At 63.9% G+C, this 114442-nt stretch carries 100 protein-coding genes, 5 tRNA genes and 1 riboswitch (2 of these 106 running past the window's edge); of the genes, 55 read left to right on the top strand and 50 right to left on the bottom strand.

Annotated features, from left to right (window positions below):
- Positions 1–273, top strand: partial view of a pirin family protein gene (locus tag AC1DEK_RS02345; RefSeq protein WP_478123576.1) — the 3' end only. It extends 642 nt beyond the left edge of the window; 273 of the gene's 915 nt are visible here — the last part of the coding sequence; its start codon lies beyond the left edge, outside the window; the stop codon is at positions 271–273.
- A gap of 6 nt (positions 274–279) precedes the next feature.
- Here the strand turns inward: AC1DEK_RS02345 and AC1DEK_RS02340 are convergent, their stop codons facing one another.
- Positions 280–1065 carry a sulfurtransferase gene (locus AC1DEK_RS02340; protein ID WP_478123575.1) on the bottom strand — a complete coding sequence of 262 codons (786 nt, stop codon included), beginning with the start codon at positions 1063–1065 and terminating at the stop codon, positions 280–282.
- Between the two features lie 42 nt (positions 1066–1107).
- On the opposite strand from AC1DEK_RS02340, the gene dnaE reads away from it, so the two are divergent.
- Entirely contained in the window at positions 1108–4608 is a 3501-nt protein-coding gene (gene dnaE / locus AC1DEK_RS02335) for a DNA polymerase III subunit alpha (RefSeq protein ID WP_478123574.1), read from the top strand.
- A 15-nt stretch (positions 4609–4623) separates the two neighbouring features.
- Here the strand turns inward: dnaE and AC1DEK_RS02330 are convergent, their stop codons facing one another.
- The 14 genes from AC1DEK_RS02330 to ribD all read right to left on the bottom strand — a co-directional run bounded on the left by AC1DEK_RS02330 (position 4624) and on the right by ribD (position 16796).
- Positions 4624–6045, bottom strand: a complete 1422-nt coding sequence (locus AC1DEK_RS02330) for a multicopper oxidase family protein (protein WP_478123573.1) — start codon at positions 6043–6045, stop codon at positions 4624–4626.
- Between the two features lie 11 nt (positions 6046–6056).
- On the bottom strand, positions 6057–7424 hold the full coding sequence (locus tag AC1DEK_RS02325) for a TolC family protein (RefSeq protein WP_478123572.1): 1368 nt from the start codon (positions 7422–7424) through the stop codon (positions 6057–6059).
- 105 nt (positions 7425–7529) lie between these two features.
- Positions 7530–7835, bottom strand: coding sequence for a hypothetical protein (locus tag AC1DEK_RS02320; RefSeq protein ID WP_478123979.1), 306 nt, complete (start codon positions 7833–7835; stop codon positions 7530–7532).
- A 147-nt stretch (positions 7836–7982) separates the two neighbouring features.
- Positions 7983–8963, bottom strand: coding sequence for a CDF family Co(II)/Ni(II) efflux transporter DmeF (dmeF, locus tag AC1DEK_RS02315; RefSeq protein ID WP_478123571.1), 981 nt, complete (start codon positions 8961–8963; stop codon positions 7983–7985).
- A 16-nt stretch (positions 8964–8979) separates the two neighbouring features.
- A complete protein-coding gene (gene tolA / locus AC1DEK_RS02310) occupies positions 8980–9948 on the bottom strand; it encodes a cell envelope integrity protein TolA (protein ID WP_478123570.1) in 969 nt (322 codons plus the stop codon).
- Between the two features lie 3 nt (positions 9949–9951).
- Positions 9952–10389: an ExbD/TolR family protein gene (locus AC1DEK_RS02305; protein ID WP_478123569.1), complete on the bottom strand. Its 438-nt coding sequence runs from the start codon at positions 10387–10389 to the stop codon at positions 9952–9954.
- Between the two features lie 16 nt (positions 10390–10405).
- Positions 10406–11119, bottom strand: coding sequence for a protein TolQ (gene tolQ / locus AC1DEK_RS02300; protein ID WP_478123568.1), 714 nt, complete (start codon positions 11117–11119; stop codon positions 10406–10408).
- A complete protein-coding gene (ybgC, locus tag AC1DEK_RS02295) occupies positions 11116–11580 on the bottom strand; it encodes a tol-pal system-associated acyl-CoA thioesterase (RefSeq protein ID WP_478123567.1) in 465 nt (154 codons plus the stop codon). The genes tolQ and ybgC overlap by 4 nt, the downstream gene beginning before the upstream one ends.
- Positions 11577–12776: a pyridoxal phosphate-dependent aminotransferase gene (locus tag AC1DEK_RS02290; RefSeq protein ID WP_478123566.1), complete on the bottom strand. Its 1200-nt coding sequence runs from the start codon at positions 12774–12776 to the stop codon at positions 11577–11579. Before AC1DEK_RS02290 ends, ybgC begins: the two co-directional genes overlap by 4 nt.
- On the bottom strand, positions 12773–13306 hold the full coding sequence (gene nusB / locus AC1DEK_RS02285) for a transcription antitermination factor NusB (protein WP_478123565.1): 534 nt from the start codon (positions 13304–13306) through the stop codon (positions 12773–12775). Before nusB ends, AC1DEK_RS02290 begins: the two co-directional genes overlap by 4 nt.
- Positions 13303–13767 (bottom strand): 6,7-dimethyl-8-ribityllumazine synthase, encoded by a 465-nt coding sequence (gene ribH / locus AC1DEK_RS02280; protein WP_478123564.1) that lies wholly within the window; start codon positions 13765–13767, stop codon positions 13303–13305. Before ribH ends, nusB begins: the two co-directional genes overlap by 4 nt.
- Before the next feature lie 28 nt (positions 13768–13795).
- Positions 13796–14959, bottom strand: coding sequence for a bifunctional 3,4-dihydroxy-2-butanone-4-phosphate synthase/GTP cyclohydrolase II (gene ribBA, locus AC1DEK_RS02275; RefSeq protein WP_478123563.1), 1164 nt, complete (start codon positions 14957–14959; stop codon positions 13796–13798).
- Positions 14956–15609 (bottom strand): riboflavin synthase, encoded by a 654-nt coding sequence (locus AC1DEK_RS02270; protein ID WP_478123562.1) that lies wholly within the window; start codon positions 15607–15609, stop codon positions 14956–14958. Before AC1DEK_RS02270 ends, ribBA begins: the two co-directional genes overlap by 4 nt.
- A 44-nt stretch (positions 15610–15653) precedes the next feature.
- Positions 15654–16796, bottom strand: coding sequence for a bifunctional diaminohydroxyphosphoribosylaminopyrimidine deaminase/5-amino-6-(5-phosphoribosylamino)uracil reductase RibD (ribD, locus tag AC1DEK_RS02265; RefSeq protein ID WP_478123978.1), 1143 nt, complete (start codon positions 16794–16796; stop codon positions 15654–15656).
- A gap of 143 nt (positions 16797–16939) precedes the next feature.
- On the opposite strand from ribD, the gene pilV reads away from it, so the two are divergent.
- From pilV to AC1DEK_RS02235, 6 genes are all read left to right on the top strand, one after another.
- Positions 16940–17539, top strand: a complete 600-nt coding sequence (gene pilV / locus AC1DEK_RS02260) for a type IV pilus modification protein PilV (RefSeq protein WP_478123561.1) — start codon at positions 16940–16942, stop codon at positions 17537–17539.
- Positions 17540–18493, top strand: a complete 954-nt coding sequence (locus tag AC1DEK_RS02255) for a PilW family protein (protein ID WP_478123560.1) — start codon at positions 17540–17542, stop codon at positions 18491–18493.
- Positions 18490–19104 (top strand): pilus assembly PilX family protein, encoded by a 615-nt coding sequence (locus AC1DEK_RS02250; RefSeq protein ID WP_478123559.1) that lies wholly within the window; start codon positions 18490–18492, stop codon positions 19102–19104. Before AC1DEK_RS02255 ends, AC1DEK_RS02250 begins: the two co-directional genes overlap by 4 nt.
- A gap of 68 nt (positions 19105–19172) precedes the next feature.
- Positions 19173–23084 carry a pilus assembly protein gene (locus tag AC1DEK_RS02245; protein WP_478123558.1) on the top strand — a complete coding sequence of 1304 codons (3912 nt, stop codon included), beginning with the start codon at positions 19173–19175 and terminating at the stop codon, positions 23082–23084.
- Entirely contained in the window at positions 23081–23515 is a 435-nt protein-coding gene (locus AC1DEK_RS02240) for a type IV pilin protein (RefSeq protein WP_478123557.1), read from the top strand. Before AC1DEK_RS02245 ends, AC1DEK_RS02240 begins: the two co-directional genes overlap by 4 nt.
- Positions 23512–24048 carry a GspH/FimT family pseudopilin gene (locus AC1DEK_RS02235; RefSeq protein WP_478123556.1) on the top strand — a complete coding sequence of 179 codons (537 nt, stop codon included), beginning with the start codon at positions 23512–23514 and terminating at the stop codon, positions 24046–24048. Before AC1DEK_RS02240 ends, AC1DEK_RS02235 begins: the two co-directional genes overlap by 4 nt.
- Before the next feature lie 54 nt (positions 24049–24102).
- Here the strand turns inward: AC1DEK_RS02235 and nrdR are convergent, their stop codons facing one another.
- From nrdR to AC1DEK_RS02220, 3 genes are all read right to left on the bottom strand, one after another.
- A complete protein-coding gene (gene nrdR / locus AC1DEK_RS02230; RefSeq protein WP_478123555.1) occupies positions 24103–24546 on the bottom strand; it encodes a transcriptional regulator NrdR in 444 nt (147 codons plus the stop codon).
- 33 nt (positions 24547–24579) lie between these two features.
- Positions 24580–25824 carry a serine hydroxymethyltransferase gene (gene glyA, locus AC1DEK_RS02225; RefSeq protein ID WP_478123554.1) on the bottom strand — a complete coding sequence of 415 codons (1245 nt, stop codon included), beginning with the start codon at positions 25822–25824 and terminating at the stop codon, positions 24580–24582.
- Positions 25825–25865: 41 nt separating this feature from the next.
- Positions 25866–25992: riboswitch (ZMP/ZTP riboswitch) on the bottom strand.
- Positions 25993–26029: 37 nt separating this feature from the next.
- Positions 26030–26878 (bottom strand): transglycosylase SLT domain-containing protein, encoded by an 849-nt coding sequence (locus tag AC1DEK_RS02220; protein ID WP_478123553.1) that lies wholly within the window; start codon positions 26876–26878, stop codon positions 26030–26032.
- Positions 26879–27483: 605 nt separating this feature from the next.
- Between AC1DEK_RS02220 and AC1DEK_RS02215 the strand changes: the two genes are divergently transcribed.
- Complete coding sequence (locus AC1DEK_RS02215; RefSeq protein ID WP_478123552.1) at positions 27484–31290, top strand: DUF748 domain-containing protein; 3807 nt, start codon at positions 27484–27486, stop codon at positions 31288–31290.
- A gap of 91 nt (positions 31291–31381) precedes the next feature.
- A complete protein-coding gene (locus AC1DEK_RS02210) occupies positions 31382–34225 on the top strand; it encodes a DUF349 domain-containing protein (RefSeq protein ID WP_478123551.1) in 2844 nt (947 codons plus the stop codon).
- 39 nt (positions 34226–34264) lie between these two features.
- Here the strand turns inward: AC1DEK_RS02210 and AC1DEK_RS02205 are convergent, their stop codons facing one another.
- The 5 genes from AC1DEK_RS02205 to AC1DEK_RS02185 are packed head-to-tail and all read right to left on the bottom strand — an operon-like array spanning position 34265 to position 37576.
- The gene (locus AC1DEK_RS02205; protein ID WP_478123550.1) at positions 34265–35059 is read right to left on the bottom strand and encodes a M90 family metallopeptidase; all 795 of its coding nucleotides are present in this window, start codon (positions 35057–35059) and stop codon (positions 34265–34267) included.
- A complete protein-coding gene (locus AC1DEK_RS02200; protein WP_478123549.1) occupies positions 35059–35820 on the bottom strand; it encodes a UDP-2,3-diacylglucosamine diphosphatase in 762 nt (253 codons plus the stop codon). Before AC1DEK_RS02200 ends, AC1DEK_RS02205 begins: the two co-directional genes overlap by 1 nt.
- 7 nt (positions 35821–35827) lie before the next feature.
- Complete coding sequence (locus AC1DEK_RS02195; RefSeq protein ID WP_478123548.1) at positions 35828–36337, bottom strand: peptidylprolyl isomerase; 510 nt, start codon at positions 36335–36337, stop codon at positions 35828–35830.
- 14 nt (positions 36338–36351) lie between these two features.
- Complete coding sequence (locus tag AC1DEK_RS02190) at positions 36352–36936, bottom strand: peptidylprolyl isomerase (protein ID WP_478123547.1); 585 nt, start codon at positions 36934–36936, stop codon at positions 36352–36354.
- 49 nt (positions 36937–36985) lie between these two features.
- Positions 36986–37576: a tetratricopeptide repeat protein gene (locus tag AC1DEK_RS02185; RefSeq protein ID WP_478123546.1), complete on the bottom strand. Its 591-nt coding sequence runs from the start codon at positions 37574–37576 to the stop codon at positions 36986–36988.
- A gap of 193 nt (positions 37577–37769) precedes the next feature.
- Here AC1DEK_RS02185 and cysS point away from each other — a divergent pair, with 193 nt between their 5' ends.
- The 11 genes from cysS to AC1DEK_RS02130 all read left to right on the top strand — a co-directional run bounded on the left by cysS (position 37770) and on the right by AC1DEK_RS02130 (position 49089).
- Positions 37770–39149 carry a cysteine--tRNA ligase gene (cysS, locus tag AC1DEK_RS02180; RefSeq protein WP_478123545.1) on the top strand — a complete coding sequence of 460 codons (1380 nt, stop codon included), beginning with the start codon at positions 37770–37772 and terminating at the stop codon, positions 39147–39149.
- Between the two features lie 14 nt (positions 39150–39163).
- Complete coding sequence (locus AC1DEK_RS02175) at positions 39164–39814, top strand: DNA-3-methyladenine glycosylase family protein (protein WP_478123544.1); 651 nt, start codon at positions 39164–39166, stop codon at positions 39812–39814.
- Positions 39815–39830: 16 nt separating this feature from the next.
- Positions 39831–40811 (top strand): acetyl-CoA carboxylase carboxyltransferase subunit alpha, encoded by a 981-nt coding sequence (locus AC1DEK_RS02170; RefSeq protein WP_478123543.1) that lies wholly within the window; start codon positions 39831–39833, stop codon positions 40809–40811.
- Between the two features lie 44 nt (positions 40812–40855).
- Entirely contained in the window at positions 40856–41806 is a 951-nt protein-coding gene (gene tilS / locus AC1DEK_RS02165) for a tRNA lysidine(34) synthetase TilS (RefSeq protein ID WP_478123542.1), read from the top strand.
- Positions 41807–41920: 114 nt separating this feature from the next.
- On the top strand, positions 41921–43189 hold the full coding sequence (locus AC1DEK_RS02160; protein ID WP_478123541.1) for an aspartate kinase: 1269 nt from the start codon (positions 41921–41923) through the stop codon (positions 43187–43189).
- Positions 43190–43212: 23 nt separating this feature from the next.
- A tRNA-Ser gene (locus tag AC1DEK_RS02155) sits at positions 43213–43305 on the top strand.
- Positions 43306–43541: 236 nt separating this feature from the next.
- Positions 43542–44879, top strand: coding sequence for an MFS transporter (locus tag AC1DEK_RS02150; protein WP_478123540.1), 1338 nt, complete (start codon positions 43542–43544; stop codon positions 44877–44879).
- A gap of 51 nt (positions 44880–44930) precedes the next feature.
- Positions 44931–45971, top strand: coding sequence for an aromatic ring-hydroxylating dioxygenase subunit alpha (locus AC1DEK_RS02145; protein ID WP_478123539.1), 1041 nt, complete (start codon positions 44931–44933; stop codon positions 45969–45971).
- Positions 45968–46933, top strand: coding sequence for a PDR/VanB family oxidoreductase (locus AC1DEK_RS02140; protein WP_478123538.1), 966 nt, complete (start codon positions 45968–45970; stop codon positions 46931–46933). The genes AC1DEK_RS02145 and AC1DEK_RS02140 overlap by 4 nt, the downstream gene beginning before the upstream one ends.
- 49 nt (positions 46934–46982) lie before the next feature.
- Entirely contained in the window at positions 46983–47450 is a 468-nt protein-coding gene (locus AC1DEK_RS02135) for a MarR family winged helix-turn-helix transcriptional regulator (RefSeq protein ID WP_478123537.1), read from the top strand.
- A 70-nt stretch (positions 47451–47520) separates the two neighbouring features.
- Positions 47521–49089 carry a fatty acyl-CoA synthetase gene (locus AC1DEK_RS02130; RefSeq protein ID WP_478123536.1) on the top strand — a complete coding sequence of 523 codons (1569 nt, stop codon included), beginning with the start codon at positions 47521–47523 and terminating at the stop codon, positions 49087–49089.
- Here AC1DEK_RS02130 and AC1DEK_RS02125 read toward each other — a convergent pair.
- From AC1DEK_RS02125 to AC1DEK_RS02105, 5 genes are all read right to left on the bottom strand, one after another.
- The gene (locus tag AC1DEK_RS02125; protein ID WP_478123535.1) at positions 49062–49253 is read right to left on the bottom strand and encodes a hypothetical protein; all 192 of its coding nucleotides are present in this window, start codon (positions 49251–49253) and stop codon (positions 49062–49064) included. The genes AC1DEK_RS02130 and AC1DEK_RS02125 overlap by 28 nt on opposite strands.
- A gap of 117 nt (positions 49254–49370) precedes the next feature.
- Positions 49371–50177, bottom strand: a complete 807-nt coding sequence (locus AC1DEK_RS02120; protein WP_478123534.1) for a PPK2 family polyphosphate kinase — start codon at positions 50175–50177, stop codon at positions 49371–49373.
- Between the two features lie 59 nt (positions 50178–50236).
- Positions 50237–50659 (bottom strand): RNA-binding S4 domain-containing protein, encoded by a 423-nt coding sequence (locus AC1DEK_RS02115; RefSeq protein WP_478123533.1) that lies wholly within the window; start codon positions 50657–50659, stop codon positions 50237–50239.
- A gap of 15 nt (positions 50660–50674) precedes the next feature.
- Positions 50675–52087, bottom strand: coding sequence for a sensor histidine kinase (locus AC1DEK_RS02110; protein WP_478123532.1), 1413 nt, complete (start codon positions 52085–52087; stop codon positions 50675–50677).
- Complete coding sequence (locus AC1DEK_RS02105; RefSeq protein ID WP_478123531.1) at positions 52084–52764, bottom strand: response regulator; 681 nt, start codon at positions 52762–52764, stop codon at positions 52084–52086. The genes AC1DEK_RS02110 and AC1DEK_RS02105 overlap by 4 nt, the downstream gene beginning before the upstream one ends.
- A 110-nt stretch (positions 52765–52874) precedes the next feature.
- Here AC1DEK_RS02105 and AC1DEK_RS02100 point away from each other — a divergent pair, with 110 nt between their 5' ends.
- From AC1DEK_RS02100 to AC1DEK_RS02090, 3 genes are read left to right on the top strand one after another with little or no spacing between them, the layout of a single operon-like run.
- Positions 52875–53834 carry a Bug family tripartite tricarboxylate transporter substrate binding protein gene (locus AC1DEK_RS02100; RefSeq protein WP_478123530.1) on the top strand — a complete coding sequence of 320 codons (960 nt, stop codon included), beginning with the start codon at positions 52875–52877 and terminating at the stop codon, positions 53832–53834.
- Positions 53835–53836: 2 nt separating this feature from the next.
- A complete protein-coding gene (locus AC1DEK_RS02095; RefSeq protein WP_478123529.1) occupies positions 53837–54370 on the top strand; it encodes a tripartite tricarboxylate transporter TctB family protein in 534 nt (177 codons plus the stop codon).
- A gap of 1 nt (position 54371) precedes the next feature.
- The gene (locus tag AC1DEK_RS02090) at positions 54372–55862 is read left to right on the top strand and encodes a tripartite tricarboxylate transporter permease (RefSeq protein WP_478123528.1); all 1491 of its coding nucleotides are present in this window, start codon (positions 54372–54374) and stop codon (positions 55860–55862) included.
- A gap of 73 nt (positions 55863–55935) precedes the next feature.
- Here AC1DEK_RS02090 and AC1DEK_RS02085 read toward each other — a convergent pair whose 3' ends face one another.
- Entirely contained in the window at positions 55936–56376 is a 441-nt protein-coding gene (locus AC1DEK_RS02085) for a hypothetical protein (RefSeq protein ID WP_478123527.1), read from the bottom strand.
- 177 nt (positions 56377–56553) lie between these two features.
- Here AC1DEK_RS02085 and AC1DEK_RS02080 point away from each other — a divergent pair, with 177 nt between their 5' ends.
- Positions 56554–57258: a Crp/Fnr family transcriptional regulator gene (locus tag AC1DEK_RS02080; protein WP_478123526.1), complete on the top strand. Its 705-nt coding sequence runs from the start codon at positions 56554–56556 to the stop codon at positions 57256–57258.
- Positions 57259–57280: 22 nt separating this feature from the next.
- Here the strand turns inward: AC1DEK_RS02080 and AC1DEK_RS02075 are convergent, their stop codons facing one another.
- From AC1DEK_RS02075 to AC1DEK_RS02060, 4 genes are read right to left on the bottom strand one after another with little or no spacing between them, the layout of a single operon-like run.
- Complete coding sequence (locus AC1DEK_RS02075; protein WP_478123525.1) at positions 57281–57718, bottom strand: hypothetical protein; 438 nt, start codon at positions 57716–57718, stop codon at positions 57281–57283.
- A complete protein-coding gene (locus tag AC1DEK_RS02070; RefSeq protein WP_478123524.1) occupies positions 57715–60837 on the bottom strand; it encodes an efflux RND transporter permease subunit in 3123 nt (1040 codons plus the stop codon). The genes AC1DEK_RS02075 and AC1DEK_RS02070 overlap by 4 nt, the downstream gene beginning before the upstream one ends.
- A 12-nt stretch (positions 60838–60849) precedes the next feature.
- Entirely contained in the window at positions 60850–62016 is a 1167-nt protein-coding gene (locus AC1DEK_RS02065; protein WP_478123523.1) for an efflux RND transporter periplasmic adaptor subunit, read from the bottom strand.
- Positions 62013–63518 carry an efflux transporter outer membrane subunit gene (locus AC1DEK_RS02060; protein ID WP_478123522.1) on the bottom strand — a complete coding sequence of 502 codons (1506 nt, stop codon included), beginning with the start codon at positions 63516–63518 and terminating at the stop codon, positions 62013–62015. The genes AC1DEK_RS02065 and AC1DEK_RS02060 overlap by 4 nt, the downstream gene beginning before the upstream one ends.
- 198 nt (positions 63519–63716) lie before the next feature.
- Between AC1DEK_RS02060 and AC1DEK_RS02055 the strand changes: the two genes are divergently transcribed.
- The 8 genes from AC1DEK_RS02055 to AC1DEK_RS02020 all read left to right on the top strand — a co-directional run bounded on the left by AC1DEK_RS02055 (position 63717) and on the right by AC1DEK_RS02020 (position 71784).
- Positions 63717–65246 (top strand): sigma-54 interaction domain-containing protein, encoded by a 1530-nt coding sequence (locus AC1DEK_RS02055; protein WP_478123521.1) that lies wholly within the window; start codon positions 63717–63719, stop codon positions 65244–65246.
- A gap of 219 nt (positions 65247–65465) precedes the next feature.
- Positions 65466–66662, top strand: coding sequence for a substrate-binding domain-containing protein (locus tag AC1DEK_RS02050; RefSeq protein ID WP_478123520.1), 1197 nt, complete (start codon positions 65466–65468; stop codon positions 66660–66662).
- A gap of 154 nt (positions 66663–66816) precedes the next feature.
- Positions 66817–67581: an ABC transporter ATP-binding protein gene (locus AC1DEK_RS02045; protein WP_478123519.1), complete on the top strand. Its 765-nt coding sequence runs from the start codon at positions 66817–66819 to the stop codon at positions 67579–67581.
- The gene (locus tag AC1DEK_RS02040) at positions 67578–68303 is read left to right on the top strand and encodes an ABC transporter ATP-binding protein (protein WP_478123518.1); all 726 of its coding nucleotides are present in this window, start codon (positions 67578–67580) and stop codon (positions 68301–68303) included. Before AC1DEK_RS02045 ends, AC1DEK_RS02040 begins: the two co-directional genes overlap by 4 nt.
- The gene (locus tag AC1DEK_RS02035; RefSeq protein ID WP_478123517.1) at positions 68300–69280 is read left to right on the top strand and encodes a branched-chain amino acid ABC transporter permease; all 981 of its coding nucleotides are present in this window, start codon (positions 68300–68302) and stop codon (positions 69278–69280) included. The genes AC1DEK_RS02040 and AC1DEK_RS02035 overlap by 4 nt, the downstream gene beginning before the upstream one ends.
- A 10-nt stretch (positions 69281–69290) precedes the next feature.
- Positions 69291–70355 carry a branched-chain amino acid ABC transporter permease gene (locus tag AC1DEK_RS02030; RefSeq protein ID WP_478123516.1) on the top strand — a complete coding sequence of 355 codons (1065 nt, stop codon included), beginning with the start codon at positions 69291–69293 and terminating at the stop codon, positions 70353–70355.
- A complete protein-coding gene (locus AC1DEK_RS02025; protein WP_478123515.1) occupies positions 70352–71227 on the top strand; it encodes an alpha/beta fold hydrolase in 876 nt (291 codons plus the stop codon). The genes AC1DEK_RS02030 and AC1DEK_RS02025 overlap by 4 nt, the downstream gene beginning before the upstream one ends.
- A gap of 50 nt (positions 71228–71277) precedes the next feature.
- Positions 71278–71784: a DUF1993 domain-containing protein gene (locus AC1DEK_RS02020; protein ID WP_478123514.1), complete on the top strand. Its 507-nt coding sequence runs from the start codon at positions 71278–71280 to the stop codon at positions 71782–71784.
- Positions 71785–71789: 5 nt separating this feature from the next.
- Here AC1DEK_RS02020 and hemH read toward each other — a convergent pair whose 3' ends face one another.
- Complete coding sequence (hemH, locus tag AC1DEK_RS02015; protein WP_478123513.1) at positions 71790–72821, bottom strand: ferrochelatase; 1032 nt, start codon at positions 72819–72821, stop codon at positions 71790–71792.
- Positions 72822–72836: 15 nt separating this feature from the next.
- Here hemH and AC1DEK_RS02010 point away from each other — a divergent pair, with 15 nt between their 5' ends.
- The gene (locus tag AC1DEK_RS02010) at positions 72837–73577 is read left to right on the top strand and encodes an HAD family hydrolase (RefSeq protein ID WP_478123512.1); all 741 of its coding nucleotides are present in this window, start codon (positions 72837–72839) and stop codon (positions 73575–73577) included.
- 11 nt (positions 73578–73588) lie between these two features.
- On the opposite strand, the gene AC1DEK_RS02005 is transcribed toward AC1DEK_RS02010, so the two are convergent.
- The 4 genes from AC1DEK_RS02005 to AC1DEK_RS01990 all read right to left on the bottom strand — a co-directional run bounded on the left by AC1DEK_RS02005 (position 73589) and on the right by AC1DEK_RS01990 (position 76710).
- Positions 73589–74158 carry a hypothetical protein gene (locus AC1DEK_RS02005; RefSeq protein ID WP_478123511.1) on the bottom strand — a complete coding sequence of 190 codons (570 nt, stop codon included), beginning with the start codon at positions 74156–74158 and terminating at the stop codon, positions 73589–73591.
- Positions 74158–74829 (bottom strand): C39 family peptidase, encoded by a 672-nt coding sequence (locus AC1DEK_RS02000; RefSeq protein WP_478123977.1) that lies wholly within the window; start codon positions 74827–74829, stop codon positions 74158–74160. The genes AC1DEK_RS02005 and AC1DEK_RS02000 overlap by 1 nt, the downstream gene beginning before the upstream one ends.
- 19 nt (positions 74830–74848) lie before the next feature.
- Positions 74849–75217 (bottom strand): hypothetical protein, encoded by a 369-nt coding sequence (locus AC1DEK_RS01995; RefSeq protein WP_478123510.1) that lies wholly within the window; start codon positions 75215–75217, stop codon positions 74849–74851.
- Positions 75218–75309: 92 nt separating this feature from the next.
- The gene (locus AC1DEK_RS01990; protein ID WP_478123509.1) at positions 75310–76710 is read right to left on the bottom strand and encodes a hypothetical protein; all 1401 of its coding nucleotides are present in this window, start codon (positions 76708–76710) and stop codon (positions 75310–75312) included.
- A 566-nt stretch (positions 76711–77276) separates the two neighbouring features.
- On the opposite strand from AC1DEK_RS01990, the gene AC1DEK_RS01985 reads away from it, so the two are divergent.
- Together AC1DEK_RS01985 and AC1DEK_RS01980 are read left to right on the top strand one after the other, a co-directional pair.
- Complete coding sequence (locus AC1DEK_RS01985) at positions 77277–78647, top strand: acetate kinase (RefSeq protein WP_478123508.1); 1371 nt, start codon at positions 77277–77279, stop codon at positions 78645–78647.
- A gap of 17 nt (positions 78648–78664) precedes the next feature.
- Positions 78665–80167, top strand: a complete 1503-nt coding sequence (locus AC1DEK_RS01980; protein ID WP_478123507.1) for a sigma-54 dependent transcriptional regulator — start codon at positions 78665–78667, stop codon at positions 80165–80167.
- A gap of 21 nt (positions 80168–80188) precedes the next feature.
- On the opposite strand, the gene hpnE is transcribed toward AC1DEK_RS01980, so the two are convergent.
- From hpnE to hpnC, 3 genes are all read right to left on the bottom strand, one after another.
- Positions 80189–81472: a hydroxysqualene dehydroxylase HpnE gene (gene hpnE / locus AC1DEK_RS01975; protein ID WP_478123506.1), complete on the bottom strand. Its 1284-nt coding sequence runs from the start codon at positions 81470–81472 to the stop codon at positions 80189–80191.
- A gap of 268 nt (positions 81473–81740) precedes the next feature.
- Entirely contained in the window at positions 81741–82580 is an 840-nt protein-coding gene (hpnD, locus tag AC1DEK_RS01970; RefSeq protein ID WP_478123505.1) for a presqualene diphosphate synthase HpnD, read from the bottom strand.
- Between the two features lie 13 nt (positions 82581–82593).
- Positions 82594–83490: a squalene synthase HpnC gene (gene hpnC / locus AC1DEK_RS01965; protein WP_478123504.1), complete on the bottom strand. Its 897-nt coding sequence runs from the start codon at positions 83488–83490 to the stop codon at positions 82594–82596.
- Positions 83491–83562: 72 nt separating this feature from the next.
- Between hpnC and AC1DEK_RS01960 the strand changes: the two genes are divergently transcribed.
- The 13 genes from AC1DEK_RS01960 (at position 83563) to AC1DEK_RS01900 (ending at position 98654) form a co-directional block, all read left to right on the top strand.
- Complete coding sequence (locus AC1DEK_RS01960) at positions 83563–85476, top strand: potassium transporter Kup (protein ID WP_478123503.1); 1914 nt, start codon at positions 83563–83565, stop codon at positions 85474–85476.
- Between the two features lie 117 nt (positions 85477–85593).
- Positions 85594–86760: an efflux RND transporter periplasmic adaptor subunit gene (locus tag AC1DEK_RS01955; RefSeq protein WP_478123502.1), complete on the top strand. Its 1167-nt coding sequence runs from the start codon at positions 85594–85596 to the stop codon at positions 86758–86760.
- A gap of 10 nt (positions 86761–86770) precedes the next feature.
- On the top strand, positions 86771–89953 hold the full coding sequence (locus AC1DEK_RS01950) for an efflux RND transporter permease subunit (protein ID WP_478123501.1): 3183 nt from the start codon (positions 86771–86773) through the stop codon (positions 89951–89953).
- Positions 89954–90067: 114 nt separating this feature from the next.
- Positions 90068–90154 (top strand) — tRNA-Leu (locus AC1DEK_RS01945).
- Between the two features lie 33 nt (positions 90155–90187).
- Positions 90188–91501: a trigger factor gene (tig, locus tag AC1DEK_RS01940; RefSeq protein WP_478123500.1), complete on the top strand. Its 1314-nt coding sequence runs from the start codon at positions 90188–90190 to the stop codon at positions 91499–91501.
- 99 nt (positions 91502–91600) lie between these two features.
- Positions 91601–92209 carry an ATP-dependent Clp endopeptidase proteolytic subunit ClpP gene (gene clpP / locus AC1DEK_RS01935; protein WP_478123499.1) on the top strand — a complete coding sequence of 203 codons (609 nt, stop codon included), beginning with the start codon at positions 91601–91603 and terminating at the stop codon, positions 92207–92209.
- Positions 92210–92313: 104 nt separating this feature from the next.
- On the top strand, positions 92314–93579 hold the full coding sequence (clpX, locus tag AC1DEK_RS01930) for an ATP-dependent Clp protease ATP-binding subunit ClpX (protein ID WP_478123498.1): 1266 nt from the start codon (positions 92314–92316) through the stop codon (positions 93577–93579).
- 118 nt (positions 93580–93697) lie between these two features.
- Positions 93698–96139, top strand: a complete 2442-nt coding sequence (gene lon / locus AC1DEK_RS01925; protein ID WP_478123497.1) for an endopeptidase La — start codon at positions 93698–93700, stop codon at positions 96137–96139.
- Positions 96140–96201: 62 nt separating this feature from the next.
- A tRNA-Gly gene (locus AC1DEK_RS01920) sits at positions 96202–96277 on the top strand.
- Between the two features lie 76 nt (positions 96278–96353).
- Positions 96354–96427: transfer RNA gene (locus tag AC1DEK_RS01915), tRNA-Cys, on the top strand.
- A gap of 85 nt (positions 96428–96512) precedes the next feature.
- A tRNA-Leu gene (locus AC1DEK_RS01910) sits at positions 96513–96605 on the top strand.
- A 22-nt stretch (positions 96606–96627) separates the two neighbouring features.
- On the top strand, positions 96628–97260 hold the full coding sequence (locus tag AC1DEK_RS01905; protein ID WP_478123496.1) for a DUF6806 family protein: 633 nt from the start codon (positions 96628–96630) through the stop codon (positions 97258–97260).
- A gap of 95 nt (positions 97261–97355) precedes the next feature.
- The gene (locus AC1DEK_RS01900; RefSeq protein WP_478123495.1) at positions 97356–98654 is read left to right on the top strand and encodes an MFS transporter; all 1299 of its coding nucleotides are present in this window, start codon (positions 97356–97358) and stop codon (positions 98652–98654) included.
- Here the strand turns inward: AC1DEK_RS01900 and AC1DEK_RS01895 are convergent, their stop codons facing one another.
- The 6 genes from AC1DEK_RS01895 to proV all read right to left on the bottom strand — a co-directional run bounded on the left by AC1DEK_RS01895 (position 98655) and on the right by proV (position 105375).
- Positions 98655–99416, bottom strand: coding sequence for a PA3715 family protein (locus tag AC1DEK_RS01895; RefSeq protein ID WP_478123494.1), 762 nt, complete (start codon positions 99414–99416; stop codon positions 98655–98657).
- A gap of 12 nt (positions 99417–99428) precedes the next feature.
- Positions 99429–100283, bottom strand: coding sequence for a glutamate racemase (murI, locus tag AC1DEK_RS01890; RefSeq protein WP_478123493.1), 855 nt, complete (start codon positions 100281–100283; stop codon positions 99429–99431).
- A complete protein-coding gene (locus tag AC1DEK_RS01885; protein ID WP_478123492.1) occupies positions 100280–101833 on the bottom strand; it encodes a fumarate hydratase in 1554 nt (517 codons plus the stop codon). The genes murI and AC1DEK_RS01885 overlap by 4 nt, the downstream gene beginning before the upstream one ends.
- A 73-nt stretch (positions 101834–101906) precedes the next feature.
- Positions 101907–102875, bottom strand: a complete 969-nt coding sequence (proX, locus tag AC1DEK_RS01880) for a glycine betaine/L-proline ABC transporter substrate-binding protein ProX (protein ID WP_478123976.1) — start codon at positions 102873–102875, stop codon at positions 101907–101909.
- Positions 102876–102937: 62 nt separating this feature from the next.
- Positions 102938–104107, bottom strand: coding sequence for a glycine betaine/L-proline ABC transporter permease ProW (gene proW / locus AC1DEK_RS01875; RefSeq protein WP_478123491.1), 1170 nt, complete (start codon positions 104105–104107; stop codon positions 102938–102940).
- Between the two features lie 17 nt (positions 104108–104124).
- The gene (gene proV, locus AC1DEK_RS01870) at positions 104125–105375 is read right to left on the bottom strand and encodes a glycine betaine/L-proline ABC transporter ATP-binding protein ProV (protein WP_478123490.1); all 1251 of its coding nucleotides are present in this window, start codon (positions 105373–105375) and stop codon (positions 104125–104127) included.
- Between the two features lie 410 nt (positions 105376–105785).
- Here proV and fumC point away from each other — a divergent pair, with 410 nt between their 5' ends.
- A complete protein-coding gene (gene fumC / locus AC1DEK_RS01865) occupies positions 105786–107183 on the top strand; it encodes a class II fumarate hydratase (RefSeq protein ID WP_478123489.1) in 1398 nt (465 codons plus the stop codon).
- A gap of 49 nt (positions 107184–107232) precedes the next feature.
- Here fumC and AC1DEK_RS01860 read toward each other — a convergent pair whose 3' ends face one another.
- Positions 107233–107853 carry a YqhA family protein gene (locus AC1DEK_RS01860; RefSeq protein ID WP_478123488.1) on the bottom strand — a complete coding sequence of 207 codons (621 nt, stop codon included), beginning with the start codon at positions 107851–107853 and terminating at the stop codon, positions 107233–107235.
- 199 nt (positions 107854–108052) lie between these two features.
- On the opposite strand from AC1DEK_RS01860, the gene acs reads away from it, so the two are divergent.
- Both acs and AC1DEK_RS01850 read left to right on the top strand, forming a co-directional pair.
- On the top strand, positions 108053–110047 hold the full coding sequence (gene acs, locus AC1DEK_RS01855; protein WP_478123487.1) for an acetate--CoA ligase: 1995 nt from the start codon (positions 108053–108055) through the stop codon (positions 110045–110047).
- Between the two features lie 53 nt (positions 110048–110100).
- On the top strand, positions 110101–110607 hold the full coding sequence (locus AC1DEK_RS01850) for a LapA family protein (protein ID WP_478123486.1): 507 nt from the start codon (positions 110101–110103) through the stop codon (positions 110605–110607).
- 21 nt (positions 110608–110628) lie between these two features.
- On the opposite strand, the gene AC1DEK_RS01845 is transcribed toward AC1DEK_RS01850, so the two are convergent.
- Positions 110629–110934 carry a c-type cytochrome gene (locus tag AC1DEK_RS01845; RefSeq protein ID WP_478123485.1) on the bottom strand — a complete coding sequence of 102 codons (306 nt, stop codon included), beginning with the start codon at positions 110932–110934 and terminating at the stop codon, positions 110629–110631.
- A 103-nt stretch (positions 110935–111037) separates the two neighbouring features.
- Here AC1DEK_RS01845 and AC1DEK_RS01840 point away from each other — a divergent pair, with 103 nt between their 5' ends.
- On the top strand, positions 111038–111274 hold the full coding sequence (locus tag AC1DEK_RS01840) for a TIGR04438 family Trp-rich protein (RefSeq protein WP_478123975.1): 237 nt from the start codon (positions 111038–111040) through the stop codon (positions 111272–111274).
- Positions 111275–111422: 148 nt separating this feature from the next.
- Here the strand turns inward: AC1DEK_RS01840 and ilvD are convergent, their stop codons facing one another.
- Positions 111423–113117 (bottom strand): dihydroxy-acid dehydratase, encoded by a 1695-nt coding sequence (gene ilvD / locus AC1DEK_RS01835; RefSeq protein WP_478123484.1) that lies wholly within the window; start codon positions 113115–113117, stop codon positions 111423–111425.
- Between the two features lie 96 nt (positions 113118–113213).
- Here ilvD and AC1DEK_RS01830 point away from each other — a divergent pair, with 96 nt between their 5' ends.
- Together AC1DEK_RS01830 and lgt are read left to right on the top strand one after the other, a co-directional pair.
- On the top strand, positions 113214–114158 hold the full coding sequence (locus tag AC1DEK_RS01830; RefSeq protein WP_478123483.1) for a LysR family transcriptional regulator: 945 nt from the start codon (positions 113214–113216) through the stop codon (positions 114156–114158).
- A gap of 16 nt (positions 114159–114174) precedes the next feature.
- Positions 114175–114442, top strand: partial view of a prolipoprotein diacylglyceryl transferase gene (gene lgt / locus AC1DEK_RS01825; protein ID WP_478123482.1) — the 5' portion only. 560 nt of this gene lie beyond the right edge of the window; only the first 268 of its 828 coding nucleotides appear in the window; it begins with the start codon at positions 114175–114177; its stop codon lies beyond the right edge, outside the window.

The following is a 114442-nucleotide window of genomic DNA, read 5'->3' as shown; positions in this document are numbered from 1 at the left end:
CACACCATGGCCAAGTTGGCTGAAGGCGAAGGCGCCGTGCTGACGACGCAGGGTGCCGTCCGCGTGATGGTTATCGGCGGCGAGCCACTCGACGGGCCGCGCTTCATCACCTGGAACTTCGTGTCGAGCCGGCGCGAGCGCATTCTCGAAGCGGGCGCGGACTGGGCGGCTCAACGCATGGGCCACGTACCGGGCGAGACTGAATTCATTCCGCTGCCCGGCCATCCGTTCCAGGTGCAGGCGCCGCCGGATACCGGCACGACGCCGGTCTGATAGGCCTCAGCGCTTGTTTGCGATGTCCGGGTCTTCAGCGGCTCGGGCGCTCGCGCCGCTTGCGCGCGCCTTCAGATCCGGCGACAACGATTCACGGCCATCGAAGACGAAGCACTCGCCCTGGTAGTGCGCGCCGCCCACCTGCTCGAAATACTTGAGGATGCCGCCTTCCAGCTGCAGCACATCGGCGACGCCGACTTCCCGCATCAGGATCGCCGCCTTCTCGCAGCGAATGCCGCCGGTGCAGAAGCTGACCACGGTCTTGCCCGCGAGCTCTTCGCGGTGCTTCTGCAAGGCCTTCGGAAATTCGGTGAACTTGTGAATGCGCCAGTCGATGGCGCCTTCGAAGCTGCCGTAGTCGACCTCGAAGGCATTGCGCGTATCGAGCAGCGCGACCGGCTTGCCCGCATCGTCGTGCCCCTGGTCGAGCCATCGCTTGAGCGTCGGCGCGTCCACCCCCGGCGCGCGACCGGCGGCGGGCTGGATGGCAGGGTGGTCCATGCGGATGATTTCGCGCTTGAGCTTGACCAGCATTCGGCGAAAAGGCTGGCTGGCGGACCAGCTTTCCTTGGCCTCCAGATCGGCAAAGCGCGAATCGGCTCGCATCGACGCCAAAAATTCGTGCACCGAATCCGGCGCCCCCGCGAGAAAAAGGTTGATCCCTTCGGGCGCGATCAGGATCGTGCCCTTGAGCCCGAGCGCGTGGGTGCTCGTCCGAAGTTTTTCACGCAGTTCTGCGGCGTCGTCAATCGGTACGAACTTGTAGGCCGCGATATTCAAAATCTCTTGCACGGGGCGGGATTGTAGGGAGGTAGCGCTTTCTACAATGCACGGATGTTCGTTCACCTGCGCCTGCACACCGAGTTTTCCGTCGTCGACGGCACCAACCGCATCGACGAAGTCGTCAAGGCCGCCGCCAAGGATGGTCAGCCTGCACTGGCGATCACCGACCTCAATAATCTGTTCGGCGGGGTCAAGTTCTACAAGGAAGCGCGCGGCAAGGGCGTCAAGCCCGTGCTGGGCGCCGAGGTTTTCGTCGAAGGTTTCGGCGCCGATCCTGGCGCGCTCACACGCATCGTCCTGCTGGTGCAAAACAAGCAGGGCTACCTCAATCTCTCCGAACTGCTCGCGCGGGCCTGGACGCAGAACGTCGGTCGCGGGCAAGCGCAGGCCGCCTGCAAGCTGGCGTGGCTGGAGGAACTGCAGGGCGGTTTGATCGCGCTTTCAGGCGCGTTGGCCGGGCCGCTCGGTGCGCCGCTGCTGCAGGGCAAGGCCGAACGCGCGGCGGAGGTCGCGCTTCAATTGGCCGGCTTGTTTCCGCATCGCTTCTACATCGAGATTCAGCGTGCCGGCCGGCCCGAGGACGAGCCGCACGTGGTGGCCGCAGTGCAACTCGCCGCGCGGCTCAAGCTGCCGGTGGTCGCCACGCATCCCGTGCAATTCGCGACGGCCGAAGACTACGAGGCGCATGAGGCGCGCGTCTGCATTTCCGAAGGCGAGATCCTGGGAAATCCGCGCCGGGTGCGCAAGTTCACGCGCGAGCAGTATTTCAAGTCGTCGGCGGAGATGGAGAAGCTCTTCGCCGACGTGCCGAGCGCCATTGCCAATACGGTCGAGATTGCCAAGCGCTGCAATCTGACGCTCGTGCTCGGTAAGCCGCAACTGCCGAATTTCCCGACGCCGAACGGCATGCCCATCGAGGAATACTTTCGGGTCGCTTCGTTCGAAGGCCTGGAAGAGCGGCTCGCGCATTTGTACCCCGACGCCGGCAAGCGCGATGCCGAGCGGCCGCGCTATGTGGAGCGCCTCGAATTCGAGATCAACACCATCCTGAAGATGGGGTTCCCCGGCTACTTCCTGATCGTGGGCGACTTCATCAACTGGGCCAAGAACAACGGCTGCCCGGTCGGGCCAGGCCGCGGTTCGGGTGCCGGCTCGCTCGTCGCCTACGCGCTGAAGATCACCGACCTCGACCCGCTCGAATACAAGCTGCTGTTCGAACGTTTCCTGAATCCCGAGCGCGTCTCGATGCCTGACTTCGACATCGACTTCTGCCAAGGCAATCGCGACCGGGTCATCGACTACGTCAAGGACAAATACGGCCGCGATGCCGTGAGCCAGATCGCCACGTTCGGAACCATGGCCGCCCGCGCCGCCATCCGCGACGTGGGCCGCGTGCTCGACATGAGCTACATGTTCTGCGATGGCATCAGCAAGCTCATCCCGAACAAGCCGGGCATGTCGGTCACGCTGCAATACCCGCCGAGCCCGAAGGTGGAGGGCGACAAGAACAACTACGCCATCGAGATGGAGCCGCAACTCGCCGCACGCATCGAGAAGGAAGAAGAAGTCCGCACGCTGGTCGAGCTGGCGCAGAAGCTCGAAGGCATGACCCGCAACATCGGTATGCACGCAGGCGGCGTGCTGATCGCGCCGGGCAAGCTCACCGACTTTTGCCCGCTGTACCAGCAGCCCGGCAGCGATTCGGCCGTGAGCCAGTACGACAAGGACGATGTCGAGGCTGTCGGCTTGGTGAAGTTCGACTTCCTGGGGTTGGCGACGCTCACGATCCTGGAGATTGCGAAGGAATTCATCATCAGGCGCCACAAGGGCCAGGAAAACTTCGCCTACGAGAACATCCGGCTGGACGACGCGCACACCTACAAGCTGTTTGCGGACGGTTTGACCGAGGCCGTGTTCCAGTTCGAATCGCGCGGCATGCAGGGCATGCTGAAGGACGCGCGGCCGACGCGTCTTGAAGACCTGATCGCGTTGAACGCGCTGTACCGTCCGGGCCCGATGGACCTGATTCCGAGCTTCGTCGCGCGCAAGCACGGGCGCGAGCCGGTCGAATATCCGCATCCGCTGGTGGCGGACATGCTCTCCGAGACCTACGGGATCATGGTCTACCAGGAACAGGTGATGCAGACCGCGCAGATCCTCGGCGGCTACTCGCTTGGCGGCGCCGACTTGCTTCGCCGCGCGATGGGCAAGAAGAAGGCCGAGGAAATGGCCGAGCACCGCGAGATCTTCCGCAAGGGTGCCGCCAAGAATGGCATCGACCAGAAGAAGGCCGACGAAATCTTCGACTTGATGGAGAAGTTCGCGGGGTATGGCTTCAACAAGTCGCACGCGGCCGCCTACTCGCTGCTGGCCTATCACACGGGTTGGCTCAAGGTGCACTACACCGCCGAGTTCTTCTGCGCCAACATGACTGTCGAAATGGACAACACCGACAAGCTCAAGGTGTTGTTCGAGGACGCGCAGAAGAATTTCGGCATGACCTTCGAGCCGCCGGACGTGAATCGCGGCAACTACCGCTTCGAGCCGGTCAACGACAAGGTGATCCGCTATGGGCTCGGTGCCGTCAAGGGCACGGGCCAACTGGCCGTCGAGTCGGTCGTCAGGGCGCGTGAAGAAGGCGGGCCGTTCAAGAGCCTCTTCGACTTCTGCGTTCGCGTGGACCGGCAACGCATCAACAAGCGCACGGTCGAGGCGCTGATCAAGGCCGGCGCCTTCGATTCATTGCAGCAGAACCGCGCTTCGCTGATTGCTTCGCTCGACCGCGCCTTCGAGTTTTCCGCTGCGACCGAGGCCAATTCGGCGCAGGTGGACATCTTCGGAGACAGCGAGCACGGCTCGGCAACGCAAGAGCCCGATCTGATCGACGCCACGCCGTGGGGCGTGAAGGAGCGGCTGACCTACGAGAAGACGGCAATCGGCTTCTACTTGTCGGGGCATCTTTTCGATGAGGTCGCGCATGAAGTGCGGCGCTTCTGCAAGCGGCAGATCGACGACCTCATCGACAGCCGCGAGCAGCAGGTGATCGCGGGCATCGTGAGCGACTTCCGCGTGATCAACGGCCAGCGCGGCCGGCTGGCGATCTTCAAGCTGGACGACAAGTCGGGCTCGATCGAAGCAACGGCCGACGAGGCACTCTGCAACAACAACCGCAACGTTCTCAAGGAAGACGAGCTGGTCATCGTGAGCGGGCGCCTTCAGCCCGGCCGCGGTGGCTTCGAGGCGCGCTTCCAGGTCATGCAGGTGTGGGACTTGGCGGCGGCGCGCTGCCGCTTCGGAAAATATCTGCGCGTGGCAGTCAATGGCAAGGCGCCGGACATCGCGCGGCTGGTACGGGAGTTTCCGCCGCGCACCGAGCAGAGCGAGCACGGGGAACTGCAGCAAGGGCTGGGGGTTCGGCTGTCGATGGCGCGCGGCGGCGCGCAGGTCGAACTGCAATTGGGCGAGCGCGCGAAGTTCTTTCCGACCGACGCGGCGCTTGCGAGCTGGATGGCGCAGGCCGAGGCCGGCAAGGCGGCCGTCGTGTACGAATAAGAGACCAGTGCGGGATCAGTGGCCTTCGTGGCCGCTGTGAGCTCCATGACCGCCGTGGTCCTGATTGCCTTGATGACCTTGGTGGGTGGTTGGCTCGCGTGCGTTGACCGCACGTGAGTCTGCCGTCGGGGCCCGACTGCGCACAGCCTCTGGGAGCTCGCCCGTGTATTCCCTGGCAAGCGTGCCGGCGGGATGCTTGAACCACCCTGGATCGCGATAGTCGCCCGGCTTCTGGTTGTCGCGGACCTTGACCACGCTGAACATGCCGCCCATGCCGATGGCACCGAATGGACCGGTGCCGGTCATCATCGGCAACGTGTTGTCCGGCAGCGGCATTTGCATCTGCGCCATGTCGTGCATTCCGCGGTCGCCCATGTGCATGTAGTCAGGGATGAGCCGCGTGATCTTCTCGGCGACGCCGCGGCCGTGGACACCGAGCATGGTGGGCACGTCGTGGCCCATGGCGTTCATCGTGTGATGCGACTTGTGGCAGTGGAAGGCCCAATCCCCGGCGGTTGCATTGAATTCGAAGGCTCTCATCTGCCCGACCGCTACGTCAGTCGTCACCTCGGGCCAGCGGGCAGACGGCGGCACCCAGCCGCCATCGGTGCCGGTGACCTCGAAATGGTGTCCGTGGAGGTGCATCGGATGGTTGGTCATCGTGAGATTCCCGACGCGGATGCGCACCCGGTCGCCCGTCCTGGCGACCAGCGGATCGATGCCCGGAAACACGCGGCTGTTCCAGGTCCAGAGGTTGAAATCGAGCATGGTGTTCACCCTCGGCGTCGCGGCGCCGGGATCGATGTCGTAGGCGGCGAGCAGGAAGACGAAATCGCGATCGACCTTGAACATGTCCGGCTCCTTGGGGTGCACGATGAACATGCCCATCATTCCCATCGCGATCTGCAGGGTTTCGTCGGCGTGAGGGTGGTACATGAAGGTGCCTGGCTTCTGCAGGACGAACTCATAGACGAAGGTCTTGCCGGGTGCGATCGCCGGTTGCGTCAGCCCGGTCACCCCGTCCATCCCCGACGGCAGCAGCATCCCGTGCCAATGGATGCTCGTCGGCTCCGGCAGCCGGTTGGTCAGGAAGATGCGAACACGATCGCCTTCGACGGCTTCGATGGTCGGGCCGACGCTCGTGCCGTTGTAGCCCCAGAGATTCGCGTTCATGCCCGGCGCCAGTTCACGCACCACGGGCTCGGCGACGAGGTGAAACTCCTTGACGCCGCCTTTCATTCGCCATGGCAGCGACCAGCCGTTGAGGGTGACAACGGGGTTGTAGGGGCGGCCTGTTTTCGGGACCAGCGGCGGCTGCGTGGCCGGCGACGGCTGGACGGGAGCTTCCGGCAGGGAGGCAGCACCGATGCGGCTCACGGCGCCCGTGCCCAGCGCCGTCGCGCCGGCGGTGCGGAGAAAGTTTCTGCGGTTGTTCATTGGGTGGTCTTTCAGTTCTGGCCCGGCGATCGGCCCGGCGATTGCCCCGTCAGTGCCGTCTGAAGGTTCGTTTCGGCAATCCAGTAATCACGCAGCGCATCGATGTACGCCGTGACGCTGGTGATCTGCTCTCGCGCATCGGCCAGAAGCTCGAAGACGCTGATGAGCATGCCGTTGTAGCGAAGCAGGTTCTCGTCGGAGATGCGCTTCTTCAGCGGCACCACCTCGTCGCGGTAATGCCTGGCGAGGTCGTAGGCCGTGCGATAGGCGGCGTACGTTTCCCGCACTTCCGATTGCGCATTGAGCGCCACTTCCGAGGCGCGCTGCATCGACTGCATGTAGATCGCTTCGGCGCGTGCGGTGCGCGTCGTTCCGAAATCGAAGAGCGGCAGTTCGAGTTCGATGTCATACCCGTTCTCTCGCGCTTCGCCCGTCTGGCTCTTGTTGGCATAGCCCAGTTGCAGGACGTTGACCCATCGCGTCGCCTGCGTCAGGCCGAGTGCCTTCGCGCTGGCTTCGGATCTTCGCTTGGCAAGCTGAACGTCAAGCCGCTTGTCCATCGCCGTCTGTTCTGCGTCCTTGGACTGCATCTGCTCTTTCGGCAGATCCGGCAGGCGCTCGGGAAGCTGCAAGGCGTTCGGACCGCCCGGCAGGCCGAGCAGCCGGACGAGACGCTCCCGATCGGCAGTCGCCTGATGTTGGGCACGCGCCAGCTGCGAAATCGCGTCCGCATGGAAGGACTGCTCGCGCATCTGCGACAACTTGTTGAAGTTGCCGGCCTCGGCCATGCGCCGTGCCAGTTCATTGGAAGCGTCCGCGGCTTCCTTGACGCGCTCGTAGTACCTGACGAGGTCCTGCGAGGCCACTGCGCCGAAGAACGTCTTGCGCGTGTCGGCGGCAAGCGCCACGGTGCTGGAAGCCGCTTGGTACTGGGCTTGTTCGAAGCGGCGTTGCTCCACCTCCTGGGCGAGAGGCATCGTCAGCAGGCCCAGGATGTTGAACAGGATGGAGCGGTCGATTTCGGTGACACCGCCGCCGCTCAGCCGCCCGAAGCTGAATGATGGATTGGCGAGGCGCCCGGCCCGCACGAGGTCGGATTCGGCGATGCCGAGATCGGCATAGCTGGCCTGCAATCCGGGGTTGTTGAGAAGCGCGAGTTCAACCGCGCGGTCCGCCGTAAGCGGCTCACCCAGGATTTCGCTGGTGCGCCTCTGGACGGAGTCGGCGTCCGAAGGCGTGCGCTGCCATTTGGCAATTTGCCCGGTGCGCTCCTTCGTCAGTTCGGCGACCTTGTCAAAGCCGCCGTCTTTCGAGAAGGAGGCGCAGCCAGCAAGAACGAGCAGCGTCGCGCCCGCAAATGTCTTGACGTAGATTTTCATTTTGGAAGCATCTGAATCGTTGGCGCGGGCGCGGGCCCGGCCAACCATGGCCCGCGCGATGGACGCGCGAGCGCCTTGTGGCCTCGCGTAGGAGGCCCTGTCAGGTCAGATGCTTCGTGGAGGGCGTTCCTGGCGCTCCGGGAGATAGCCCGGAGAGGGAACGCTAAGGGCCGGAAAGACGACCGGCGCAAGGTCCTGCGGCGCTGGCACGCTGGGCCAACTGCTCGCGAGCGGGGTCAGGGAGCACAGGTCGCAGCAGAGGTTGCATTGCTGGGACGTCTCTAAGGAATTGCCGTGCTGATCGTGAGCATGTTTCGCATGTTTCGCATGTTCGGCGTGATCGCCATGGGCGTCATGGTCGCCATGATCGGCTGCAGCGGCCGATGCGTGCGCCTGCACAGGCGCGTGCATCTGCGGTTCGGCCATCGCACCCCGCAGCGGTAGCGACACGGCGAGCAGAAGCAGCAGGAAGATGCGAAGGAATTTCACTGGAACGATGGGAGCGCAGGGCCGCAAATCTAAAGCTTGCCACTGTGGCAAGGTCAAGGACTCGCTGGCCTACGTCCGATCAGGACAACGGTTGATTTCGATAGTGGCATGCACGACCTCCTCATGCACCGACAGCCAGCTGCGAACCGCATCGGGAGTCAGCTCTTCATCGTGAGTGACCACGCTCACGGCGCAGGCGTAGGTCGCCTTGCCGACGCGCCAGACGTGGAGGTCGGTCACGCGAGTCTCGGTCGCGTGACCCTGTTCTTCGATGACTTCGCGGATTTCGTCGACCACCGGATGATCCATTTCGCGGTCGAGCAGTACCTTGCTCGTATCGGCGATCAGCCGCTTGGCCCAGAGCGCCACGACGATCGCACCCACGATGCCCATGACAGGGTCGAGCCAGGACCAGCCGTAGAGCCAGCCGCCCACGAGGGCGACGATGGCGAGCACCGATGTTGCGGCATCGGCAACCACGTGGACGTACGCCGACTTGAGATTGAGGTCGTGATGGTGTTCATGACCGTGCTCGTGCCCGTGCCCGTGCGCAGGTGCGTGAGCGTGATGGTCATGATGCTCACCGCCGTGATGATGGGCAGCCCCCAGAATGAATGCCGACACGATGTTCACCAGCAGCCCGAGCGCACCAATGACGATGGCCTCGCGGTAGTGGATCGCGGCAGGGGAAATGAGCCGCTCGACCGAGCCGGCGACCATCAGCGCGGCAACCACCAGAAGAAAGATCGCACTGGCGAATCCGCCCAGCACTTCGATCTTCCAGGTGCCGAAAGCGAAGCGTCGGTCCCTGGCGTGGCGCCGGGCGGCGGCGTAGGCGAAGGCGCTCAGCCCAATCGCGACCGCATGCGAACTCATGTGGAAGCCGTCGGCCAATAGCGCCATCGAGTTGTAGGCCCAGCCGGCAGTAATTTCGGCCACCATCATGATGGCCGTGATCCACATCACGAGCTTCGTGCCGCGTTCGCCGGCGGCGTTGCCTTGATCGAACTGGTGGTCGTGTTGCCACGGGCTCAGGTCGTGGGTGTGCATGGCAATCGTCCTTCCGTCAGCGCTTCGGCCTCAACGTGATGGTGAGCCGCGCTGGAACCGTGCCGTCGACGTCTCGGGGGAGTTTCTCGGTTTTTTGCAGGGCTCGCAACGCAGCCTCGTCCCAGTTCGGCAAACCGCTCGACTTGTTGAGCGTCGGTGTTCCGACGATGGTTCCGTCGGGCGCAAGTCGAACGTCGAACTCGGCTGCTGGATTGCCGCTGACCAGATCCGCATCAGGAAATACCACGTTCGGACGTACTGCCGCGTTGACCTTGCCGCCATAGCTTCCAGAGGGGCCCGAAGCCTTTGCCGCCGCACCTTCGCCACCGGTACCGGCCATCGCCTGCATGCGCTTGAGCGTCGCCGCGCGATCCGCAGCGGCTTGGGCCGCTTGCTTGGCTTCGGCTTCCTTCTTCTTCGCGGCTTCGGCCTGCTTGGCCTCGGCTTCTTGCTTGCGCTTCAGTTCGGCCTGCTTCTGTTGTTCTTCCTTCTTGCGCTCGGCTTCGTCTTCTGCGCGCTGCTTCGCTTCGGCCTCTTTCTTTTCCTGCGCTGCCTTCTTGGCGGCGTCGAGCTTCTTCTGCTGCTGTGCCTGCTGCTCCAGTTCGCGCTCCTTCTGCTCTTTTTGTTCCTTGAGTTTCTTCTCGCGTTCGAGGGCGATGTCAGGCGCGCGCGGCGTCGGCGTGGGCTCCGGCGGCTTCACCGCTTGCGGCGGCGGAGGCGGGGGCGGCGGCGGAGGAGGGGCGGGAGTCGGCGTCGGCACCGGTGGCGTAGGTGTTGGCGCGACAGCTCGCGGCGCAGCCTGCTGAACCGTCGATGACCACAGCTCGGCTTCCACCGCGTCGTTCTCGGCCTCCCGGCGCCAGTTGACGCCCCAGGTCAGGGCGGCGATGAGCAGCGCATGCGCGATCAGCGCCAGCACCACCGCGCGCAACGTGCCGCGCTGCGGCGGCGGCGCGAATTCGGGGCGATCTGAGGCGAGCGACATGCCTTACTTCGCGCCCGTGGTCTGCACCGACAGGCCGACGCGCTCGATACCGCTGCGCTTGAGCTGGTTCATCGCCTTGACGACGGTCTCGTACTTGACGGTCTTGTCGGCGCTGATGACCACCGGGCGTTCCGCGTCGCCGCCTTGCGCCGTCTTGGCCGCCGCGCCGATCTGTGTCATCGGGATCGAGCTGCCACCGCTGCCGGTGGACGGGTCTTTCTTGATCTGCACTTCGTCGTCGCTCTTGATGACGATCTCGATCGGCTTGTCGGGCTGCTTGTTGGCGCGATCGACCGTGGGCAGGTTGATCACGCTCGGCGTGATCAGTGGCGCGGTGACCATGAAGATGATCAGCAGCACCAGCATCACGTCGATGAACGGGACCATGTTGATCTCGTTGATCGTTCGGCGGCCGCGGCCGCGGGAGGACATGGCTGGCATGGCGAGGTGCTCCGCTTCAGCGGCCGGTGGCCGCGGTGACGGATGCCGGATGCACGTGCGCCGTCAGGTTGCGCTGAAGGATGTTCGAGAACTCTTCGATGAAGGTCTCGAGTGCGATGGCGATCTTGTCGATTTCGCGCGCAAAGCGGTTGTAGGCGACCACCGCCGGAATGGCCGCGAAGAGCCCGATGGCAGTCGCGACCAGCGCTTCGGCGATGCCGGGTGCGACCGTCGAAAGCGTGACCTGCGCAAGCGCGGCGAGCCCTGTGAAGGCATGCATGATCCCCCACACGGTGCCGAAGAGGCCGACGTAAGGCGAGACAGAGCCGACGGTTGCGAGAAAGGAGAGGTTCTGTTCGACAGCGTCGAGTTCTCGCTGGAAGCTCGCGCGCATCGCGCGGCGTGCGCCGTCGAGCAGCGTGCCCGTGTCCGACACGTGGCGCTCGCGCAGCTTTTGGTATTCGCGCATGCCGGACGCGAAGATGCGTTCCATCGGGCCGGCGAACTTGGCGTTCTGCGCGGCCGAGGAGAACAGTTCGTTCAGGCTCGTGCCGGACCAGAAGTCGCGCTCGAAATCTTCGTTGAGCGATCGGGTTCTCTTCAGCGCAAAGTACTTGCGGAAGATCGCGGCCCAGCTCGCGACGGAAACGACGATGAGCAGCAGCACGACGAGCTGCACGGGGATGCTGGCGTGCAGCAGCAGGGAGATGATCGAGAGGTCTTGATTCATGGCTTGAGAGGTTGAGACATGGAGCGCGCGTAGCGCTCGAGGGTTCCCGAAACTTGAGGGGGGATGCGCGCGGGCCGCAGTGTGTCGGCCAGGACCCAGCCGATGCGGATCGTGCCTTCGCACAGGAGCGTGGCGTGCGCCATCTCGCCCTCATCGGCGTCTTGCTCTGTTTTTGATAGCACGCGCTGGGCGATTATGAGTGACGCGGAGCCGATCTGGCGAAGCTCGGCTGTAACGAGCAGTTCATCATCGAGCCGTGCCGGGCGGTGGTATTTGAGCTGCGTTTCGCTCACGACGAAGATGCCGCCGGTTTCCTCGCGCAAACGCCCTTGGGCAACGCCGAGCGAGCGCAGCCATTCGGTGCGCGCGCGTTCCATGAACTTGAGGTAGTTGGCATAGAACACGATGCCGCCCGCATCGGTGTCTTCCCAATAGACGCGGATGGGCAGCGCAAAGCTCATGCGGGAATGGCGGCGCCCGCCCAGGCTCGCAGCCGCGCAATCGATTCTTCGAGGTGCGCCATCGAGCTGGCCGTCGAAAAACGGATGAAGCGCGACGTATCGGCAGCGCCGAAGTCGCGGCCCGGAGTGACGGCGACGTGGGCCTGCTTCATGGCTTCGAAGGCGAAGTCCCAACTGCCGGAGATGCCGAGCTTCTCGGCAAAATCGCTGCAGTCGGCCCAGGCGTAGAAGGCGCCGTCGGGCACCACGGGCACCTTGAGGCCGAGCGCGTCGAGTTGCGGAATGAACCAGTCGCGCCGCGCTTTGAACTCGGCACGGCGGCGTTCGTATTCGGTGATGCTCTCGGGCTCGAAGCAGGCAAGCGCGGCGTATTGCGACACCGTGCTCGCGCAGATGAAAAGGTTCTGCGCCAGGCGTTCGATGGCAGGCACCAGCGAGTCCGGCACCACCATCCAGCCAAGACGCCAGCCGGTCATGTTGAAGTACTTGCTGAAGCTGTTGATGCTGATGACCTGATCATCGATGGCGAGCGCGGTCTGCCCGAAGGCGTCGTCGTATGAAAGTCCCAGGTAGATCTCGTCGACGAGCGTGATGCCGCCGCGACGGCTGACGACCTCATGAATGCGGCGAAGTTCGTCGGGTGCGATCGATGTGCCCGTCGGATTCGAAGGCGATGCCAGCAGCACGCCGCGCGTGCGGTCGGTCCATGCTTCTTCGACCTTGGCGGCGCTGAGCTGAAAGCGCTCGGCGGCGGTGGTCGGCACCAGCACCGCGCGGCCGTCGGCGGCGGTGACGAAATGGCGGTTACAGGGATAGCTCGGATCAGGCAACAGCATCTCGTCGCCGGCTTCGATCAGGGCAAGGCAGGCCAACTGCAGCGCGGCCGAAGCGCCAGCCGTGATGACGATCCGGCGTGCCGGCACTTCGACGCCAAATCGTTGGGTGTACCAGTGGCTGATGCGCTCGCGCAGGTGGTCGAGGCCAGTGGCCTGCGTGTACTGCGTTGCCCCGGCGCGCACTGCGCGGGCGGCGTGTTCCTGCACCAGCGGAGGTGCCGTGAAATCCGGCTCGCCGATGTTGAGGAAGATCATCGGCCGGTCGGTGAGAGCCACTTCGCGAGCGAGCTTGGACGCCGCCTTGGCGACCTCCATCACATAGAAAGGTTCGATGCGCTCCGCGCGCTTCGAAATCCTCATGGCTTTGCCTTTCCGCTCGCGCGATCGGCCTCGACTTCAAGCGCGCGCAATTGCGGTGCAACGCCGTTGAGCACGGCATTCACATACTTGTGGCCGTCGGTACCGCCAAACTCCTTGGCGAGCTCAATGCATTCGTTCAGGACCACGCGCCAGGGCACGTCGGGGCAGTTCTGAAACTCATACACGCCGATCCACATCACGGCATGCTCGACCGGCGAAATCTCCTCGAGCTTGCGGTCGAGCAGCGGCACGATCAGTGCGTCGAGCTGTTGCGCAGTCTCGATCGATCCATGCAGAAGCGCGTCGTAGTGCGCAGCGTCCGCCTTGTGAAAGCCGGCCAGATCACGCGTGAATTCGTCGATCGCCGCCGGTTCGTTGTGGCCTACCAGATGCTGATAAAGCGCTTGCAATGCGAACTCGCGAGCGCGGCTGCGCGTGGATTTGGCCGAAGCCTTTCGCGCGCCGGTGCTGGTGAGGCCCGTGCGGGTTTGGCGTGGCTTGCCGCCCGGGCTTTTGGTGTCTTCGGTCATGAGAGGGTGGCGAGCAGTCGCGCCATTTCGACGGCGACGCGCGCAGCGTCGCGGCCTTTGTCGGTCTGGCGCGCGATCGCCTGTTCGAGGTTTTCGGTCGTGAGGATCGCGTTGGCGATCGGAAGGCGATAGTCGAGCGCCAGGCGGCTCACGCTGGCGCCTGATTCGTTCGCGACCAGCTCGAAGTGATAGGTCTCGCCACGAATGATGCAGCCCAGCGCAACGAGCGCGTGATAGCGGTTGCGCTCGGCCATGGCCTGCAGCGCGACTGGGACTTCGAGCGCACCGGGCACGCTCACGTGGTCGATGTCGGACTTGGCGACGCCCAGCGCGGCGAGTTCGCCCAGACAGGCTTTGGCAAGCGCATTGGTGATGTCTTCATTGAAGCGCGCCTGAACGATGCCGATGCGCAGCCCCTTGCCGTCCACTTCGAGGTCGGCGCCCTTGTTCGCGTGCTGCATCAGGCGGTCCGCCTTGTGTGTGGGTGGTTCATTGTTCGTCGTCCTTGGAGAGGTAGCCGGCGATTTCGAGCCCATAGCCCGCCGCCATGCTGGGCATGCGACGCGGCGTGCCCAGAAGATTCATCTTGTGCACGCCGCATTCACGCAGGATTTGCGCGCCGATGCCGTAGCTGCGCAGGTCCATGCGACCGCGCTCGGGCGCCTGCGCCGGGCGCGCGGTGCCGTCGAACTGCGACAGCAACTCGGCGCCGGTTTCTCCGCAGTTCAGCAGCACGGCAACGCCTTTGCCTTCTGCCGCCAGGTGCGCGAGGCTGGCATCGAGGCTCCAGGAGTGCAGGGCGCGATTGCGTTCGAGCGCGTCGAGCACCGAAAGCGGCTCGTGTACGCGCACGTCCACGGTGTCGCTGGCGTTCCATTTGCCGCGGACCAGCGCCAGGTGCACGCCGTTGCTCGGCTTGTCCTTGAACGCGTGAGCGGTGAAGGGGCCCCAGGCGGTCTCGATTTCGCGGCATCCCACTTTTTCGACCAGCGATTCCGTGCGGCTGCGGTGTTCGATCAGGGCAGCGATGGTGCCGATCTTGATGCCGTGCTCGGCCGCGAAGAGCTGCAGGTCGGGCAGGCGGGCCATCGTGCCGTCTTCGTTCATCACCTCGCAAATCACCGCGGCTGGTGAGCACCCCGCCATGCTGGCGAGATCGCAGCCCGCTTCGGTATGGCCGGCTCGCATGAGCACGCCGCCGTCGACGGCCTGCAGCGGAAAGATGTGCCCCGGCTGGACGAGGTCGGCAGCGACGGCATTCGGCGCGACCGCGGCCTGCACGGTTCGAGCACGGTCCGCCGCCGAGATGCCGGTCGTCACGCCTTCGGCCGCTTCGATCGACACGGTGAACGCGGTGGAATGCTTGGCGCCATTGCGAGCCACCATGGGCGGCAGCTGGAGCCGCTCGCACATTTCGCGCGAGAGCGTGAGGCAGATCAGCCCCCGGGCATGGCGCGCCATGAAGTTGATGGCCTCGGGCGTCACGTGGTCGGCCGCCAGGACGATGTCGCCTTCGTTCTCCCGGTCTTCCTCGTCGACGAGGATCACCATGCGGCCAGCGCGCAGCTCGGCGACGATGTCCTCGACCGGCGAGATGGATGCCGGGGCGCGGACGCCCCGCGGGGCTCCGATGGGCGTGACGGAGGCGTTCATGGCGCGTTGTCTTTCTTTGGGAGGGGAAGGGCGCCCGCCTGGAGCATGCGCTCCACGTAGCGCGCGACAGTATCGATTTCGAGGTTGACGCGGCTGCCCTTCCTAAGGCTGCCGAGGGCAGTGTTTTCGACCGTATGGGGGATCAGGTTGATGCTGACTTCGCTTCCGTCCGGGCCGTCGCTCACGCTGTTGACCGTGAGGCTGACGCCGTTCACGGTGATCGAGCCCTTGTAGGCGAGGAAGCGGGCGAGGGCCGGCGGAGCCAGTACGCGAAGCTCCCAGCTTTCGCCGACCGGCGCGAAATGGCTGACCGTGCCGATGCCATCGACGTGGCCGGACACGATATGGCCCCCCAGCCGGTCATTGGCGCGCAGAGCCTTCTCGAGATTGACCCGCGCGGCTTCTTCCGACAGCCCGGCCGTCTTGTCGAGCGATTCGGCCGAGATGTCGATGGTGAAGAGTTGCTGCGGAGGATCGAGCGTGGTGACGGTCATGCAGGCGCCGTTGAGCGCGATGCTGTCACCGAGGCCCACGTCGTCGAGATAGCCGTCAGGCACCGCGATGCTGAGCCGCTTGCCGTGGGATGAAGAACTGCCGAGGTCGTGGACTGCGGCGATGCGCCCCACGCCGGTGATGATTCCGGTGAACATCGCGGCATTTTCGCAGAGATGTGGGGCGCGGCGGCGGGCACGCCTTAGAAAGCGTCCCGGCCTGCGATTCGGGCCAGGATCCGGATGTCGGCTCCGAAGCGATCGACGGAGCGGAAATCCAGCGCGAGGGCCCCCGACAGCGCGGTCAGTGGTCCTTCGGCAAAGGGGTGGCTTGCCATTTCCAGGCCGTCGCCAAGAAATTTGGGCGCCAGGTACAGCAGCATTTCATCGACCAGTCCTTCGCGGATCAACGAGCCGTTGAGCTTGTGACCGGCTTCCACATGCAGTTCATTGATTTCGCGAACGGCGAGATCGCGCAGCATGGCGGAAAGATCCACCTTGCCATCGGCGTTGGGCAGGACCGTGATCGTGGCACCCCGCGCCTCCAGGGCTCGGGCTTTGGGCTCGTCCCTGCTCGCGGCGTAGATCCAGATCTTGCGGCCCGGGACGCCGAAGATCTTCGCCTCGGGCGGCGTTTGCAGGCGGCTGTCCACCACCACCAGATGCGGTTGTCGGGATGTTTCGACCAGGCGCACGTCCAGGCGCGGGTCGTCGTCGATCAGCGTGCCGACACCGGTCAGCACGGCGCTCGCTCGCGCCCGCCATGCATGGCCGTCAGCGCGGGCGGGTTCCGAAGTGATCCATTGGCTCACGCCATTGGTGAGCGCCGTCTTGCCGTCGAGCGAGGCCGCAACCTTGAGGCGCACCCACGGCGTCTTGCGCACCATGCGGCTGAAAAAACCGATGTTGAGTTCGCGCGATTCCGCGGCGCCAGGCCCGACCACGACTTCCACGCCGGCGGCGCGAAGACGCTCGAAGCCCTTGCCACCGACGAGAGGGTTCGGGTCCGAGACGGAAGCAACCACACGGCGAATGCCCGCCGAGACCAAGGCGTCACAGCAAGGGGCGGTGCGGCCGTGATGCGAGCAAGGCTCCAGCGTGACGTAAGCCGTCGCGCCCGCGACCGAATGACCTCTTGCAGCAGCGTTCTGCAAGGCCATCACCTCGGCATGCGGGCCTCCCGTGCGCTGCGTATGGCCGATCCCGATGACCTCGCCTGCGGCGTCCGTCAGGACGCAACCCACGCGCGGATTGGGATCGGTGAGATAGCGCGCTTCGAACGCGAGTTGTTGCGCAGCGGCGATCTGCTGTTCATCGGCATTGAGTGGGGGCACGGAAGCAACCATGTAGTCGAACGGAGTACCGCGGAGCGAGAGTCTGAGGGACATCGCGGGACGCACCGGCCGAATCATACGAGCGGTAGAAAAACCGGGATAAACGGCGAAGGCTCGTCATTAGACTGCGCGGCCAAAGAGGGAGAGGAAAAATCATGGCGTTAAGCAAACGTCCGGCCGGAGGCTTTTCGCTGATCGAGGTGCTCGTCTCGATCGTCGTTCTCAGCCTTGGATTGCTGGGCATGGTGGGGATGTTGTTGACATCCGTGAGGAGCACCAGCGAATCGGCGTCGTTCACCGAAGCGGTCAACCTCGTGCGTGAGCTTTCGGAGAAGACGCGCGTCAACAAGAATGTCGCGGCGCGAAATGCCCGGGCCAATCCTTATCTGGTCGACCTCAAGAGCACGGATGTGCTTCCGGGGCAGGGCGGCACCTGCGTCGGCATGGATGCCGCATGCGACGAGGCGAGCCTGGCGGCATGGGACATGGAGCAGTGGGTCGAACGTGCCAGACTTGCTCTCCCGCGGGCCCACGTGGTCGTGTGCTTCGATGACGCCGTGGTGAGCGAAGAAGGGGAAGATTTCCGATACGTGTGGAACTGCAGCGACCAGGGCCGCAACCTCGTCGTCAAGCTGGGCTGGGTGCCCCGAATCGGCAGCGAAGACGAAATGGCCCAGCGAGAGCCTCGCATCGTCATGCAGCTGATTCCGGGGCATAACTACGGCGATACCGAGAGCGACGGCGGGAGTTCCTGAATGGAGTCTCGATTGCGGCAACGCGGCGTGACGTTGATCGAGCTGATGATCGCCATGGCGGTCGGCTTGGTCATCGTGCTCGCTGCCTCGACGGCTTTTCTCGCAGGAAAGAGGCTGTTCAACACCAGCGCCGACGCCCAGGCGGTCCACGAATCGCTTCGCTTTGCGCGTCATGTGGTGCAGGGGCAGCTTCGTCAGGCGGGCTACTCGGACTATGCGCCTGACCACCTGACGGAGGGTGTTGTCGTCGGCGGCGGCGACGCAGCGCCGCTCGATGGTGCCGATGGTCTTTTCGACCTTCCTGTCGTGGGTGCCAGCAACACGGCAGTCGGCAAGAACGGCAACAGCTTCGGAGAGGACGACACCGACCTGAGCGCGGGCAACGACTCGCTTGTCGTTCGCTTCTTCGGCCGCAGCAGCGCCAACGATGCCGGCAAGGACGACGGGACCATCATCGACTGCCTGGGTGTGGCTCACGCTGGACCTGCCGAGGCTTCTCCCACCGGTGGCCGTGTGTCCAGCTTCTTCTTCGTGGCTCGCGCGGACGATGGAGAGCCCGAGCTCTACTGCAAGGCGCCATCCAGCACGGGGTCCTTGTATTCGCAGCCCTTGGCGCGCGGTGTCGAAAAATTCAAGGTCGTCTACGGGCATGACGGCGACGGCGACGGCGTGCCTGATGCGTGGCTCGAGGCCAGGGAGATTTCGGCCAAAGCTGCGGGCGGGGGGAGCGTCAATGGCGAGTGGCGCAAGGTCGTGGCAGTTCGCGTGGGCGTGGTGGCTCGGAGCAATCGCCGGAACGGTGACCTGAGACGAGTCAGCGACGAAGACTATCGGCTCTACCCCCTAGGCAAGGGTTTTGAAAAGATCTACTTCGATCCGCCGGACGACGGCCGCTTTCGTGCCGTTGCGACATTCACGGTCAAGCTGCGAAACGCAGCGAGGAATCCCGCATGAGTCGCGAATCGGGCTTCTCGCTGATCGTCGTGCTGCTCCTGTTGATCGTCGTCACCGTGTTGGGATTGGGTGCGGCGCAGCTTTCGGTCGTCGATGAAGTTGCGGCAAGGAATGATCGAGACAGGGAGATCGCCTTCCAGGCCGCGGAGGCGGCATTGATCGATGCCGAACTCGATGTTCTGGGACCGAACAAGCACACCTCTTCGCGTCTTTGCCTGTTCAACAGCAAGGATGTGGCGGCGTTCGTCCCGGGGTGCGGCAGCGCCGGAAATAACCAAGGCCTTTGCGCTCCCGCGCAAAGCGGCGCAACGCCGGCGTGGATGCGCGCCGATCTCTCGCCTGAAAGCCGCACATCGGTTGAATACGGCGCCTTCACTGGACAGAAATACGTGACCGGCACAGGCGCGACACCCGCTGCTCCGCCACGCTACGTCATAGAGGCCATGCGCAACAACGGGGGGTGGGAGTCCGATCGCCTTCAAAGCGCGAGTGCCGGCAAGACGACTTATCTATTTCGGGTCACGGCCATCGGGTTTGGTGTCAGGAAAGAAACGCAGGTGGTTCTACAGACGAGTTTGCACAAGCCAATCGTCAGTAGCGGTTGCCCATAAGAAGATCAGCAAGGGAGTTGAAATTGTTCGGGATTAGAGAAAATGATTTGAGAAGGGCCGCCTTCGCTATGGCCCTTTATGTCGCCGGCATGTCCACATGGGCCGCTAGTGTTCAGGCTCCGCCAGACGCTGTCCTTCCGGATCTGCCGCTTTACGCCGCGTCATTGCCGGTCAAGCCCAACATGGTGTTGGACCTCTCCGTCACATCCTCGACAACAGGAGCTGCGTATCGAACCCCTTTCGACATCAAGGCGGCCTATGTCGGCTATTGGGACCCGATGGGGTGCTACGACTATTCGACGGCGGACGGGTATTTCAAGCGGACCGCGACGGCGAGCATCTCGAATGGGGCCATCGCCTGTTCGGATCAATGGAGCGGCAACCTGTTGAACTGGGCCGCCTCGTCCGCCGTGGACATGTTGCGATACGCGTTGACAGGCGGCGATCGTGTGAAAGACACACCGAGCGCCACCGTGCTCCAACGCGCGGTGCTTCCGTCCGACTTCTATAACTCGAGCCATTTTTCCCAACGGTCTGTGGAGGGCCATCTCGACAAGTTGACGCCATTGGTCGCGAAGGGGGGCGTCGAGAAAGACGGCACTTTGCACTTTTCCAATTGCAGCAATCTTTTGTTCGTGGGGCCGACGTCGTCCGGAACATGCAGCAACCCCGGAACGGATCAGAGTTTTGGACCTGATGGATCTGGGCCGTATTTGGCGCGCGTCGAGGTTTGCTCGACGTCGGAAGGCCCCGTTCGCAGCGGCCTTTGCGTGAGATATCCAAATGGCGAATTCAAGCCAGCGGGCACGATCCAGGCGTTTGCAGAAAAGATGCGCTTCGCGGCTTTCGGCTATTTGATGGAGCAGGGCAATGCCCGTTACGGCGGTGCCCTGCGTGCGCCCATGAAATTCGTGGGCCCGACGACGGAGAGCGACAAGTTCGAGAAGCTCGCCAACGCCGAAGCCGAATGGGATGCCGATAGCGGGGTGTTCCTGGCAAACCCCCTGTCGAGCAGCGAAGGGACCAGCGGCGTCGTTAACTACATCAATCAATACGGACGCACCGGTTCTGCAATCGCCAACTACAAGGATCTCGATCCGGCCGGCGAGATGTATTACGAGTCTCTCCGGTATTTGCAGGGGCTGGAACCGACGACCGCTGCCACCAGAAACATCACTGCAGCCATGGGAGACGGATTTCCTGTTTACAACGGGACGAGCCGCTGGGGCGCAGGTGCAAAGAGCGGTTGGGACCCTGTAGTCTCAAGCTGCCAGCGCAATCATGTTGTCGTGATCGGAAGTCCTTACACGGACCATGACGGCTCTCTTCCAGGGCTGATGACGGATGGACTGGACGGATGGGCCGGGCTTCGCCAGGTAGAGGCCGCGGATCCTGACACTGCTTTCTGGTCGAGGATCGTCGGGGCATTCGAGAACAATGAGGCTCTTTCATACCCTGGTCCTTCGGGAAGCAATGCCACTTTGATGACGCGCGGCAATGATGCGGGGCCGCGCGCTATTGCCTATACCGACCATCTTGCGAACAGGCAAACAATCACCTCTGCAAACATCGACACCTTGGATGTCGGGGCCGACCAAGGATCATTGGGATGGGCAGGATTGGCTTATTGGGCCAACACGCAATCCATTCGGGGCGATTACCCGGGCGTGCGCGTCAAGACCTACGCCGTCGACATGGACGAATCGGGCTCGGGCACCATGGGTGAGAAGCAACGCGGCAGTTCGTTCTACTTGGCCGCAAAGTACGGCGGCTTCGACGACAAGAACAACGATGGCAATCCATTCGTGACTTCCATCGGAGCGGGCGCCGATGAATCCTTTTCGAATGCCGAATGGCAATCCGGTGTCGACAACGACGCAAAGCCCAAGCCGGCCAAATATTTCCTCGCCGACGAGCCTCGGAAGATGGTCGCGGCCGTTCGCAGGATTTTTGCGAGTGCAAGTGCCGGCGCGTCGAGCGTGAGCAGCGGGAGCCCTGCAGGGGGTGCATTGTCGAATTCGCGCATTGCGTCCACCGGGGGGACGCTTTACGTTCCTCAAGCGGACAGCACGCGATGGTCTGGCTCGGTGCTCGCCTATAAGTTGCGCCATGAAAACGGTGCAGCAGGCCAGGACGCCACGCCGATCTGGAATGCTGGCGATCGACTGACCGGCAACCTTCAGGCGAATCCGCCGATCCAGGCTCGCGACCCTGATACACGGCGCATCTTCACCATGCTCAGTTCCGGCGCCGGCGCTGAATTCACCTGGAATGCGCTGAAAGAAGACGCCACGTTGAAGGGCCGCCTGGACACGGAACCCTATTCCGCGACAGGTACAAAAGACAATCTCGGCGAGGCCCGCGTCGACTATCTCCGCGGCGATCGTTCGAAGGAAGCCGAAGGCGGCAATGGCCAGTTCAGAACACGTGATTCGGTCATGGGCGACATCGCGAATGCTGCGCCACTGTGGGTCGAAAACGCCGCTGCGCAGGCTGTGTACGTCGGCTCGAACGACGGCATGCTCCACGCTTTCGCAGCCGATAGCGGCGACGAATTGTTTGCCTACGTGCCACGTGCGTTGCACGCAAGGCTCGGCGCCTACACGTCACCTGACTATGGGCACCAGTCCTATGTCGACGGCAATTCCGTCTCAGGTGAAATCCAATCGGCAAACGGATCGGCGAAGACGGTGCTCGTCTCAGGTATGGGCGGCGGCGCACGCGGCGTCTTCGCACTGGACATCTCCGACCCGGCGCGCTTTTCTGAAGATCGGGTGATGTGGGAATTCACGGGGGCGGATGACTCGGACATGGGACACGTCACTCAGGCGCCGCGCATCATGAAGTTTCGGACAGAGGCGGCCGCGGCTGGCCAGGCCGGCGTCTATCGATGGTTTGCCGTGGTGCCCTCGGGCTTCAACAACGGCAATCCGAACAAGGCAGCGGCTCTGTTCCTGCTGGCCTTGGACAAGCAAGCCAACACGCCATGGGTGATCGAGAAGGATTATTTCAAGATCGTGCTGCCTGATCCGGTCGATGCGACTGTCGTCAATGCGTTGGGTCCGGTGGGCGACTACACAAGCGCAGACAACACGACCCTTCTGCTCTTTGCCGGCGACACCCAAGGCAATTTGTGGAAGTTCGATTTCACCAAGAGTGCGCCGTGGAACGAGTCGGCCAAGTCTGGCGCGCTGGCACTGAGCGGTGCACCGCTCATGGTCGCGAAAGACGATGCGGGCAAACGGCAGCCCATCACAATTGCGCCGGAGGTGGGTGCAGGGCCGAACGGTGGTGCGATCGTGCTCTTCGGCACCGGCAAATTCGTCGAAATCGATGACCTGACCAGCCGCAACACGCAGACGCTCTACAGCGTATACGACACCGGCATGGCCATCTCCGACAGCGAGACTCGCACGCACTTGCAGCAGCGACAGGTGAAGGCCGATATCGAGCACGCGGGTCAGTTCACCATCTCCGGCGATGCCTTCGTCTACGGCAACTACAACGCCAAGACGCCGCACCGTCGAGGCTGGTACTTCGATCTGCCGGACGCGGAGAGCCAAGGAGAGCGCCAAGTTTCCCAAATGGTGCTGAGCGATGGCTATTTGGTGTTCAACACGTTGATTCCGGACTCGAACGTTTGCGGCCTGGAAGGCAACGGGGGCGGCGGGCACAGCTGCGCGGTGAATGCGATGACCGGACTGTCATCGGGCAGCACCTGCATTCCGTCCACCGTTGGTGTGCTCGGGGCGCCGCTGTTGATCCAGGAAGGCGAGGGCGCTTTCAGCTCGACCGATACCTTTGGCCGGCGCATCGAGCGCAAGAAGGTTTCTGTCATCAACCTCGGTTCGGGAGAGGGCTCCCGTCCGGGGAGTGCAATCGTCAGCCCTATCGCAGGCGATGCAGGCGGCGTGATCTCGCAAATTGCCGGCCGTCTCAACTGGCGCGAAGTGCTCAACTTCAAGGACATCCGCAAATGAAGCACTCGGCTACCGAACGGCCGTGCTTGTCTGGCGGCTTTACGCTGATCGAAATGCTGATCGTGGTGGCGCTGGTTGCCATCCTTGGCGCTATCGCCTATCCGTCGTACATGGATTCCGTCCGAAAGGGTTGGCGCGCTGAAGCTCGTACCGCACTCATGCAGGAAATGCAGCAGCAGGAGCGCGTCTACACGCAGCGCGCAAGGTACAACAAGGCGCTTTACAAGACAGGCTCGGGCGACAGCGAAGGCGACAGCAAGTACGAGATCGCTCTCGGCGCATGCGACGGACGCGATGATCCTGGCCATTGCATCCGGCTGACTGCCACTTTGAGGGCCGGCTTCTCCGATCCTGCCGTAGGCAACATCTGGCTCGAAAGCACCGGAGTCAAGGGATGCGACGGCGACGACCAAAGCAGGTGCTGGCAATGAACGCACGCGTCTTTCGCCCTGCATATCGCTGCGGTGCCCGCGGGTTCACATTGATAGAGATGATGATCGTTGTTGCGCTCGTCGCAATCCTGAGCGCAGTCGCCGTTCCCAGCTTCAGGGATCTGCTGCTCAATCAACGTCTCGCCTCGACCGCGAGCGATTTCATTGCTGCATTGAGTCTTGCGCGATCGGAGGCCATGAAGCGTTCGCAAAAGACAACGCTGACCGCAACGAGTCGCGACTGGAACAATGGATGGGAGGTGACCACTGCGGTGGATGACGAGTCGGCAGTGCTGCGCACATTCGAAGCGCTCAGGACTGGAATCGAAGTCGATACCAGCACCGGCAACGGCTTCGACAAATCGATTGCCTTCGATGCCAATGGCTTTTCGCGGGCGAGCGCCGGGTGCGTGACATTCAGGGCATCGACGGGACGACGCAGTGCCGTCGTTCTGTCCGTATCGGGCCGGGCACGGATTTGTGACCCCGACAAAAAAGGTGACTGCGGCGGGGGCAGTTGCGGCAAGGGATAACCTGCTCCGCGGCCCTGCGCCCCCTTGGGACTGCAGGGTTGAGGTTGATTCTCGCTAGATGTCTCTCAGCAACTGCCTGAACTCGTCCACATCCTCGAAGCTGCGGTAGACCGAAGCAAAACGGACGTAGGCGACCTTGTCCAGTCGCTTGAGCTCGCGCATCACGAGCTCGCCCACTTTCGTCGATTCGATCTCGCGCAAGCCGCTGGAAAGCAGCTTCTGCTCGATGCGCAGCAACGCCGTGTCGATCTGCTCGATGCTGACCGGGCGCTTGCGCAACGCCAGCATCATCGAGGCGCGGACCTTCGCGGCCACGAAGTCGGCGCGGCTGCCGTCCTTCTTGACCACGACCGGAAAGTTCACGTCCGGCCGCTCGTAGGTGGTGAAGCGCTTGTCGCAAGCGCTGCACTGCCGGCGGCGGCGGACGAAGTCGCCGTCCTCCGAAACGCGCGTCTCGACGACCTGCGTTTCGAGGTGGCCGCAGAAAGGGCATTTCATGCGGCGGCTCCGCCGGGCACGGCAGTCATGGGATCAGCGATAGACCGGGAAGCGGCTGGTCAGCGCGTTCACCTTGGCGCGCACCGCCTCGATGTTGGCCGCATCGCGCGGGTTTTCGAGCACGTCGGCGATCAGGTTGGCGGTCATTCGCGCTTCTTCGTCCTTGAAGCCGCGGGTCGTCATCGCCGGCGTGCCGATGCGCACGCCGCTGGTGACCATCGGCTTTTCCGGGTCATGCGGGATGGCGTTCTTGTTGATCGTCATATGGGCGGCACCCAGCACGGCTTCGGCTTCCTTGCCCGTAATGCCCTTGGCGCGCAAGTCGACGAGCATGACGTGGCTTTCGGTGCGGCCGCTCACGATGCGCAGGCCTCGCCCGGTGAGCGTCTCGGCGACGATCTGAGCGTTCTTGACCACCTGCTGCTGGTACGCCTTGAATTCGGGGGAGAGCGCCTCCTTGAAGGCGACCGCCTTGGCGGCAATCACATGCATCAGCGGGCCACCCTGCAGTCCCGGGAAGATCGCGCTGTTGATGGCCTTTTCGTGCTGCGACTTCATCAGGATGATGCCGCCGCGCGGGCCGCGCAGGCTCTTGTGCGTGGTGGAAGTGACGACGTCCGCGTGAGGCACGGGGTTGGGGTACACGCCCGCGGCGACCAGTCCGGCGTAGTGGGCGATGTCGACCATGAAGATCGCGCCGACATCCTTGGCCACTTTGGCGAAGCGCTCGAAGTCGATGCGCAGCGAATAGGCCGACGCGCCCGCGATGATGAGCTTGGGCATTGCGTCATGCGCCTTGCGTTCCATCGCGTCGTAGTCGATTTCTTCCTTGTCATTCAGGCCATAGCTCACGACGTTGAACCACTTGCCGCTCATGTTGAGCGGCATGCCGTGCGTCAGGTGCCCCCCTTCTGCCAGGCTCATGCCCATGATGGTGTCGCCGGGCTTCAGGAAGGCCAGCATGACGGCTTCGTTGGCGGAGGCGCCGCAATGCGCCTGGACGTTGGCCGCGTCGGCGCCGAAGAGTTGCTTCGCGCGATCGATGGCCAACTGCTCGGCCACGTCCACGTGCTCGCAACCGCCGTAATAGCGCTTGCCCGGATAGCCTTCGGCGTACTTGTTGGTGAGTTGCGAGCCCTGGGCGGCCATGACAGCCGGCGACGCGTAGTTTTCGCTCGCGATGAGCTCGATGTGGTGTTCCTGGCGGGCGTTTTCGGCCTGGATGGCAGCCCAGATTTCAGGATCGGTCTGTTCGACCAGATGATTGCGGTTGTACATGGCAGTCCTTCAAGACGATGGTCCTTGTTCTTCAACCAAACAAGGGCTGCCCAGGCGAACGGCGGAACGCCTGCTCGAGACTGCAGGCGGCACGCTTCCCAGTGGTAGTCCACGTCAGCGCAAAGCACCTGAAAAGGGTTGCGCCTATCGCCAGTCGCGTGCTGGCCGAGTGTAGCTGACGACGGTCGCCGTCGTCTCGAAAAGCCTACGAATCCCCAAGCAAGGCGACGCGCTCGGGATCAGTCGCCGGCTGCTTGGCGGGCGCTGGGCCCACGACGGGAACAGGATTCGGGCGCGCTGCCGGCGACGGAGCCATGATCGAGGGTGCGCGCCCCGCGACGACCTGGCGCAGACGCTCGTGCTCGGCCAGGACCTTGGAGGCGTAGCCGCCATCGTCGGTGAGATTCGCTGCCCCGACGTAGAAGCGCAGGCCGCCCTCGAGAGAGCCGGCGCGGGCGATGCATTCCTGCAGCACCTTGACCCCGACGCGCATGTTGGTGACGGGATCGAAAGCAGTCAACGTGCCGCCGGCGCTTTCGTATTTTTCGCCGTGGACGCGGGTCATGACCTGCATCAGGCCCTGAGCGCCGACATGGCTCTGGGCGAAAGGATTGAAGCTGGATTCGACGGCCATGATCGCCAGAATGAGCGTCGGATCGAGCTTCGTGCGTTTGCCGAGCTCGAAAGCTTCGCCGACCAGGACGGTCAGGGGCTCGACGGCCACGCGGTATTTCTTGCTCAGCCAGTACGCGACGGCGGCTTGCTGCTTGGGCAATTCCTGAGGGCTGGCGGCCGTGGTCCGCTCAATGGCTGTGGGTTCGAGATCGGTCGTTGCAGCGACTTCGGGGGCCGGCTTGCGTGACTGGAGCCAGCCCATGAGTTGTTCTTCACCCGATTGGCGAAGATCGGGCCGAGCGACCATGGCAATGGCGGCAAAGACGATCGCGAGCCCGACAAGGGCAAACCCGTTGTGGGTGATTTCGAAAAAGCCGTCGACAACGTCGGACGCGAAGGTACGTAGCCCTCGGGCGGTGGCATCAAGCACCTGCTTCATCGCTTTTTTTCCTTTCTGGCGGCGCCTGTTCGCAATGCCCTTGGGCTAAGCAAAACGCAGCAGCGCTTGGATTGGTACGAATCAGGTCCGCGCATGGCGGAGGAGCGCGGTCGCCTGATCAAAGCCGGGGAAAGTCGGCAGCGGAGTTGTGAGAGTCCTGGGCCGTCCGGCGCCAGGGCTGCGGCATTCTAGGAGCGGCTAAATACCCGGTCAAGAATAAGGAATGCAATCGATATTCTAAAACTTGGCCGTTCATGTAAACGTTAGTTCACGCATCGGGCACCAATTTTCGATTGAAAACCTCACTTGAAAATTTTCCGCGAGGCGCCTACGCTCAAGAGGCCTCGAATTGAGGCGTATCACCAAGGTCCAGCAGCCGAAGGAGGAATCCCGCGGTTCAGCGACTGAGGCCAAATGGTGGCAATCCCTTGCTGCCAGCCTGGCCGGAACATTGAACTTCCGGTCGCGCGAAACGATGGCATGGGCGTTACGCCCGCCATCAAGCCCGGTGTCTCGGCTCAGCGTCGAGACACCGGGCTTTCTTCTTTGGCAACTCAATGTCAACACCGTTTCGCCTTCAATTGTTTCGGGCACACTCCCGGTCGATGAATGCAGCTTGGCTGAAACAAAACAAATGGGTGCGGCGTGGGATCGTCGCTTTGCTGGTCCTTCTGGGCGTCTGGGCTATCGCGTGGCTGGCGGTTCCGCCGATTGCCAAGAGCCAGATCCAGAAGATCGCGAGCGAGAAATTGGGCCGACAGGTCACGGTCGGCAAGATCGATTTCAAACCCTGGACGCTCGAACTCGCCGTCAACGACTTGAAGATCGCCACGGCCGATGGCGCGCGCTCGCAGTTGGCCATCAAGCGCATCTATATGGATGGGGAGTTGCAGTCCATTCTCCGGTTTGCACCGGTGATCGATGCAGTGACCATCGACTCGCCGGCGATCCTCCTGACTCATCTTGAGGACGGCAAGTACGACATCGACGACATCCTGCAAAAACTGGCCCCCGCGCCGGACGCTCCCAAGGGCGCTCCTCCGCGCTTTGCCATCTACAACATCGGAATCTCGGGCGGGTCTTTCGATTTTGACGACCAGAAGGTCAAGCGCAAGCACGAACTGCGCGACTTCGTGCTCAACGTGCCCTTCCTGAGCAATCTGGCCTCTCAGCGGGAAGTCAAGACCGAGCCCAAGCTCGCTTTCGTGCTCAACGGCAGCAAGTTCGATTCGTCCGCATCGTCCACGCCTTTCGCCGAAAGCCACAAGACTGATGCGCAACTGAGCTTCCAGGAGCTCGACCTCGTTCCTTATCTGGCGTACATGCCGGGCGGTCTTCCCGTGTCGGTGCAAGCCGGCAAGCTCGATGCCGACCTGAAGGTGGATTTCGAGCAGGCGGCTACGGCGGGGCTCAAGATCACAGGCACCATCGCCGCGAACGGCATCAAAGTCGCGGACACCAAAGGCAAGGATCTTCTGGGTTTCGACTCGCTGAAGATCGCCCTGGCTGACGTCAGGCCGCTGGAGCGGGTCGTTCACCTCAGTGAAGTTGCTCTGGCAGGGCCGCAACTTGCGGTGGCGCGAGACCCGGGCGGCCAGATCAACCTCCTGGCGATCAACCCCAGCACCGGCGCAAAGGAAAAAGTCGTCGCGGTGCCGGCCCCGCCACAAGACGGAGAGGGCGCTGCCAAGGCCGCCGAGCCCCCCAAATGGCGCGTTCAGGTCGACAAGGTCGCACTGACACAGGGCGCTATCGGCTGGCGTGACGAGACCACGCAACCTGCAGCGGCCATCGACGTCAAGGACCTGGCGGTCGAAGTCAATGCGGTGACCTGGCCCATGGAAAAACCCGCGACGTTCAACGGCTCGACTTCCGTCGGCGGCGCGGCCGTCAAATTCAATGGTGAAGCGACCGACAAGGTGGCGCACGTCCAGACTCAGGTCGACGCGCTCCCGTTGTCGCTGGCCGCTCCTTATCTGGCGCAAAGCCTTGAACCGACGCTGGACGGAAAGCTGACCGGGCATGTCGAGATTGCGTGGACGCAACCCGAGCTCAAGCTCAAGGCGAGCAGCGTCGTTGCCGAAGGGCTGGCGCTCACGCAACAAAAGACCGCGCTGGCGAGCCTGGGACGTTTCGAGATCAAGGATGCCGAAGTCGACATGACCGCGCACACGCTCGCGATCGGTTCGTTGACGGCTGGCAGCCCCAAGATTCGTGTCGAACGGGACAACGAGAAGCGATGGATGTTCGAGCGCTGGCTGAAGGCTCCTGCCGGCGGCAGCCGCGGCGGCACTGTGGACGCGAAGGTGGCCGCGCCCAAGAATCCCCAGCCGTCCGAGGCCCCCGAGGGATCCACGCCAGCGGCGAACACCAAGCCATGGGCTCTTTCCATTGGCACGGTGGCAGTGGAAGATGGCGCAGTGTCCTATGCGGACAACGCGAGCGCGACGCCCGTCGCCTTCGAGATCAGCGCCTTGAAGGTGAACGCGCAAAAGATCGCGCCCAATACGCCGACTGTCTCGCCGCTCAAGCTGTCTGGCCGAATCGGGTCGGGCCGAGCAGAGCCGGGGCGCTTCGAATATGACGGCAATCTGGCGCTGAAGCCGTTGGCAGCCGAGGGCCGGCTCCTGGTCGCTTCTCTTCCAGCTCACGCTTTCAAGGCGTACTACGCCGACGCGCTGAACATCGACATCCGCCGCGCATTCGCGAGCTATCGAGGCACCGTCAAATATTCCGACACCGGTAAGGGCATGAATGTCCGGTTGGCCGGGGACACCGCTGTCGATGATTTCCGCGCCAACAGCGCCGCCCTCACGCAAACCGCAGGCTCGTCCAGCAGCAACCAGCTGCTGAGTTGGAAGACCTTGGGTTTGCGCGGCGTGCAGGTCAACATGGTTCCCGGTTCGCCGCTGACGCTCGACGTGCGAGAGACCACGCTGAGCGATTTTTTCGCGCGCGTCATCATCGATCCGACCGGGCGCCTCAATCTGCTGGACTTGACCAAGAAGCCGGGGCAGCCGACGCCGACTGCAGCCGCGAGCGCTCCGTCAACGGAAATCAAGACGCAGCGCAGTTGGCGGGGGACGAATACGACGACTGCCGCGAAGAAGGAGAAGGCACCGCTTTCGGGCGCGGAACTGGTGGTCGGCGGCGCGCCTTCGGCCCCTTCGGCTTCACCCGCGGCGGGTGCGCAGCCCGCGGAACCGGCCGATCCAATGGCCCCGATCATCAATTTCGGGCCGATGGCGCTGGTCAACGGCAAGATCGACTTCTCCGATCTGTTCATCAAGCCCAACTATTCGGCTGATCTGACGGAGCTCACGGGCAAGCTGAGCGCTTTCTCGTCCAAGCCCCAGGGCGACAGGCCCGCACTGGCGGACCTCGAGCTTCGAGGAAAAGCCCAGCAGACGGCATCGCTGGAGATCAACGGCAAGCTGAATCCGCTCGCCAAGCCGCTCGAACTCGACATCACAGCCAAGATGCGCGAGCTCGACTTGCCGCCTCTGTCGCCGTATTCAATCCGGTTCGCGGGACACGGCATCGAGCGCGGCAAGCTCAGCATGGACGTGACGTACAAGATCGCTCCGGACGGCAGCTTGACGGCGTCGAATCGGCTGATCCTCAATCAACTCCAGTTCGGCGAGCAAGTGGAGGGCGCCCCGGCCAGCCTGCCGGTTCGCCTGGCAGTGGCGCTTCTGGCCGATCGCAACGGCGTGATCGACGTCGATCTGCCGCTGAAGGGATCGATCAACGACCCGGAATTCAGCATAGGACCGCTGATCCTCAAGGCTATCGTCAACCTGATTGCTAAGGCCGCGACGGCGCCCTTCGCCTTGCTGACCGGCGGAGGCGGGGGCGGCGAATCGAGCTCCATCGTATTTGCATTGGGCAATTCCGACCTGTCTGCCGAAGCCAAGGAAAGCCTGGACAAGGTCGCAAAAGCCATCGTCGACCGGCCGGCCCTGCAGATGACGGTCGTGGGCACGGCCAGCCTGGAGCGCGAGCGCGAGGCCTACCAGCGCCAGCGAGTTCGCGCTCTTGCGCAGACTGAGAAGCGGAGAGCCGCCGTCCGGGCGGGCAAGAATGCGGCCGACGTCGAGCCGCTCACGGAGGCCGAGTACCCGGCGCTGCTGGCCGCTGCCTACAAACGTTCGGAGATCACCAAGCCCCGGAACATGGTGGGATTGGCCAAGGATCTGCCAACCGAGGAAATGGAGAAGCTGCTTGCCGCCAACGTCGCCGTCGATGAAGAGTCGATGCGGCAACTGGCCGTGGATCGCGGCGCGGCCGTGCGCGATTACCTGCTGGCCCAAAAGGTGCCGAGTGAGCGTCTTTTCCTCGGCGCGGTGCGGACCAAGGCCGAGGGCGACAATTGGAAACCGGTCGCCGAGCTGAAACTCGCAACCCGCTGAGCCGGGCGGCAGCAAGTCGGTGAAAATGGAGCGGTGCGCCGGCAATTGCCGGCGCCTTCGCTTTTCTTCTACAGATAACGATATTCGCGCAGTGACATCAACTTCTTCCAAGCCTCACGACCTCCAGTCCCTCGACACCCTGACCGGCGGCGCATTCACGGCGTCCACCTCCGGCGAGCGTGCGCAGCGCATTCGCGAGTGGATCGCCGGCAATCCGTCGCCCGAGCAAATGCAGGACGTGTTCAAGGAACTCAGCGGACGCGACAAGGGTGCTGCGCGGTTGCTGCGAGAAAAGCTCGACGAACTCAAGCGCGCCAAAGGCCAGGAGGCGATCGCCGTCGAATGGACGCACAAGGCCGAAGCGCTGCTCGCCCAGCCCAAGCTGAACATCGCCGATGCCCTGGCGTGGCAGCGCGACGCCGCCAAGGCCGGTGCTCCGCTGTCGCGTGAACCGCTCGCGGGCTTCAAGGCGCGCCTGTCCGAGCGCGTGAAGGGCATCGAAGACCTTCAGCATCGCGCACAAGTGCATCGTGAGGCGGCGGTGCTTCTGGCGCAGCGCTTCGAAGTGCTGTCGACAAAGAGCTGGCGCGACGCGCAGGCCGCCGAAGAAGCCTTGCGCGCGGATGTCGCGCACTGGCAGCAACAGGCCGCCGAGATTGCAGCCGACAGCAACTGGAGCAGCCTTGATGCCAAGTTTGCGCCGCAACTCGAGTCCTCCAAGGCACAACTCCTGGTGGTCTCGGATGCATTCCATGCGGCGCTGGCGCAGGCGCTCGCCGCTGCGGCGGATCCTGCCGCGCCGCTCCCGCCGGTGCCGGTTTGGGCCGACGAGCTGCGCATCGCGCGCGGCGGTGCTCCGGAGGCAGCGGCTCCCGCTCCGCAGAAGCCAGCCGGCCCGAGGGTCGACCCTGAAAAACGGGCTATCGCTCAAGAGGCGGTTCAAGCCGCGCTCGCGAAGCTCGAGCAGGAAACGGCTGAAGGTCATGGCAAGGGGAGTGCCGGCGCGGCGGCGGCCCTTCGCGCGGTGCTCAAGGAGCACGGCCGGTTGGTCGACGCACCCCTGGAGGCCCGTGTTCATGCTGCGCTGGTGGCCGCTGGCGAACTCGAAGGCTGGCAGCGCTGGAGCGCCGACAAGGTCCGGGAAGAACTCGTTGCCAAGGCCGAAGGCTTGTTGAAGCGCCCCGAAGGCCAGGCCCTGGGCGGCCGCAAGATGCAGGAGACGCTCCGCGCGCTGCGCGAGCAGTGGAAGCAGTCCGACCAGGGCGGCGTCCCCAATCACGCGCTCTGGAAGCGATTCGATGAGGCATGCAACGAAGCCCACAAGGTGGTCGAGGCCTGGCTCGAAAAAGTCCGCGCCGACGCCGCCGAGCATCGTGCCCAGCGCCTCGCCCTGATCGAAGAGCTCAAGGCCTGGACCGCGGAACACGCCCAGACTTCCGATCTCAAGGCGGTCAATCGTGCGCTGCATCAGTTCGCCGATCGCTGGCGCGATGCGGGACACGTTGGCGAAAAGGTGTTCGCCGATCTGCAAGCGCAGTGGAGCGAGGCTTTCGGCGCCGCGCGTGCGCCGTTCGAGGCCCAGCAGAAGGCGAGCGTCGAGCGTCGCCAGGCCATGATTGCGGAAGCCGCCGAACTCGGCGCCACGCCGGTGCTGCGCATCGATGCGGTCAAGGCGCTCCAGCAGCGTTGGCAAGCCGAAGCTCAAGCCGTGCCATTGGACCGCCGTCAAGAGCAGAAGCTCTGGGACGCATTCCGCGCGCCGATCGACGAAGCCTTCAACCGAAAGACTGCCGAGCGCGAAAAGGCATCCGCAGCGATGAGCGAGCACGACCGCAACGTGCTGAATGCGTCGAAGGCGCTCGAGGCCGCGAACGCGACCGGCGACGCGCAGAAGATCCGCCTCGCAGTCGCCCAGCTCGAAGCCGCCATCCGCGGCGAGGCCCCTGCACCCACGCCGGCGCCCGCGCCCAAGACTGCGCCCGCAGACTCCGCCGCAGCGGATGGCCCTTCGGTGGGGGCGACGGAAGTGGTCGCACCCGGTCAAGCTGCTGCCGAGTTCAGCGAAAGCGCCGAACAGGCGCCTTCCCCGGAAGATGCTGACGCCGTGTCCGCGGAGCCGGCAGCCGCCGAGCCGGGCACGCCAGATCTGGTCGCGCCTGCCGATGGCGCCGATGCATCCGCGCGCGCGGACGCCCAAGCCACCCCTCCGGCGGCACCGCCGAAGCCGGCACCCAAGCCGGTGATCGCCGTGCGAGGCGATGACCGACCCGGCAACAAGAAGGGTGAAGGCGTTCCGGCCGCGCGCGGCGGAAGGTTCGGCGATCGCCGCGACAGCCGTGGGGCTCCTGGCGGCCCGGGCGGTCGTTCCGGCCCCGGCAGCGACCGACCGCAGCGTGGCGCCGAGCGCGGTGCCCCCGCGGGCGCTGGTCGCTTCGGCGACCGCCCGCCGCGGTTCGAAGACCGCGGCCCCCGCTTGGGCGACGCCGCCTTCCGCGCGCAACGCGATGCGCTCGAACGTGCAGAACTCGCGTTGCGCAAGCTTGCGGCGCAAGCACATGGTGAGGCACTCACGCAGGTTCTTGGCGCCTGGGAAAAGCGCGATCCGGCGCAGTTGCCGAGCGCGCAGGAGTTGGGTCGTGCCGTAACGCCTGCGGTGCGAACCAGTTGGTCGCAGGCAGTGGGATCGGCACCTTCAGTGCAAGCTGTCGAGGCCGCCGAAGCGCTGCTGCGCCTTGAGATGGCCGCCGAGGTACCGACGCCGGCGGAGCAACTCGACGCTCGCCGCGCATTGCAACTCAAGCTCCTGACGCGACGCGGCGACCCCACGCCTGCGCAAACCTGGGGCCAGGATGCCGGCAAAGTGCTGGCGGCACCGCACGATGCGGCCACCGCGCGCCGACTGCAGAACGCGCTCAAGGCGCTGCTTCGCAAGTAAGGGAGATCGGCCGGTTTTGCGCCGGCCGATTCCTGAGGATCAAGCCCCGGTTGGCGGCAGGAAGAAATCGTCGAACAAGGCGGCCAGCGCGGGGAAGTCACCCGCAAGCTGGATGCGATTCACGAAATAGGCCTCGCAAGCGACCGCGAAAAATTCGCCCGGTGACTGGGCGCCGTACCCGTCGAGCCAAGGGGGCTCCCCGCCAAAGCGCTCCGCCACGATGGTTTTCTCCCTGAAGGCATCGAAGGCGGGTTGCAGTACTGCCATCCACGCGGCACGCGCTTCGCGCGCATTCGAGGTCCCTCGGAAGTTGGGCGGCAAGGGCGGGCACCCGTCGACCGAACCGCCTCGCATGTCGATCTTGTGGGCGAATTCGTGGATCACGACGTTGTAGCCCTCGGCTTGAGTTGCGCCGCTGGCGAGCACGTCTTGCCAGCTCAACATCACGGGCCCTCGGTCCATGGCCTCGCCGGCGACGATCTCTTCATATTGATGGACTACGCCGGCCGCATCAATGGTCGTTCGTTGGGCCACGACTTCGGACGGATGCACGACGACGCCGACAAAATCGTCATACCAGTTGAGGCCGCCCTTCAGGTGCAGCACCGGGAGAACAGCCTGAGCGGCGATCGCCAGGGCGACTTCATCGGAGATGACGAAACCGTGCGCGCCATGGAAGCGCTTGTCGCGGAGAAATTCGGCCGCCAATTCGCGAAGGCGTTCCATGTCGGCTGCGGGACGTTCTGCAAGGAAGCGATAGCGCGCGAGCGTTGCCCGCCAAGCCGGATCGGGTATGCGGAGCGGCGCGCGCAGCTTGCGCAGCCATGCAAGCATCAGCGGAGATCGACGCGTTGGGCGCCGGCGCTGGAGATGCACAGCAACTGAGCGCGCGGAGGATGGGCGGCGACGTCCCAGTCGCTCAGGACGATGCGTTGGAGCCCTTCGCCCAGCGGGTGGACTGCGGGTTTGTGAGTGTGGCCATGCACCAGCGTTGCGGCGCCCGCCTTGTGCAACCAGTCGCGCGCTGCATCGGCATCAACATCAGCCCAGACCATGTCGGGACTGTGCTTGCGGTCTTCACTCTGCGCGCGAACCGATCGGGCGAGCGTGCGGCGTTCCTCGATGGGCCGCGCAAGCACGGCGTCTTTCCAGGCGGGCGTCCGCACCTGTGCCCTGAACCGCAGGTACTCGGTGTCTTCAAGGCACAGAAGATCGCCGTGGCTCAGGAGCCAACGCTTGCCGTGGAGGACCAGCACCGTCGGATCGTCGATGAGCGTCATGCCGCTTTGCGCCGCGAAGGCGGGGCCGAGCAGGAAGTCCCGATTGCCATGCATGAAGTAGACGGGCCGACGTGCCGTTGCGACGCGGAGCACGTCGGCGCACTGAGCTTCGAAGCCGGGGAGGGTGGCCGCGTCGTCGCCGACCCACACCTCGAAAAGATCGCCGAGGATGAAGATCGCATCGGCCGGCGAGGTTTCGAGGTAGCCGCGCCAGACGTCGAAAGTGGCCTGTTCCGCGGCCTGCAGGTGGAGGTCGGAGATGAGATCGACCGTGCGCCAGGTCACCGGCGCCACGATCTCTGCAAACGCCTCCATGGGAACGTCAGGCCTTGACGACGGCCTTTTCGATCACGACGTCGTCGAGCGGCACGTCGTCATGGAAGCCTTTGCGGCCCGTTTTCACGGCCTTGATCTTGTCCACGACTTCCTTGCCTGCAACGACCTTGCCGAAGACCGCATAGCCCCAGCCCTGGGCCGACGGTGCGGTGTGATTCAGGAAGCCGTTGTCGGCCACGTTGATGAAGAACTGCGCCGTGGCCGAGTGCGGCGCGCTGGTGCGTGCCATTGCCACGGTGTAGTTGTCATTCTTGAGGCCATTGTTGGCCTCGTTCTGGATTTCGGCGCCTGTCGGCTTTTGCGACATGCCGGGTTCGAATCCGCCGCCCTGAACCATGAAGCCAGGGATGACGCGGTGGAACACCGTGTTGTCGTAGTGGCCCTTGTTGACGTAGTCGAGAAAATTCTCGACCGTCTTTGGCGCCTTGTCCTGGTCGAGTTCGAGCGTGATGACGCCCTGGTCCTTGATGTGCAGTTCGACTTGGGGATTGCTCATGAGGGCTCCTTTGATTACTTCGCCACGGTGGCGGACTGGATGGTGATGGTTTCGACGGGGACGTCAGGCATGCCGCCCTTGTTGCCCGTGCGGGCGGTGCGGATTTTGTCGACGACCTCGGTGCCGGAGACGACCTTGCCGAACACCGCATAGCCATAGCCATCGGGGTTTGGCGCATTGAGGTTGGCGTTGTCCTTCACGTTGATGAAGAACTGCGCGGTCGCCGAATTCGGGTCGGACGTGCGGGCCATCGCGATCGTGTACTTGTCGTTCTTGAGGCCGTTCTTGGCTTCGAGCGGAATTGGAGCCCGCGTCGGCTTCTGCTTCATGTCAGGCGTGAAGCCGCCGCCCTGGATCATGAATCCGTCGATGACGCGGTGAAACACCGTGCCGTCATATTGCTTGTCCTTGACGTACTGAAGGAAGTTCTCGACGGTCTTCGGCGCCTTGTCGGGGTAGAGCTCGACGACGATGTCGCCGGCCGACGTGCTCAGCTTGACTCGCGGCGCGTTCTGCGCCTGCGCCCAAGCAGATCCGGTGATGGCCAGCGTGGCGGCCGCAATCAGCGCCGCACGGCGCGAGATGGCTTGAAGAGTCACGGGAGAGTCGCTTTCCGAAAGTTGCGCCGAAGCGCGTTGGAGAAGTGGCCTACCGGCGCACGGGCTTGCGGCCGTCGGCGGGTGCCGGCGGGAGGTCACCGGCGTTTGGCGCGCTGAACATCTGGCGGATCAGTGCGAGCTTTGGCGGCACCGTGGTGTTGGCGGGTTCGAGTTGCTTTGCGCGGCTATAGGACTGCGCCGCGAGTCGGACATACACGTCGCCGAGGTTCTCATGCGCGGTCGCGTAGTCGGGGTTGAGCTTGGTCGCCATTTCGAGCGCCGCGCGCGCCTTGTCGAACTGGCTTTGCGCCGCATACAGCGCGGCGAGGTTGTTGTACGGCTCAGGCAGCTCCGGGAAGTCTTGCGTGAGCTGCGTGAAGGCGGCGATCGCCTCCGTCTGCTTGCCTTGCTCGGTGAGGATCACGCCGCGCAGGAAGCGCATTTGCGGATCGCGAGGCTTGCCGGCGATGTAGGCATCGGCCTTGGCAAGTGCTTCGTCAGGCTTGCCTTGGCGGAGAAGCGCGTTGACATCGCCATAGTCGTCGGCATGTGCCACGCTCAAGGTCAGCGCCAGGGTCAGCGCCAGAAGGGCAGGGAAAAGGCGAAAAAGCGATGAGGTGAAGGTAGCGGCGCTCTGCATGAAGCCTCGAGTATTGGGGAGGACACGGGCCTCGTAAACACGCGGAAAATATCCGTCGGTGGCCGTTTATACTGCGAGGAATTGTAGCCGAGGGGCCACCTCCAACCCCTCGTCCCAACAGTACATTCACCCCTGAAAAACCCGCTGTCTTTCGCCCGTTTTGGCGCGCGCGAACCGACGCTTTTCGAGCTTCATGAGTCTTCGCATCTACAACACGCTTTCGCGTGAACTGGAGGAATTTTCTCCTCTGCAACCAGGCAGGGTGCGCATGTACGTGTGCGGGATGACTGTCTACGACTACTGCCACCTGGGCCATGCGCGTTCGATGATCGCGTTCGATGTCGTGCAGCGATGGCTCAAGGTGTCGGGTCTCATGGTGGACTACGTTCGCAACATCACCGACATCGACGACAAGATCATCCGACGCGCCGTCGAGAACGGCGAGAGCATTCGCGCGCTCACGGATCGGATGATCAACGCGCTGCATGAGGACGCCGACGCGCTCGGAATCGAACGGCCGACGCACGAACCCCGTGCGACGGACTACATCCCGCAAATGCTGTCGATGATCACCACGCTCGAACAAAAGGGGCTGGCCTACCGCGCGCCCAATGGCGACGTGAACTATGCCGTGCGCAAGTTCCCGGGCTACGGCAAGTTGAGCGGCAAGTCGCTGGATGAACTGCACGCCGGTGAACGCGTTGCGGTGCTTGACGGCAAGGATGATCCGCTCGATCCGGTCTTGTGGAAGAGCGCCAAGCCGGCCGAACCCGACGAAGTGAAGTGGCCGAGCGCGTTCGGTCCTGGTCGGCCGGGCTGGCATATCGAGTGCTCGGCGATGGCGTGCGAACTGCTCGGCGAAACCCTCGACATTCACGGCGGTGGCGCGGATCTGCAGTTTCCCCACCATGAGAACGAGATCGCTCAAAGCGAAGGCGCCAACGGCAAGCCCTTGTCTCGCATTTGGATGCACAACGGCTTCATCAACATCGACGATGAAAAGATGTCCAAGAGTTTGGGCAACTTCTTTCTCATTCGCGATGTGCTGAAGGAATTCGACGCCGAGACGATCCGATTCTTTGTGCTGCGAGCGCACTATCGCAGCCCGCTCAACTACAGCGATGCCCACCTGAGCGATGCGCGTGCCTCGCTCAAGCGGCTGTACAACGCGTTGCTTGCGGTGGCGCCTGCGCCGCTGGCAAGCATCGATTGGAGCAATACGTATGCCGCGCGCTTCAAGGCGGCGATGGATGAAGACTTCGGTACGCCCGAGGCGGTGGCGGTCCTTTTCGACCTTGCCGGCGAAGTCAACCGCACGCGATCGGCGGAATCGGCAGGGCTCTTGAAGGCGCTGGGCGGTTGCCTCGGTATTCTTCATTCAGATCCGCAAACATTCCTGCAAGCTGGTACGGTGCTTGACGATGCCTCGATCCAGGCGCTGATTCAGCAGCGTGCCGAAGCCAAGGCAGCGAAGAATTTTGCTGAAGCCGACCGAATTCGTAGCGATTTGCTGGCGCAAGGCATCGTCCTGAAAGACTCCCTGACCGGCACGACATGGACGTCGGCTCAGTGAACGCGACAAGAACGATGCCGTCTGCGAAGCAGCCAGAAATCCAGGTTTTCACCCCCGACTACTGGGAAGAGGCCTGCAAGCACCTCGCCAGGAAAGACCGCGTGATGAAGCGGCTGATTCCGCGCTTCGGCGACGCTTGCCTGGAGTCGCGCGGTGACGCATTCACGACCCTGGCGCGAAGCATCGTCGGGCAGCAGATCTCGGTGAAGGCGGCGCAATCGGTCTGGGACCGTTTCGCGGAACTGCCTCGCAAGATGGCGCCGGCCAGCGTGCTCAAGCTCAAGGTCGACGACATGCGCGCGGCCGGGCTTTCGGCGCGCAAGGTGGAGTATTTGGTCGACCTCGCGCTGCATTTCGATTCGGGCGCCGTGCACGTCGACTCGTGGAAGGACATGTCCGATGAGATGATCATCGCGGAACTGGTCGCAATCCGTGGCATCGGCCGCTGGACCGCCGAAATGTTCCTGATCTTCCATTTGATGCGACCCAACGTGCTGCCACTGGACGACCTCGGCCTGATCAACGGGATCAGCCAGAACTACTTCTCGGGCGACCCCGTCAGCCGCAGCGATGCGCGCGAGGTGGCTGTTGCCTGGGCCCCTTATTGCAGCGTGGCGACTTGGTATATTTGGCGATCGCTCGACCCGCTACCGGTCGCATACTGAATAACAGGAGAAGACGTTGGCGAAACGAACCTTTCTCGACTTCGAGCAGCCCGTCGCTGAACTCGAAAGCAAGATCGAAGAACTGCGCTATGTGCAAACAGAGTCGGCAGTCGACATCTCGGAAGAAATCGATCAGCTTGGCAAGAAGAGCCTTCAGCTCACCAAGGATATCTACAGCGACCTGACGCCTTGGCAGATCACGAAGATCGCCCGGCATCCGGAGCGTCCCTACACGCTGGATTACATCAACGAAATCTTCACCGATTTCGTCGAACTGCACGGCGACCGTCACTTTGCCGACGACCTGTCGATCGTCGGCGGTCTGGCGCGATTCAATGGCACGCCCTGCATGGTGCTCGGCCACCAGAAGGGTCGCGACACCAAGGAACGCACCGCACGCAATTTCGGCATGAGCAAGCCGGAAGGCTATCGCAAGGCGCTTCGGCTCATGAAGACGGCCGAGAAGTTCAAGCTGCCGGTCTTCACCTTCGTCGACACGCCTGGCGCATACCCAGGCATCGACGCCGAAGAGCGCGGCCAGTCCGAAGCCATCGGCCGCAACATCTTCGAGATGGCTCAGCTCGAAGTGCCGATCATCGTGACGATCATCGGAGAGGGCGGCTCCGGCGGCGCGCTGGCGATCTCGGTCGGTGACCAGGTGCTGATGCTGCAATATTCCGTCTATTCAGTGATCAGCCCCGAAGGCTGCGCATCGATCCTCTGGAAGACCAGCGACAGGGCGCAGGAAGCTGCCGATGCACTTGGCATAACGGCGCATCGACTCAAGGCGCTGGGGCTGGTCGACAAGATCGTCAACGAGCCGGTCGGCGGTTCGCACCGCGATCATCGGCAAATGGCGGCGTTCCTCAAGCGCGCGTTGAACGACGCCTTCCGCCAGGTCAGCGACCTGAACGTCAAGGAATTGCTGCATCGCCGCTATGAGCGTCTGCAAAGCTACGGTCGCTTCGCCGACACCAAGGCCGACAACGGCAAGTAGGCGCGGAGGCGCGGCGCAGGCCGGAGCCTGTTGCGCAATCCAAGATGGAAAATCCCGCCGACCATGCACTGGCTTCATGGGCGGCGCCGTTGCCGTTTGCCGTGGCCTACAGCGGCGGCGCGGACTCGACCGCACTGCTTCATGCTGCCGCCAGCCGCTGGCCTGGCCAAGTGCATGCGCTCCACGTGCACCACGGTTTGCAAGGCGCCGCAGACGAATTCGAGGCACATTGCACCGCGACTTGCCTGGCGCTTGGCGTTCCTTTGCACGTAGGCCGCATCGATGCTCGGCACGCGCCGGGCGAGAGTCCCGAGGATGCGGCCCGCCGGGCGCGCTACGTCACTCTGGCCTCATTGGCGCTGGCCCATGATCTCGCGCATGTCGTGCTTGCACAGCATGCGGACGATCAGGTCGAGACGATGCTCATCGCGCTCAGCCGTGGTGCTGGGGTCGATGGCTTGGCTGGAATGCCGATGCGTATGCGCCGGCACGGTGTCGAGTTCCATAGGCCGTTGCTCGCGGTGCACGCCGATGCGCTGCGCGAATGGGTCGTCGCCGAACGGGTTCCGCATATCGAGGACCCGAGCAATGCCGACCTTCGATACACACGCAACCGCATCCGCCGACAAGTGCTGCCGGCGCTCGCAGCTGCGCTGCCGCAGTACCGCGAAACCTTTGCACGCTCGGCGCGCAACGCGGCACGGGCTTCTGCGCTGCTCTCGGATGCTGCGGCACGCGAGCTTCTTGACGCGGGCACCCCGCCGTCATTGGCGGCATTGCGCGCGTTGCCGCGCGAGAGGCTTGCCAACGTCTTGCGCCACTGGTTGAAGCGCGACCATGCCGCCGTCCCCAGCGAGGCGCAACTGGAGCAACTGCTCGACCAGATTGCCGCATGCAGCACGCGTGGCCATCGGATCCAACTGAAGATCGCATCCGGCCGCGTCGAGCGGGAGGGCGACACGCTGCGTTGGTACAATTCTTCGCCCTTGCCGTAGCTCACAGACTTTGCGCTGAATCAGGCTGCAGGCGGGTGCATGAATGCCGGTGTGGGCCGTTTTGCCGGTGTGGCCGCCGTTGCGGCATCCGAACTCTTCTCTTTGACTTTACCCATGGCATTGATCGTTCACAAATACGGCGGCACGTCGATGGGCTCCACCGAGCGCATCAGGAATGTGGCCAAGCGGGTCGCCAAATGGGCGCGCGCCGGCCATCAGATGGTCGTGGTCCCCAGCGCGATGAGCGGCGAAACCAATCGCCTGCTCGGCTTGGCAAAAGAACTCGCCACCGGCAAGCCCGGAGACGACTACAACCGCGAACTCGACATGCTCGCCTCGACAGGCGAGCAGGCATCGTCGGCGCTGCTGGCCATCGCGCTGCAAGCCGAAGGTCTCCAAGCAGTGAGCTACGCCGGCTGGCAGGTTCAGGTCAAGACCGACAGCGCCTTCACCAAAGCCCGCATCGAGAGCATCGACGACGAACGCGTGCGTGCGGATCTCGATTCCGGCAAGGTGGTGGTCATCACCGGATTCCAGGGCGTGGACGATGCCGGCAACATCACGACGCTTGGCCGCGGCGGCAGCGACACTTCGGCAGTCGCCATTGCGGCGGCGCTGAAGGCCAGCGAGTGCCTTATCTATACCGACGTGGACGGCGTCTACACCACCGACCCGCGCGTCGAGCCTGATGCACGTCGCCTGGCGACGGTCAGCTTCGAGGAAATGCTCGAAATGGCGAGCCTGGGCTCCAAGGTCCTGCAAATCCGCTCGGTCGAATTTGCCGGCAAGTACAAGGTCCCGCTGCGTGTGCTTTCGAGCTTCACGTCGTGGGACATCGATATCGACGAAGAGGCCAAATCCGGCACGCTGATCACTTTCGAGGAAGACGAAAACATGGAACAAGCCGTCGTATCCGGCATTGCGTTCAATCGCGACGAAGCCAAAATTTCCGTGCTCGGCGTGCCTGACAAGCCGGGCATCGCGTATCACATCCTCGGCGCCATTGCCGACGCGAACATCGAGGTCGACGTGATCATCCAGAACCTGAGCAAGGACGGGCGTACCGACTTCAGCTTCACGGTTCATCGCAACGACTACGCCAAGGCGATCGACCTGCTCAAGGCCAAGGTCCTGCCGACCCTGGGTGCGGCCGATATCGTGGGCGACACCAAGATCTGCAAGGTCAGCATCGTCGGCATCGGCATGCGCAGCCACGTTGGCGTTGCAAGCAAGATGTTCCGCGTGTTGAGCGAGGAGGGGATCAACATCCAGATGATCTCGACCAGCGAAATTAAGACTTCAGTTGTGATCGACGAAAAATATATGGAGCTCGCTGTACGCGCGCTGCATAAAGCCTTCGATTTGGACCAACCGGCGTCCTGAACGCTGGCATAATCGTTGGCTCAGGAACTGTGACCGAGTGGCCGAAGGTGCTCCCCTGCTAAGGGAGTATGGGGTGTAGAGCCTCATCGAGGGTTCGAATCCCTCCGGTTCCGCCAGACATCGTCTTTGACGATCCCAAGAGCCCCCGCGCTGATTTAGCTCGGGGGCTTTTTCGCATCTGGAACCGTCAAGTCTCGCGCCACAACCATCTACGGGTTAACACTAGGTATCGGAATGTCAAGGACATTCAGTACACTTATCGACATTGATTCAGCGCACTGAATCGATTCGAGCCCCACAACTGCTTCAAAAGCGCACCGAAGACGCGGCAGACATCAATCCGGAGAACTTGATGACCACCAATTTGCGCCGCACCTTCGACCAAGGACTCATGAGCCGTTTTCAGTGGAGTGCAATCGCCATTTGCGTGACGTTGGTCATGCTCGACGGCTTCGACGTGCTCGTGATGGCGTTTACGGCTGCCAGCATTTCAGCTGAATGGAAGCTCACCGGCGCGCAGTTGGGAGTGCTGTTCAGCGCTGGCCTGCTGGGCATGGCTGCCGGTTCGCTGTTTCTGGCGCCATTGGCCGACCGCTTCGGCCGCCAATCGATCATCCTTCTGTGTCTGACGGTGGTTGCCCTCGGAATGGGAGCCTCCGCGCTTGCGCAAGACAGCATCCAGATGGCGGCCACTCGCGCGTTCACGGGCGTCGGCATTGGCGGAATGCTCGCCAGCGTCGGCGTCATCACGTCGGAATACGCGTCGAACAAATGGCGCAGCACAGCGGTTGCGCTGCAGGCGACGGGCTATCCCATCGGCGCGACCATCGGCGGAAGCATCGCGGCTGTGCTGCTCGAGCTTTACGGTTGGCGCTCGGTGTTCGTCTTTGGTGCCTTGGCCACCGCGTCCATGATTCCGCTCGTGATCTGGCGGTTGCCCGAGTCCGTGGATTTCCTCGCTTCCAAGCGTCCCCGCGGTGCGCTGCGCAAGCTCAACGTCTTGATGCAACGGATGCAACGCCCGCAACTGGCCGAGTTGCCGCCGCGAGATGCCGAAGCGCTGCGCTCGTCCAATTCGATTTCGGGGCTCTTCGCCGGCGGCCTTGGCCGGTCGACCTTGTTGCTCTGGCTCGCGTTCTTCCTGTTGATGTTCAGCTTCTACTTTGCGCTCAGCTGGACGCCCAAGCTGCTCGTTTCCGCTGGCCTTTCTGCCCGCCAGGGCATCACCGGTGGCGTGCTGCTGAATATCGGCGGCATCATCGGAGGCAGCGTCTTCGGCCTGCTGGCGTCGAAGCTCGATCTGGGTCGCCTCACCGGCGCGAACCTGGCGATCACGGCGCTGGTGATGGCGCTTTTCGGCGCCGTCACAGGTCATCTGAGCGCGTCGTTCAGCGTTGCATTCTTGATCGGGATGTTCATCTTTGCCTCGATGGCCGGGCTCTATGCATTTGCGCCAGCGATCTATCCGGCAGCAGTTCGTACCACCGGCATGGGCTGGGCGATCGGCGTCGGCCGCATCGGCGCGATCGTCGCGCCGCTCACGGCGGGCGCGCTCCTCGACGACGGATGGCAGCCGCCTCAGCTCTATTACGCGTTCGCACTGCCATTGCTGGCCGCGACGGTCTCGGTGCTTGCACTTCGGCGCGGTGCCGCGCCGCGCCAGCCGGGCGACGTGATCCCCGCGCACTGAAGCCGCGCTCCGAACGCTTTTCCCGTACCCCACAGCACAAGGAGTTCCCACATGTTCCCCAAGAACAACTGGTACGTTGCCTGCTCGGGCAGCGAAATCGATGACAAGCCTCTGGGTCGCAAGATCTGCGGCGAAAACCTGGTTCTCTACCGCGCTATCGAGGGCAAGGCCACGGCGCTGGAAGATTTCTGCCCCCACCGCGGCGCTCCGCTGTCGCTGGGTCAGGTGGTCGAAGGAAAGCTCGTCTGCGGCTATCACGGCCTCGAAATGGGCTGCGACGGCAAGACCATTGCCATGCCCGGGCAGCGCGTTCGCGGATTTCCCGCGATCCGGACTTTTCCGGTGATCGAGCGCTATGGCTTCGTCTGGGTGTGGCCGGGCGATCCGGCACTCGCCGATGCGGCCAAGCTGCATCACCTCGAATGGGCCGAGAGCCCCGATTGGGCGTACGGCGGAGGACTGTTCCACATCAATTGCGACTACCGCCTGATGATCGACAACCTGATGGATCTGACGCACGAGACTTACGTGCATTCCACCAGCATCGGCCAAAAGGAAATCGACGAGACGCCCACCACGACCAAGGTCGAGGGCGACATGGTCGTCACCAGCCGGTTCATGGAAAACATTTCCGCGCCACCCTTCTGGCGGATGGCCCTGCGCGGCAATCACCTCGCCGACGACGTGCCGGTCGATCGCTGGCAAATCTGCCGCTTCACGCCGCCGAGCCATGTCATGATCGAAGTCGGCGTCGCGCATGCGGGTAAGGGCGGCTACAACGCGGACCCGGCGCACAAGGTGTCCAGCATCGTCGTGGACTTCATCACGCCCGAAACCGAGACTTCGCACTGGTACTTCTGGGGCATGGCGCGCAACTTCCAGCCGCACGACAAGGCGCTGACCGCCTCCATCCGCGACGGCCAGCACAAGATCTTCAGCGAAGACCTGGAGATGCTCGAATCGCAGCAACGCAATCATCTCGCCTACCCGGATCGGCAGTTGCTCAAGCTCAACATCGACGCCGGGGGAGTGCAATCGCGTCGCGTGCTCGATCGATTGATGGCGGAGGAACGCCAGGCGGTGACGTCATGAATGCCGCTGAACTGGAGGTGCGCATCGCGCGCAAGCAGACGGAGGCGGTCGACATTTGCACTTTCGAACTGGTGCAAGCGGATGGTCGACCGCTGCCGGCGTTTTCGGCGGGCTCGCACATTGACGTGAATATGCCCGGCGGCGTCACGCGACAGTATTCGCTGTGCAATGACCCGCGCGAAAGCCATCGCTACCTGATCGGCGTTTTGCGCGATCCCGCTTCGCGGGGCGGCTCGCGGACCATGCACGACGCGATGCAAGAGGGCGCTTCTCTGCGTATCAGTGCGCCGAAGAACCACTTTCCGCTTGCCAACGGTGCCACGCACAGTGTGCTGATTGCAGGCGGGATCGGCGTGACGCCCATTCTGTGCATGGCCGAGCGGCTGGCCATGACGGGTGGCTCTTTCGAGATGCACTATTGCACCCGGTCGCGCGAGCGGACGGCGTTCGTCGACAGGATCGGGCAATCGAGTTTCGCCTCGCAGGTTCAGTTTCACTTCGACGATGGCGATGCTTCGCAGAAGCTCGCACTCGGGCCCTTGGTCGGCACGCCGAAAGCGGGCGTACACCTGTATGTCTGCGGCCCAAAGGGATTCATGGATTGGGTACTCGACGCCGCACGCACCGCGGGATGGCCGGCCGAGCAACTCCACTATGAATTCTTCTCGGCCGAGATCGCCAAGTCGGATGCCGACGCGTCGTTCGAAGTCAAGCTGGCGAGTTCGGGTCGCGTGGTGACCGTGCCCAAGGACCAGACGGTGGTACAGGCGCTGGCTGCCATCGGCGTGGAGGTCGCGACTTCCTGCGAGCAGGGCGTGTGCGGCACCTGCCTCACACGAGTCCTCGAAGGGGAGCCGGACCACAAGGACATGTACCTCACGCCGGAAGAGCAAGCGGCCAACGACCAGTTCACGCCCTGTTGCTCTCGGTCCCGTTCGCCGATGCTGGTGCTCGATTTGTAGAGCAGAAACAGCATTCGATAATGGCGAGTTAAGTACTACGTTCGCCATCATGCAGTGCAAAGTATCCAATGCTGTCGAGATCGATCTGAATGACCAGCCGGGCCATCTGATCCGTCGCGCGCACCAGATCTCGGTGTCGGTCTTCTACGAAACGCTGGGGCGTGAAGTGACCCCGGTGCAATACGCGGTGATGCGCACCCTGCAGAACAACCCCGGCATCGATCAGGTCACGTTGGCCCAGCAGGTTGCGCTGGACACGTCCAGCGCCGCCGATATCGCGGTACGTCTCGAGGGCAAGGGCTGGATCTCGCGCAAGTTGCTGGCGCGAGGCCAGCGCGAACTGCGGCTGACCGAGCTCGGCGAAAGTCTCCTGGCCCAGATGGTGCCGGGCATGCAGGAGATGCAGAACGAACTCCTTGGCATGCTCACCGAAGAAGAGCGGCGCGACTTCATGCAGCTCCTGAGCAAGTTCGTCACGGTCAACAACGACCGAAGCCGCGCGCCGATGCGGACCTAGCAATACACCTATCTGGCGATGGCGTCGAACGGGCACTATCCTCGCGGTGACCCGCCCAAGGAGACGCCCGATGACTCATGAGACAGCCCGCCGCCAGACGCTGGCCGACCTTTTGCGACGCAGCGCGAGGCGCGAGCCCGGCAAACTGGCGATTGCCTGCGGCACCACGCGGTGGACCTATGCGGAGTTCGATGCCATTTGCAGCCGGGTGGCCAGCGGCCTCGCACAACAAGGGGTGGGCAAGGGTGCCCGTGTGGCGGTCCTCGCCCGAAACTCGCACGCATTCGCGGCCCTTCGCTTCGCGCTGGCACGACTCGGCGCGGTGCTGGTGCCGATCAACTTCATGCTGAAGGCCGATGAAGTGGCGTACATCCTGCGGCATGCCGGGGCCTCTCTTCTGGCCACCGATTCCGGCTTGGCCGGCCTGGCGCGCGAAGCCGCGGCGCTCGACACCTCCGTGGGTGAGTTTCTCTGGTTGCCCTCCGAAGACCCAAGCGATCCGGCGCCGGGCATGCTGCGATTCGACCAGCTCGCCGAAGCGGGTTCCGAGCCGCCCGATGTGGATTTGCAAGGCAGCGACCTCGCGCAGATCGTCTACACCAGCGGCACCGAATCCACACCCAAGGGCGCGATGCTCACGCACGACGCAGTGATCTCGCAATATGTCAGTTGCCTCGTCGATGCCGAAATCAGCGCCGGCGACTTGACCTTGCATGCATTGCCGCTCTATCACTGCGCGCAACTCGATGTGTTCCTCGGGCCCTCGCTCTACGCCGGCGGCACCAACGTCATCACGGCGAAGCCCACGCCAGACAACCTGCTTCCGCTGATCGAGCGCTTTCGGATCGGCTCTTTCTTCGCGCCGCCCACCGTGTGGATCTCGCTGCTGCGCTCGCCGAAATTCGACAGCACCGATCTCAGCAGCTTGCGAAAGGGCTACTACGGCGCGTCCATCATGCCGGTCGAGGTGCTGCGCGAACTCAGTCGCCGACTCCCGCAGGTGCGGCTATGGAACCTCTACGGCCAGACGGAGATCGCGCCGCTCGCGACGATGCTCGGCCCCGACGATCAACTGCGCAAGCCAGGCTCCGCGGGGCGCGCCGTGCTGAACGTCGAGACTCGCGTGGTCGACGACCGGATGAAGGATGTCGCGGTGGGCGAAGTCGGGGAGGTGGTGCACCGTTCGCCGCACCTGATGCTTGGCTATTTTCACGACGATGAACGCACCAAGGCCGCGTTCGAAGGCGGCTGGTTTCATTCGGGCGATCTCGCGGTGATCGACGACGAGGGCTTCATCACGATCGTCGACCGCAAGAAAGACATGATCAAGACCGGTGGCGAAAACGTCGCGAGCCGCGAGGTCGAGGAAATGATCTACCGTCTGCCGCAGGTGTCGGAAGTCGCCGTGGTCGGCGTGCCGCATCCGCGCTGGGTCGAGGCTGTCGTGGCTGTCGTGGTCGCCAAGGCGGGCCACGCGCTCGACGAGGCGGAGGTTCTCGCCCATTGCGCGAAGCATCTGGCCGGCTTCAAGGCGCCCAAGCGGGTGGTGCTCGTCGAAGCCCTGCCCAAGAATCCGAGCGGAAAGCTACTGAAGCGCGAATTGCGCAAGGCTCACGAGGGCCTTTTCGCGCGGGAGTGAGGATTGCATTCGTCCAGCACCGCGATCGACTGCTCGACACGCTCTGCGATTTCGTTGCTGAGGAGCCGCAGCGGCCGTCCCACGTTCACCAACAGCATGCCGGCGCCCAGGATCAGAAGGTAGAAACCGGCAATGAGAGCCATCGGTGTCAAGAAAATGCTCATCAAGATTCTCCGAAAACGTGGCGGCGTGAGCCGAACGAGAGGCACTCTCGTGGCGGCTGCTCAACGCTGAAGTACGTTTTTGGGAGAGACGGCAGTCGGACGCGGCCTACAGAACCTTTATTCGACGATGAGTCCTTTCAGCGCCGGGTCGAACGGCGGCGTCGAAAGGCCCATGTCCTTCAGCGACTTCACGAGCAGTTCGGCGACCATGAGATTGCGGTGGCGCTTGCTGTCCGCCGGCACGACGTACCAAGGCGCGTGGTCGGTCGAGGTCGCAGCTAGCGCATTTCCGTAGGCGCGTTCGTAGGCGTCCCACTTCTTGCGAACGTCGAGGTCGCCCATGGCGAACTTCCAGTTCTTGCCCGGATCGTCGACGCGCGCCTGCAGCCGCGCGCGCTGCTCGTCTTTGCTGATGTGCAGCATGCATTTGATGATCACGGTCCCGGTCTCGGAAAGCATCCGCTCGAAGTCGTTGATCTGCGCATAGCGGCGGCGCGTTTCGGCCTTGTCGATCCAGCCTTCGACCACCGGAACGAGTACGTCTTCATAGTGGCTGCGGTTCCATACGCCGATTTCTCCGGACCGCGGCACGTTGGCGTGGCAGCGCCACAGGAAGTCGTGGTCGCGCTCTTCCTCGCTCGGCGCCTTGAAGGCCGTCACCCGGACGCCCAAGGGCGAGGTGCGAGAAAAAACCCAGCGGATCGTGCCGTCCTTGCCGCTCGTGTCCAGGCCCTGCAGCACGAGAAGCAACTTGCGCCTGCCTTCGGCGTGGAGCAGGTTCTGCAGGTCGTCCAGCCGCCCGGCCAGGGAGTCCAGTGCCTCGCGTTGTACTTCTTCGGCGCCTTTCTGAAAAGGCACGGCGGCCGGATCGATGTCCGCGAGCTTGAACTTCTTGCCCACGCGGTATTTCTTGAAGCTGGCCATGAGTTGGGATTCCTCGCGCAAAGCCCGCAGCGTACGCGATGGCGCCCCGGCAAGTGGGCCTATTCGTCCGTATCGATCGACGCGCTCCAGCGGTTGTCCCAATCACCCCGGCGGGCGCCGTCCAGTTCGCGGCGATCGCGCTTGGTCGGGCGTCCCTGCTCAATGCTGAGCGCCGGCTCGCTGCCCAGGCGCCTTTGCTCGCGCGCGGCCGCCTGCGCGGCAAGGCTTTCTGGCGTCTCTTCGTAGAGTTGCTGTGCGACTGGCGCCGGTCCGCGCTGTCCGCTGATGCCCAGAACCCGTACCACTCGCGTGACCGGGCCCAGCCGGATCGCCACCGTGTCGCCGGGCTTGACCTCCCGCGACGCCTTGGCCACATCGCCGTTGAGTTGCACGCGGTGCTTGCCGATCTCATCAGCCGCCAGCGAGCGCGTCTTGAAGAAGCGCGCGGCCCAGAGCCATTTGTCTATGCGAAGACGATCCATGTATGCATCCACGTATCAATGATTGTCGCGCGCCAGCGGCAGATGCACGAGAGCATCCAGCCCGATCTTGTGTCCGCCGGATTCCCGGTTGTCCAGCGCAATGTGGCCCCCGAGCGCCAGCACGATTTCGCGGCAGATGGCGAGGCCGAGGCCTGAGCCGCTGGCGAGGTCGCCGGCAGCGAAAGGCGCAAACAGCCGCTGCCGCAGTTCGTCCGAAATGCCAGGCCCGTGGTCACTGACGGTCAGGACCGCGAAACCTTCGGCGGCTTCGACACGGACCACCAGCGCGGCCTCCTGCGGACTGTGCTTGATCGCGTTGTGCAGCAGGTTGCGCGCAAGCTCCTGCAGCATCCAGCGGTGCGCCCGCACCGGTACCGGCGCCGGCGCGTAGAGCTCGAAATCGAGCGCCTTGTCGGCCACCAGCGGCGACAGGTCGAGCGCTATCTCGCGCACCGTCTGCGCCAGGTCGAGCACCATCGATTCGGGTTGCTGCCGCAACTGCTCGACCTTGGCGAGCGACAGCATCTGGTTGGCGAGCGTGGTCGCGCGTTCCACTGTCTGGCCGATTTCGGCGTAGGCCTGCTCGGGCGGCACATCGCCGCGGCGGGCCGACTGCACCTGTGCCTTCAACACGGCCAGCGGGGTGCGCAACTGGTGGGCACTGTCGCGCACGAAGCGCTTCTGATGGTCCAGCAGCCGTTGCAGGCGTCCCATGACTTCGGTGGTCGCGTCGATCAGCGGTCGGAGTTCGCGCGGCGCATCGGGCGCATCGATGGGGGACAGGTCGTCGGCCGGGCGCGCCTCGATCGCCTCGCCGAGTTCACGCACCGGCCGCGTCGCGCGTTGGACGACGATCACGGTGACCGCCGCGATGACCGATATCAGCACCAGTTGCCGCCACAGCGTGTCGAGCAGCAGTTTGCGCGCGAGCGTCTGGCGCAATTCGAGCGTCTCCGCGACCTGCACAACGGCCATGCCGCGGCCGTTCGCACTCGCAACGGGCTGCAGCAGGACCGCAACTCGTACCGGCATGCCCCGGAATTGCGCGTTATAGAAATCCACCAGCGCGGCGTAGGGCGGTCGGTCCGGCAGCTTGCCGGTCCAGAACGGAACCTCGTCGAATCCGGAAACCAATTCACCGTCGAGCGTGGACACCCGGTAGTACATCCGGCTCTGGTTGTCTGCCTCGAAGGCTTCGAGCGCCGAATACGGGACGATGGCACGCAGCGAAGCCGCTTCGTCATAGCCGACCACGTCGAGCTGCTCGCCGATGGTCTTGGCGGAAGCGAGGAGGGTGCGGTCATAGGCGGTCGTCGCCGCCGCGAGGCTCTGGCGATACAGGCTGACGCTGTTGACGATCACGAACAATGCGATCGGCGCGAGGATGCCGACCAGCAGCCTCGCTCGCAGCGAGCGGACTCGGCTCATGCGTCTTCACGCAAGAGATAGCCCAGTCCGCGCAGCGTCATCAGCGTGACGCCGGTGCCGGCGAGTTTCTTGCGCAGCCGATACACCACGACTTCCACCGCCTCGTACTGCACGTCCATCTCGCCGGGAAAGACCAGCTCGAAAAGGCGTTCCTTGGACACCGCATGGCCCGGCTTGACCATCAATGCCTTCAGCATTGCAAGCTCCCTGGGCGTCAGTTCGAGCACGTCGGCGCGGTGGTAGATCGCGCCGCTGTCGGGGTCGTAGCGAAGGCCGCCGACTTCAGGCAGCTTGGCCGGCAGATCGGTGCCGGCATTCTGCTGCCTGCGATGCAGGGCGCGGATGCGGGCTTCGAGTTCATCGAGGTCGAAGGGCTTGGGCAGGTAGTCGTCAGCGCCCGCGTTCAGGCCCATGATCCGGTCGCCGACCGTGCCGCGCGCAGTCAGCAGCAGCACCGGCGTGCGCAGCCCAGCGGCGCGCGCCTGCGCCAGCACCTGCAAGCCATCGAGGTTGGGCAGGCTGAGGTCGAGCGCGACGACATCGGGCTCCAGCGCCTGCCATTGGGCAACGGCAAGCGCGCCATCGCCGCACAGGCGCACGTCGATCTGCCGCCGGCCCAGCGTGCGCTGCAGCGTGGTTTGCATCGACGGATCGTCTTCGACCAGCAGCAACTTCATCCCTGGATTTTCGGTGTTTACCCCAGTTCGGTGGACAGCCAACTGACAGCGGGGCGGCGCATCATAGCGAAGTCAGGTCCTAATCAGCTTTCAGCATCAAGGAGACATGCATGCGTCGAGATACCTTTTTGAAGTCATTGGCCGCGATGGCCGCCACCGGTGCCCTGCCGCTTTCGGCATGGGCCGCGACCAACGTCAAGATGATGATCCCGGCCAATCCGGGCGGCGGCTGGGACACCACCGGGCGCGCGCTCGGCAAGGCGCTGACCGAGGGCAAGCTCGCCGACACGGTGACTTACGACAACAAGGGTGGCGCGGCCGGTGCGCTGGGGCTGGCCCAGTTCGTCAACGGCTCGAAAGGTGACCCGAACGCGATGATGATCATGGGGGCGGTGATGCTGGGCGGCATCATCACCGGGAAGCCACCGGTCAGCCTCTCGCAGGCCACGCCGATCGCCCGCATCACGAGCGAATACAACGTCTTCGTGCTTCCGGCGAATTCCCCGCTGAAGACCATGAAGGACGTGGTCGACCAGCTCAAGAAAGACCCGGGCAGCGTCAAATGGGGCGGCGGCTCGCGCGGATCGACCGAGCACATCGCGGCGGCCATGATCGCCCAGAAGGTCGGCGTCGATCCGTCCAAGATCAACTACGTTGCTTTCCGCGGAGGCGGCGAGGCAACGGCAGCCATCCTTGGCGGCAATGTCACCGTCGGCGGCAGCGGCTTCAGCGAATTCGCCGAATACATCAACGCCGGCAAGATGAAGGCGATTGCGGTCACGTCCGCACAGCGCCTGCCCGGCATCAACGTGCCGACGCTGAAGGAGCAGGGCATCGACGTCGAGATCGGCAACTGGCGCGGCGTCTATGGCGCGCCCGGCATCACGCCCGAGCAGCGCAAGGCGCTGACCGACATGGTTCTGGCGGCGCTGAAGACGCCAAGCTGGGCCGAGGCGGTCAAGAAGAACGACTGGACGCCTGCCGTCCTGTCGGGCGACGCCTTCGCCAAGTTCGTGGACGATGAGTTCGCGAGCCTGCGTGCGACGATGGTCAAGTCCGGAATGGTCTGAACGTGTCCTCGATCGATATTGCAGTCCCGAGGAGGCCGGCGATCTGGCCCCAGACGCTGGTCGGCGTAGGCGTTCTGGTTGCCGGGCTGGCCCTGGCATTCGGCGCGATCGGCATCTCGTCCGAAGCGGGCTATGGGGGCGTCGGCCCCAACTTCCTGCCTTGGCTGGTATCGATCGCGCTCACGGCCTGCGGCGCGTGGATCATCTGGGAATCACGCACCGGCGGCTTTCGCGAGATGGAAGAACCCTCCGGCGCGGTCCAGCCGTACTGGGGCGGGTTCGTCTGGGTTTCTGCCGGGCTGCTGCTCAACGCGGCGCTCATCACGACCATCGGATTCATCTTCAGCTGCACGTTGTGCTACCTGCTCGCCGTACAGGGTCTGCGGCGCGCCAGCGGGCAGGGCGGGGTCAATGCGCCTCGCACCTGGCTGATCGACATCGTGACCGGCCTGCTGATCTCTGCGCCTGTGTTCTGGATGTTCACGCAGTTCCTGGCCATCAACCTGCCGGGTCTTACCAACACAGGGTGGCTCTAGGATGGAAATCTTCAACGCATTGATGCACGGCTTCGCGCTGGCGATCACGCCCGTGAACCTGCTGTGGTGCCTGGTGGGCTGCGCCCTCGGCACGGCTGTCGGCGTGCTGCCCGGCATCGGCCCCGCGGTTGCGGTAGCGATGCTGCTGCCGATCACGGGCAAGGTCGACGTCACGGCTTCGATGATCTTCTTTTCGGGGATCTATTACGGCGCCATGTACGGCGGCTCGACCACCTCCATCCTGCTGAACACGCCCGGCGAGACCGCCAGCATGGTGACGGCGATGGAGGGCAACAAGATGGCGAAGAGCGGCCGCGCAGGCGCCGCGCTCGCGACCGCGGCGATCGGTTCCTTCGTGGCCGGCACCATTGCGACGGTCATCGTCACGCTGTTCGCGCCCTTCGTGGCGGACTTCGCGGTCAAGCTCGGGCCACCGGAGTATTTCCTGCTGATGCTGCTGGCCTTTACCACCGTCAGCGCGGTGCTCGGCAAGAGCACGCTGCGGGGCATGACGGCACTGTTCATCGGGCTCGCGGCGGGATGCATCGGGCTCGACCAGATCTCGGGACAGGGGCGTTACACGGGGGGCATTCCCGAGCTGCTCGACGGCATCGAGATCGTGTTGGTCGCCGTCGGTCTCTTCGCCGTGGCCGAAGTGCTCTACGCGGTTCTCTACGAAGGCAAGGTCGTCGAAGACCAGAACAAGCTCAGCCGCGTCCACATGACGGCGCGCGACTGGAAGCGTTCGATTCCTGCGTGGCTGCGCGGTACCGCGATCGGCACGCCCTTCGGCTGCATCCCGGCCGGCGGCACGGAGATCCCGACCTTCCTGAGCTACGCCGCCGAAAAGAAGCTCGCCAAGGATGCCGATGCCAAGGCGGAGTTCGGCACCAAGGGTGCGATCGAAGGCGTCGCCGGCCCGGAGGCAGCCAACAATGCAACGGTGACCGCGGCGCTGATCCCGCTGCTGACGCTGGGCATTCCGACATCGAACACCACAGCGATCCTGCTCGGGGCGTTCCAGAACTACGGCATCCAGCCCGGTCCGCAACTCTTCACCACGTCGGCGGCGCTCGTGTGGGCGCTGATCGCGTCGCTCTATATCGGCAACGTGATGCTGCTGGTGTTGAATCTTCCAATGGTGGGCCTGTGGGTCAAGCTGCTCAAGATTCCGAAGCCGCAGCTTTACGCGGGCATCCTGATCTTTGCGACGGTGGGCGCCTATGGCATGCGCCAAAGTGCGTTCGACCTGCTGCTGCTCTATGCCATCGGTGTGCTGGGCGTGGTCATGCGCCGCTTCGATTTTCCGACCGCGCCGGTGGTGGTCGGGATGATCCTCGGGCCGCTGGCCGAGGCGCAATTGCGCAACGCAATGTCGATCGGCGAAGGCAGCGCGGCGGTGTTCTTCCAGCGTCCGATGTCGATCGTGCTGATCGTCATCGTGCTCGGCGTGCTCATCCTGCCGCGACTCGCAAAGCGAATGGGCAAGTAGCTCCTTGATCTGGGCAATCGCCTCGGTCCGGCTCAACCGGCTCCGAGGTGTTTGTCATCGGCTTCATCGGCCGTCAATTCCCGGCCGGCGCGGGCTCCATCTGCGCGGTCGTCGCCGTCTTACCTTGCTTGCGCTGGACTTCCGCCAGGAACTGCGGGCCATTGCGCATCCGCTGGTAAGACGCAAACTGCGCACGATACGCCGCGCTCGTCGGATCGAAGCTGTCCGAATTGGCCACCTGGCTCATTCCAGACTTGATCCACAGGCTCAGGTCGGCTGCGACTTCTGCGCGGCTTTCAGCGCCGGGGACAGGGTCTGCAGGGCCGACGCGCAATTCCGGCGCGGCAGCCGTGAACGAGCGACTGGTGTTGAAATCCGCCGCGACCTCGGCGCGAGTGAAATGACTCGCCGTCGGGATCGCCGCGCCGACCCATTGCTCCGCAGGCACGGTTTGCGCGGACACGGCGCCAGCCAACGCGAGTGCGGACAAGCCGACAAATAGCTTCGCATTCATGATGAAATCTCCTTGAGGCTACGGGTGTGTGACAGCGGAAATCGCGGACATCACGGGGTGCAACTGTGGCGATTCATCTGCTTTCACGCTGTGCGTTTGCGCACAGGTTTTCTCAACGGCTTTTCAACGGCTCTTCAACGCTGTTCTCAACCGCTTTCCGGGCGTGAGAGGTCGAGCATGACAGTCCATCGTTCCAGTCTTGCCCTGCGGCACATTGCGCTGCTGGAAGGCTTGTCGCAAGAGCGCCTGGACGACATCGCCCAGCGTTGCGCGTGGCAGAGCATTCCGGCGGCCAGGCCGCTGCTGCTTCGCTCGGAAGAAAAGAGCGATGTCTTCTTCCTGGTGTCGGGCCAGTTGCGCGTGACGACCTATTCACCGAACGGGCGGCAGGTCACGTTTCGCGACTCGAATGAAGGCGACTATTTCGGCGATCTGTCCGCCATCGATGGCAAGCCGCGGTCCGCCGACGTCGTGACCCTCAGGCCCAGCGTGGTCGCCAGCCTGGATCGCACCGCTTTCATGTCGCTGCTGCGCGAAGAGCCGATCGTTGCCGAACGCGTGATGCGCGGCTTGGTCGGGCTCGTGCGGCAACTGTCAGAGCGCGTGATCGACCTCAGCACCATGGGCGTTCAGAACCGGGTACATGCCGAACTTCTTCGACTGGCGCGAGCGGCCGGTATCGCCGACAACCAGGCTCGCCTGGAGCCCGCGCCGACGCACGTCGAGCTTGCAAGTCAGGTCAGCACGAACCGCGAGCAGGTGACGCGTGAACTCAATACGCTTCGTCGCGATGGAGTGCTCGCGCGCGACGGCAAGGCGCTCGTGATCTTGAACGCACGCCGGCTCGAAGCCATGGTGGCGGCGGTGCGGGGCGTCGCCTGAAGACGAACGAACCCTGTTCTGATCAGCGCGAAGGCTGGTTGGCTGGGGGCACCACCGTCGACCGGCCTTCGGGCGACCTCGCCGAGGCCGTGCCGCTGGAGGGCACCTGCGAGCCGTCGGGTGACACCACCGTCGATCGGCGATCAGGAGTCCGCTTGGTCGTGGTTCCGCTGGCAGGCACCGGGGCGCCTTCAGGGGTCACGACGGTAGAGCGCCGATCGGGTGTCCGGGTGGTGACATGGCGCGGAGGACCTCCGCGCGCGCGATCGAGGTCGTGGCCTGCCTTGCGCACGCAGGCTTCTCGCTCGGGTGCCGGGAGCTTTCCGCTATTGCACTCGGCGATTTGCGCGTCGAAGCGCTGCTGCGCATCGGCGTGGCCGGTGTGAGTCTGTGCGACAGACGCCGACGAGAGGCCCAGGATCGCGCTGGAAATCGCAGCAAGCCGAAGAATTCTGATCACGGTGTACCCCTGTCGATCGACGATTCGCCAAGTCTATCGCGCGGCTCATGAGTGCCGATGGAGCCGCGGATGCGCCGCGTCGTCTTGCGAATCCAATGCTCGATGTCGTCGATGTAGGTGAACACCGCCGGCACCACTAGCAGGCTCAACACCGTCGATGTGATGAGTCCGCCGATCACGGCCATCGCCATCGGCGAGCGGAAACTGGAGTCGGCAGCGCCAAATCCGAGTGCGATGGGCGTCATGCCCGCACCCATGGCGAGGGTGGTCATGATGATCGGGCGGGCGCGCTTGTGGCAGGCGTCCCGCAGTGCGTCCCAGCGGCTCATGCCATGGTCGCGGCGCGCGACGATGGCGTATTCGACCAACAGGATCGAGTTCTTGGTTGCAATGCCCATGAGCATAATCAGCCCGATCAGCGAAGGCATCGACAGTGCCTTCTGGCCGATCAGCAGCCCCACGAAGGCGCCGCCCAGTGCCAGCGGCAGCGCGCAAAGAATCGTGATCGGATGCAGGAAATCCTTGAACAGCAGCACCAGCACCACGTAGATGCAAAGCACGCCGGTCAGCATCGCCAGCCCGAAGCTCTGGAACAGCTCGGTCATGACTTCGGCGTCGCCCACCTCGGCCACGCGGACGCCGGGCGGCAGATGGCGAATCGAGGGCAGCTTCATCGCGGCGTCTTTTGCATCGCCAAGGCCGACGCCTGAGAGTTCGATCTCGAAATTGACGTTGCGCGACCGGTCGTAGCGGTCGATCACGGCCGGGCCGCCTTCCACCGTGAGCTGTGCGACCTGCTCGAGCATCACTGGTCCGTTGGTGCCCGGCAGCGCAAGGCGTCCGAGAAGTGCGAGATCTTGCCGCGCGGAATCTTCCAGCTTGACGACGATCGGCACCTGGCGCTGTGCAAGGTTCAGCTTGGGCAGGTTCTGGTCGTAGTCGCCGAGCGTGGCGACTCGCAGGGTGTCGGCGATGGCTGAACTGGTCACGCCGAGATCGGCTGCGGCCGCAAAATCCGGGCGCACTGCGATTTCCGGCCGGATCAGGCTTGCGGTCGAAGTGATGTTGCCAAGGCCGGGGATCGTGCGCAGGTCGCGTTCGACGGCGCGCGCGGCCTGGGTCAGCGCGGCCGGATCGTCGCCGCTCAAGGCCAGGATGTACTTTTCACCTGAGCCGCCGAGGCCCACGGTGCTGCGCACGCCGGGCAGGGTTTCAAGCGCGGCGCGGATCTTGTTCTCGATGACCTGCTTGCGCGGGCGATCGCCGCGAGGGTCGAGTTGAACCGTGAGCGTGGCCCTGCGTGTTTCCGGCGTGCCGAAATTCGCGAACGGGTCGCCGCCCGCGCTGCCACCGCCCACGGTGGTGTAGACGCTGCGCACATGCTCGATCGCCATCACGCGTCGCCGGGTTTCCTCGGCCGCGGCCGTGGTCTGCGCCAGCGTCGAACCCGGCGCCAGAGAGAGATACACCTGCGTCTGCGAGTTGTCGTCTGGCGGAATGAATCCGGTCTTGAGCAACGGGATCATCGCCACCGAACCGAAGAAGAAGAGGGTGGCCAGCACCATCGTCGTGAACCGATGCCTGAGGCACCACTCGGCCATGTGCATGTAGGCCGCGAGCCAGCGGGGCTCCTTCTCGGCCGTGACGATCGGCTTGAGGATGTAGGCCGCCATCATCGGCGTGAGCATCCGCGCCACGACCAGTGAAGCGAACACCGCGAGCGCAGCCGTCCACCCGAATTGCTTGAAGAACTTGCCAGCCACGCCGCTCATGAAAGCCGTCGGCAGAAAAACGGCGATCAGCGTGAAAGTGGTGGCGATCACCGCGAGCCCGATCTCGTCGGCCGCTTCCATCGCGGCCTGGTACGGCGTCTTGCCCATGCGCAAGTGGCGCACGATGTTCTCGACCTCGACGATGGCGTCGTCCACCAGGATGCCGACCACGAGAGACAACGCCAGCAGCGAGACCACGTTGATCGAAAAGCCGAGCAAATACATCCCGATGAATGCCGGAATGGCCGACATGGGCAGCGCCACCGCCGACACGAAAGTCGCGCGCCAGTCACGCAGGAACAGCCACACCACGACCACCGCCAGGATGGCGCCTTCATAAAGCAGATGCAGCGAGCCTTCGTATTCCTCGCGCACGGGCTCCACGAAATTGAAGGCTTCGGTGAGTTGAATGTCCGGCCGCTCGACACGCAACTGCTCAAGCGACTTCTGCACCGCCGCACCGACCTCGACCTCGCTCGCGCCGCGGCTGCGAGCGACCTCGAATCCGACCACCGGCTTGCCGTTCAGGAGGGCTGCCGCGCGTGGCTCGGCGATGGTGTCGCTGATGCGCCCGACCTGGTCGAGCCGTATGCGCCGGCCGTCCGAAAGCGCGATCTGCATGTCGGCGAGTTCGTCGGCAGACTGCACTGTCGCGAGCGTGCGCACCGGCTGCTCGCTGCCGCCCACGTCCGTGCGACCGCCAGCGCTTTCGGTTTGCACCTGGCGCAATTGGCGCGAGATGTCAGCGGCAGTGGCGCCCAGCGCTTGCAGCTTGCCGGGGTCGAGGTCGACGTGTACCTGCCGCGTCACACCGCCCACGCGGTTGACTGCGCCCACCCCGCTGATCGCCAGCAGCCGCCGCGTCACGTCGTTGTCGACGAACCACGACAGCGCTTCGTCGTCCATGCGGGTCGATGCGATGGTGAACGCAAGCACCGGTTGCGCCGCCAGGTCGAGTTTGGTGACGACCGGATCCCGCACATCGGCCGGCAAGTCGGCCCGCACGCGTTGCACGGCCGATCGCACGTCGTCTACGGCTTCCTGAACAGGCTTTTCGAGGCGGAACTCGACGATCAGCGTGACCGCGCCGTCCTGCACCTTCGTCGTGATGTGCTTCAGTCCCTGAACCGTGGCGATCGAGTTCTCGAGCTTGCGCGCGACATCGTTCTCAAGCTGCGACGGGGCCGCGCCGGGCAGCGATGCGGACACGGTCACCGTCGGCAGGTCGATGTCCGGGAAGTTCTGCACCTTCATCGCGTTGAAGGACAGCAGTCCCGCAAAGGTGAGCAGCACGAACAACATCACCGCCGGGATCGGGTTGCGGATGGACCAGGCCGACACATTCATGGTGGCTGCTCCTTACCTGGCGGCTTCGATCGAGGGCTTGACGCTGGCGGATTGCGATGCGGTGCCTTCGACGACGCGCACGAGGTCGCCGTCATTGAGGAAACCGGCGCCTTGCACGACCACGCGCGCGTTCGCGGGCAGCGGCGTCGTCACTTCAACGCGATCGCCCAGGCGCCGGCCGGTTTCGATGCGCACCATCGAGACGCGGTTGTCCGGCTGCAACACCAGCAGGTGATTGAATCCATCGCGCGGCACGACCGAAGCCTGCGGCACGGTGAGCGCACTGCTGTGGCCCAGCAGGAAATCGCCGCGCGCGAACATGCCGGCCTTGATGCCGGTGTTCTGCAGCACGTTGGGGATGTCGACATAGACGAGCGCGGCACGCGTCTTCGGGTCGACGGTCGGCGCCACGCTGCGCACCTTGCCCTCGACCTGCGCACCGCTCGCGCTGACGACGACTGCCGGCGTGCCGACGGCGATGCGGCCCAGTTCCGAGGAAGTGATTTCGGCGCGCCATTCGAGGCGGCCCTGCCGGATGAGCCGGAACAATTCGGTGCCCGCGGGAACCACGCTGCCCACGGTTGCCGTGCGCGAAGAGATCACGCCGTCATCGGGTGCCAGCACCTGGGTATTGCGGCCACGCACCTGCTGCGCTGCGAGCACCGCTTCGGCCGCCTCGACGCGCGCTTTCGCGGTCTGCTCTGCCGTCTGGTACTGGTTGATCTGCTGCTGGCTCATCGCGCCCGTGGCCTGCAGCGTGCGTGCCCGCGCGGCGGTGCCGGCCGCATCGGCGGCAGTGACGCGCGCCTCCGCCAGCGAGGCGCGCGCCTGGGCGACGTCGGCCTGCACGGTGTCGGCCGAGAAGACGGCCAGGACTTGGCCCTTCTTGACCACGTCACCCACGTTCACCCGCACTTCCGCGAGCTTCAAACCGGCGGATTCGGACCCGACGCTCGCTTCCTGCCATGCTGCGACATTGCCGTTGGCGGAGAGCGTGGCGTTGAGTTCGCTCGTCTCCGGCTTGGCGACCGTCACGGTCAAGGTCGGGCGAGCGGTCGCGGCTTCGCTGGGCGGGGGTCGGTCGGCTTGCTTGGCGCGCACGAGCCAGAAGGCCGCGCCGGCAAGGACCAGCACGATGACCAGTGCGGCAATGAGGGTGGAACGCTTCATTCTTTTCATGGTGACGGGGCAGCGGAAGATGTCGTGGTTGCCATGGATTCGGGGCGCGACCAGCCGCCGCCCATGGCGCGATAGAGCGCAACCCAGGCGTCGGCGCGCTCGCGCTGCAGCGCCACGCGCGCGGTCTGCGAGGTGAACAGCGTACGCCGCGCGTCCTCCAGGTCGAACAGGCTTGCAAGGCCGGTCGCGTAGCGTGCCTGCGTGGCATTGAAGGAGGTCTGGTAGTTGCTGACCGCGACGTCGGCATCGTTGGCGCGTTCGTTCGTGCTCTGCAGGTTGATCAGCGCTTCCTCGACTTCGCGCACGGCCTGGCGCACCTTGGCGCGGTAGAGGGCAGCGGCTTCGTCATACCGCACCTTCGCGGCCTCGGAATTGGCGGCGAGGGTGCCGCCGTCGAAGATCGGAACGGTCAGCGCCAGCGGCCCGATCGTCCAGGTGTCGAAACTTTCCCGGAAAACGCCGGCGCGCACTTGCAGGGTCGCAATGGAGCCCTGCAGCGTCAGCCGCGGAAAGCGTTGCGCCAGGGCAGCGCCGGCATCGGCGCTGGCGGCTGCAACAGCCTGCTGGGCGGCAAAGACATCGGGACGCTGCGCGAGCGCTTCGGCCGGCACGCTGTGGACCGCCTGCACTGCCGGAAGCGCGACGTCGATCGGAGCGGCATCGAGCCGGACCTTGAGCGTGGCGTCCTCGATGCCGGTCAAGGCGACCAACGCCTGCTGCTGCACCGCGCACAGGGCGCGCTGCTGCGTGAGGCGCCCGGATGCCTCGGCGGCGCTCGCACGCGCCAGCGCGGCATCCGCCGGTGCCGTGAAGCCGGCCCGCATCGACAGGTCGGTCAGCCGTGCCGTTTCGGCGCGCGATTGCGCATCGGACGTCGACACGACGAGCTGACGCCGGCAGGCGCGTTCGGCGAGGTAGCTGTTGGCCGTCTCGGCCGCGACCGAGACTCGCGCGTCGTCCCAATTGGCATCAGCGCCCATGAGCCGCGCCTGGCTCGCATCGCGGCTGGCACGCAGGCCTCCGAACAGATCGATTTCCCAGTTCGATTGCAGTCCCGCTTGCAGGGTGGTGATCGCGGGCAGCGTGGTGCTGAGGCCATCCGTTGCGGTGCCTGACGTTGGCGCGGTGAGGCCGCTGGTCGGCGAGTTGCCGCGGCTGGCCGAAGCGGTGCCGTTGAGATTCGGCACGAGCGCTGCGCCCGCTGCGACGCGCGTGGCCCGCGCTTCGGCGATTCGCGCACCGGCGCTGGCGACGGTCGGAGCAGCGGCTTCGGCTGCGAAGATCAGGTCGACCAGCAACGGATCGTTCAGTTGGCGCCACCATTCCGCGAGGCTCGGGAGCGAACCGCCGTGAGGCAGGGCGGCCGTGGAAGCGGGCAGTGGCGTGCTCCACTGGGCCGGTGTCGGTGCCTCGACCTTTTCAGGCGGGCGTGGGACTGCGCAGGCGGTGAGCAGCAGCACAGAGGCGACGAGCGTGAGCGCCGGAAGCCGGGGATTCCTCATGAGTTCGGGGTTCCGCAAAAAAGGAGGCGTGTCGGGCGAGCCGGTAAGGACGGGCGTGAACCGGTGGATTGCCCGCGCGCCGCCATGGGCCGATGAGCCCTGCAAGGGGCGGAGCATAGCAAGCCGGCACGCCGCAAATCGTCGGTGCCCGCCGCGTGACAAAGGGCATCGGCCGAAGCCGCGCGCTACGATCCCGCCATGCCATCCGCCACCGCCGCTCCACCCGCATTGCCGCTCGATGCCGAAGGCATCCTTGCGCTCGCCGCGCGATCGATGTTCCATCTGTTCTCGAGCATCAGCCAGGGGATGTTCCTCGTCGATCGAGGCGGCCGCATCGTCTGGGTCAACGAGGGCTACCGCCGGTTTTTGCCGGCGCTCGGCTTTTCATCGATCGACCAGTTTCTCGGCCATCAGGTGGAAGACGTGATCCCGAACACGCAGATGGGCCGCGTGCTGGAAACCGGCGAGCCGATCCTGATCGACCTGCTGACCAACAAGGCCGGCACCTTCGTCGTCAGCCGCATTCCGCTGCGTGAGGAAGGCGAGGGCGCCGCGCTCGGGGACGTCATCGGCGCGATCGGCATCGTGCTGTTCGATCATCCTGAAACCACCCTGCAGCCGCTCATCAGCAAGTTTGCACTGCTGCAGCGCGACCTGGACGACGCACGCCGCGAGCTGGCGAGCCAGCGCAACAACCCGCTCTATCAGCAGTCACCCGACGGCCAGCGGCGCTCCAAATACACCTTTGCCAGCTTTATCGGCAGCAGCCCGGCTGCGGTGGAGGTCAAGCGCCATGCGCGACGCGCGGCGCAGTCGTCCAGCCCGGTGCTGCTGCTCGGCGAAACCGGCACGGGCAAGGAACTGCTCGCCCATGCCATCCACGCGGCATCGACCCGGGCCAAAGGTCCCTTCGTCAGCGTCAACATTGCGGCCGTGCCCGACACGCTGCTCGAAGCCGAATTCTTCGGCGTCGCGCCCGGCGCTTTCACCGGCGCCGACCGCAAGGCGCGCGAGGGCAAGTTCAAGCTGGCGGACGGCGGCACCTTGTTCCTCGACGAAATCGGTGACATGCCGCTCGGGCTGCAGGCCAAGCTGTTGCGTGCACTTCAGGAAGGCGAGATCGAGCCATTGGGATCGAACAAGCTGGTGCCTTTCGATGCCCGCGTGATTGCCGCGACCTCGCGTGATCTGGCGGCGCTGGTGCGCGAGGGCCGCTTTCGTGAAGACCTGTACTACCGCCTCAACGTGCTGCCGGTGCGCGTGCCGCCCTTGCGCGAGCGGCGCAGTGATATCCCCGCCCTCGTCGAAGCATTGGGCGAGGACATGGCCTTTCGCAGCGGCGAGGCGCCGCCCGAACTCACGCCCGACGCCATGGCGCTGCTCGCCGCGCAGCACTGGCGCGGCAACATCCGCGAACTGCGCAACGTGCTGGAGCAGGTGACCATGCGCAGCGATTCGCAGCGCATCGACGCAGCGCAGCTCGAACGCATCCTGCGCGAAGCCGGCCAGGAGCAGATCGCCGCACCGACAAAGATGCAGGCCGAACCCTCGAGCGCCGAGGAAGAAAGCGCCGCCTTGCTGCGACCCCTCGCCCAGCAGGTCGCCGAACTAGAGCGCAAGGCAATCGCCGCCGCCATGTCAGCCACCGGCGGCAACAAGCTAGCAACCTCGCGCCTGCTCGGCATCTCCCGCGCGACCCTGTACGAACGTCTGGAAAACCCTGAATAAACAAAATACAAATGTCTGAAATAAAGACATAAACACCGTCTGAATTTCAGCCATTCCCATCGGGTACCAGAAACCCCGCGGAACCGGCTTCGCCGGGCCGCTGGGGTTGCCCCCGGTAGGGGGTTGGCGAAGCGACACGAAGTGCGCGCAGCCTGGGGGCGAGCAACAGCATGGCATGAACTGTGCAATATTCAGCCACACATTTTCAGGAGACAAAGAATGCAACGTCGTTACCTCGTCGCGCTGGCAACCCTTGCCATCGCGGGAGCCTCCGCCTTGACCGCTCCGGCCTCGGCCCAGCCCAACGAGATCCGCATCGCCCACATCTACAGCAAGACCGGTCCGCTCGAAGCCTATGGCAAGCAGACGCAGACCGGCCTCATGATGGGCTTCGATTACGCGACCGGCGGCACGATGGAGGTCAACGGCAAGAAGATCGTCGTGATCGAAAAGGATGATCAAGGCAAGCCCGATCTTGGCAAGTCGCTGTTGGCCGCGGCCTACGCCGACGACAAGGCCGCGCTGGCGATTGGCCCGACGTCATCCGGCGTCGCGCTGGCAATGCTGCCGGTCGCTGAGGAATACAAGAAGATCCTGCTGGTCGAGCCCGCGGTGGCCGATTCCATCACTGGCGACAAGTGGAACAAGTACATCTTCCGCACCGGCCGCAACAGCTCGCAGGACGCCATCAGCAATGCGGTCGCGATCGACAAGCCCGGTGTCACAGTCGCCACGCTGGCGCAGGACAACGCCTTCGGCCGCGACGGCGTGAAGGCTTTCAAGGACGCCCTCAAGAAGGCCAAGCTCGCGCATGAGGAATACCTCCCGCCCGCGACGACCGACTTCACCGCGGGTGCGCAACGCCTCATCGACGCGCTCAAGGACAAGCCGGGCCGCAAGATCATCTGGATCGTCTGGGCGGGCGCGGGCAATCCGTTCAAGATCGTCGACCTCGACCTGAAGCGCTACAACATCGAGATCGCGACAGGCGGCAACATCCTGCCGGCCATGGCGGCCTACAAGGCGCTGCCGGGGATGGAGGGTGCGGCCTACTACTACTTCGGAATCCCGAAGAACCCGGTCAACGACGCGATGGTGTCGATGCACTACAAGGAATTCAAGTCGCCGCCGGACTTCTTCACCGCTGGTGGTTTCTCTGCGGCAATGGCGGTGGTGACTGCGCTCAAGAAGACGGGCGGCGACACCAACACCAACAAGCTCATCTCGACCATGGAAGGCATGAGCTTCGACACGCCCAAGGGCAAGATGACTTTCCGCAAGGAAGACCATCAGGCGATGCAGAGCATGTACCACTTCAAGATCAAGGTGGACCCAGCATTCGCGTGGGGCGTGCCTGAACTCGTGCACGAGATCAAGCCCGAAGAGATGGACATCCCGATCCGGAATAAGCGGTAGAGCGCTACCCCCAGGCTGCGCGCACTTCGTGTCGCTCCGCCTACCCCCTTTCAGGGGGCAACACCAGCGGCCCGGCAAAGCCGGTTCCGCGGTGTTTCACGAACTGGCTTCGCTGCGCTTGCCGGGAGACGGGGCGCGGTGTGCGGAATACTTGATGCTCGAAACTCGAAATCTCACGATTCGCTTTGGCGGACACGTGGCGGTGAATGCCGTCAGCTGCGCTTTCGCGCCTGGCACATTGACTGCGATTGTTGGCCCGAATGGAGCTGGCAAGACGACGTACTTCAATCTCATCTCTGGGCAGTTGAAGGCTACGGAGGGGACTGTCTCGCTCGACGGGCAATTGCTGTCCGGATTGCCGGCTTCGGCTCGCACGCGGGCGGGGCTGGGGCGTGCTTTTCAGCTGACCAATCTTTTTCCGAACCTCACGGTTCTGGAAAACGTGCGGCTGGCCGTGCAGGCGACGCGCGAAGGTGCGCATCGACGGGGCCTCAATCTCTGGAGCATCTGGAGTGATCACCGGGCGCTGACCAAGCGGGCCGACCAGATCCTGGCGGACGTCGCGCTGAAGTCGAAGGAGCACGCGAGCGTCGCGAGCCTGCCGCATGGCGATCAGCGCAAGCTCGAAGTCGCACTGCTGATGGCGCTGGAACCGAAGGTGTTCATGTTCGATGAGCCGACCGCTGGCATGAATGCAGCGGAGGCGCCGGTCATCCTCGACCTGATCCGCGCGCTGAAGAAAGACAAGACAAAGACGATCCTGCTGGTGGAGCACAAGATGGATGTGGTGCGCGAACTGGCCGACCGCATCATCGTGCTGCACAACGGCCAGTTGGTGGCCGATGGCGAACCGGCCGAGGTCATTGCGTCGCCGGTGGTGCAGGAAGCCTATCTGGGCGTCGCGAAGGAGGGCGCATGAGCGACAACCTGCTGGAGATGACCGGCGTGCACACGCACATCGGCGCGTATCACATCCTGCACGGCGTTGAACTCGCGGTGCCGAAGGGGCAGCTCACGATGCTGCTGGGCCGCAATGGCGCGGGCAAGACCACGACGCTGCGGACCATCATGGGCCTGTGGCATGCGTCGCAGGGCGCCGTTCGCTTCGGCGGCAAGGACATCACCGCGCTGCACACGCCGCAGATCGCCGAGCTCGGCATTGCCTATGTGCCGGAGAACATGGGCATCTTCTCGGATCTGACGGTCAAGGAGAACATGCTGCTTGCCGCACGCGGTGCGAAGAACGCCGAGCAGATGGACGACAAGCGCCTGCAGTGGATCTTCAAGCTGTTCCCGGCCGTCGAGAAGTTCTGGAATCATCCCGCAGGCAAGCTGTCGGGTGGGCAGAAGCAGATGCTGGCGGTGTCGCGTGCCATCGTCGAGCCGCGTGAGTTGCTCATCATCGATGAGCCGAGCAAGGGTCTTGCGCCGGCCATCATCAACAACATGATCGATGCTTTCAGCGAACTGAAGCGCAGCGGCGTGACGATCCTGCTGGTCGAGCAGAACATCAACTTTGCGCAACGTCTCGGTGACACCGTGACCGTGATGGACAACGGCGTCGTCGTGCACAGCGGAAGCATGGCGGCGTTCTCTGCGGACGAGCAGTTGCAGCAGTCGCTGCTGGGGCTGGCTTTATGAAGATGGATTTTGACTGGAAGCCGCTGGCTCTGGTGCCAGTGCTTGCGCTGATCGCGCTGCCGTTGACGGGCTCCTTCTCGACCTGGCTCACGCTGACGGTTGCGGGGCTCGCAATGGGCATGATCATCTTCATCATCGCCTCGGGCCTCACTTTGGTTTTCGGGCTGATGGACGTGCTGAATTTTGGCCACGGCGTGTTCATCGCACTCGGCGCCTTTGTCGCCAGCAGCGTGCTTGGCGGCATGAGCGACTGGACCGGTTCGCAGGAGCTCTGGCGCAACCTCGTTGCCGTGTTCCCTGCGATGCTGGTTGCGATGGCCGTCGCGGGCGCGGTCGGACTGGCGTTCGAACGCTTCATCGTGCGGCCCGTGTATGGCCAGCACCTGAAGCAGATCCTCATCACCATGGGCGGAATGATCATTGGCGAGGAAATGATCAAGGTCATCTGGGGCCCTGGGCAGATTCCGCTGCCCTTGCCCGATGCACTGCGCGGTTCGCTGCTCGTGGGAGACGCGGCCATCAGCAAATACCGAATCCTCGCGGTCATCGTCGGTGCTTTCGTATTTGGCCTCTTGGCCTGGACGCTGGGCCGTACCAAGATCGGACTGCTGATTCGCGCGGGCGTGCAGGATCGCGAAATGGTCGAGTCGCTCGGCTATCGCATCGGACGGCTTTTCATCGGCGTCTTCGTGGTGGGCAGTGCGCTCGCGGGCCTCGGCGGCGTGATGTGGGGGCTCTTCCAGCAGAACCTGGTTCCGCAGATGGGTTCGCAGGTCAACGTGCTGATCTTCATCGTGATCATCATCGGTGGCCTGGGCTCGACCACTGGCGCGCTGATCGGCGCCTTGCTCGTCGGGCTGATGAACAACTACACGGGGTTCTTGCTGCCGGCGTTGACGCAGTTCGCCAGCATCTTCCTGATGGTGGCCGTGCTGCTGTGGCGTCCGCAGGGTGTGTACCCGGTGGCGAACCGTTGAAGGGACGACCATGCTGACCCGTCTTCTTTCCAACGACCTGCCGCGCAGCCGGCTGCTGGCAGTGTTGCTCGCGGTGCTGGTGCTCGGCCTCGCATTCGCACCCTTCATCTTCCCGGGCGTCAAAGCGCTCAGCGTTGCCGCCAAGGTGCTGGTGTTCATCGTGCTGGTCGCGAGCTTCGACCTGCTGCTGGGCTACACGGGCATCGTGAGCTTTGCGCAGACGATGTTCTTCGGCATCGGCGCCTATGGCATTGCGATCTCGGCGAGCCGGCTCGGCGCAGGGTGGGGCGCGCTGCTCATCGGGCTGGGTGCGGCGCTTGCGATCTCGCTCGTGCTGTCGCTGGCGATCGGGCTCTTTTCGCTGCGCGTGCGCGCGATCTTCTTCGCGATGATCACGCTGGCAGTGGCTTCGGCGTTCCAGACGCTGGCCTCGCAACTGTCGGATTTCACCGGCGGGGAAGACGGGCTGACCTTCAAGCTGCCTGAACTGATCTCGCCGAGCTTCGAGTTTTCGGAAGAGCCGTTCCTCGGTGTGTCACTCGACGGGCGCTTGCTGTGCTACTACCTGCTCTTTGTGCTGGCGGTAGTGTTCGTGCTGGCGCTGCTGCGCATCGTGAATTCGCCGTTCGGCCGCGTGCTGCAGGCGATCCGCGAAAACGAGTTCCGCGCCGAGGCGATCGGCTATCGGGTGGTGGTCTATCGCACGACAGCATCCGTGCTGTCCGCGCTGTTCGCCACGCTGGCGGGCGCGATGCTCGCGGTCTGGCTGCGCTACAACGGGCCGGACACTTCACTGAGCTTCGAAATCATGATCGATGTGCTGCTGATCGTGGTGATCGGCGGCATGGGCACGATCTACGGCGCAGTGATCGGCGCTGTGATCTTCGTCATCGCGCAGAGCTATCTGCAGGACCTGCTCCGCCTCGGGAGTGAAGCCGTGAGCGGCGTGCCTTTGCTCGCCGCGCTGCTGTCGCCTGACCGCTGGCTGCTGTGGCTCGGCGTTCTGTTCGTGCTCTCGGTCTACTACTTTCCGACCGGCATCGTCGGCCGTCTCCGTGCAAGGGCATCGCGATGAAATCTCCGACTTCGAACTACGCGCAACTGGCGGGCCGCGAGATCCACTGGATGGATTGGGGCCACGCGGACGGCCAGGTGATCGTCGCCTGGCATGGTCTCGCGCGCACCTGCCGCGACATGGACGAACTCGCGGCGCATTTCGCCGAGCGGGGTTTTCGCGTGATCTGCCCGGACACCATTGGCCGCGGTCTGAGCCAATGGAGCACTGCGCCGGACGATGAATACCAGTTGTCTTTTTACGCGCGGGTGGCGACAGCGTTCTTCGATGAATTGAAGCTCACGAATGTCCATTGGGTCGGGACTTCGATGGGCGGTGCCATCGGCATGGTTTGCGCGGGTGGGCTCGCGGAGCCATCGATGAAGCCGCGCATTGCGAGCCTGGTGCTCAACGACAACGCACCGCAAATCGCCGATGCGGCCGTCGAGCGAATTCGCTCGTACGCCGGCAAGCCGCCGGCCTTCGACACGGTGGCCGAGCTCGAAGTCTTCTTTCGCACCGTCTACAAGCCTTACGGATGGCTCAGCGATGCGCAGTGGCGGCGGCTCACCGAGACGTCGACACGCCGGTTGCCCGATGGCCGCGTGACGCCGCATTACGATCCCGCGATGGTTCGTCAGTTCACCGCGCATCCCGACGACTACCTGCTGTGGTCGCACTACGATGCGATCGATGTGCCGGTGCTGTGTCTGCGTGGTGTCGATTCGGATCTGGTCCTGCGTGAGACGCTGGACGAGATGCGCGGCCGAGGCCCCGGCGTGAAGGGGCGGCTGCAGATCATCGAGGTGCCGGGTTGCGGCCATGCGCCCGCGCTCAACGTGCCGGAGCACCTGGCGCCGATCAAAGCCTTTATCCGCGCCGCAAGCATCTGAGCGCCGGGGGCCGCACAATCGTGCCGCCTCTTTCAACTCGGAGTCATTTCATGGCGCTCTCGCTCTACGACGTTTCCGTCCCGGTGTTCATTCGCGGACTCGGCCAACTCACGCACATCCTGGACAAAGGCCTTGCACACGCGCAAGAAGCCGGCATCGATCCTTCGGAACTCGTCAGCGCGCGCCTCGCGCCGGACATGTTCACGCTGGCCGGGCAGGTCCAGAGTGCGAGCGATGCCGCGAAATTCGGCACCGCGCGCCTCGCGGGCGTTACCGCGCCGAGCTTTGCGGACGACGAAACGACCTACGCACAACTGCAGGCGCGCATCGCGAAGACGGTGGACTATCTGCAGACCGTGGATCGGTCATTGATCGACGGCGCCGAGGAGCGCGAGATCACGATGAAGGTGCGCGGCAACGAACTGAAGTTTCCGGCCCAGCGCTACCTGCTGCAGTTCTCGCTGCCCAACTTCTTTTTCCATGTCACCACCGCGTATGACGTGCTGCGTCACAGTGGCGTGCCTGTGGGCAAGCCCGACTATCTGGGACGCCTCTGATCCGCTCAGGCTGCCCGAGTGGGCCAGCCCGCAAGATGGCGGTCAGCGATGGCTGCCAGCGCCGTGATCCAGACGTTGCTGTCGTTGAGACAGGGGATGTAGTGAAAGGTCTTGCCGCCGGCTTCGAGGAATGCATCGCGCCCCTCCATGGCGATCTCTTCGAGGGTCTCGAGGCAGTCCGCCGGAAAGCCGGGACACATCACGTCGACGCGCGAAACACGCGCGCTGCCGAGTTCGCGCAGGGTGGGCTCGGTGTAGGGCTGTAGCCATTTCGCGCGGCCGAAGCGCGACTGGAAGGTGACGCGATATTGAGCCGGCGTCAGGCGCAAGCGTTCGGCCAGGAGGCGCGCCGTGGCAAGGCATTGCGCCTGGTAGGGGTCGCCAAGCTTGATGTTGCGCTGCGGAATCCCGTGGAAGCTCATCACGAGCTGGTCGGGCCGTCCGTTCTGCTGCCAGTAGCGCATCACGCTCTGCGCCAGCGCGTCGATATAGCCTGGGTCGTCGTGATAGTCGTTGACGAAGCGAAATTCCGGCAAGCGGCGCACGCGTGCGCTCCACGCATTCACGGCGTCGACCACGCTCGCGGTGGTGGTGGACGAATACTGCGGATAGGCCTGCAGCACGAGCACCCGGGTCACGCCTTGCGCCTTGAGTTCGTCCAGGCGGCTCGCGATTGAAGGCTGGCCGTAGCGCATCGCGTCTCGAACCGACACGCGGTGCCCGCTTTCGCCGAGCCAGCCGTTCAAGAGAGTCGCTTGCTTTTTCGTCCAGACCTTGAGGGGGGAGCCCTCCGGTGTCCAGATGCTGGCGTACTTGGCGGCTGACTTCGCGGGCCGTGTGCGCAGGATGATTCCGTGCAGGATCAGCGCCCAGACTGCGCGCGGTATCTCGACCACGCGCGGGTCGCCGAGAAAGTCTGCAAGGTAAGGGCGCACCGCCTGCGCCGTAGGCTCGTCGGGGGAGCCCAGGTTGCACCAGAGCACGGCAGTGCGGTCCTGGGCATTCTCGGCAGCGGGCGGTTCGTCTCGAAAGGGCATGCGATATTCTCGACCATGGCCCACGCGACCCCCGATTCCATCACCCTCGACGTGAAGCGCATCGCCGCGATTTCGCTCGATCTCGACGACACGCTGTGGCCGATCTGGCCCACCATCGAACGCGCAGAGCGCGTCTTGCACGAATGGCTGCTGCGTGAAGCGCCCAAGACCGCCAACCTGCTCATCACGCCGGGCATCCTGCGCGAACTGCGCGAAGCCACTGAAAAAGAGCGTTCCGATTTGGCACACGATCTCAGCGCAATGCGGCGCGAATCGATTCGCGCGGCGTTGCGCCGGTCGGGTGAAGACCCTGCGCTGGCGGAGCCGGCCTTCGATGTCTTCTTTGCCGAGCGCCAACGCGTCGAGCTCTACGACGACGCCTTGCCCGCGCTCAAATGGCTCAGCGAGCGCTATCCGCTGGTAGCGATTTCCAACGGCAATGCCGACGTGCATCGGACCGGCGTCGGGCGCTGGTTTCGTGCCGCGTTCAACGCACGTGAATTCGGCAGTGGCAAACCGCATGCCGCGATCTTCCGCGCTGCGGCCGCGTCCGTCGCAGTGCAACCCGAAGCCGTGCTGCACGTCGGTGATGACGCGGCGCTGGACGTGGTCGGCGCGCTCGGCGCCGGTATGCAGGCCGCATGGCTGGTGCGCGACGAGCGGCCGTGGGAGCACGACGCGCATCCGCAGCTCATCGTGCCGAACCTGCACGCACTCTGCGTGGCGCTGATGCCCGGCAGCAGCCGCGCGGATTGAGGTCGAGTCGCTCAGCGCGAGCCGACGGCGCGCAAGAGGCTGTCGTTCAGTGTCGACAGTGTGTTCAGGTTCTTGACCATTCCGGCTGAGTTGCTGCTCGCGTTGATGACCGTCTGATTCACGATGTGCTGGTTGTCCAGCGTGTTCTGGATCACGGTGCCGAAGGCGACGCCGCCTTGCTGCGCCTGAACGGTGTTACCGGGGCCGTTCTGGACCAGGTTCAGGCTCGCCATCTGCTTGTTGAGCTGCGTGGCCTGGGCCGGAGTGAGGTCTCTGACATGGCTGAAGTCGAGCGTCGTCTGTGTCACGAGGCTGCCGTTGATGTAGGTCGCGCGCGAGATTCCGAAGCTCACCAGCAGGCCGGTGCCCGGGTCGAAGCCGCCGCGCATGTGGTCCAGTTTCTGGTCGCTGACGGTCATCCATACGCCGGCGCTGGGTTCTTCGGGATCGGGTCCGGCCGCTTGTGCCGGCAGCGCTGGCAAAAGGGCGCTGCCGAAAAGCAGGCACAGGCCGAGCCGCAATCCGGCGCGGGCAAAAGGGAAGCCAGAAGGCAAGCCAAAAGGGAAGCGGATGTCGTTCATCAGAATTCCCCGGGTCCCAGCTTCGGCATCGTGACCTGCCAAAGCCCGTCGCGGCTGATGCCTTGCTGCCCGATGGGCGCATGCGGAGCGACGCGCCAGTCAGCGGCCAGGTTGAACTTGGCCGTGTCCATGCGGTTGTGAATGACGAAGAGCAGCCCGTTTTTCCAGCTCTCGTCGAAAGCCTTGCGCGCCACCGCCCGTGTGCCCTGGGCGGGGTCGCCGACAAGTACGCGACCGTCCTGCAGGCCCTTGACCACGACGAAGTGGTGATAGCCGTTCGTGTTGATCAGGACGATGGCGGGGATGCGCGCTTGGCTCAGCCTCTCGAGCGGCTGTTCGAAGCCGTCGGCGTCGAAGCCGTGCGCAGCGAGATATCTCTTCATGTCGAGCAGCGAGAAGCCTTCCTTGTGGATCTTCTCCTGGTCGCCGTTCTCGTACATCTCCTTGAACACCGCCTCTTCGGTGACTGGATAGTTGTAGTGGTGCGTGAGCAGGGTGGCAACAGCGGCCGATCCACAACTGAAGTCGTACTTCTGGATCAGCGTGCGCCCCGTCTTCGCCTGCTTCAGGCTCGTGATGGGCATGGTGACGTCGCCCATCCCCAGCGACAGATAGGCCCGCTGGGCCGGCGCTGCGGTGGCTGCAGCGAGCAGTGCGACGGAAAGCAGCATGCGGCGCAAGGCGCTCTCCTCAGTTCATCTGCAAATGAAGAATCACCGCGTTCTGTATGAGCACATTCGCGCCGCTGTTCTGGATCACGACCGGCAAGCCGTTCATGTTCGCGAACGAGCCCGCACTGATGGTGTTGTCGCCCGTATTGACGTTGCGTGCCGAGTTGTCGGCGGTGGTGCCGTTCAGCGTCATGTCGTTGCGAACCATGTCGGTGCCGCCCCGATAGCCCGACAGCTTGTCCGTGTCGACGGGCGTTGCGACGAAGGCCACACGCTCGGCCTTGGCCGGCGCATCGCCGACCGGCTCGATGCCTTGCGCCGTTGCAAGCGTGGGCAGCAGGAACCCGAGGGCCGCGCAAGCGGTCCCGCAGAGAGTGATGAATTTCATGGCGTCTCCCCCTTGGCCAGCTATTGAGGCGAGCCGACTCACGCCCGCGCAGCCGTCACGCTGCACAGGCGCTCGTCGGACTTCGCTGCCGATCAGCGACCCACGCTCAGGTTCGCCTGGACGTTCACGCTCTGCTGCACCAGCGACGACACGCCGCTGTTCTGGTTCGCGACCATGATGCCGGCTGCTGTTTGACCGACGCTCGTCATGGTGTTGGACATGTTGAACGTGCCGGCATTGACCGTCACCGTTCCGCCGCCACCACCCACGCCGCCATTGCCCACACCGCCGGTTCCACCGTTGCCGGTGTTGGTTCCGCCTGCGCCGCCTGCGCCGCCCGTGCCGCTACCGCCTGCACCGCCAGCGCCAGCAGTGTTGTTGCCGTTGCTCGCGCTGCCGTTGGTGGCGCTGCCGTTCGTGCTCGAGCCGCCTGCGCCGCCCGTGCCCGCGCCGCCGGTCTGGGTATTGGTTGCAGTGCTGGTGGCCGCTCCGCCGCCGCCGCCTGAACCGCCCGCTCCGCCGGCACCCGTGGCGCCGCTTGCTCCGCCTGCGCCTGCCGTGCTGGTCGATGTGCCGGCTCCGCCTGCACCGCTCGCGCCGCCTGCGCCTGCCGTGCCGCTGGCACCGCCCGCACCGCCTGCGCCGCCCGATGCGCCGGCACCGCCAGAACCGCCAGAACCCAAGCCGCCCAGTCCACCTGAACCGCCGCCGCCGCCGTTGCCGCCCGAGCCTGCCGAGGTGCCGCCGGAGCTTCCGCCGCCACCACCACCGCCGCTCCTGCCGCCCAAGGCCGCTGACAAGCTGCCGCTGCTTCCGCCACGGCCGCTGTCGCCGCTCGAGCCGCCGCGTCCGCCGTCGCCGCCACTGGAGGAGGCGCGTCCGCTGTTGGCGAAGCCAGCCGCGATGCCGCCGAGGCCGTTACCGCCGTCACCCGCTGCCGAACCGCCGTTCGTGGCGCTGCCATGCGTGATGGCGCCGTTGGATGCGCTCCCTCCCACCGCACCGACTGCGCCGGCGCCAGTGGCGCCGTTGCCGCCCGTGCCCGAGGCCGTGCCGCCCCTGCCGGTGCCGCCGGTGCCGCCCGCGCCGCGTCCACCAGCCGCGGAACCCAGGTTGTAGGCCACGTTGCCGATGCCGGAGACGGAGTTGTTCGACACCGTACCGCTGAGATTGCTGCTCGCCGTCGCGGTCGTCTTGTTGAAGTTGAAAGCGTTGTCGAACGTCCCCGTCGAGCCGTTGTTCAGCGCTGCGGAACGAGCGGCACTGGCCTCTGCATCACCGGTCCGGGTGCGCGAATGCGTGCTGCTGTCAGTGCGGGTTCGCGTACTGCTGTCCGTGTAGGTACTGCTGTCGGTGTACGAATGCGTGCTGCTGTCCGTATTCGTATTGGTGTCCGCGCCGCGCCCTGATGGTCCGGCCGTCTGATCGGCCCACACTGCCCCGCTGAACCCGAAGGCAAGCGCAATGGCCGAAGCCAAAAGTGTCTTTTTCATGAACCCTCCAAAAAGTTGAACAAGCTTGGTATTGACGTGCGTCGCCGCAAATCAGAGGCCGCGGTGCAACTTCGGTGCCAGCAAATTACGGCTTGTTGCGCGCAGGCGCTCCCTCATTGGGACAAGCATGCACGCGACGATTCGGGCGACTTGCGTACCGGGCGTTTCACGTGTCCCAAAGGGGCTGTTTTTCACTGGGGGTGTCACATCCGCTTGACGGCAAATCGTGCGCGAATCGGCGCGGCGAGGGCGCAGCGCCAGCGCTGACCGCGCTTGCGCCGGAATGCATCGAGAGTCGTGCTGTGTCTCAACCATGGGACACGGGCGCCGGACCTTATCGCGCGCTCTCGCGAGTGCTGCGATAGACGCGCGGAAGGCTGCCAAGTCGTGCCGTCGACCCCGTCCGCGAACGCTTTCGTGTCTCGACTGCAACACCTTCGAGACACCACCACGGCTGCCCCTCGGTCGCTTACCTTTGTTTTCAAATTCGCCTTGGCGAAAAGTTAACAAAACGTATACGCTGCCGCCGGGACCTCGCGTACGAAGAAGCAGAACGAGAGGGAAAGATGGAGACAATTCGCCCGCACAGGGCGCTGGTGCTACTTGCATGCTCTTCCGTGGCATGGTCGAGCGCCATCGCGCAATCACAAGGTCAAGGCACATCGGCTGCCCGTAATGCCAACAAGCGCATAGAGACGCTTCAGCATCAGGTGACAGAGCAGGGTCGCCAGATCGACGCCTTGCGGCAGCAGGCTGCAGAGCAGGAGAGCCGCTACAAGGAACTCTCCGATCGTCTCAATGCCCAGGCGCAGACGGTCAACCAGGTTGCCCAGGAGCCGCGCGTGCTGCGTGCTCCGGGCTCGAAGCCGGAGCTGGAGAGCGCCGCCGCACCCAATGCAGCCAATGCAGCCGGCCAGGCCGCTGAGGACACGTCGACGAGGCCCGTGCGCGTCGGCGTCGCGCCCAGCGAGGAAATCCAGGCACCGCCGGTGGCGCAGATCTTCGAGGAACCCGGCATCCTCACGCCGAAGGGCAAGTTCGTCTTCGAGCCATCGCTGCAATACGGCTACTCGTCAAGCAATCAGGTGGCGCTCGTGGGGTACACAGTCATCCCGGCGATCCTGATCGGCTTGGTCGACGTGCGGCAATACAAGAACAACACCTTCGTTGCCGCACTGACCGGTCGCTGGGGCGTGACCAACCGCACGGAGCTTGAATTGAAGCTCCCATACCTCAACCGTTCGAACAACACCATCAGCCGCGAAATCTTCACCGGCTCTGCTTTCGACAACGTGTTCGATACACACGGCAACGGCATGGGCGACCTCGAGGCTGCGGTGCGCTATCAGATCGCGGATGGGCGAGACAACAACAAGCCCTACATCGTCGGCGGCCTGCGCTTCAAGGCGCGCAACGGCAAGGACCCCTTCGAGGTAGCGACCGATTGCGTGACGCGCTGCATCGGCAACACCACGGGCACGGGGCTGCCCCTCGAACTCCCGACAGGCTCCGGCTTCTATTCATTGCAGCCGAGCCTCAACTTCCTGCTGCCATCCGATCCGGCCGTCTTCTTCGGCGGACTCAGCTACACCTACAACTTCGCGCGCAAGGATGTCAGCCGCACCGTGCTGAACGGCCAGACCGAGTTTCTCGGCGACGTGCAGGCGGGTGGCGTGTTCGGCATGAATTTCGGGATGGGCATGGCACTCAATGAGCGCTCGTCCTTCAGCCTCGGCGTGGAACTCTATTCCGTCGCGCCCACGAAGCAGAACGGCCAGACGGTGCTCGGCTCGGTACGCACGCAGCTCGCATCGCTGCTGCTGGGTTACTCGTATCGCTACAGCGACAAGACAGTCTTCAACGTGAGCGTGGGTGCGGGCCTGACGCGCGACACCCCGGACCTCCAGCTGACCGTCAGGCTGCCGATGTCGTTCTAACCGTCTGGTGCCTCGCGATGCAACCCGGGAGCATTCTCTGCGTGACGCTGGGTGGCGGCGCGGCCGACGTGGTGGATCGGCTGGTCGCGCGCGGATGGGACGTGACGCAGGTCGGCGACCTGGTGGCGGCCGGCCGCATGCAGGCGCACCGGCATTTCAAAGTCGGCATGTTGATCGTGGGGCCGACGCTGAATGCGCCCGAGGCCGCCGTTGAAGCCTGTGTCAATGGCTCGCCGGGTTCCGAATGGGTGAGCGTGTGCGACCCGCATGCGCTGGAGTCCGCCGGATTTCGCGAACTGGTGCTCGGATGCTTCTTCGACCATCAGGTGATGCCAGTCGATCTTGAGGAGCTGGAGCGAACCTTGGCGCATGCCAGCCAGCGCGCGATGCTTCGCCATCGGCACGACGCGGCGCACAGCCACGCGATCGACGCGCTCGGCATGGTGGGGCAGGGGCCCGCGATCACGCGCTTGCGCCAACAGATCCGCAAGGTCGCGGCGACCGATGCGCCGGTCCTGATCGGCGGCGAAAGCGGCAGCGGCAAGGAGCTTGCCGCGCGCGCGATCCATCAATGCTCGCAGCGATCGGCCGGACCTTTCGTCGCGGTCAACTGCGGAGCCATCTCGCCGTCATTGATCCAGTCGGAACTGTTCGGGCATGAGCGCGGCGCATTCACGGGGGCTTCGTCGGAGCGGCGCGGGCTGATCGAAGCTGCGAACGGCGGCACGATCTTCCTCGACGAGATCGGCGATCTCCCGCTCGAGCTGCAAACCAATCTGCTGCGCTTCCTGCAAGAGAAGACCATCAGCCGGGTCGGGGCTGTTCGCAACCTGCATGTCGATGTGCGCGTGGTGGCCGCGTCGCACGTGGACTTGGCGGAGGCCGTGGCTGTCGGGCAGTTTCGCGACGATCTTTTTTATCGGCTCAACGTTCTTTCGATCGAAGTCGCGCCATTGCGGCGGCGCATGGAAGACGTGCCGATCCTCGCGGAGTATTTCTTTCAGCGCTGTGCCGCCAAGAGCAGGGCACGCGTGAAGGGGTTCAGCCGCCAGGCGGTCGCGGCCATGCTGGCGCACGCCTGGCCGGGCAATGTACGGGAGCTCTTCAACCGTGTGCAGCGCGCCGTCGTCATGACGGACCGTCGTCTGATCGGGCCGACCGATCTAGGCCTCATGCCAGCGGACAACCCGGTCGGCATGGGATTGGATGCGGCGCGCACGGCGGCCGAGCGCGACGTCATCGTGCTCACGCTGACGCGCGTTGGCCGCAACGTCACGCATGCGGCGCGCGAACTCGGCGTCTCGCGAATGACCTTGTACCGGCTGATGGACAAGCACAGCATCGCGCTCGACACGCAGCCGCGTCCGCACGTGACGCCGCAGTGGCCATCGCCTCCGCCAATGCGAACGGCGCCGGCCACCGCGGTTCGGCCGATCGATGCGATCCTGAACGTGAACCCTCCGGCCAGTGGCTTTCTGGCTGACTGGGAGGGGGCAGGCAAGCCAGTCGGCCGAGCTTGAATCGGCGCAGATGCTGCGCGATCAGATCGTTGCAGCAGCGGCAATGGCGCTGCGAACGGCGCCTTCGAGCGTTCCGGGATAGCCGCTTTCGACATAGTCGCCGCAGGCAACAAGACCCGGCGCCACATGCATCGATGGCCTGACCAACCCCGGCGTGCATGCGAAGGTCGCGCGCCGTTCGATCACCGTCAACACCGGCTGCAATCCGTCTTGCCCCAACTGAGAGCGCGCCTGTGCCTGCACCTGCCACTGAAGTGCCTCGCGATCGTCGGTGCTCGCGCTGATCACGAAAGCGAGCAGGCCACGCGGACCACCGAGCCGGCCGCGATCGAACGCGAACTGCGCCGGCGCCTCGGGCGTGCTGCGCAAGGCAAGAAAGGGTGCGGAGAGCGCCGCCCCTTCGCCATAAAGATAGACCGTGGTGATCGCTTCGTGCGTCAGCGCCTCGGCCACGGCGGACCAGCGCGGCGCGAGGTCCGCCGCAAGACGCGCGGCTTCCCAGGGCGCGCAGGCGAGCACGACCCGATCGAAGGGCTCATCGTCAACCAGCCAGCCGTCGCCTTGCCGAGTGATGGCGCGCACGCGGCGTCCAAGTTCAGTCCTCGCCCCTTGCCGGCGCAACCAGCGGTCCGCGGCATCCGGAAAGATCGCCCCGAGATCGACCCGCGGCAGCAGCAAGTGCGAGCCGCCCGGCGTGCGAAACAGCGCCTGCTCCAACACGTGCAGGAAGACCTTGCCGCTGGCCTGATCGGCCGGCGTGTTGAGTGCCGAGACGCACAGCGGATCGGTGAGTTCGGCGCGCACTCGCGGCGTGAGCGTGGCGCAAAGGCCGGCCACCGTTTGCCGTTCATCGCAGACAAAGCCTTGCCGCTGCCATTGCAAGGAGGTCCTGAGCAGCGACAACTTGTCCTGCCAGGACCACCCGCGCGCGCCGACGACGCCCGCCAGCACATCCAGCGGCGCGATCCGTCGCGTTGCCCGATCGAGCCAGCGGGGCAGTAGCGGCAGCGAGAGCCCTGTGCCGTCCGGAAACCGAAGCGTGAGCGGCATCCGCTGCAAAGCGGCATCCACGTCCACGCCAACACGCGCCATCAGACCCAGCGAATCGGTATAGGCACCAATCAGGATGTGCTGCCCGTTGTCCAGCATCACCCGTTCCCCGTCGGGCAAAGTCGCCGCGAGTGCGCGCGCCCGCCCGCCCCAATTGCGCGCCGCTTCAAAGACACTGACCGAATGCCCCGCACGCACCGCCTCCACGGCGCACGCCAACCCAGCCCATCCCCCGCCCACGATAAGGACATTCAAGGCTCGCCCCCAGGCTCGCTCACTTCGTGTAGCCGCCCACCCCCTACCGGGGGCAACACTGGCGGCCTGGCGAAGCCAGTTCCGCGGTGTTTCACCAACGGGCCTGGCTGCGCCGGCCTCGGGGAACGCGCGCTGCGGTTGTCTGTGGGCTGCGCGCAGCGCGCCTGTTCGTGGGCCGCGGCGGAACCGGCTTTGCCGGGCCGCAGCGCGGCGCCCCCGGCAGGGGGTGGGCGCCCGGACACGAAGTGCCGGGCAACCTGGGGGGGAGTCATAACTTGCCTAGCGCCTGGACGCGCCATGCCAGCCAGAGTTTGCGTACGGGGGTCAGGCTCACACGCTGGTTGAGCACCTGGAAGTTGTCGCGCTCGATCTCCGTCAACAACGTGCGGTAGATGCTCGCCATCATCAGTCCGGGCTTCTGCATGCGCCGGTCCGCTGGGGGGAGCAGGGCGAGGGCTTCGTCGTACGCGGCCTGCGCGCGATCCGCCTGGAACTTCATCAGTGCGACGAAGCGATCCGAGTGCACGCGGTTGAGGATCTCATGCGCCTTGACGTCGAACTGCTGCAGTTCATTGACCGGCAGGTAGATTCGTCCGCGCAAGGCGTCTTCTCCGATATCGCGAATGATGTTGGTCAACTGAAGCGCAAGGCCGAGCTTGTGCGCGTATTGCGTGGTTTGCGGATCGGTCTGCCCGAAGATGCGCGCCGCGCCTTCTCCGACCACGCCGGCCACCAGATGGCAGTAGCGCCGCAAGGCTGGAAAGTCGAGATAGCGCGTCTGGTCGAGGTCCATCTGGCAGCCGTCGATCACTTCGTGCAACTGGCGTTCCTCGATGCCGTAGGCCGCCGCATGCGGCATCAGCGCCTGCATCACCGGATGGTGTGGCTGGCCTGCGAACGACTGCGCGACTTCGGTGCGCCACCAGGCGAGCTTGGTGGCGGCGACACCCGGATCGCTTGTTTCGTCGACCACGTCGTCGACTTCCCTGCAGAACGCATAGAAGGCGGTGATCGCCGCACGGCGCGGCTTCGGGAGAAACAGGAACGCGTAATAAAAACTGCTGCCCGACGCAGCGGCCTTGTCCTGGACGTACTGCTCGGGGGTCATCGTGCGGGCCTCTTCATGCGGGCGATTGTCTCCGCATCCGCAGGGCCCGCCATGCGAGCAGCGGCACATCGGACTTGCCGATGGTAGGGCGATGCGAGAAGGTGTCGCAGCCCAGCGCCTCGATCTTGTCGAGGATGCGGCTGCCACCCTGGACGACGAAGCGCAGTTCCCATCCGGCGCGGCCGGGCAGGCGATGAACGAGCGGTTTGCCTTCATGCATCAGTTCGCGTGCCCAGGCGACCTGCTCGGCGACCAGCGAAATCGCACCCGGCGGTGCGGGCGCAGGCGCCAGTGGCCGGAAGGCATTGAAGTCGTGCGCATTCAGCCCGTGCGCGGTGACGTCGCTGCGCGGCAGGTAATGGCGGCCGCGCGGCAGATCGACACTCAGGTCCTGCCAGAAATTGATCAGTTGCAGCGCCGTGCAAATCGCATCGCTCTGGCCGAGCGCGTGCGCGTCGTTCACGCCATACAAATGAAGCAGCAATCTGCCGACGGGGTTGGCCGAGCGGCGGCAGTAGTCGAGCAACTCGGCGCGGTCGGCGTAGCCCGCGCCGTCGCGGGTCTTCTGGATGTCCTGCATGAAGGCCGAGAGAAGATCGGCGAGCAAGCTCTCAGGGAGCGCGAAGGCATGCATGGCGTGCGCGAGCGGGCCGAAGACTTCGGGCCAGCGATTCGAGGGTGCTGCCTTGCGCGCGACAGCGGCCAGATCAGCGCGAAACGCCCGAAGATCGTCCAGGCGCTGCGCGGCGCTGGCGTCGCCTTCGTCGGCAATATCGTCCGCCGTGCGTGCGAATTGGTAGATGGCGGCAATCGGCGGCCGCAAGCGGGGCGGACACAACCACGAGGCGACGGGGAAATTCTCGTAGTGGGCCGGCGAGGCGGCGATAGCGGGAGGCGGGATGGATGACACGCCGCGGATTGTGCGACACGGCCAAGGGGGCGGGCACGGGTACGATCCGCCCCTGGGGAGATTCCACTCATCATGAACACAACGTCGCAGAACCTCGGCCTTTCGGATCCGGGATCTCATCCCAAGGCGGGGCCGGTCGTGATGATTGCGGCGCTAGGCGTGGTCTTCGGCGACATCGGCACGTCGCCGCTGTATGCCTTCAAGGAGACGCTCAACCCGGAGCACGGCATTCCCTTTTCACCTGAAACGGTGCTGGGGCTGTTGTCGCTGATCTTCTGGGGGCTGATGTTCGTGGTCACGCTGAAGTACGTGGTTTTCGTGCTGCGCGCGGACCATGACGGTGAAGGCGGCATCCTCGCGCTGCAGGCGCTGGCGCGCAATGCGGTGACCGGCACGCCGACGCGCGCGTGGGTCTCTTCCTTGATCGCGCTGCTGGGTCTGGTTGGAGCCGCGATGTTCTATGGCGACAGTCTCATCACTCCGGCGATTTCGGTTCTTTCCGCGGTCGAGGGGCTGGAGGTGGAGGCGCCCGGGCTTCAACCCTTCGTGATTCCGATCACCATGGCGATCCTGGTCGGCTTGTTCGCCGTGCAGCGCCATGGCACCGGGCTGGTCGGTCGGGTTTTCGGGCCGGTCATGCTGTTGTGGTTTGTCGTGATTGCCGCGGGAGGCCTGTTGCAGGTGCTCAAGCAACCGGAGGTGCTCGCCGCGCTCGATCCGCGCCACGCAGCCAACTTCCTGGTCACGCATCGAACGCAATCGCTTGCCGTGCTGGGCGCTGTGTTTCTCGCGTTTACCGGTGGCGAGGCGCTTTACGCCGACATGGGGCATTTCGGCGCGAAGCCGATTCGCTTCGCCTGGATATTCATTGCTTTGCCGGGGCTGGTGCTGAACTATTTCGGCCAGGGCGCGCTGGTGCTTTCCAATCCGGCAGCGATCGACAACCCCTTCTTCAGGCTCTTTCCGTCGTGGGCGGTGCTGCCAATGGTCATCCTCGCCGCGATGGCGACCGTGATTGCATCGCAGGCAGTCATCTCCGGCGCCTTTTCGCTGACGGCGCAGGCGATTCGCATGGCCTATTTGCCGCGCATGCGCGTCGTGCAGACTTCGGGCGAAGCCATCGGGCAGATCTATATCCCGACGGTGAACTGGATGCTGATGGTCGGCGTGCTGCTGCTGGTGCTGGGCTTCCGCAGTTCGAGCGCGTTGTCGGCGGCGTACGGCATTGCCGTCTCGATCACGATGGTGACGACGACGCTGCTCGCCGGCATCGTCGCTTACAAGCTCTGGCGGTGGAATCGGCCGGCCGTCGTGATCGGCGTGCTGATCTTCGCATCGGTCGATGTGATGTTCGTCGTCGCCAACAGTTTGAAGATCGCCGAAGGAGGCTGGCTTACGCTCGCTGTCGCCGTACTGGTGATGGTGATCTTCACGACTTGGGCCAAGGGCCGGCGCCTCGGCTTGCGGGCAGCGGAAGCGGAGCGCCTGCCGCTCGTGCCTTTCGTGCAGTCGCTCGCCGAAGGCATGCCGCACCGGGTGAGGGGCACGGCGGTGTTCCTCAACCCCGACGCTGAATCCGTGCCGCATGCGCTGCTGTTGAACCTCAAGCACAACCAGGTGCTTCACTCGAAGGTCATCGTGCTCAGGGTGTTGTCGTGCGACACGCCACGCGTTGACGCACGCCAGCGAATCGAAGCCGAAACCCTGGGTGAAGGCATATGGGTCGCTACTGCGCGCTACGGTTTCATGGAGCGCCCTGACGTGCCCGAATTCATCCGCATCCTGGCCTATCAGAAGGGTCTGGCTTGCGACTCGATGACGACCTCGTATTTCGTCTCGCGCGCTTCTGTCGGCGATGAGCATCTGCCGAACATGAACCCGTTGCGGCGGGCGCTCTTCGGCTGGCTGCAGCGCAACGCGGGCCGCGCATCCGACTACTTCGTGCTTCCCGACAACCGGCTCGTGGAAATGGGACAACGCACCTGAGGCGCCTGGATCCCGGATCGCCGCTTCGCTGGCGAATTCGTTGACAGCGATTGGCGTTTACCCTAGATTACTAACCCGCTGGTCAGTAATGACCCCGCTGGTTTTGAAGGGTGATTCATGTCCGCCTCATCTGTATCGCGCGTCCGTACTCGTGCCGGGCTGCTGCTCGCCGTGGTCCTCATTGCCGGATGTTCTCGTCCGCCGCCAGCTGAGGAGCCCATCCGTTCCGTCAAGGTCATCGCCGTCGGCGTCAGCTCCTACGACACCGAGCCCGAGTTCTCCGGCGAAGTGCGGGCAAGAGTCGAATCGCGCCTGGGCTTTCGAGTCGCCGGAAAGATCACGCGGCGCCAGGCCGAACTCGGCCAGCACGTTCAGGCTGGCCAGGTGCTCGCGCAGCTCGATCCCCAGGATTTCCGCCTCGCAGCGGAGGGCGCCCGGGCGCAATATGCCGCGGCCCTGACCAATCGCGATCTGGCGGCGGCGGATCTCAAGCGCTATCGCTCGCTGCGCGACCAGAACTTCATCAGCGGCGCCGATCTGGAGCGTCGCGAAAGCACGTTCAAGGCGGCACAGGCGCAACTCGAACAGGCGCAAGCGCAACTCAGCGCGCAGGGAAACCAGGCGAACTACACGACGCTCGTGGCGGACGTGCCGGGCATCATCACAGCGATCGAGGCCGAACCGGGGCAGGTGGTCGCTGCGGGTACGCCGGTCGTGCGCATCGCCCAGGACGGCGCGCGCGATGTGGTGTTCGCGGTGCCGGAAGATCGCGCGGGGCAGGTCAAGGCGGACTCCCCGGTTGCGATACGCGGATGGGCCGGCGGAAGCGAATTCGAAGGCAAGGTGCGCGAGGTCGCCGCCAGCGCCGACGCAGTCACGCGCACCTACACCGTCAAGACCACGATCGATCCGGCCAAGGCGCCGGCGCTGGGTGCCACGGTCTACGCCCGGCCGAAGGCACTTTCGCACAGCGGCACGCCGGTGCTCAAGGTTCCGACCAGCGCCTTGCGCCAGGAAGGCAAGGGCAGTGCCGTCTGGGTGTTGGACAAGTCCAGCATGACCGTGCGCTCGCAAGCGGTCGAAGTGGTGACGGCAGACGGCAACGAAGCTGTCATCGGCAAGGGCCTCCTGCCGGGCGAACTGGTCGTCGCCGCAGGCGTGCATGTGCTCTCGCCAGGGCAGAAGGTCGCCATCTATCGCAATCGGGCGGCAGCGACTGCAGGCGGGCGTCAGGACGCAGTTGCTGTACCAGCAGCGCCCGTAGCGCCTGTGGCAACGCGCTGAGGACGCCCGCATGACGTCACAGAACGCCGACACCGGCAGGGCCGGATTCAACCTGTCGAAATGGGCACTCGAGCACGCGGCGCTCACGCGCTACTTGATGCTTGTGTTGATGGTCCTGGGCTTTGCGTCGTACTTCCAGCTGGGCCAGGACGAAGACCCGCCGTTCACCTTTCGCGCGATGGTGGTTCGCACGTACTGGCCCGGGGCCACGGCGCAGCAGGTGGCGGAGCAAGTCACCGACAAGCTCGAACGCACCCTTCAAGAGGCGCCCTACGCCGACAAGATCCGCAGCTATTCGAAGCCCGGCGAATCGCAGATCATCTTTCAGATCAAGGATTCGTCCAAGGCTGGCGAAGTCGCGAACGTCTGGTACACGGTCCGCAAGAAGATCAGCGACATGCGCTCCACCTTGCCCGCTGGCGTGCAGGGGCCGTTCTTCAATGACGATTTCGGCGATGTCTATGGCGTGATCTACGCACTGGAGAGCGACGGATTCAGCTACGCCGAGCTGAAGACGTTTGCCGATGACGTGCGCCAGCGCTTGCTGCGCGTGAAAGACGTGGCCAAGGTCGAGCAGTTCGGCGTGCAGGACGAGAAGGTCTACATCGAGGTATCTCAGAAGCGCCTCGCGCAACTTGGCCTCGACTTCAACACCGTGATCGGGCAACTCGGTTCGCAAAACGCCATCGAGAGCGCCGGGACCATCCAGGCGCCGCAGGACGTGGTGCAGGTCCGGGTGGGCGGCCAGTTCACGAGCGTGGAGCAATTGCGCGCCATGCCGATTCGCGGCAGCTCAGGCAACCACCTTCGCCTCGGCGACATCGCCGACATCCACCGCGGCTATGTCGATCCGCCAGCCGTGAAGGTGCGGCATCAAGGCAAGGAAGTGATCGCACTCGGCGTCTCGATGGCCAAGGGCGGCGACATCATCGCGCTCGGAAAGGCGCTGCATGCTGCCACGGCCGAGATTGACAAGCAGTTGCCGCTCGGTGTGCAACTCGTGCAGGTGCAAGACCAGCCCGTCGCGGTCGCCAATTCGGTCAATGAATTCGTGAGCGTGCTGATCGAAGCCGTGGCGATCGTGCTGGCGGTGAGCTTCATATCGCTCGGGCTGCACAAGGGCGGCCGCTTTGGCTGGTATGTGGACATTCGACCGGGGCTCGTTGTCGCAATCACCATCCCGCTCGTGCTGGCGGTGACCTTCCTCGCGATGAACTACTTCGACATCGGCCTGCACAAGATATCGCTGGGCTCGCTGATCATCGCGCTGGGCCTGCTCGTCGACGACGCCATCATCGCCGTCGAGATGATGGTGCGAAAGATGGAAGAGGGCTATGACAAGGTCCGAGCCGCCACCTTTGCCTATGACGTCACGGCCAAGCCGATGCTCACCGGCACGTTGATCACAGCGGCGGGCTTTTTGCCCATCGGCATTGCGAAGTCCATCACGGGCGAGTACACGTTTGCGATTTTCGCGGTCACGGTGATTGCGCTGGTGCTGAGCTGGCTCGTGTCGGTTTATTTCGTGCCTTATCTCGGCACGCTGCTGCTCAAAGTCAAGCCGCACGACCCCGACGCACCCCCGCACGAACTGTTCGACACGCCGTTCTACAACACCTTTCGCCGCACGGTGAACTGGTGCGTGGCGCATCGCTGGATCACCATTGGCGCTACGTTGCTGATGTTTGCGCTCGGCATCGTTGGCATGGGCAAGGTGCAGCAGCAGTTCTTTCCGGATTCGAGCCGGCCGGAGATTCTGGTCGAGTTGTGGTTCCCGGAAGGTACGTCCTTCGCGGCCAATGAAGAAGTCGCCAAGCGAGTGGAGGAGCGGCTGCGCACCGAAGAGGGCGTCACGACTGTCACGAGCTGGATCGGATCGGGCGTGCCGCGCTTCTATTTGCCGCTCGACCAGGTGTTTCCACAGACCAACGTGTCGCAGATGATTCTGCTGGCAAAGGATCTTCATTACCGCGAAAGCCTGCGCCTGAAATTGCCCGCGCTGCTGGCGCAGGAATTCCCCGAAGCACGTGGCCGCGTCAAGCTGCTGCCCAATGGGCCGCCGGTGCCGTATCCGGTGCAGTTCCGCGTGATCGGCACGGACCCGGCGGATCTGCGCGCGCGCGCTGACGAGGTCAAGGCTGTGATGCGCGACAACCCGAACATGCGCGGCGTCAACGACAACTGGAACGAATCAGTCAAGGTGATCCGGCTCGGAGTCGATCAGGACAAGGCGCGTTCGCTCGGCGTGACCAGCCAGGCCATCGCGCAGGCCTCCCGGACCATGTTCAGCGGCACGACGGTAGGCCAATACCGCGAGAACGACTTGCTGATCGACATCGTGCTGCGCCAATCGCCCGACGAACGTGGGGCGATTTCGGACATCGGCAACGCTTATCTGCCCACGAGTTCAGGCCAGGCGATTCCGCTGACGCAGATCGCCAAGCCGGTCTTCACCTGGGAGCCCGGCGTGATGTGGCGCGAGAACCGCGACTATGCGATCACCGTCCAGGGCGACATCGTCGAGGGGCTTCAGGGCGCGACGGTGACTGATCAGCTACTACCAAAACTGCGCGCACTCGAAGCGAAGTGGCAAGCGGCGGGGCAGAGCGCGTATCGCATCGAAGTGGCCGGCGCGGTGGAAGAAAGCAGCAAGGGCTCGGCGTCGATCGTCGCCGGGGTGCCGATCATGCTGTTTCTGGTCTTTACTTTGCTGATGCTGCAACTGCACAGTTTCAGCCGCTCGGTGCTTGTCTTCATCACGGGCCCGCTGGGCATTGTCGGAGTGGCGGGTGCGCTGTTGGCGCTGAACCGGCCTTTCGGCTTCGTGGCGCTGTTGGGCGTGATTGCGCTCATGGGCATGATCCAGCGCAATGCGGTGATTCTGGTCGACCAGATCGAACACGACCGTGCGGCCGGTGTGCCGGCCTGGGATGCGATCGTCGAATCGGCGGTGCGGCGGCTGCGGCCGATCGTGCTGACCGCTGCAGCGGCCGTGCTGGCGATGATCCCGCTGTCGCGCAGCGTCTTCTGGGGGCCGATGGCCGTTGCCATCATGGGTGGCCTGATTGTCGCCACGGTGCTCACTTTGCTGGCGCTGCCAGCCATGTACGCGGCCTGGTTTCGGGTAAAGCGTGAGCCGGCCGGGAGCACGGATGCCCCGCCGCCGCATGCGGCCGAAATGCTTTCGGCGTGACGGTGCATGAGTCGCTGGAGCGGCTTTCGTTCCAGCATAAAATACGTGGTTGACCGATTTCGAGCGGGTGGTCTGCATCAAGGACCGCCCGTTTTTCGTTGAATTCTTCGGACCGCGCGGGTGGCGAAATTGGTAGACGCACCAGGTTTAGGTCCTGACGCCAGCAATGGCGTGCCGGTTCGAGTCCGGCCCCGCGCACCAGCCCAATAAGACCTCTCACCAGGAAGACAGAAAATGACCGTGAACGTTGAAACCCTCGACAAGCTCGAACGCAAGATCACGCTGACCTTGCCGGTCGGCACCATCCAGTCCGAGGTCGATTCGCGCCTCAAGAAGCTGGCCCGCACCGTCAAAATGGACGGCTTCCGGCCCGGCAAGGTGCCGATGAACGTCGTGGCCCAGCGCTATGGCTATTCGGTCCATTACGAAGTCATGAACGACAAGGTGGGCGAGGCCTTCTCGCAGGCTGCCAACGAGGCCAAGCTCCGAGTGGCCGGCCAGCCCCGCATCACCGAAAAAGAGAATTCGCCCGAAGGCGAGCTTGCCTTCGACGCCGTCTTCGAAGTCTTCCCCGAAGTCAAGATCAACGACCTGTCCAACGCCGAAGTCGAGAAGCTCAGCGCTGACGTGGGCGACGACGCCATCGACAAGACGCTCGACATCCTGCGCAAGCAGCGTCGCACCTTCGCACAGCGCGCGCAAGACGCCGCTGTCCAGGACGGCGACCGCGTGACCGTCGATTTCGAAGGCAAGATCGAAGGCGAGCCCTTCCAGGGCGGCAAGGCCGACGACTTCCAGTTCATCGTGGGCGAAGGCCAGATGCTCAAGGAATTCGAAGACGCCGTGCGCGGCATGAAGGCAGGCGACAGCCGCACTTTCCCGCTTTCGTTTCCTGCCGACTATCACGGCAAGGACGTCGCCGGCAAGCAAGCCGACTTCATGGTCACCGTGAAGAAAATCGAAGCTTCGCACCTGCCTGAAATCAACGAGCAACTCGCCAAATCGCTTGGCATCGCTGACGCAACGGTCGAAGGTCTTCGTGCAGACATCAAGAAAAACCTCGAGCGGGAAGTCAAATTCCGCCTCCTCGCCCGCAACAAGACCGCGGTCATGGACGCACTGGTCGCCAACGCCGAACTCGACCTGCCGAAGTCCAGTGTCCAGGCAGAAGTCGATCGCATGATCGAAGGCGCCCGCGCCGAACTCAAGCAGCGCGGCATCAAGGACGCCGACAAGGCGCCGATCCCCGACGACGTGTTCCGCCCCCAGGCCGAGCGCCGCGTGCGCCTTGGCCTCGTGGTGGCCGAGCTGGTCCGCGCCAACAACCTGCAAGCCAAGCCCGAGCAGATCAAGGCCCACATCGACGAACTGGCCGCCAGCTACGAGAAGCCCGCTGACGTGGTTCGTTGGTATTTCAGCGACAACCGCCGTTTGGCCGAAGTCGAGGCCGTCGTGATCGAAAACAATGTGACCGACTTCGTGCTCGGCAAGGTCAAGGTCAACGACAAGTCTGTATCCTTCGACGAACTGATGGCCCAACAAGGCTAAATCAGGGCCGCCAGCCGGCAAGCAATCCATGGGGCTTGTGCTTTGTGGCACGAGCCCCATTTCGTCTGGGTAAAGTACAAACCCCTCTGGAGAGCAAACATGAGCGCACAGGAAATTCAAGGCCTCGGCATGGTTCCGATGGTCATCGAGCAGTCAGGCCGCGGCGAGCGTTCGTATGACATCTATTCGCGCCTGCTCAAGGAGCGCGTGATCTTCCTGGTCGGCGAAGTCAACGACCAGACCGCCAACCTCGTGGTGGCGCAGTTGCTGTTCCTCGAGAGCGAAAACCCAGACAAGGACATTTCGTTCTACATCAACTCCCCCGGCGGCAGCGTCAGCGCCGGCATGGCGATCTACGACACCATGCAGTTCATCAAGCCGGACGTGTCGACGCTGTGCATCGGCTTTGCGGCGAGCATGGGCGCATTCCTCCTGGCTGCAGGCGAAAAGGGCAAGCGCTTTTCGCTGCCGAATTCCAAGATCATGATTCACCAGGTCCTGGGCGGTGCACGCGGACAAGCGACGGACATCGAGATCCACGCACGCGACATCCTCAAGACCCGTGAGCAAATGAACCGCATCCTGGCGGACCGGACCGGCCAGTCACTCGAGAAAATCGCCCGTGATACCGAGCGCGACTACTTCCTGACTGCCGACGAATCCAAGGATTACGGCCTCATCGACCAGGTGATCGCCAAGCGCACCTGACCGCCGCCATTAAGGCGCCCGAGCAACGACGGCGTTTTCCCACACGGGAAACGCCGTTTTTGTTTCGCTATCATTGTTAAACCCCAGTTACGAGGCATTTGTCCATGGCCGAGAAAAAAGGCTCCTCCAGCGAAAAAACGCTCTACTGCTCGTTCTGCGGGAAGAGCCAGCACGAGGTCAAGAAGCTGATCGCGGGGCCTTCGGTATTCATTTGCGACGAATGCATCGATCTTTGCAACGAGATCATCCGTGACGAGCTTCCAGCTGGCGAAGAATCGCGCGAAGCGCGCAGCGACCTGCCCACGCCGCTGGAAATCAAGTCCAACCTCGACAACTACGTGATCGGACAGGAGCCGGCAAAGCGAATGCTGTCGGTTGCGGTCTACAACCACTACAAGCGTCTGCGCCACAAGGAAAAATCCAAGGGCGAGGATGTCGAACTCAGCAAGAGCAACATCCTGCTGATCGGACCGACCGGCTCGGGCAAGACGCTGCTGGCGCAAACGCTCGCGCGCATGCTCGACGTTCCTTTCGTCATGGCCGATGCAACCACGTTGACCGAAGCCGGCTATGTTGGCGAAGACGTCGAGAACATCATCCAGAAGCTGCTTCAAAGCTGCAACTACGAGGTGGAGCGCGCGCAGCGCGGCATCGTCTACATCGACGAAATCGACAAGATCTCGCGCAAGTCCGACAACCCCTCGATCACCCGCGACGTGTCGGGCGAGGGCGTGCAGCAGGCTCTGCTGAAGCTGATCGAAGGCACCATGGCCAGCGTGCCGCCGCAGGGCGGCCGCAAGCATCCCAACCAGGATTTCCTGCAAATCGACACGACCAACATCCTCTTCATCTGCGGAGGTGCTTTCGCCGGCCTCGAGAAGGTGATTGAAAACCGGACCGAAGCCTCGGGTATCGGCTTTGGTGCGTCGGTCAAGAGCAAGAAGCAGCGCAGCCTCACCGAGGTATTCCGCGAGGTCGAGCCCGAAGATCTGATCAAGTTTGGCCTCATTCCCGAATTGGTCGGTCGCATGCCGGTCGTGGCGTCGCTCGCTGAACTCAGCGAGGACGCGCTCGTCCAGATCCTCACCGAACCCAAGAACGCTGTCGTCAAGCAGTTCACTAAGCTGCTGCAGATGGAAGGCGTCGACCTCGAGATCCGCCCTGCGGCGCTCAAGGCGATCGCGCGCAAGGCGCTGGCGCGCAAGACTGGCGCGCGAGGCTTGCGTTCGATCCTGGAGCAGTCGCTCATCGACACCATGTTCGAGCTGCCGAATGCGACCAATGTCGACAAGGTGGTGGTCGAAGAATCGACGATCGACGAGAACAAGCCGCCGCTGCTCGTCTATCGCGAAGCCGCGAAGAAGGCTTGATGACCTCGGACCCGGCCGCTTTCAGACAGGCGTCCGGCGTCTTCGGCGAATACTCTGCCCGCGGGCTTGAAAAGCGCGCGCGGCCGACCATCTTTCCATGATCAATTAAAGGATTTCCATGTCCGGTCATACCCCCCTGCCTGCTACCGAACTCGACTTGCCGCTGCTTCCGTTGCGCGATGTGGTCGTGTTTCCCCACATGGTGATTCCGCTGTTCGTGGGACGTCCCAAGAGCATCAAGGCGCTCGAACTCGCCATGGAAGCGGAACGCCGCATCATGCTTGTGGCCCAGAAGGCCGCCGCCAAGGATGAGCCTTCGGTCGAAGACATGTTCGAGGTCGGTTGCATCTCGACCATCCTGCAGATGCTGAAGCTGCCCGACGGCACCGTCAAGGTGCTGGTCGAAGGCCAGCAGCGCGCACGCGTCAACCGCATCGACGACAGCGAAACGCACTTTTCCGCAAACGTGACACCCGTCGAACTGGCCGATATTGCGCCGCAGAAGGGCACCGAAGTCGAAGCACTGCGCCGCGCGGTAATGCAGCAGTTCGACCAGTACGTCAAGCTCAACAAGAAGATCCCCCCGGAGATCCTCACGTCGATCTCGAGCATCGATGATCCGGGCCGTCTTGCGGACACCATTGCCGCGCATCTGCCTCTGAAACTCGACAACAAACAGGCTGTGCTCGACCTCGACGACATCAAGTCGCGGCTCGAAAACCTGTTTGGCCAGTTGGAGCGCGAGGTCGACATCCTCAACGTCGATAAGAAGATTCGCGGGCGTGTCAAGCGCCAGATGGAAAAGAACCAGCGCGACTTCTACCTGAACGAACAAGTCAAGGCGATCCAGAAAGAACTTGGCGAAGGCGAAGAGGGTGCCGACATCGAGGAGATCGAGAAGAAGATCAAGCTCGCCAAGATGCCGAAGGAAGCGCTCAAGAAGGCTGAAGGCGAGCTCAAGAAGCTCAAGCTCATGTCGCCGATGTCAGCCGAAGCGACCGTCGTGCGCAACTACATCGATGTGCTGATCGGCCTGCCGTGGAGCAAGAAGACAAAGATCAAGCACGACCTGGCGCATGCCGAAGAAGTGCTCAACGAGGACCACTACGGGCTCGAAAAGGTTAAGGACCGCATTCTTGAATATCTTGCAGTGCAGCAACGCGTGGACAAGGTCAAGGCGCCGATTCTGTGCCTCGTCGGGCCACCCGGGGTGGGCAAGACCTCGCTCGGGCAGTCGATTGCCAAGGCGACCGGCCGCAAGTACACGCGCATGGCGCTGGGCGGCATGCGAGACGAGGCCGAGATTCGCGGCCACCGCCGCACCTACATCGGCGCGCTGCCGGGCAAGGTGCTGCAAAGCCTGAACAAGGTCGGCACGCGCAACCCACTGTTCCTGCTGGACGAAATCGACAAGCTGGGCACCGACTTCCGCGGCGATCCGTCGAGCGCTCTGCTCGAAGTGCTGGACCCGGAGCAGAACCACACGTTCGGCGATCACTACGTGGAGGTCGATTTCGATCTGAGCGACGTGATGTTCGTCGCGACCTCTAACTCGATGAACATCCCTCCGGCCCTCTTGGACCGAATGGAAGTGATTCGACTCGCGGGCTACACCGAAGACGAGAAGACGCACATCGCGCTGAAGTATCTGCTGCCCAAGCAGATGAAGAACAACGGCGTGAAGGATGACGAACTGCTCATCTCCGAAGAGGCGGTGCGTGACATCGTGCGCTACTACACGCGCGAGGCGGGCGTTCGTTCGCTCGAACGCGAACTCTCCAAGATCTGCCGCAAGGTGGTCAAGGGACTGCTGCTCAAGAAGATGGTGCCGCAGGTTGTCGTGAACGGCGAGAACCTCAACGATTTCCTGGGCGTGCGCAAATACACGTTCGGCCTTGCAGAGAAGCAGAACCAGGTCGGGCAGGTCGTTGGGCTCGCGTGGACGGAAGTCGGCGGCGACTTGCTCACGATCGAAGCCGTCACGATGCCCGGCAAGGGTGTGATCAGTCGCACGGGTTCGCTCGGTGACGTGATGAAGGAGTCCGTCGAAGCCGCACGCACTGTGGTCCGCAGCAGGTCTCGTCGACTTGGTATCAAGGACGAAGTGTTCGAGAAGCGTGACATTCACATCCACGTACCGGACGGCGCCACCCCCAAGGACGGCCCGAGCGCGGGTGCTGCAATGACGACGGCTTTCGTGTCGGCGCTCACAGGCATCCCGGTGCGTGCTGATGTCGCCATGACGGGCGAGATCACTTTGCGCGGCGAAGTCACGGCCATCGGCGGCTTAAAGGAAAAGTTGCTGGCTGCCTTGCGTGGCGGTATCAAGACCGTGCTGATCCCGGAAGAGAACGCCAAGGACCTGCAGGATATCCCCGAGAACGTGAAGAACGGCCTCGAGATCGTGCCTGTGAAGTGGATCGACAAGGTGCTGGAAATTGCTCTCGAGAAGTCGCCAACGCCGCTGTCGGACGAAGAGGTTGCCGCCTCAGCGGCGGCAGTCGCCGAGCTGGCCAAGCAGCGCGCTGCGCAACCGGCGGAAGGTTCGATCAAGCACTGACACGTCGATGCGTTCGAGTTGCGAGAGACTAAAAATATGCTCTATAATTCGAGGCTCGAAACGCGGGAATAGCTCAGTTGGTAGAGCGCAACCTTGCCAAGGTTGAGGTCGAGAGTTCGAGACTCTTTTCCCGCTCCAGTTTTGAAAAAGGGAAGCGCAGGCTTCCCTTTTTTTCGCTGATTTCTTACGACTTCAAAATCTCGGCAACGAGAGTGGCGCGATAGCAAAGCGGTTATGCAACGGATTGCAAATCCGTCTAGCCCGGTTCGACTCCGGGTCGCGCCTCCACCGATTCCAATGCCAAAACACAGTCCCGCCAAACAACGTTGTCGGGACTGTTTTCGTTTGGGGTATCGTCGACGTTCGACGGGAAGCCCGGATGGTGAAATTGGTAGACACATCGGACTTAAAATCCGCCGCTTCCTGCATAAGGGGCGTACCGGTTCGACCCCGGTTCCGGGCACCACCACACTACAAGGGAGCAAGACATGCCTCGCTATAACGCTCCGTTCGAAATCCATGTACACGGCGATGTGCCGCTGCGCTCGGATGCGAATTTCGAGCAGATCCAGGAAGCGCTGAAGCCGCTGTGGAAATATGCCGGCGCACGATCGCTCGCCGACGGCGCGACCAGCGTCTATGAAGAAGAGCCCGGGATCCGCTTCGAACAGAAAGAGCACATGCTCCAGATCTGCTGGACCGTGGCCGGGGACGACGATTTCCGTCAGGCGCTCGACGAAATGTGCATGGCTCTCAATGAGCTCGCTGAGCAGGGCGCCGCGCTCGAAGTCACCTTCTACGACACCGACTTCGACGAAGAGGAAGGCGACCCCGACCAGGAGTCGCGTGATGACTTCCTGATGCTGTTCGTCGGCCCCAACCCTGCCGCGATCATGCAGGTCCAGCGCGACCTGCTCGTGGAAGATGTGGTGAACCTGATGGAGCGTCACTTCGATGGTGCTGAACTCGGCGGCGTCGTGGCGGAGATCGACAAGCTCTTCGGCGATCGGTTCGACGCACTGGTCAATTCGCTCGAAATCGGAAAACGGCCGCGTGGCGGCACCGGTGGCGCCGGCAGCGGCGGACACGGCGGTGGTCGTCGTCCGCGTCATCTGCACTAGCCCAGAGCGCGCTAGCGAGCCAACAAGCGTTCGCGACACGGAGCGGTAAGGTCGCTCCGCTATGCTCGGCGACGATCTTTGCAGAGGAACGTCGCTTGGCTCTATTTCCCCAGTCCGCCCTCCGACCCGGCGTGCGCAAGCGCGAAGTGTTCGGCTGGGCCATGTACGACTTCGCAAACTCCGGCTATACGACCGTCGTCATCACAGCCGTGTTCGCCGCCTACTTCGTCGGCGGCATCGCGCAGGGCGCGGCGTGGGGCGCATTGGCGTGGTCGGTGGCGCTGAGCATTTCGTACGCGCTCGTAATGTTGACCATGCCGGCGATCGGTGCCTGGGCCGACATGCGAGCGGCCAAGAAGCGCGTGTTGATCCTGTCCACCGTCGGGTGTGTGATCGGCACCGCTGCGCTTGCCTTTACGCCACGCGTCGTCGGAATGCAGGGGGTTCTCGTGGCCATGGCGCTGGTCGTCGTCTCCAACACGTTCTATTCGTACGGCGAATCCATTACCGGTGCATTCCTGCCAGAGCTCGCGACTGTCGAAGGCATGGGCAAGGTGAGTGGCTGGGGCTGGGCCTTCGGCTATCTGGGAGGCATGCTTGCGCTGGGGCTGTGCCTGGCGTACGTCCTGTGGGCGCAAGCCAGGGGCTTGCCTGCTGCGCACTTCGTGCCGGTCACGATGCTGATCACCGCCGCCCTCTATGGCGTAGCCGCTTGTGCCACGTTCGTCCTGCTGCCGGAGCGAGCGATGCCTCGGGCGAACGAGACTGCGCCCAGCGCATGGCGGCAGTTGCAGAGCACCTTCCGCGAGGCTCGCGCGTACCGCGATTTCATGTGGCTCCTTGCGTGCACTGTTTCTTACCAGGGGGGCGTGGCCGTGGCGATCACGCTTGCCGCCATCTATGCCGAGCAAGTGATTGGCTTCGTGCCGAGCGAAACCATGGTGCTGATTTTTGTGCTGAACATTGCCGCGGCGCTCGGCGCCTTCATTTTTGGCTATTGGCAGGACAGCCTGGGGCACAAGCGTTCGCTGGCGGGAACGCTTGTAGCTTGGATCCTTGTCTGTCTGATTGCTGCGTCCGTGACGACCAAAAGCGGGTTCTGGTTGGCGGCCACCATCGCAGGACTTGCGATGGGATCAAGTCAATCGGCGGGCCGTGCGATGACTGGCGTGTTGGCCCCGCCGCGCCAACTCGCGGAGTTCTTTGGCTTATGGACTTTCGCGACCCGCCTCGCCAGCATCGTGGGGCCGCTGAGCTACGGTGTCATCACCTGGATGTCCGGCGGCAACCAGCGAATTGCGATCCTCGCGACCACGGTCTTGTTCGTCGCCGGCCTCGTCATGCTGCTGCCGATCGATATGCGGCGCGGCCGCGAGGCGGCCTTGCGGGCCTGACTAGCCCGCTGCAGCCCGTTTCGACGCGCGGTAAACGGCGCCATCAAAGCGCAGCAGGGTCGATTTGAATTTCGTCGGGAGTTGCTGCGACACACATTCCTCGCCCTGGAGGAGCGACTGGCTTTCCGAGCGCGCCTCACGCAGCATCAGGTCCGCGCTCCCGTTCGTCGCCGTGTGCATGACCGACAGCGTACCGCGGACGGTCTCGAAATCGCCCGTGCAGTTGGTGTCCCATTCGCCGCGCTCGAGCGTTGTCTCAAGTCCATCGAGCACCTTGGCGAGCTTTGCGCCTTGCGGCAGGTACAGCGACAGCGTTTCGCTCGCGTATGGATTCGCTCGCGAAGAGCCCTGCCGCAGGATCCTCAAGCCGAACGCGCGCGCATCCGGGGCCAGTGTGTAGCGCGCCGTATCGACCCGGATCTCGGCAATACGTACCGCGTCTTCGGTGAGAGCGTCCTCGTCGAGGAGTCTGCTGACGATCCTTGCGCGTTCGGTGTTCCCGTTGTCCGCCTGCTGGACGACCAGAACGTCCAGGTCGAACTGCGTGGCGTCGGACTCCGAACCAGTTCGCGGCATGGGCAGCACGACGATAAAGCGGCCGGGAAAGCCTCTCCAGGGCTCGCACACAGCGCGTTCATGGTCAAGGATGCGCTTGGGATGCAGCTTGGCGTGCATGCGTTCGGCCAGGCCGGTGTCGCAAGCGGCATGCGCAGCGATGCTGAAGAAGCCGAGGAGCCAGGCAATGACGAACGCGCGGCGCATGCTTGGGGCGGCTCAGGCGGTTGCTGCGTCTTGGGTGCGGGCAAGGCTTGCTCGGCCGCCCGGTCGCGCAAGCCAGCGCGCGGCAGCGGCCTCGAGCGATTCCGGTGCGTCGCTGCTGAGCAGTCTGACGGCACCTTCGCCATCTTCGGCAAGCTGACCGGACCGTTCCAGCAAACGGCGTGTCTGCTGCGCCACCGGAGCACCAGTGTCGATGAAGCTCACCGAATCGCCTGTCACTCGCCGCAGGGCGCCAGCGATGAAGGGGTAATGCGTGCAGCCGAGAACCAGCGTGTCGATTTCCCCTGGCTCTCCGCCGAAACGGCCGACATCGCCAAGATATTTTTGGCACAGTTCGGCGATTCGGGCGGCGTCACCGCGTTCGATGGCACCTGCAAGCCCATCGCAGGGGACGATGCTGAAGGTCGCTTGTGCATCGAGAGAGGATCGCAGCGCCTCGAACTTGCGACTCTCGAGCGTCACGCGTGTCGCAATCACGGCGATGTGCCTCGTGCTGCTGCGCGCGACCGCCGGTTTGAGAGCGGGTTCGACGCCAATGATCGGGAGCGTTGGGTGGTCGGCGCGCAACAGGTGGATCGCAGCCGCCGTCGCTGTGTTGCAAGCGACGACAAGCGCCTTGATTCGATGACGTTCGAGCAGGTGGCGTGTGACAACGCGGCTGCGGTCGCCGACGAATGCATCGCCCCGCTCCCCGTAAGGTGCGTGAGCGGTGTCGGCGAAATAGACGAATCGTTCGCGCGGCAACTCGCCGCAGAGCGCATTGAGAACGCTCAGTCCTCCGATCCCGCTATCGAAAACGCCGATCGGCCGATCGGCGCCATCGCCCACGTCGACCGCCGTCGCGCTCAAGCCGGTTCCAGCGTGATCGTCTTGAATTCGCCGCTGGCGATTCGCTTCTGCCATTCGGCGGGGCCGGTGATGTGGGCACTCGTGCCGCCGGAATCGACCGCCACCGTCACCGGCATGTCGACGACGTCGAACTCGTAGATCGCTTCCATGCCGAGGTCCGCAAAGCCGACGACCTTGGCGGTCTTGATCGCCTTGCTCACGAGGTACGCCGCACCGCCAACGGCCATGAGGTAGGCGCTCTGGTGCTTCTTGATGGCCTCGATGGCGACCGGGCCTCGCTCGGCCTTGCCGATCATGGCGATCAGGCCGGTCTGGGCCAGCATCATTTCTGTGAAGCCGTCCATGCGCGTTGCCGTTGTCGGGCCGGCAGGGCCGACGGCCTCGTTCTTGACCGGATCGACCGGTCCGACGTAGTAGATCACGCGGTTGGTGAAGTCCACCGGCAGCTTCTCGCCCTTGGCGAGCATGTCGGCGATGCGCTTGTGCGCGGCGTCGCGGCCGGTCAGCATCTTGCCGTTGAGCAACAGCGTGTCGCCGGGCTTCCAGCTGGCGACTTCCGCCGGCGTGAGTTTGTCGAGGTCGACACGCTTGCTCTTGTTGTAGTCGGGCGCCCAGTCGATCTTCGGCCAGAGGTCGAGTGATGGTGCTTCCAGGTAAACGGGCCCGGAGCCGTCGAGCACGAAGTGCGCGTGCCGCGTCGCCGCGCAATTCGGAATCATCGCGACCGGCTTGCTCGCGGCATGCGTCGGGTACATCTTGATCTTGATGTCGAGCACGGTCGAAAGCCCACCGAGGCCTTGTGCGCCGATGCCCAGCGCATTTACTTTCTCGTAGAGCTCGATGCGCAGCGCTTCGACCTTCGTGAGCTCGGCGCCGGAAGCCTTCTTGGCTTGCAACTCGTGCATGTCGAGGTCGTTCATCAGGCTTTCCTTGGCCATCAGCGCGGCCTTCTCGGCGGTGCCGCCAATGCCGATGCCCAGCATGCCTGGCGGACACCAGCCGGCGCCCATCGTCGGCACAGTCTTCAGCACCCAGTCGACGACGCTGTCGCCCGGGTTTAGCATGGCCAGCTTGCTCTTGTTTTCGCTGCCGCCGCCCTTGGCCGCGACGGTGACTTCGACGGTGTTGCCCGGAACGATCTCGGTGAAGATCACAGCCGGCGTGTTGTCCTTGGTGTTCTTGCGATCGAACTGGGGGTCGGCAACGACCGATGCGCGCAGCGTGTTGTCCGGATGGTTGTAGCCCTGGCGCACACCTTCGTTGACGGCATCTTCGAGGCTTCCCGTGAAGCCGCCCCAGCGCACATCCATGCCGACCTTGAGAAACACGTTGACGATGCCCGTGTCCTGGCAGATCGGGCGATGACCGGTGGCGCTCATCTTGCTGTTGGTCAGGATCTGCGCCATTGCATCCTTGGCGGCGGGGCTTTGCTCCCGCTCGTACGCCTTGGCGAGGTGAGCGATGTAGTCGGTGGGATGGTAGTAGCTGATGTACTGGAGCGCAGCGGCGACCGATTCGATCAGGTCGCCCTGCTGGATGGTGGTGGTCATGGTGGGAAGGTTCTTGGAATTGGGGACGCCCGCCGATTATCTCAGCCCCACCAACGGCGGACGGATGCCCGGCTCAGGTGTCGCCAGCGAGCGCCTGTTCGATCCAGCCGTCGAACTGCTGCTGGTGAACCCTGATCCAGCCGTCGACGTGGCGCTCGATGTCCCTCTGCGTGTTCGCGCCCTGGCTCATGCGCAAGTTCTGGGCGTTGATGTCGGCGATCGGGAGGCTCATCACTTCGAACAGCCGGCCTGCAACGGGGTTCGCCTCGGCGAACTGGCGGTTGGCGACGATTTGTTGCTGGTCGGCGGGAAAGCCATAGTCCTTCCCGTTCGGAAGGCGGGTTTCGCTCGGCTCACCTTGCGCGTTCGATGCGGGCACCTGGAGCCACACCACGTCGATCCCGGGTCGCAGCACCGCGCTCACCCAATAAGGAGTCCAGGTGTAGTAGATGACCGGCTGACCCTCCTTGAAGCGGGCGATGGTGTCGGCCATCAGGGCGGCATAGCTTCCTTGCTTGTGCGTGACGGCGTCATGCAACCGGTAGGCCGACAGGTGCTTTTCGATCGCGAGCTCGCATCCCCATCCGGGGTTGCAGCCGGTCAGGTCCGCCTTGCCATCGCCGTCGGTATCGAACAGCTTTGCAATCTCGGGGTCCTTCAGCTGCCCGATGTTCGTGATGTTGTATTGATCGGCAGTCTTTTTGTCGATCAAGTAGCCCTGGACCGCGCCGTCTGCATAGACACCCTTGCGCAAGAGCTTGGCGTCACCGCCGCTGTTCTTGTAGAAGTCGGCATGCAGGGTGTGCCAGTGACTCGCCATGAAGGTGGCGTCGCCATTGGCGATCGCCAGGTGCTCGGTGGCGGGTTCGAGATCCTTGACCGGTGCCACCGTGTAGCCCAATTTTTCGAGCGCCCTGGACACCAGAAGTGTCTGGAACATCTCTTCTGCCAGTGAACTCTTGAGCGGTTGCACCGTAATGCCTTTGCCCGGCAGGTTTTCGGCACGGGCTTGAACGCCCAGACCGAGACCGAGGACCAGCATGCCGGTGGCCCACAAGGCGAGCGCGAAAGGGCGCTTGAACGAATGCGTAAGGTGTGTTCTCTTCATGCCTTGAATCCTTGGGTCGAGAGTTCCGGCGCCGCTGAGTCGGCGGTGCGCGGCCCGGCCATGGTTCTTTGCAACAGGCGCAGCGCGGAGCCGACCGGGCCTGCCTGCCACCAGTGGCGTGCGCTGCTCCGGCGCGACCGGCCCATCGCCTGGGTGAGGCGGTCCAGCGAAATCGCCAGCAGCACGATGCCCAAGCCGCCCACCGTTGCCAGACCCATGTCGAGCCGGCCGATGCCGCGCAGCACCATCTGGCCGAGTCCGCCCACAGCGATCATCGAAGCGATCACGACCATCGAGAGCGACAGCATCAGCGCCTGGTTGATGCCCGCCATGATCGATGGCATGGCCAGCGGCAATTGCACTTTCACGAGCATCTGCCAGGGCGAAGCGCCATAGGCGCGCGCCGCTTCGATCAGGTCGGGCCGCACCTGCCGGATGCCCAGGGTGGTCAGGCGCACCAGTGGCGCCAGCGCGAAGATGATGGTCACGATCACGCCGGGCACATTGCCAATGCCGAAAAGCATCACAACCGGTACCAGATAGACGAAGGCGGGCGTGGTCTGCATGGCATCGAGCACCGGCCGCATGACCCGCTCCGCGCGATCACTGTTCGCCAGCAGCACGCCCAGCGGCAGGCCAATGAGCAGGCAGAACAGCAGCGAGGTCAGCACCAGGGACAGCGTCACCATGGCTTCCGGCCAGATGCCGAGCATCGCCACCGCGAGCAGCGACAGCATGGTTCCGACCGCGAGTGCGCGGCCCGCAAACTGCCAGGCCAAGAGGCCGATCAACACGATCATCGCAAGCGCGGGCATTCCGTTGAGAAGACCCTGCATCCACGTCAACGTGCCGTCGATGGGCAACCGCACGCTCTGGAAAAACGGTCGGAAGTTCTGGACGACCCAGCCCAATCCTTGATTGATCCACGATTCGATTGGCAAAGAGCCGTCCCAGAGTTGATGCAATTGAAAGCCGCTCGCGGCGGAGTCCGCCGAAGCCGCCAGTGTGTGGACCGAATCTGCTGGAGCATCGAGCCACGCGCTTGAAGATGAAGGGTCGGGCGCAATCGACAACGCGGCCCAAGGATCGGTCGGAGTTTCCGGTGGTAGCGACGTCATGGCATCGTTCAGCGGAGCAAGTTCAGTCGGAAGTGCTGTGTCGTTCATGGCGAGATCCTTCGCAATCAGAGGGCTTCAGCGATGGCCGCAAGCGGTGTGGCCGGCACCGGCTCCACCGGCGGCGTATCGCGATCGAGGAATTTCAGCAAGGTGGTCTTGCTGATGGCGCCGCAGAAACGGCCGTCGCCAGCCACGACGGGCACGGCGCAGGGCGCTTGCGCCACTTGGCCGAAAAGGCCGGCGACATGCGCATCCGCGGCGATCGGCGCCAGCGCGGGCAGGAATGCGTGATGCAAGCCGAGGGGGCCTGAGTGGCCCTCCAGGGCAGAGCGCAGCGCGTCGGCCGATACCGTTCCGAGGTATTTCTTGCCGGGTGACACCACGTAGGCGAAGTCGCGGTCCTGTTCTTCGAGCAACTTGAGCGCTGCGCGCGCCCCGCGGTCGGTATGTTCCGAGACCACGGTGAGCGATTTGCGCGCGATATCCGCCGCCTTGAACACAGCCGCCGCATCGACCCCGCGCACGAAACTGCGGACGAAGTCGTCGGCAGGGCTGCGAAGGATTTCATCGGGCGTGCCCACCTGGATCACGCGCCCGTCTTTCATGATCGCGATGCGGTCGCCGATGCGCATGGCTTCGTCGAGATCGTGCGAGATGAAGACAATGGTCCGGCGTCGCACCTGTTGGAGACGCAGCAATTCAGACTGCATCTCCGTGCGGATGATCGGATCGAGCGCCGAAAAAGCCTCGTCCATCAAGAGGATCGAGGGGTCTGAAGCGAGTGCGCGCGCCAGTCCGACACGCTGTTGCATGCCCCCCGACAACTCGTCCGGATAGCTGTCGCCCCAGCCGGCCAGGCCGACTTGCGCCAGCGCCTGTTCGGCTTGCTCCAGCCGTTCCTTCTTGCTGGCGCCCGCGAGTTCCAGCCCGAAGGCGGTGTTCTCGCGCACTGTCATGTGCGGCATCAGTGCGAACGACTGGAACACCATGCTGATGTCCTTGCGCCGGAGGTCGCGCAGTTTCGCGTCCGAGTGGCCGTTGATGTCGGCACCGTTGATGACGATGCGCCCGGACGTCGGTTCGATCAGGCGATTGAGCAATCGCACCAGCGTGGACTTGCCTGAGCCCGACAGGCCCATGATGACGAAGATCTCGCCCGCATGAATATCGAAGGTCGCGTCGAAGACGCCGATCGACTGCCCTGTGCGAGCCAGGATTTCTTCTTTGGAAAGTCCTTGCTTGACCAGGTCCAGTGCCTGTTCCGGCTGGTCGCCGAATACCTTGAACACATGATCGATGAGAATTCCTTTGGCCATACGCCCGGGCTCCTTTGTTGAGTTTGAAAAGAGCGCCCTCGCGAGGGCGACCCGCAGCCGCGCCGTCGGTCAATAGGATCAGTCGGCGACTGCGCTGGAGTCGTCGCGAACCTGAGTGAGCTTGGCTTGGCAGTGGGGCCGGAACAGGCCGGCCGTGGCTCGGGCCGAGGCCCGGAGCCGAACCTCCACCGCGACGGGATTCGAAAATGATCCGCGAGTAGTGGAGGGGACGATCGACATGACTCGTCGATCGATTGAAGGGTTAAGACTATAACCGCATCGAATAAGCGCTGCCGCGCTTGCCGCCAATTGCCCGCACGGTGCGAGTCATTTGCGCTGCGGCCATACTTGACGAATCACTCCGAAGTCCCGCCGGGGGCTTCGCCATCCTTTCGAACATGGAGCCCCGAATGACCTCACCCCCCCAGACACGCGTCGAACGCGACACCTTTGGCCCGATCGAGGTGCCAGCCGGCAAGCTGTGGGGGGCGCAGACCCAGCGTTCGCTGCAGAACTTCGACATTTCCGGGGAGCAGCAGCCGCGCGAAATCATCCGGGCCCTTGCTCAAGTCAAGCGCTCTTCGGCCGTGGTGAACCATGCGCTCGGACTGCAGGACGAGAAGAAGACCCAAGCCATCGTGGCCGCGGCCGATGAAGTCATCGAAGGCAAGCACGCCGGCGAATTTCCGCTCGTGGTCTGGCAAACCGGCTCCGGCACCCAGACCAACATGAACGTGAACGAGGTACTGGCAAATCGCGCGAGCGAACTGCTCGGCGGCGAACGAGGCGAAGGGCGGATGGTGCACCCTAACGACGATGTGAACCGGAGCCAATCGTCCAACGATGTGTTTCCGACCGCCATGCATGTGGCGGCGGTAGAGGCGATCACGCACAAGCTGTTGCCGGCCATCGCGAAGCTGCGCGCGACGCTCGACAAGAAATCCAGGGATTTTGCGGAGATCGTGAAGATCGGCCGCACTCATTTGCAGGACGCGACCCCGCTCACGCTGGGCCAGGAGTTTTCGGGCTACGCCGCGCAGCTTGCCCATGGCGCCGCGCATGTTCGCGCCGCGCTGCCGCACCTGTGCGAACTTGCGCTTGGCGGAACGGCGGTCGGCACCGGCCTCAACGCGCCCAAAGGCTACGCCGAGCAGGTCGCAGCCGAGCTGGCAAGGCTCACCGGGCTGCCCTTTGTGACGGCTCCGAACAAGTTCGAGGCCATGGCGTCCGTCGATGCGCTGGTGCATGCGCATGGCGCGCTGAAGACCCTTGCCGCCAGCATGAACAAGATCGCCAACGATGTTCGCTGGCTCGCGAGCGGCCCTCGCAGCGGCATCGGCGAGCTGAGCATCCCTGAAAACGAACCCGGCTCGTCCATCATGCCGGGCAAGGTCAACCCCACGCAGAGTGAAGCTGTCACAATGCTTGCCGCGCAGGTGTTCGGCAATGACGTCGCAATCAACATCGGCGGCGCGTCAGGCAACTTTGAACTGAACGTTTTCCGCCCGATGGTGGCGCACAATTTCCTGCAGAGCGTTCGGCTGTTGGCCGACGGCATGGTGAGCTTCAACGATCATTGCGCCGTCGGCATCGAGCCGAACCGCGAGCGCATCACCGAATTGGTTCAACGCTCATTGATGCTCGTGACCGCGCTCAACACCCACATCGGCTACGACAAGGCCGCCTTCATCGCGAAGAAGGCGCACAAGGAAGGCTCCAGCCTGCGCGAAGCGGCGATTGCCTCGGGGCACTTGACGGCGGAACAGTTCGACCAGTGGGTGGTGCCTGAGCAGATGACCGGAAGGTGACGGCCAGTGTTCTGCTGTCCTGCTGTTCAGCTTCGCCGGAGCGGCGCCGTCAGTGGTCGTCGCCCGATGGCGGCCGCATCATCAGCCGGTCGGTCACGGCGATAGCCATGGCTGAAAGCAGGAAGGTGATATGAATCGCGGTCTGGGCTATCAGCACGCGGTCGGTGTAGTTGTCCGCGTTGATGAAGGTCTTCAGCAGATGGATCGAGCTGATGCCGATGATCGCCGTCGCCAGCTTGACCTTCAGCACCGACGCATTGACGTGGCTCAGCCATTCCGGCTGGTCGCGATGGCCTTCGAGGTTCATGCGGCTCACGAAGGTCTCGTAGCCCCCGACGATGACCATGATCAGGAGGTTCGAGATCATCACGACGTCGATCAACGCCAGCACGACCAGCATGATGACCGTCTCGTTGAGCGATGTGACGGGCGCGCTGGTCTTGTAGCCGATGCTGTTGATCAGTGCCTCGAGCGCGTCTGTGCTGCCGAAGGCGGCCTGCACGAGGTGCGACAACTCGACCAGGAAATGCACCACATACACCGCCTGTGCGACTATCAGCCCCAGGTAGAGCGGAAGCTGGAGCCACCGGCTCGCAAAGATGATGTTTGGCAGCGGGCGAAGCGGCGAGGTCCTGCCTGCGGCCGGGGGGAACTGGTCGGTGTTTGACATCGGTTGCGTTCGGTTGGCTTCGTTAACGACTGCAAAACGCGCGATTCTAGGGGGCGATGCAGCCGTCCTGGCGGCGATTCCTCCGCCGGCCTGTGGCATCTGCCGTCAGTCATCCGTAAGTGCGCGGGCAGACATTCGAAACTTGATGACCGGAGCAGGTCGCAACAGCAGTCGGTAAGTCGGTAAAGGAGACAAAGAGATGAGCAGCGCTTCCACGATCGAATCCGTCCTGGTAGAAAACAGGGTGTTTCCGCCTGACGCCCGCGCCAGCAAAGGCGCGCGCATCGGCAGCATGGCCGCCTATGACGCACTGTGCAAAGAAGCCGCCGACGACTTCGATGGCTTTTGGGCTCGGCAGGCGAAGGCCAACGTGGTTTGGACCAAGCCCTTCACGCGTACGCTGGACGAGTCGAACGCGCCTTTCTACAAGTGGTTCGAAGACGGCGAACTCAACGCGTCGGCCAACTGCCTCGACAAGCACATTGGCACGCCCGTCGAGAACAAGACCGCCATCGTGTTCGAAGCCGACGACGGCGCGGTCACCAAGATCACCTACAAGGAGCTGCTGGCGCGTGTGTCGCAGTTTGCCAATGCGCTGAAGGCGCAGGGCATCACGAAGGGCGACCGCGTCATCATCTACATGCCGATGACCATCGAGGGTGTGATCGCCATGCAGGCCTGCGCCCGCATCGGCGCCACGCACAGCGTCGTCTTCGGCGGCTTCTCGGCCAAGGCGCTCCAGGAGCGCATCATCGATGCCGGCGCGGTGGCAGTGATCACAGCCAACTTCCAATTGCGCGGCGGCAAGGAACTTCCGCTGAAGGCCATCGTTGACGACGGCATTGCGTTGGGCGGCTGCGAGTCGATCAAGACCGTGCTGGTCTTCCAGCGCACCGCGAGCCCCTGCAACATGGTGGCCGGGCGCGACAAGACTTTCGACGAGGCGCTCAAGGGTCAGAGCACCGAATGTCCGCCGGTTCCGGTCGGTGCCGAGCATCCCCTGTTCATCCTCTACACCTCGGGTTCGACGGGCAAGCCCAAGGGCGTGCAGCACGCGACGGGTGGCTATCTGCTGTGGGCCAAGCTCACGATGGACTGGACCTTCGACATCCGTCCCGAGGACGTCTTCTGGTGCACCGCCGACATCGGATGGATCACCGGGCACACCTATGTCGCCTACGGGCCGCTCGCCGCGGGCGCAACACAGGTGGTGTTCGAAGGCATCCCGACCTTTCCGCACGCGGGCCGGTTCTGGCAGATGATCGAGAAGCACAAGGTGTCGATCTTCTACACGGCGCCCACGGCGATCCGGTCGCTCATCAAGGCAGCCGAGAGCGACGAAAAGGTGCACCCGAAGAATTGGGATCTTTCGTCATTGCGCATTCTTGGTACGGTGGGCGAACCCATCAATCCGGAAGCCTGGATGTGGTACTACCGCAATGTCGGCGGGGAGCAATGCCCGGTCATCGACACCTTTTGGCAGACAGAGACAGGCGGCCACGTCATCACGCCGCTGCCAGGGGCGACGCCACTGGTGCCGGGTTCGTGCACGTTGCCGTTGCCAGGCATCATGGCGGCGATCGTCGACGAGACCGGCAAGGACATCCCGAACGGCGGCGGCGGCATGCTGGTCATCAAGCGCCCCTGGCCATCGATGATCCGCACGATCTGGAATGACCCCGAGCGCTTCAAGAAAAGCTACTTTCCCGAAGAGATGGGCGGCACCATCTACCTGGCCGGCGACGGCGCCGTGCGCAGCACCGACCGCGCCTATTTCCGGATCACCGGGCGCATCGACGACGTGCTCAACGTGTCCGGCCATCGGCTTGGCACGATGGAGATCGAATCGGCTTTGGTCGCCAAGACAGATCTGGTGGCCGAGGCCGCCGTGGTTGGCCGGCCCGACGACCTGACGGGCGAGGCGGTGTGCGCCTTCGTCGTGCTCAAGCGCGGCCGTCCCAGCCCTGAAGAAGCCAAGCAGATCGCGGCGGACTTGCGCAACTGGGTGGCAAAAGAAATCGGCCCGATTGCCAAGCCCAAGGACATCCGCTTCGGCGAGAACCTTCCGAAGACGCGCAGCGGCAAGATCATGCGGCGCCTGCTGCGCAGCATTGCGAAAGGCGAGGCGATCACGCAGGACACATCGACGTTGGAAAACCCCGCCATCCTCGAGCAGTTGGGGCAAGCCTATTGACTCCGCCGCGCATGCGGTACAAACGACCTCTCCAATCACAACGGGAGTAGGTCATGGGAGTCAGAACAGGTGTATTGCTGGTAGTCGTGCTGCTGATCGCAGCGCTGGCTGCATTCAACTGGGGCATCGTCGTCTCCCCGACGACGATGTCCATCGGCTTCATGCAGGTCACGGCGCCTTTCGGGCTGATCATGCTGGGGCTGACGGCGCTGTTGGGCGTTTTCTTCGTGGTGTATGTGGTCTACCTGCAAAGCTCGATCCTGATCGAGACGCGGCGGCATACCAAGGAAATGCAGATGCAGCGCGACCTCGCGGACAAGGCGGAGGCATCGCGCTTCACCGAGCTGCGCAATTTCCTCGAGGCGCAAGAAAACGCGCACATGACACGCAATGCCGAACGGCACGCCGCTTTGCTCGCGCGGGTCGAGCAGCTCGAAACGGCAATCAAGACGCGATCCGACCAGACGGACAACACGCTGGCGGCTCACATCGGCCAGCTGGAAGATCGCTTCGATCGCCGAAGCGGAGCTTCCGCAGCCGGCATGCCGCCAGCCGTCTGAGTTCTAGCGTCTGAAGGGTGCTTACTTGGTCGTCAGGATCCAGGCGGCCAGCTTCTTCGCATCCGCTTCGCTGACCTGATTGTTCGCGGGCATGGGCACCGGGCCCCACACGCCCGAGCCGCCCTTGATGATCTTGCTCGCGAGCAGGTCGACGGCGTCCTTGTTGTCCTTGTACTTGACCGCGATGTCCTGGAACGAAGGGCCCAGCACCTTGCGATCGACGGCATGGCAACTCATGCAGTTCTTCGATGTGGCCAGAGCCAGGTCCGCCAGGGCGGGGGCCGCGCAGCCAAGGCTGAGCACGGTGACGACGAGCGCTTTTTTCATGGGGTCCAATCGCATCGGTGCGTTAAAGTCGATCCAGCGCGATTGTAGGGAGAGCGAAGACGCTCTTCACCCCCGCGCCATGACAACGACGGAGGAGTTCGCGATGTGGTTCCTGATGCTGGGCGTGCTGGGTGTGGCGCTCAAATGGCTCGAGGTCGGCTTTGTGGCGGCCCTGAGTTGGTGGATCGTGTTGATCCCTTTCGCGCTTGCGGTCGCGTGGTGGGCTTGGGCTGATGCCTCGGGCTATACCAAGCGCAAGGTGATCGAGAAGGAAAACGCGCGCAAGCAGGAGCGCATCGATCGGCAGCGCAGTCGGCTCGGCATGTTGAAAAAGAAATAGCTCGCCCCCAGGCTCGCGCACTTCGTGTCGCTCTCCACCCCCTGACCGGGGGCAACACCAGCGGCCCGGCGAAGCCGGTTCCGCGGTGTTTCTGGAAGGGCGGGGTGGCGGGGCGGTTTTGGGCCGACGGGGCTTCCTTTTTCCCTTTTTAGAACTTGTCGAGGACGGCGCCGGAGCTGGCGCTGGAGGCGTTGAAGGCGAACTTGGCTTGGACGCCGCGGGTGTAGCGGGGGGCGGGCGCTTTCCAGCCTTCGCGGCGCTTGGCGATTTCGGACTCGGGGACGTTGAGGTCGAGCTTGAGTTGGTGCGCGTCGATGGTGATCGAATCGCCCTCTTTGACGAAAGCGATGGTGCCACCCGCGGCTGCTTCGGGGGCTACGTGGCCTACGACCATGCCCCAGGTGCCGCCGGAGAAACGGCCGTCGGTGATGAGGCCTACGCTTTCACCGAGGCCTGCGCCGATCAAGGCGCCGGTGGGAGCCAGCATCTCGGGCATGCCAGGGCCACCCTTGGGTCCCAGATAGCGCAGAACCATGACGTCGCCGGCCTTGATCTTGCCGTCGAGGATGGCTTGCAGCGCTGACTGTTCGTCGTCGAACACTCTCGCAGGCCCGGTGATGACGGGGTTCTTCAGGCCAGTGATCTTTGCGACTGCGCCTTCGGGCGAAAGGTTGCCCTTCAAAATCGCCAGGTGCCCTTCGGCATACATTGGATTGTCGATGGGGCGAATCACGTCCTGGTCGGCGCGTGGCTGGTCGGGCACGTCCTTCAGCACTTCGGCAATGGTCTGGCCGGTGATGGTGATGCAGTCGCCGTGCAGCAGACCGGCGTTCAGGAGAACCTTCATCACCTGCGGGATGCCGCCGGCCTGATGCAGGTCGACGGCGAGGTACTTGCCACTGGGCTTGAGGTCGCAGATCACTGGGACCTTCTTGCGCATGCGCTCGAAATCGTCGATGGACCATTTCACATCCGCAGCGTGCGCGATGGCGAGGAAGTGCAGCACCGCATTCGTCGAACCGCCCGTTGCCATGATGACTGCAACGGCGTTCTCGATGGCCTTCTTGGTCACGATGTCGCGCGGCTTGATGTCCTTCTTGATGGCTTCGATGAGCACCTTGGCCGATTCCTTGGCCGAGTTCTCCTTTTCGTCGTGCGGATTGGCCATGGTCGACGAATACGGCAGCGACATGCCCAGCGCCTCGAACGCGCTCGACATGGTGTTGGCGGTGTACATGCCGCCGCACGAGCCGGTGCCGGGGATGGCGCGCATCTCGATTTGCTTGAGGTCCTCGTCGCTCATGTTGCCGGCGGCGTTCTGGCCTACCGCCTCGAACACGCTGACGATGTTCAGGTCCTGGCCCTTGTAGCGGCCCGGCAGGATCGTCCCGCCGTAGACGTAGATCGCCGGCACGTTGGCGCGCAGCATGCCCATCATGCCGCCGGGCATGTTCTTGTCGCAGCCGCCGACCACGAGCACGCCGTCCATCCACTGGCCGCCCACGCAGGTTTCGATGCAGTCCGAAATGACTTCGCGGCTCACCAGCGAGTACTTCATGCCTTCGGTGCCCATGGCCATGCCGTCGGAGATGGTGGGCGTGCCGAACACCTGCGCGTTGCCGCCCGCTTCCTCGATGCCGGCGATGGCCGCGTCAGCCAGCTTCTGCAGGCCCGAGTTGCACGGCGTGATGGTGCTGTGGCCGTTGGCAACACCGACCATCGGCTTCTTGAAATCGCCTTCTTCGTAGCCCATGGCGTAGAACATCGACCGGTTGGGCGCGCGGCTCTTGCCTTCGACGATGTTGGCGCTGCGGCGGTTGATCTGGATCGGTTTGGTGTCCATCGTGTCTCTCGTGATCGGAATCGGGGAGGTCAAGTATCGGACGATTAATTGATTGGTTCCAATCCATTTTTTGTGTCCGATTGATATGCTGTGCATATGAATGATGCGTCGATCGACCTGCGGGTCTGGCGGCAGTTCCTCGCCGTCGCGGAGGAACTGCACTTTGGCCGCGCCGCCGTGCGCCTGCACATGACGCAGCCGCCCGTCACGCAGGCGATCGCGCTGCTCGAGAAGACGCTGGGCGTGGTGCTTTTCGATCGGACGCGCCGCCGCGTGGCGCTCACGCCGGCCGGCGAGGCCTTGCTGCCCGACGTGCGGGATTTGCTGGCCCGGGCGCAATCGTTGCCAGCGCGCGCTCGTGCGGCCGCGGCGGGGGAAGTCGGACGGGTGCGATTGGCCTTTGTATCGACCATCGGATTCGAGCGGCTCCCGCTGTGGGTGAAGGAGTTTCGGGTGCGGTGCCCGCAGGTCGCCCTCGAACTGGTCGAGGCGACGGGAGACGTGCAACTGGAAGGCTTTTCCCGCGGCGAGATCGATGCCGGGCTGATGCTGCATTCGCCCGGTTTTGCGCCGCCTGGCCTGGAGCGGCTGACGATCTCGGAAGAGCCTTTGGTGCTGGCGCTGCCGGCCGGACATCCGCTGGCCAAGGTCGACAAACTGCCTCTGCAGGCGGCGCTCGCCGAGCCCGTGGTGATCTTTCCGCGCCGAATCGTGCCGTCGCTGCACGATGCGATCTTTGCGCTCTATCACGCCACTGGCCGCACACCGCAGATCGCTCAGGAAGCCATCCAGATGCAGACGATCGTCAACCTCGTCTGGGGCGGCCTGGGAGTCGCCTGGGTGCCGCGGAGCGTCATGCAGTTTCGGCGCACCGGCGTGGTGTACCGGACCGCGAGCGAATTCGAGCCTTCGGGCCGTCGCCGAAGCGCCGCGCCGCTTCCGAGTTGCGAAACCAGCCTGGTCTGGCCGGCCGACGCAGACAACCCCGCGCTGGCGCGCTTCGTCGACTTCATCAGGGCCCAAGGCGTGGCACCGCATTGAGGCGAGAATCGCGTCCATGTTGATGTATCCGCAGATCAATCCGATCGCGCTCCAGCTGGGGCCGATCGCGATTCACTGGTATGGGCTGACCTACCTGGCCGCTTTCGCGCTGTTCTACTTCCTGGGCACGCGCCGGCTGCGGCACGAGCCTTACCGTTCCATCACCGGACCGGGCGCGTGGTCGCGCAAGGACCTCGAAGACATCCTCTTCCTCGGTGTAATGGGCGTAATCGTCGGGGGTCGCCTGGGCTACTGCTTTTTCTACAAGCCTGGTTTCTATCTCA

It is taken from the genome of Variovorax sp. 10N420 (genome assembly GCF_056394705.1).
Note: the sequence above shows the minus strand (reverse complement) of the source record. Positions and strands in the feature narration are given on the sequence as shown.

Bases quoted from the DNA above. Each gene is read 5' to 3' on its own strand.
- ribH (WP_478123564.1), bottom strand. From the start codon at position 13,767: ATGCAGCACGCGAACAAGGGCGCCGACCTCGAAGTGGACGGCAAGGGG.
- AC1DEK_RS01955 (WP_478123502.1), top strand. From the start codon at position 85,594: ATGTCCGCCTCATCTGTATCGCGCGTCCGTACTCGTGCCGGGCTGCTG.
- AC1DEK_RS02025 (WP_478123515.1), top strand. From the start codon at position 70,352: ATGAAATCTCCGACTTCGAACTACGCGCAACTGGCGGGCCGCGAGATC.
- clpX (WP_478123498.1), top strand. From the start codon at position 92,314: ATGGCCGAGAAAAAAGGCTCCTCCAGCGAAAAAACGCTCTACTGCTCG.
- AC1DEK_RS01850 (WP_478123486.1), top strand. From the start codon at position 110,101: ATGGGAGTCAGAACAGGTGTATTGCTGGTAGTCGTGCTGCTGATCGCA.
- AC1DEK_RS02140 (WP_478123538.1), top strand. From the start codon at position 45,968: ATGAATGCCGCTGAACTGGAGGTGCGCATCGCGCGCAAGCAGACGGAG.
- AC1DEK_RS02100 (WP_478123530.1), top strand. From the start codon at position 52,875: ATGCGTCGAGATACCTTTTTGAAGTCATTGGCCGCGATGGCCGCCACC.
- AC1DEK_RS02065 (WP_478123523.1), bottom strand. From the start codon at position 62,016: ATGAAAAGAATGAAGCGTTCCACCCTCATTGCCGCACTGGTCATCGTG.
- ribD (WP_478123978.1), bottom strand. From the start codon at position 16,796: ATGGTTGCTTCCGTGCCCCCACTCAATGCCGATGAACAGCAGATCGCC.
- nrdR (WP_478123555.1), bottom strand. From the start codon at position 24,546: ATGAAATGCCCTTTCTGCGGCCACCTCGAAACGCAGGTCGTCGAGACG.
- AC1DEK_RS02120 (WP_478123534.1), bottom strand. From the start codon at position 50,177: ATGGCCAGCTTCAAGAAATACCGCGTGGGCAAGAAGTTCAAGCTCGCG.
- AC1DEK_RS02085 (WP_478123527.1), bottom strand. From the start codon at position 56,376: ATGAATGCGAAGCTATTTGTCGGCTTGTCCGCACTCGCGTTGGCTGGC.
- lon (WP_478123497.1), top strand. From the start codon at position 93,698: ATGTCCGGTCATACCCCCCTGCCTGCTACCGAACTCGACTTGCCGCTG.
- AC1DEK_RS02325 (WP_478123572.1), bottom strand. From the start codon at position 7,424: ATGAAAATCTACGTCAAGACATTTGCGGGCGCGACGCTGCTCGTTCTT.
- AC1DEK_RS02205 (WP_478123550.1), bottom strand. From the start codon at position 35,059: ATGCTTGCATGGCTGCGCAAGCTGCGCGCGCCGCTCCGCATACCCGAT.
- tilS (WP_478123542.1), top strand. From the start codon at position 40,856: ATGGAAAATCCCGCCGACCATGCACTGGCTTCATGGGCGGCGCCGTTG.
- tolQ (WP_478123568.1), bottom strand. From the start codon at position 11,119: ATGAATCAAGACCTCTCGATCATCTCCCTGCTGCTGCACGCCAGCATC.
- AC1DEK_RS02185 (WP_478123546.1), bottom strand. From the start codon at position 37,576: ATGCAGAGCGCCGCTACCTTCACCTCATCGCTTTTTCGCCTTTTCCCT.
- AC1DEK_RS02245 (WP_478123558.1), top strand. From the start codon at position 19,173: ATGGCCCTTTATGTCGCCGGCATGTCCACATGGGCCGCTAGTGTTCAG.
- dmeF (WP_478123571.1), bottom strand. From the start codon at position 8,963: ATGCACACCCACGACCTGAGCCCGTGGCAACACGACCACCAGTTCGAT.
- hemH (WP_478123513.1), bottom strand. From the start codon at position 72,821: ATGCCCTTTCGAGACGAACCGCCCGCTGCCGAGAATGCCCAGGACCGC.
- AC1DEK_RS02290 (WP_478123566.1), bottom strand. From the start codon at position 12,776: ATGAGGATTTCGAAGCGCGCGGAGCGCATCGAACCTTTCTATGTGATG.
- AC1DEK_RS02270 (WP_478123562.1), bottom strand. From the start codon at position 15,609: ATGTTCACCGGAATCATCACCGGCGTGGGGCGCATCGCCGCAGTCCAC.
- AC1DEK_RS02255 (WP_478123560.1), top strand. From the start codon at position 17,540: ATGGAGTCTCGATTGCGGCAACGCGGCGTGACGTTGATCGAGCTGATG.
- AC1DEK_RS01885 (WP_478123492.1), bottom strand. From the start codon at position 101,833: ATGACCACCACCATCCAGCAGGGCGACCTGATCGAATCGGTCGCCGCT.
- AC1DEK_RS02130 (WP_478123536.1), top strand. From the start codon at position 47,521: ATGACTCATGAGACAGCCCGCCGCCAGACGCTGGCCGACCTTTTGCGA.
- ilvD (WP_478123484.1), bottom strand. From the start codon at position 113,117: ATGGACACCAAACCGATCCAGATCAACCGCCGCAGCGCCAACATCGTC.
- AC1DEK_RS02050 (WP_478123520.1), top strand. From the start codon at position 65,466: ATGCAACGTCGTTACCTCGTCGCGCTGGCAACCCTTGCCATCGCGGGA.
- AC1DEK_RS01905 (WP_478123496.1), top strand. From the start codon at position 96,628: ATGCCTCGCTATAACGCTCCGTTCGAAATCCATGTACACGGCGATGTG.
- AC1DEK_RS01980 (WP_478123507.1), top strand. From the start codon at position 78,665: ATGCAACCCGGGAGCATTCTCTGCGTGACGCTGGGTGGCGGCGCGGCC.
- AC1DEK_RS02070 (WP_478123524.1), bottom strand. From the start codon at position 60,837: ATGAATGTGTCGGCCTGGTCCATCCGCAACCCGATCCCGGCGGTGATG.
- AC1DEK_RS02125 (WP_478123535.1), bottom strand. From the start codon at position 49,253: ATGAGCATTTTCTTGACACCGATGGCTCTCATTGCCGGTTTCTACCTT.
- AC1DEK_RS02030 (WP_478123516.1), top strand. From the start codon at position 69,291: ATGCTGACCCGTCTTCTTTCCAACGACCTGCCGCGCAGCCGGCTGCTG.
- AC1DEK_RS02060 (WP_478123522.1), bottom strand. From the start codon at position 63,518: ATGAGGAATCCCCGGCTTCCGGCGCTCACGCTCGTCGCCTCTGTGCTG.
- AC1DEK_RS01985 (WP_478123508.1), top strand. From the start codon at position 77,277: ATGGAGACAATTCGCCCGCACAGGGCGCTGGTGCTACTTGCATGCTCT.
- AC1DEK_RS02040 (WP_478123518.1), top strand. From the start codon at position 67,578: ATGAGCGACAACCTGCTGGAGATGACCGGCGTGCACACGCACATCGGC.
- AC1DEK_RS01995 (WP_478123510.1), bottom strand. From the start codon at position 75,217: ATGAAATTCATCACTCTCTGCGGGACCGCTTGCGCGGCCCTCGGGTTC.
- tig (WP_478123500.1), top strand. From the start codon at position 90,188: ATGACCGTGAACGTTGAAACCCTCGACAAGCTCGAACGCAAGATCACG.
- ybgC (WP_478123567.1), bottom strand. From the start codon at position 11,580: ATGAGCTTTGCGCTGCCCATCCGCGTCTATTGGGAAGACACCGATGCG.
- AC1DEK_RS02105 (WP_478123531.1), bottom strand. From the start codon at position 52,764: ATGAAGTTGCTGCTGGTCGAAGACGATCCGTCGATGCAAACCACGCTG.
- tolA (WP_478123570.1), bottom strand. From the start codon at position 9,948: ATGTCGCTCGCCTCAGATCGCCCCGAATTCGCGCCGCCGCCGCAGCGC.
- nusB (WP_478123565.1), bottom strand. From the start codon at position 13,306: ATGACCGAAGACACCAAAAGCCCGGGCGGCAAGCCACGCCAAACCCGC.
- AC1DEK_RS01895 (WP_478123494.1), bottom strand. From the start codon at position 99,416: ATGCGCCGCGCGTTCGTCATTGCCTGGCTCCTCGGCTTCTTCAGCATC.
- AC1DEK_RS02220 (WP_478123553.1), bottom strand. From the start codon at position 26,878: ATGAAGCAGGTGCTTGATGCCACCGCCCGAGGGCTACGTACCTTCGCG.
- proW (WP_478123491.1), bottom strand. From the start codon at position 104,107: ATGAACGACACAGCACTTCCGACTGAACTTGCTCCGCTGAACGATGCC.
- hpnD (WP_478123505.1), bottom strand. From the start codon at position 82,580: ATGACCCCCGAGCAGTACGTCCAGGACAAGGCCGCTGCGTCGGGCAGC.
- AC1DEK_RS01990 (WP_478123509.1), bottom strand. From the start codon at position 76,710: ATGAAAAAGACACTTTTGGCTTCGGCCATTGCGCTTGCCTTCGGGTTC.
- AC1DEK_RS01960 (WP_478123503.1), top strand. From the start codon at position 83,563: ATGAACACAACGTCGCAGAACCTCGGCCTTTCGGATCCGGGATCTCAT.
- cysS (WP_478123545.1), top strand. From the start codon at position 37,770: ATGAGTCTTCGCATCTACAACACGCTTTCGCGTGAACTGGAGGAATTT.
- AC1DEK_RS02045 (WP_478123519.1), top strand. From the start codon at position 66,817: ATGCTCGAAACTCGAAATCTCACGATTCGCTTTGGCGGACACGTGGCG.
- AC1DEK_RS02160 (WP_478123541.1), top strand. From the start codon at position 41,921: ATGGCATTGATCGTTCACAAATACGGCGGCACGTCGATGGGCTCCACC.
- AC1DEK_RS02000 (WP_478123977.1), bottom strand. From the start codon at position 74,829: ATGCTGCTTTCCGTCGCACTGCTCGCTGCAGCCACCGCAGCGCCGGCC.
- AC1DEK_RS02145 (WP_478123539.1), top strand. From the start codon at position 44,931: ATGTTCCCCAAGAACAACTGGTACGTTGCCTGCTCGGGCAGCGAAATC.
- AC1DEK_RS01950 (WP_478123501.1), top strand. From the start codon at position 86,771: ATGACGTCACAGAACGCCGACACCGGCAGGGCCGGATTCAACCTGTCG.
- AC1DEK_RS02200 (WP_478123549.1), bottom strand. From the start codon at position 35,820: ATGGAGGCGTTTGCAGAGATCGTGGCGCCGGTGACCTGGCGCACGGTC.
- dnaE (WP_478123574.1), top strand. From the start codon at position 1,108: ATGTTCGTTCACCTGCGCCTGCACACCGAGTTTTCCGTCGTCGACGGC.
- clpP (WP_478123499.1), top strand. From the start codon at position 91,601: ATGAGCGCACAGGAAATTCAAGGCCTCGGCATGGTTCCGATGGTCATC.
- AC1DEK_RS02240 (WP_478123557.1), top strand. From the start codon at position 23,081: ATGAAGCACTCGGCTACCGAACGGCCGTGCTTGTCTGGCGGCTTTACG.
- proV (WP_478123490.1), bottom strand. From the start codon at position 105,375: ATGGCCAAAGGAATTCTCATCGATCATGTGTTCAAGGTATTCGGCGAC.
- pilV (WP_478123561.1), top strand. From the start codon at position 16,940: ATGGCGTTAAGCAAACGTCCGGCCGGAGGCTTTTCGCTGATCGAGGTG.
- AC1DEK_RS02175 (WP_478123544.1), top strand. From the start codon at position 39,164: ATGCCGTCTGCGAAGCAGCCAGAAATCCAGGTTTTCACCCCCGACTAC.
- AC1DEK_RS01845 (WP_478123485.1), bottom strand. From the start codon at position 110,934: ATGAAAAAAGCGCTCGTCGTCACCGTGCTCAGCCTTGGCTGCGCGGCC.
- AC1DEK_RS01840 (WP_478123975.1), top strand. From the start codon at position 111,038: ATGTGGTTCCTGATGCTGGGCGTGCTGGGTGTGGCGCTCAAATGGCTC.
- AC1DEK_RS02150 (WP_478123540.1), top strand. From the start codon at position 43,542: ATGACCACCAATTTGCGCCGCACCTTCGACCAAGGACTCATGAGCCGT.
- AC1DEK_RS02090 (WP_478123528.1), top strand. From the start codon at position 54,372: ATGGAAATCTTCAACGCATTGATGCACGGCTTCGCGCTGGCGATCACG.
- proX (WP_478123976.1), bottom strand. From the start codon at position 102,875: ATGCTGGTCCTCGGTCTCGGTCTGGGCGTTCAAGCCCGTGCCGAAAAC.
- AC1DEK_RS02005 (WP_478123511.1), bottom strand. From the start codon at position 74,158: ATGAACGACATCCGCTTCCCTTTTGGCTTGCCTTCTGGCTTCCCTTTT.
- AC1DEK_RS01830 (WP_478123483.1), top strand. From the start codon at position 113,214: ATGAATGATGCGTCGATCGACCTGCGGGTCTGGCGGCAGTTCCTCGCC.
- AC1DEK_RS02195 (WP_478123548.1), bottom strand. From the start codon at position 36,337: ATGAGCAATCCCCAAGTCGAACTGCACATCAAGGACCAGGGCGTCATC.
- AC1DEK_RS02250 (WP_478123559.1), top strand. From the start codon at position 18,490: ATGAGTCGCGAATCGGGCTTCTCGCTGATCGTCGTGCTGCTCCTGTTG.
- AC1DEK_RS02115 (WP_478123533.1), bottom strand. From the start codon at position 50,659: ATGGATCGTCTTCGCATAGACAAATGGCTCTGGGCCGCGCGCTTCTTC.
- AC1DEK_RS02235 (WP_478123556.1), top strand. From the start codon at position 23,512: ATGAACGCACGCGTCTTTCGCCCTGCATATCGCTGCGGTGCCCGCGGG.
- AC1DEK_RS02135 (WP_478123537.1), top strand. From the start codon at position 46,983: ATGCAGTGCAAAGTATCCAATGCTGTCGAGATCGATCTGAATGACCAG.
- AC1DEK_RS02035 (WP_478123517.1), top strand. From the start codon at position 68,300: ATGAAGATGGATTTTGACTGGAAGCCGCTGGCTCTGGTGCCAGTGCTT.
- AC1DEK_RS02110 (WP_478123532.1), bottom strand. From the start codon at position 52,087: ATGAGCCGAGTCCGCTCGCTGCGAGCGAGGCTGCTGGTCGGCATCCTC.
- AC1DEK_RS02020 (WP_478123514.1), top strand. From the start codon at position 71,278: ATGGCGCTCTCGCTCTACGACGTTTCCGTCCCGGTGTTCATTCGCGGA.
- AC1DEK_RS01860 (WP_478123488.1), bottom strand. From the start codon at position 107,853: ATGTCAAACACCGACCAGTTCCCCCCGGCCGCAGGCAGGACCTCGCCG.
- AC1DEK_RS02080 (WP_478123526.1), top strand. From the start codon at position 56,554: ATGACAGTCCATCGTTCCAGTCTTGCCCTGCGGCACATTGCGCTGCTG.
- AC1DEK_RS02010 (WP_478123512.1), top strand. From the start codon at position 72,837: ATGGCCCACGCGACCCCCGATTCCATCACCCTCGACGTGAAGCGCATC.
- AC1DEK_RS02215 (WP_478123552.1), top strand. From the start codon at position 27,484: ATGAATGCAGCTTGGCTGAAACAAAACAAATGGGTGCGGCGTGGGATC.
- AC1DEK_RS02305 (WP_478123569.1), bottom strand. From the start codon at position 10,389: ATGCCAGCCATGTCCTCCCGCGGCCGCGGCCGCCGAACGATCAACGAG.
- AC1DEK_RS02055 (WP_478123521.1), top strand. From the start codon at position 63,717: ATGCCATCCGCCACCGCCGCTCCACCCGCATTGCCGCTCGATGCCGAA.
- glyA (WP_478123554.1), bottom strand. From the start codon at position 25,824: ATGTACAACCGCAATCATCTGGTCGAACAGACCGATCCTGAAATCTGG.
- acs (WP_478123487.1), top strand. From the start codon at position 108,053: ATGAGCAGCGCTTCCACGATCGAATCCGTCCTGGTAGAAAACAGGGTG.
- ribBA (WP_478123563.1), bottom strand. From the start codon at position 14,959: ATGAACGCCTCCGTCACGCCCATCGGAGCCCCGCGGGGCGTCCGCGCC.
- AC1DEK_RS02330 (WP_478123573.1), bottom strand. From the start codon at position 6,045: ATGAACAACCGCAGAAACTTTCTCCGCACCGCCGGCGCGACGGCGCTG.
- fumC (WP_478123489.1), top strand. From the start codon at position 105,786: ATGACCTCACCCCCCCAGACACGCGTCGAACGCGACACCTTTGGCCCG.
- AC1DEK_RS02320 (WP_478123979.1), bottom strand. From the start codon at position 7,835: ATGCACGCGCCTGTGCAGGCGCACGCATCGGCCGCTGCAGCCGATCAT.